This window comes from Burkholderia sp. 9777_1386 (assembly GCF_015712265.1).
Classification (GTDB): domain Bacteria; phylum Pseudomonadota; class Gammaproteobacteria; order Burkholderiales; family Burkholderiaceae; genus Burkholderia; species Burkholderia cenocepacia.
Map to the genome: position 1 here is coordinate 1 of NZ_JACCQB010000024.1, position 98,258 is coordinate 98,258.

Here is a 98,258-nt window from a genome sequence, read left to right on the forward strand (position 1 = left end):
TCCCCCCACCCACCGACCTCAGCCCCTCGTCTCTCCGTCCGTCGTCACCCGTCCTTTCGCCCGAACGCAAGCCGCACCGGTGTCCCGGTCGTGCGTTGTTCCCCGCAATTCGACTTTTGTGCGCGCGCAACAATGGCGATGCCTCGCGCCAGGCGCCCCGGCGGGCAACCCGATACCCGCATGGCGCATGGCGCGACGGTCTTTAAAACCACATCTCACGAGGACATACCATGCAACTCCAATCCCATCCGGCGTGCCGGCCGTTTTACGAAGCCGGCGAACTCTCGCAACTGACGGCCTTCTACGAAGAAGGCCGTAACGTCATGTGGATGATGCTGCGATCGGAGCCGCGGCCGTGTTTCAACCAGCAACTCGTCACCGACATCATCCATCTCGCGCGCGTCGCACGCGACTCGGGCCTCACGTTCGACTTCTGGGTGACGGGCTCGCTCGTCCCCGAGCTGTTCAACGTCGGCGGCGACCTGAGTTTCTTCGTCGACGCGATCCGCAGCGGCCGGCGCGACCAGCTGATGGCCTATGCGCGCTCGTGCATCGACGGCGTGTACGAGATCTACACGGGCTTCGGCACCGGCGCGATCTCGATCGCGATGGTCGAGGGCAGCGCGCTCGGCGGCGGCTTCGAGGCCGCGCTCGCGCATCACTACGTGCTCGCGCAGAAGGGCGTGAAACTCGGGTTCCCCGAGATCGCGTTCAACCTGTTCCCGGGCATGGGCGGCTATTCGCTGGTCGCGCGCAAGGCGAACCGCGGCCTCGCGGAATCGCTGATCGCGACCGGCGAAGCGCATGCGGCAGAGTGGTACGAAGACTGCGGGCTGATCGACGAGACGTTCGACGCCGGTGACGCGTATCTCGCGACGCGCACCTTCATCGACGTGACGAAGCCCAAGCTGAACGGCATCCGTGCGATGCTGCGCGCCCGCGAACGCGTGTTCCAGCTGTCGCGCTCGGAGCTGATGGACATCACGGAAGCGTGGGTCCATGCGGCGTTCACGATCGAGCCGAAGGACCTCGCGTACATGGAACGCCTGGTGATGCTGCAGAACCGGCGCGTGTCGAAGCTGCGCACGGTGTAATGCGACGGGCGCCGCCGACGGCCGGCGGCGCCTTGTCCGGAACGACGCTCAGGCGATCAGCCTGAGCTTTCTCGTCTCCGCGAGCCACGCCTCGAACGCCTGCGCCGGCATCGGCCGCGCGTAGTAGTAGCCCTGCGCGTGATCGACGTCGAGCTGCTTGAGGAATTCGGCTTCCGCATGCGTTTCGACGCCTTCGGCGACCACCGCGAAATTCAGCGCCTTCGCGAGCGACACGACCGAGCGCACCAGCGCCTGCGAGCGCGGATTGCGGTCGATCGCCGTGATGAAGGTGCGGTCGAGCTTGATCGCGTCGAGCGGCAGCCGCGACAACTGCGACAGCGACGAATAGCCGGTGCCGAAATCGTCGAGATGGATCTCCGCGCCGAGCTGGCGGAACTGCCGCATCAGCCCGATGGCCGCGTCCTCGTCCTCGATGAAGCAGCTCTCGGTCAGCTCGATGTCGAGCAGGCCGGGCTTGAGCCCCGCGCCGTCGAGAATCGACGCGAACTGATGCACGATGTTCATGTCCTGCAACTGCCGCGCGGACACGTTCACCGCGATCCGGATGCCGAGCCCCTTCGCCTTCCACGCGGCGGCCTGCGCGGCTGCCGTGCGCATCACCCAGCGTCCGAGCGGCGCGATCAGCCCCGACTCTTCCGCGAAACGGATGAACTCGACCGGCGCGACGAGCCCGCGATCGGGCGACTGCCAGCGGATCAGCGCCTCGACGCCGTGCACGTCGCCCGTCGCGATATCGACGACCGGCTGGTAATGCAGCACGAACTGCTCTTCCTCGAGCGCCTTGCGCAGGTTCGTGTCGAGCCACATGTACTTCGCGACCTTCTGGTTCATCTCCAGCGAGAACACACGATACGTATGCTTGCCCTCTTCCTTCGCGACGTACATTGCGGTATCGGCGCTGCGGATCAGCGTCTCGAGCGAATCGCCGTGCTGCGGATGCATCGCGATGCCGATCGAGCAGCTCGTGTAGACCTCCATCAGCCCGAGATGGATCGGCGTGCGCAGCCGCTCGAGGATGATCTGCGCGGTCGCTTCGAGCAGCGGGCGCGTGCCCTGTTCGAACAGCACGAGGAATTCGTCGCCGCCGAGCCGCGCGAGCGTCGCGCCGGACGGCAGGCAGCCGCTGATGATCGCCGACACGTCCTGCAGCAGGCGGTCGCCGGTGATGTGCCCGTAGTGATCGTTGACGCGCTTGAAGTTGTCGAGATCGAGGAACAGGATGCCGACCTGCCCGCGCGTCTGCTCGCTCTCCGCGGCGATCGCCGCGTGGATGCGCTCGCTGATCGCATGGCGGTTCGGCAGCCCGGTGAGCACGTCGGTGTTCGCGAGCTCGGTGAGCCGCTGCTGCGCGTTGCGCTCCTCGGTGATGTCGATGCCCGAGCAGATCAGGTACTGCTCGTCGACGCCGCTGCCGCTCTGCACGAACTTGTTGCGGAACTGGAACAGGCGCGGCCCGTTGACCGTGTTGATGTAGCGCTCGACCGCGAACGACTGGTTGCTCGCGAAGAAGCCCGTGATGTTGCTGCGCGACTGCGCGCCTTGCTCGGGGCTCATGAACAGCTCGAACGCGCTGCGGCCGATCACGTCGACCTCGCGCTTGCCCGTCACTTCCTCGCACAGGCGGTTGAAGCGCTGCACCATCCCGTTGCGGTCGAGGATCACGACGAGCGAATTCACTTCGGACACGACCTGCTCGGCGAACGCGAGCCCGTGCGACAGGTCGCCGGCGACGGATTCGGTATCGGAATAGGCGGACGCCGTGCCGGCCCAGTCGACCGTATTGACCTTCCTGCCGACGAGATGGAGGCTGACCGGGTTGCCGAACAGCACGATGTCGAGCACGAGGTGCGACGTGACGCCGGTCAGCGCGCGGATGCGCGCGGCCTGCTCGACCGTCAGCGCGATCGCGACGTTGGTCAGGCCGCGGACCGCGGCCAGTTCGAGCGCGTTGCTGTCGCTGCCGAGACGCCAGCAGGGGCTGCGCGTACCGACGTGCGCCTCGAGCACCGCGCTATCGTTTTCGTCATCCATGGACACGCCCCGATCCAGAAAAAACGCACAGTGTAGTCGGAGGCGAGTGGGCCGACCGCCTTCCCGGGCCGCGCCATGCGCGTGCCCGGCAGGGCAGCCGTGATTGCCGTGACAGCGGGCCTCGTCCCGTCCTTGTTTCCAGCTAATGCGACCGGCGTTCGCGCGTGACGCGCAGGTTCTGCCTTACGAATGATGAGAGCCATCTTATCAAATGACGATGAGGATTGGCACTCACATTTAGAGCAGAGTGTCAAGGAATCGGGACTCGATTGGCAAGCCGGATTTTTCATGATTGGCAGCCTGCGACGGAGCGGATGACACGCGGCGAATCGGGGCCGGCGAGACGGCCCGGAAGCCCCGTCTGGCGGGCATTTGCGGCCGATTCATGGATAAGGGGACGGATCTTCGGGGCGGCCGTCGCGGCAGGGTCGAATCACATGCCGCCATCCGGTTTTCCGCCATTTTTGATTCCGTTCGCGCGTGAATGCGCGGCTTTATTCCACAGTTCGTTGCAATAGTCTCCCCGCGCCCGGCGCGGGACGTCCGCGCCAGGCGCCGGGTACGCGGCTCAGCCGGCCGCGCCGTAACCGCCGCCGCCCGGCGTTTCGACGACGAACACGTCGCCCGGCGCCATCTGCGCGCGGCCGATGTGATCGAGCACCTCGACCGTGCCGTCCGCCCGCTCGATCGTGTTGCGGCCGAGCGCGCCGGCTTCGCCGCCCGCCGCGCCGAACGGCGCGTGGATCCGGTTGTTCGACAGGATCGACGCGGTCATCGGCTCCAGGAAGCGGATCCGTCGCACCGCGCCGTCGCCGCCGCGCCAGCGCCCGCCACCGCCCGAGCCGGCGCGGATCCGGTGCGAATCGAGCCGCACCGGATAGCGCCATTCGAGCACCTCCGGATCGGTGAGCCGCGAGTTCGTCATGTGCGTCTGCACCGCGCCGACGCCCGCGAAGCCGTTGCCCGCGCCGCTGCCGCCGGCGATCGTCTCGTAGTACTGGTACTGATGGTTACCGAATGTGAAGTTGTTCATCGTTCCCTGGCTCGACGCGACGCAGCCGAGCGCGCCGTACAGCGCGTTGGTGATCGCCGACGACGTCTCGACGTTGCCCGACACGACGGCCGCCGGATACTCGGGATTGAGCATCGAGCGGGCCGGCACGATCACGGTCAGCGGCTTCAGGCAGCCGGCGTTCAACGGAATGTCGTCGCCGACCAGCGTGCGGAACACGTACAGCACCGCGGCCATGCAGACGGCCTTCGGCGCGTTGAAATTGTTGCCGAGCTGCGCGGACGTGCCGGTGAAATCGATCTCCGCACGCCGCGCCGCGCGATCGACGCGGATCGCGACGCGAATCTCCGCGCCGTTGTCGAGCGGATAGCGGTACGCGCCGTCCTGCAGCGCGCCGATCACGCGCCGCACCGCTTCTTCCGCGTTGTCCTGCACGTGCCCCATGAACGCGAGCACGACGTCGCGGCCGAACTGCGCGACCATTCGGCGCAGTTCGTCGACGCCCTTCTGGTTCGCGGCGACCTGCGCGCGCAGGTCGGCCATGTTCTGCTCGACGTTGCGCGCCGGGTAGCGGCCGGATGCCAGCAGCGCGCGCGTCTCGGCGTCGCGCAGCACGCCGGCCGACACGAGCTGCCAGTTGTCGATCAGCACGCCTTCCTCGTCGATATGGGTCGAATCGGGCGGCATCGAGCCCGGCGTCGTGCCGCCGATGTCCGCGTGGTGGCCGCGCGAGCCGACGTAGAACAGCGGTGCGTCCGAGCCGTCCGCGAACACCGGCGTGATGACCGTCACGTCCGGCAGGTGCGTGCCGCCGTGATACGGGTCGTTCAGCATGAACACGTCGCCGTCGCGCATGCGGCCGCGGTTGCGCTCGATCACCGTGCGGATGCTTTCGCCCATCGAGCCGAGGTGCACGGGCATGTGCGGCGCGTTCGCGATCAGGTTGCCGTCGCCGTCGAAGATCGCGCACGAGAAGTCGAGCCGCTCCTTGATGTTCACCGAGTACGCGGTGTTCTGCAGCCGCAGCCCCATCTGCTCGGCGATCGACATGAACAGGTTGTTGAAGATCTCGAGCCGCACCGGGTCGGCGTCGGTGCCGAGCGAGCGGCGCGTCGGCAGCGGCGTCGTGCGCGTCAGCACGAGGTTGCCCTGCGCGGTCATCGCGGCGCGCCAGCCGGGCTCGACGACGGTCGTGCCGTTCTGCTCCGCGACGATCGCCGGGCCGTCGATCGCGTCGCCGGCGCGCAGCGTGTCGCGCACGACCAGCGCCGCGTCGTGCCACCGGCCGCCGGAATAAAAGCGCACGGCCGCGTGCGCTTGCGGCGCCGCGCCAGCCTCGCGCGGCGCGAGCGGCGCGATGTCGACCGGCGCGTCCGAGCGGCCGATCGCCTCGACCGACGCCAGTTCGGCCACCAGCGGCGTGCCGGGCATCAGGAATGCGTAGCGCTGCCGGTACGCGGCCTCGAACGCCTGCTGCATCGCGGCGACGCTGCCGGCCGGCACGTCGAGCGCCGAATCGGTGCCCTGGTAGCGCAGGTGCACGCGCCGCTCGGTCGCGATCCGCTCCGGCGCCACGCCCTGTTCGAGCAGTGCGCCGATGGCCTCGTCGGCGAGCCGGTCGAGCGCCGCGTTCAGCGCCGGCAGCGATGCGTCGGACAACACGGCTTCCACCGCGCGCTCGCGCATCGCGGTCTGGTCGGCCAGCCCCATCCCGTATGCGGACAGCACGCCCGCGAGCGGATGCGCGAACACCTGCGTCATCCCGAGCGCATCGGCCACGCCGCACGCGTGCTGGCCGCCCGCGCCGCCGAACGTCGTCAGCACGTAGCGCGACACGTCGTGGCCGCGCTGCACGGAAATCTTCTTGATCGCGTTCGCCATGCTGCCGATCGCGATTTCCAGGAAGCCTTCGGCGAGCGCCTCGGGCGTCTCGCGCCGGCCGGTCGCCGCGTGGATTTCATCGGCGAGCGCCGCGAACTTCGCGACCACGCCGTCGCGGTCGAGCGGCTGGTCCGCATGCGGGCCGAACACGCGCGGGAAATGATCGGGCTGGATCTTGCCGAGCATCACGTTGCAGTCGGTCACCGTCAGCGGGCCGCCGCGCCGGTACGCGGCCGGCCCCGGGTTCGCGCCGGCCGATTCGGGGCCGACGCGCAGCCGCGCGCCGTCGAAGCCGAGCACCGAGCCGCCGCCGGCCGCGACCGTGTGGATGCTCATCATCGGCGCGCGCATCCGCACGCCGGCCACCTGCGTCTCGAACTCGCGCTCGAATTCGCCGTTGTAGTGCGACACGTCGGTCGACGTGCCGCCCATGTCGAAACCGATCACCTGCTCGAAGCCGGCCGCGCGCGCCGCGCGCACCATCCCGACGATGCCGCCGGCCGGGCCCGACAGGATCGCGTCCTTGCCCTGGAACGCATCGGCGCGCGTGAGGCCGCCGCTGCTCTGCATGAACTGCAGGTTTACGCCCGGCATCTCGTGCGCGACCTGCTCGACGTAGCGGCGCAGGATCGGCGACAGGTACGCGTCGACCACGGTCGTATCGCCGCGCGACACCATCTTCATCAGCGGCGACACCTCGTGCGACACCGACACCTGCGTGAAGCCGATGCGGCGCGCGAGCTCGGCCAGCATCCGTTCGTGCGCGGTATGGCGGTAGCCGTGGATCAGCACGATCGCGAGCGCACGCACGCCACTGTCGAACACGCGGCGCAACGACGCTTCGGCACCCTGAACATCGAGCGGCACGACCACGTCGCCATGCGCGCCGACGCGTTCGTCGATCTCGACGACCGTCTCGTACAGCGCGTCGGGCAGCACGATGTCGAGATCGAACAGGCGCGGCCGGTTCTGGTACGCGATGCGCAGCACGTCGCGAAAGCCGCGCGTCGTGGCCAGCGCGGTGCGCTCGCCCTTGCGTTCGAGCAGCGCGTTGGTCGCGACCGTCGTGCCCATCTTCACCATGTCGACCTGCGCGGGCGTGATCGGCTCGCCGGCCGCGAGGCCGAGCAGGTGGCGGATGCCGGCCACGGCCGCGTCGCGATACTGCTCGGGGTTCTCCGACAGCAGCTTGTGCGTGACGAGCGTGCCGTCGGGCCGCCGCGCGACGATGTCGGTGAACGTGCCGCCGCGGTCGATCCAGAATTGCCAGCGCGCGGCGTCGGAGGGAACGGAGGAAAGGTGTCGGTCAGTCATGGTGTCGGTCGATGCGTCGTTGAATCGAGGGACGAACGCCGCCGCACGGCGCGCGTCGCGCGCCGTGTCACGGGGTCGATGAAGGGGGAAGAAACACGCGGGGCGGGCCGCCCCGCCGCTGCCGTCGGTCAGGCGGCGTCGAGTTCGCGGCCGCGGGTCTCGGGCAGCGTCAGCGCGGCGACGATCACCACGCCGTAGGCGGCGACCGCGAAGATGCCGATGCTCATGCCGAGCCCGTATTGCTTGGACAGCGCGCCGATCAGGAACGGGAACAGCGCACCGATCGCGCGGCCCACGTTGTAGCAGAAACCCTGGCCGGAGCCGCGCACGCGGGTCGGGAACAGCTCGGTGAGGAACGCGCCCATCCCCGAGAAGATGCCCGATGCGAAGAAGCCGAGCGGAAAGCCGAGCCACAGCATCGACGCGTTGGTCAGGTTCAGCGACGTGTACGCGAAGGCGATCACCATCGAGCCGACCGCGAACAGGATGAAGTTCGGCTTGCGGCCGAGGCGGTCGGTCAGGTACGCGCTCGTCAGGTAGCCGACCCACGAGCCGAAGATGATCATCGCGAGATAGCCGCCGGTACCCATCACCGTGAGGTGCCGTTCGGTCTTCAGGAAGGTCGGCAGCCACGTCGTGATCGCGTAGTAGCCGCCCTGCGCGCCGGTCGTCAGCAATGCCGCGCGCAGCGTCGTCGTGATCAGCTTCGGCGCGAAGATCTCGGTAAGGCGCGGCGCGTCGGCCACCTTCGCCTGCGCGGCCTTCTCCTTCTCGTAGACGTCCGGCTCCTTCACGTAGCGGCGGATCGCGACGACCAGCAGCGCGGGCGCGAGCCCGACCAGGAACAGCGCGCGCCACGCCTGCTCGGCCGGCAGCACCGAGAACAGCAGCGCATACAGCAGCGCGCACAGCCCCCAGCCGATCGCCCAGCCCGACTGCACGAGGCCGACCGCCCTGCCGCGGTCGCGCGCGCGGATCACTTCGCCGATCAGCACCGCGCCGGCCGTCCATTCGCCGCCGAAGCCGAAGCCCATCAGCGCGCGCGCCGCGACCAGCTGGTGGTAGTTCTGCGCGAGCCCGCACAGCGCGGTGAACACCGCGAACCACAGCACCGTCAGCTGCAGCGTGCGCACGCGGCCGATCCGGTCGGACAGGATGCCGGCGATCCAGCCGCCGAGCGCCGACGCGAGCAGCGTGATCGTGCCGATGAAGCCCGCGTCGGCGAGCGAGATGCCCCAGGTCGCGACGAGCGTCGGGATCACGAACGACAGCATCTGCGTGTCCATCCCGTCGAGCATGTAGCCGACCTTGCAGCTCCAGAATGCGCGGCGCTCGCGCGGCTGCGCATCCGCGTACCACGAGAACAGGCCGCTGCGCTCGCGGCTCGCGGGCTCGGCGGCGGGCGCCGCGAGGGTCTTGCTTTCCATGGTGGTGCTCCTGTCGTGATGCGCCGTCAAATGGCTTGTGGTGCGGTATGTCGCGGTATGTCCCGTACGGGGTGGCCGGCCGGTCAGAACACGGCCAGCGATGCGTTCGTGATGTCGGTCATCAGCATGTGGCCGGGCGTATGCGCGATCGCGATCGGCAGCTTCGCGTCCATCAGCGCGGTTTGCGGCGTCACGCCGCACGCCCAGAACACCGGCAGCTCGCCGTCGCGGATCGTCACCGCGTCGCCGAATTCGGGCGCGTTCAGATCGTCGATGCCCAGTTCCCGCGGGTGGCCGATATGGATCGGCGCGCCGTGCACGCCCGGGAACCGGCTAGTGATCTGCACCGCGCGGATCGCGTCGGCGCCGCGCAGCGGCCGCATCGACACGACCAGCTGGCCGCCGAAGATCCCCGCGCGGCGGTTCGCGATCGACGTGCGGTACATCGGCACGTTGCGCCCCTCCTCGACGTGGCGCAGCCCGATCCCTTCGCGGGCCAGCATGTCCTCGAACGAGAACGAGCAGCCGATCGCAAATACGACGAAATCGTCTTGCCACAGCGCTTCGAGCGACTCGACGCGCTCGGTCAGCCGGCCGTCCCTGTATACGTTGTAGCTCGGCACGTCGGTGCGAATGTCGAGATCCTCGCCGAGCGCGGCGATCCGGAACGCGCCCGGTTCGCCGACGCCCAGCAGCGGGCAGGCCTTCGGGTTCGCCTGGCAGAAGCGCAGGAAATCGTGCGCGTACGCGTCGGGCAGGATCGCCAGGTTCGCCTGGGCAAACGGGCCGCAATGGCCGGCGGTCGGGCCGCGGAACGCGCCGCGGCGCACGGACTGGCGGAATTCGGAAGGCGTCATGATGGTCGGTCGCAGATCGGGATGGCGTGGGGATGACGGTGGTGTGTCATTGGATATGGCGAAGAATAGAAAGGAAAAAATTTTGTCGCCAACGAGTTTTTTTGCGCCTGTTGTATAGAATTTCTTAACGGATCTGCGGGTTTTCCCCGGTCCCGTTCACTTTTCGTCGCCGGCAAGCTGCGCATCCACTGCCTCGCCCGACCGCCATGAACACACGTTTTCTCGAAACCTTCGTCACGCTCGCGAAGCTGCGCAACTTCCGCACGACCGCGGCGGCGCTGCATGCGACGCCGGCCGCGATCTCGCAGCGCTTGAAGGCGCTCGAGGACGAACTGCAGACGGTACTCGTCGATCGCGACAGCCGCGCGTTCCGGCTCACGCCGAACGGCGAATACCTGCTCGGCTATGCGAAAGCCGTGGTCGAGGCGACGCAGGAACTGCAGGCCGCCGCGTCCGGCGAAAGCGCGCTGCGCGGCAAGCTGCGGCTCGGCGTGATCGAGACGGTCGTGCACAGCTGGCTGCCGCACTACATGCGGCGCCTCGCGGCCGACTATCCGCAGCTCGAGATCGACCTGACCGTCGACGTCAGCGTCGTGCTGCAGCGCCGGCTGATGGCGGGAGAACTCGACCTGATCATCCGCGTGGAAGGCAGCGACGAAGCGTCGGTCGTGTGCGACGCGCTCGCAAACTACCCGGTACGCTGGATCGCCCGCGCCGGGCTGCTGCCGAACACGCGCACCGGCCTCGCGCGGCAGGTGCTGCGCCAGCCGATCCTCACCTACGGGCGCGGCACCGCGCCCCATCGCGCGCTGGAAGACATCGTCCGCACGCTCGCGCACGCGCATGGCGTGCCGCTGTCGGAGACGCGCATCACCGGATCGCCGTCGATCTCGGTGATCGTGCAGCTGGTGCGCGACGGTTTCGGCGTCGCCGCGATTCCGGTGCTGTTCGTCGATGCGCTGATCGAGCGCGGCGAAGTCGTCGAGTTGCCGCTGCAGCCGTCGCCGCCGTCGATCGTCGTGTCGATGTCGCGGCGGGCCGACGCGCCCAGGTTCGTGCACGGTGCGTCGATCGCCGCGCGCGCGGCATGTCACGAGTATTGCGAGAAGAGCACGCGGTTGCTGGTCGAAGCGCTGTGACGGCGCAGCGGTGGACGACGCACGTTCGACATCGCCGCGCGAATCGCCCACAATCGCGTTCGGCGCGTCGCCACGTCGGCCCGCGCATCGTGAATGACGGCCCGGCCATCCGCCATTCGTCGCTTCGCATGATCGTGCACAACGAGAAGGCAACATGCAGATTCGCTCCGCTTCGCCCCGCCTGAACCTCGCGCGTGTCGTGATCGTCGCGTCGTACATCGCGTCGCTGCTGCTGCCCGTCGCGGCCGAACCGCCGAATGCGGCCGGCGCGGTGAGCTGGTGGCACGGCTACACGGTGCTCGCGCTCGGCGGGCTCGCGATCCTCGACCTGCAATTCGCGTGGCTCGGCAACCCGTTGCTCGTCGTCGCGCTGCTCAGGCCGAGCCGTACAGTGTCCGCACTGCTGGCCGGGGTCGTGGTCTTTGCGCTCGGGTGGCATACGATCCCGACCGATGCGAACTACGAAACGATCCGCACGTTCGGGGCCGGGTACTACTTATGGATCGCGGCGATGGTGGGCGCCGCCGCGCTGCCGTGGATCGGCGGACGCGAACGGCAGGATGGCGTGGCGCCGAGCGTTGCGGCCGGTGCCGCGGGTGGGGCCGCGCCGACCGGCACTGGCACTGGCACTGGTACTGGTACCGGCACTGGCGCAGTCGCCTGCAGCACGGCCCGATCGAATGCCGCGCGATCGTCGACCCGACAAAACGGCTGGACCGTAACGGCAACCGACACGCGCATCGAAGCGACCGACGGCACCGGGGCGATGCGCGGCATCGCGCTGTCCGACCTCGGCGCGATCGTGATCGAGACCAACGACCAGGGGCCGTTCGCGTCGGATGTCTGGTGGATTCTGTTCGAGACGAACCAGCAATTCGCCTGCGCCTTCCCGCAGGATGCAGAAGGCGCGAAGGCGGCGATCGACCGGCTGCTCGACCTGCCCGGCATCGATCACCGCAAGGTCATCGACGCGCAGACGTCTATCCAGAACGCGACATTCCCGATCTGGGAGCGCAGGGCGAACGAGCCGGCCGCGCCGGGAGAAGCCGGCGCAGCGGCCTGACCGGCAACGCTTACGCTGACGCCCCCGCATGCGGCGGCGTCAGCTTGCCGTCGCCATACTCGCGAAGCACCTGCGAAATCACGACGCGATACCCGTCCAGCCAGCGCGCCTGCTTCGCCTTGGCTTCGAGATGCGCGGGATGCTGGATCAACTGCCGCAGCGCCGCCTCGGATTCCCAGTAGTAGACGTTCTGAATCAGGCCCGCCTCCGCGTTCTCCCACGTTTCCTCGCCGAGATAGCCCGGCGTCGCACGCGCCATGTCGGCGATCTGCCGGTCGAGCCGGTGGAATTCGTCGTCGTACTGCCCGGCACGAAAAATGAAGGTCGACGCGTACATGCCGCTCCATCCGAACGAGTGAAAGAGCGCCAAGTGTAAGGCACGCGCGGCGTGCCGCGATCGTCACGCGGCGAGCGGATCGGCGTCGACGCGATCGTCGAGCCATGCGTCGATGCGTGGCGCATCGTCACGCGTTCCAACCGCGGATGCGGGCATGGCCGCGAGCGCCCGTCGCGCCCGTTCCAGCGCCTGCGCGAAGCCGCGCAATTCGTGCGTCGCGGGCCGGTCGGCCGCCTGCCGGCGCACGAGCGCCGCTTCGATGTTCGCGCCGATCAACGCGAGCTGGGCGTCGATGAAGTCGATGCACAGCGCGCGGCAATGCGCGGAAACCGGCGCGACGGCCAGCAGGACCGGCACGATCGACACGGTCAGGTAGCCGCCCGGCGCAAGCCGCGACAGCGCATGACGCACGTCCTGCCCGCCATCGGTCAACGACGCGAACACGGCGTCGCGCCACACCGCGCGCTCGAACACGAGCGCAGCGCGATGCGCGTCGAGCGCCGCGCGGTCTGCGACCTGTCCGGCCGTCACCAGCGGAATCGAGAACACCGATTCATCGGCAGACCGCACGTGCCCCGCTTCGACGATGCAGTTCGCGCCCAGCCACGCCGCATCGTCGCGCCGCGCCGCGAGCACGCGGGCCTGCAACCGGTCGGGCAGCGCCGGATCGAGCGGCACCGCGCGGCAGATCGACGGCTTGTTCGCGTGCACGCCGCAGCGGCCGTCGTCGGCGAGCGCCGCGCAGCGGCCCAGCGACGGATAGTCGTAGCCTTGCAGCGTCAGCGCGAGCCATTCGCCGTTCATGCCGCCGCCGCGATGGAACAGCCGGTCCGCCAGCGCATCGGCGGCCGCGACGTCGTCCGCATCGAGCGTCTGCTCGCGCCCGCCTGCCTGCCAGCGTTCGCCCGTTCGCCGCTTCGGCACGCGGCGGAGCGTCAATGCGCCGACGAAGCGATGCCGATGCCGGAACAGTTCGCGCAATGACAGCGTCGGCGCGCTGTTGCAGCAGCGTCCGCACGCGTTGCACGCGAGCTGGTAGGTGTCTACCACGGCCGCCGCACCGAATCCTGGTAGCGCGTGAGGATGAAGCGCGCGACGTCGTCCGAGTGATACGCGGCGACGAGCTGTGCGACCCACGGCTTCGCGCGATCCGCGTCGCGCACCGTCAGCACGTTCGCATACGGCGAGCGCGCATCCTCCAGGCTGATGCTGTCGCGCGCGGGCTGCAGCCCGAAGCGGGCCGCGTCGTCGCTGTCGATCGCGACGAACGCGGCCGTATCGAGCGCCGCGTAAAGCCGGTCGCGGCGCAGCGCGACGAATTTCAGCCCGAGCCGGTTGCCGGTGACGTCGCGCAGCGTCGCATGCAGACCGGCTTTTTCGCGCAGCGTGACCAGCGTGTCGTTCTGCAGCAGCACGAGCGCACGCGCCATCCCGCGCCGATCGGCGGGGAGCGCGACCGTCGCGCCGGGTTGCAGTTCGTTCAGGTTCTTCAGCTTGCGCGAATAGAACGCCATCGGCAGCGTGACGGTCGGCGCGACTTCGGTCAGCGCGACGCGCTGGCGTGCGCGAGTCGCGGCCAGCTGTTGCGCATCCTCGAAACTGGCCGCGTCGATCCGCCCGTCGGCCAGCGCCGTGTCGATGCGCGACGCATCGTCGAATTCGACGACGTCGACACCGAGCCCGCGCGCGGCAGCCACCCGCTTCACTTCGTCGAGGATCTGCGCATGCACGCCGCGCGTGACGCCGACGCGCACGGCCGGTGCAGTGGCGTCGGCAGCCATCGCCGCACCATGATGCGCGATGCCGCATGCCGCCAGCAGCCACGCCGACACGAATCGCCCGATGCCCGCCGTCATGACGCGTCCCTCAGGATCGTGCGAAACCCGATATGCGACGCGCCGAGATCGGCTTCCTGCTGTTCGCGCGACGATGCGCGATAGCGCACGCAGTAATCGCGCGAGCACAGGAACGAACCGCCCTTGATCACCATCGGCGTATCGTGCCGGCGCGTCGGCGGTGCGACGGCCGCCGTGTCGCCGTTCGTGTGCGATTGATGCGGGCCCGTGTACGCGTCCTTCGTCCATTCCCACGCATTGCCGATCATGTCGTAGAGGCGAAAACCGTTCGCCGCATAGCAGCCGACGGGCGCCAATCCCGCGTGGCCATCCTCGGCCGAGTCGAGCACCGGAAACGCGCCCTGCCAGTAGTTCGCGGCCGGCTTGCCCTGCGCATCGCGCGGCGCCGCATCGAGCGATGCGTCGTCGCGGCCGGCCTTGCCCGCGTATTCCCATTCGGCCTCGGTCGGCAAATCGCGGCCGAGCCAGTGCGCATACGCGAGCGCATCGCGCTGCGTGACGAGCGTCACCGGCAGGTTGCCGAGCCCCGTCACGTCGCTGCCGGGCCCGCGCGGATGCCGCCACGACGCGCCCTTCACCCACGACCACCATGCGAGGTCGCGCGCGTTCATCTCGTCGCGCGTCGGCACATGAAACACCGCCGCGCCGCCCTGCTGCTCGGCCTCGGTCACATAGCCGGTGGCCTGCACGAACGCGGCGAACTGCGCGATCGTCACGTCGGTCTGGTCGATCCAGAAGCCGCCGACGCGCGTGCGGCCGTCGCCGACCGGACGCTCGTCCGCATAGCCGCGCGTGCTGCCGAACACGAACGCGCCGCCGCGCAGGTGCACCATCCCGGCCTTCGGATCGTCGCGCCATTTCGACGGCAGCCCCGAATAGCGTTCGCACTCGCGCTCCGAACCGAGCGGCGCAAGCGCGCGGCCGCGATTCAGGTCGTCGAACGCGCCGCCTGCCGGCGCCGCCGGGTTCGCATAGCCGGCCGCGAACGCGGCGGCGAACAGCGTGGCGGCCAGCGCCGCGCCGATCGTCCAGAAGCGGAACCGCATCGTGTCGCTCCCGCGCTCAATAGTAGCCGCGCGGACGCAGCGGCTCGACGCCGCCGACGTTGCTCATGTAGGCCTTCCACTGGTCGACGAGCGTGCCGATCACCGACGGATTCTGCGCGGACACGTCGGTCGTCTCGCCGCGATCCGACGCGAGGTCGTACAGCTGCCAGTGGCCGTCGAGCGGGCCGAGCGGCGGCTCGGTCCACAGCGCCTTCCAGCGGCCGTCGGCGCTGCGCAGATACGCGCGGCCGTACGCTTCGTCGCCAAACGGCGTCGTGTGCACTTCGCCCGTCGCCGAACCGGTGAGCACCGGCAGCAGCGACTGGCCCGTGACCGGATACACGTAGCGGTTGTTGTAGACGACCTTGCCCTTGTTCTGGTCGACGCCCGTCAGCGTGTTGACGAGCGGCGGCGCCGGCTGCGACGGCGGCGTGACGCCCGCGACCGCGAGGAACGTCGCCGTGTTGTCGGTCACGTGCGTGAACGCGCGCAGCGTCGGCAGCGGCTGCGACTGGCCCGGCAGGTGCACGATCGTCGGCGTCGACACGCCGCCTTCGCCCGAATAGCCCTTCGTGAGCCGGAACGGCGCCGCGCTCACTTCCGCCCAGCGCAGCCCGTACTGCAGGCGCTGCGCATTCTGCTTGCCGTTGTCAGTACCCAGCGCCGAATAGGTCGGCTCCTGTGCGTTCGCGGTGTCGGTCGCGGTCGGGTCGGCGCCGGAATCGATCGGCCAGCCTTCCGCGCCGTTGTCCGACTGGAACATGATGAACGTGTTGTCGTATTCGCCGATGTCCTTCAGGTGCTGGATCAGCAGGCCGATGTTGTAGTCGAGGTTCTCGACCATCCCCGCGTAGATCTCCATGTAGCGCGCCTGCGCCTTGCGCTCGGCCGGCGACAAGCTCGACCACAGCTTGTCGACCTTGCCGGGGCCGTAGTCGCCGTAGCCGTCCGCGGCCGAATGCACCGCGTTGATGTACTTCGCGCCGGCCGTGCCGTTGTTCGCGGTCGCGGGCGAGGCGACCGTCGTCTCGGGCAGCCCGTCGAACGGCTTGAAATCGGCCGGAATCAGGCCGAGCGCCTTCTGCCGCGCGATCCGCGCGTTGCGGATCGCATCGTAGCCGGCGTCGTACACGCCCGCATATTTGTGCAGCCACGGATCGGGCACCTGCAGCGGCCAGTGCGGCGACGTGTAGGCCGCGTACGCGAAGAACGGCTTGCCGTCCTGCTTGTTCGCATCGATGTACGAGATCAGCTTCTGCGTATAGAAATCGGTCGAATAGAACACGGCCGGGCTGCCGCCCGTGCCGCCCGGCTGCCCGGGCTGGCCCGGCTGCACGTAGCGGCCGTCTTCCGTGTAGTTCGACGAGCCGGCCGGCTCGTGCGCGAAGTGGTTCGTCGCCGCGCCGCCGAGCAGCACGTAGCTGCGCTCGAAGCCCCACTGGTCGGGCGTTTGCCCGCTGCCCGTCGTACTGCCGACGATGCCCGAGCCGATGTGCCACTTGCCCGCGATGTACGTGTGATAGCCGGCGTCCTTCAGCAGTTGCGCGAACGACAGCGCGCGATCGTTCAGGTAGCCCTCGTAGCCGGGCAGCCCGCGCCGTTCGTCGGTCGGCACGCCCATCGTGCCTTCGCCGACGAGATGGTGATCGGTGCCCGATACCAGCATCGCGCGCGTGATCGCGCAGACGGTGCCCGTGTGGTGGTTCGACAGGATGCGGCCCGATGCGACGAGCGCGTCGAGGTTCGGCGTGTTGATCTCGCCGCCGAACGCATGGATGTCGGAGTAGCCGAGATCGTCGGCCATGATGTACAGGATGTTCGGGCGCTTCGCGGCCTGGGTCGGGGTGGGCGCTGGCGTGGCGCCGGCCTGCGACGGCGGCGCATCGCTGTCGACGCCGCCGCACGATGCGAGCGACACCGCGCCGGCAATCGCGGCGCAAACGACACGGAAACGAAAGGCATGCAACGGCGAAGCGGACTTTTTCATTCTTGTTGACGCTCGATCTACGGGAGCGGCGATCTTAGCGTCGCCCGCGCAGCGCCCAAAGTCGGATTCGTCACATGCTAACGGGGTGGGGGAATATGCGACGCGTATCGTCCGCCACGCGTCGCGCCGCCGTGCGTCAACTGCGCCCGCCGAGGCTGCCGCCGCCGTCCACCGCCAGCACCTGCCCGGTGACGAAACCGGCTTCGTCGGACAGGAAGAACGCGGTTGCGGCCGCGACGTCGTCGGCCGTGCCGAGCCGGCGCGCGGGAATCGTCGCGAGCACCTTGCGCTCGGCTTCGCTGCCGACCGGCCGCGTCTGGCGGAACAGCTCGGTCTCGATCGGGCCGGGCGCCACCGCGTTGACGGTCACGCCGTGCTCGGCGAGTTCGAGCGCCCACGTGCGCGTGCAGCCGACCAGCGCGTTCTTCGCGGCGGAATACGCAGTGCGGTCGAGGCTGCCGAAAATCGCGCGGCTGCAGATGTTGACGATGCGCCCGTGGCCGCGCGCCTTCATCGCATCGGCAAAGTGCTGCGTGACCTGGATCGCAGCCCGCACGTTGAGATCGAACACGGTCTGCAGCGACTGGAAATCGATCTTCCCGAGCGGTTGCGGCAGCACGATGCCCGCATTGTTGACGATGCCGTCGACGTGGTGGCGTTCGCCGATCCGCGCGAGCGTCGCGGCGGTCTGTTCGATATCGGCGAGATCGCACGCGAGCAATTCGCCGGGGAAGTCGATGCCCTGCGCGTGCCGCGCGAGACCGACGACGCGATGGCCGCGTCGGGCGAGCGTGGTGCTGATCGCGAGGCCGATGCCGCGTGATGCGCCGGTGACGAGATAAGTGCGGGATGACATAGGCGTGCCCTTGGGAAGGAATCCGGAGGAAATGGCGCAACGCGCCTTGTGGTCACCCGGCGCGCGCGTGCTCCGCCCGATTGTGCCGCAGCGATGAGAAACGCGTACGGTCGATGCCTTCTCGTCGCGTTCGATGCGTCACCCTCACACTCGCCAGTCGCTCACCCCACCCGCCCCGCCACGACCGGCATTACGCGCCGCGACGCGATCCGCAACGCGAGCACACCACCCGCCAGCAACGCGGCCGCGACGAGCAGCAGCGCGAGATCGTACGAATGCGTGACGTCCTTGATCCGCCCCATCACCGGCGGCAGCGCGAGCCCCGCGATGTTCGCGACCGCGTTGATCAGCGCGATCGACGCGGCCGCCGTGAGGCCCGACACGTACTCGGTCGTCACGGCCCAGAACACCGGCGTCGCGGCCCAGTTGAAGCCGACCGCGAGCACCAGCAGCGCATACGCGACGGGCAGCACCGGCGTATAGATCGCCGCGATCAGCAACGCACCGGCCAGCAGCATCGGCACGCCGAGATGCAGCGCGCGTTCGCCGCCGAGATCCGAATGCCGGCCGTTCAGGTACATCGCGACGCACGCGAACAGGAACGGCAGCGCGGACAGGCTGCCGACCGCGAAGCTCGACTGTCCCGACAGACTCTTCACGAGCAGCGGCAGAAACAGCGTGAGGCCGATCGTGCCGAACGCCTGCAGCAACCAGAACGCGGCGAGCGCCCACACCTTGCCGTCGCCGAACGCACGCCGCAATGCGACGCCGTGCGACAGATGTTCGCGCGGCGCGCCGTCGCGCAGCGTCGCTTCGAGCCACGCGCGCTCGTCGGCCGGCAGCCAGCGCGCGTGCGCCGGCGTATCGGGCAGGCGGCGCAGCACGACGAACCCGAGCAGCAGCGCGGGCACGCCTTCGAGCAGGAACAGCCAGCGCCAGCCTTCGACGCCGAGCACGCCGTTCAGGTTCAGCAGCGCGCCGGACAGCGGCAGCCCGATCACCGACGCGAGCGTCGCGCCGATATAGAAGAACGACATCGCCCGCGCCCGGTCGCTCTGCGGATACCACGCGGACAGGTAGTAGATGATGCCTGGCGTGAAGCCGGCTTCGGCCGCGCCGAGCAGCAGCCGCATCGCATAGAGCTGCCCCGGCGTCTGCACCGCGCTCATCGCGGCCGCGACGATGCCCCACGTGATCATGATCCGCGCGATCCAGCGACGCGCGCCGACCCGCGCGAGGAACAGGTTGCTCGGCACCTCGAACAGGATGTAGGTCACGTAGAACAGCCCCGCGCCGAGCCCGTACATTTCGGCGCTGAGGCCGAGGTCGGCGTTCATCTGCAGCGCCGCGACCGAGATGTTCGAGCGGTCGATATACGCGACGAGGTACAGCAGCATCAGGAACGGAATCAGGCGCAGGTTCAGGCGCCGCATCGTCGCGGCGTGCAACTGCGGGGCGGGGGCGGTCATCGGCATGTCTCCTGGATCGTCTCGCGTGAGGCGCGGCGTCATGCAGGCCAGTCTAGGAGCCGCGTGAAATTCGCGTCAATTACCGGGACGTCATCTCGATATGTGAGACGCGAGCGGGCGCGATGCGCAGCCAGCCGGGTTGTCGCGTCGTCGTCGGAATGGCGTCGCCGTCACGTACGCTCGCCGCTCGCGTCGTCGGACGCCAGCATGTGCGGAATCTCGTCGACCAGCGCATCGACGACGACCCGCACCTTCGACGGCACGTGGCGCGCCGCCGGCCGCACCGCGAACACTTCGGCGCCCGACACGCTGTCGCTGTCCATCACGAGCGCGAGGCGGCCGTCGCGCACGTACGGCGCCATCAGCCAGCACGGCAGCCACGCGAGGCCCGCGCCGGCGGCGGCCGCGTCGGCGATCGCCTGCAGGTCGTCGAACCGCAGGCGGCCGGCCGCGCGATGGTCGTGCACCGCGCCATCCGCGCCGATGATCCGCCACGGTGTCGGCTGTCCGCCGCGCGAATACGCGATGCCGACGTGCGACGCGAGTGCCTCGAGCCCCGACGGCCGGCCATGACGCGCGAGATAGTCGGGCGATGCGCAGATGCCCATGCGTTGCACGCCCAGCTTGCGGCCGACCAGCGCGCTCGTATCGGCCAGCTCGCCGATGCGCACGGCCAGGTCGAAACCGTCGTTGACGAGGTCGGCCACGCGATCGTTGAACGACATGTCGATTTCGAGCCGCGGATGGCGCTCGACGAGCCGCCGCACGACGGGCGCCACGCACTGCCGCCCGAACAGCACGGGCACGCTGATGCGCACGCGCCCGGCCGGCTCGCGGCGGCCCGCGTCGAGCGCGGCTTCCGTCTCGCCCAGTTCGGCCAGCAGCCGCCGGCACTGCTCGTAATAGACGAACCCTTCGTCGGTCAGGCCGAGCTGGCGCGTCGTGCGCTGCAGCAGCCGCGCGCCGAGCCGGAGTTCGAGCCGCGCGACGATCTTCGCGACGGCCGAGCGCGTCATGCCGAGGCGCAGCGCCGCCGCCGCGAAGCTGCCCGATTCCACCACGTCGACAAATTCGGCGACGCCTCTGAGCCGTTCGTCCATGCCGTTCCGCTCCGCTCCAATGAAATGCGATGACGGGGTTGTGTCCATGACGGCAACAATCGTTGGCCAAATTCTCGCCAATGCGTCCACCCGCGCGACACTATGATAGTCCGGACTATCTCGAAAAGGAGTCGACATGCATGCATGGCAAATCAAACCGGGCGACGGCCTGGCCGGGCTCCGGCGCGTCGACGCGGCAGCGCGACCGGTCGGGCCGACCGACGTCGTCGTGAAGATCCACTCGGCCGCGCTGAACTACCGCGACCTGATGTTCGCGCGCGGCGACTATCTGGGTATCGGCAAGGAAGCGCTGATCCCCGTCGCCGACGGCGCCGGCGAAGTCGTCGAAACCGGCCGCGACGTCACGCGCTTCAAGCCGGGCGACCGCGTGATCAACACCTACTTCCCGCGCTGGATCGACGGGCCGCCGACGCCGCAGAAAGTCGCGGGGTCGCCCGGCGCGCAATTCGACGGCGTGCTCGCCGAACGCTTCGTGTCCGACGAAACCGCGCTGGTCGCGATTCCCGCGCATCTCGACTACGACGAAGCGGCGACGCTGTCGTGCGCGGGCATCACCGCATGGAACGCGCTGTTCGTCGACGGCGGACTGGAGCCGGGCGCGACCGTCGTGCTGCTCGGCACCGGCGGTGTGTCGATCGTCGCACTGCAGCTTGCGCAGGCCGCCGGGTTGCGCACGATCGTCACGTCGTCGAGCGACGCAAAGCTCGAACGCGCGCGTGCACTCGGTGCGGACGCAACGATCAACTATCGCGCGACGCCGGAATGGCAGCACGAGGTGCTGCGGCTCACCGACGGCGCCGGCGCGGATCTGGTCGTCGAGGTCGGCGGCCGCGATACGCTGCCGCGCTCGGTCGCCGCGACGAAAATCGGCGGCATCGTGTCGGTGATCGGTGGCCTCAGCAGCTTCGGCGGGCCGGAACTCGGGCTGCTGTCGCTGATCGGCGGCTTCCGGCGGTTGCACGGTTTCATGGTCGGCAGCCGCGCGATGCTCGACGACGTCGTGCGGCTCGTCGATGCGAAACGGATCAAGCCGGTGGTCGATCGGGTGTTCGGCTTCGACGAAGCGCCGCAGGCGTATGCGCACCTGCAATCGGGGCAGCACTTCGGCAAGGTGGTGATTCGCGTCGCCTCGTGACGCGCGCAAGGACCGCCCGCCGCGGGCCGGCGCTCCACGCGCCGGCCCGCGGCAGACATCGCCGTCAGATCTTCGCGGTCAGCGTGATCCCGACCGTGCGCGGATCGCCATACAGCACCGGATACGCGCCATACGACGGCAACAACTCGAGTTTCTTGTAGACCTTGTTCGTCAGGTTCGTCACGTAGCCGGTCACGATGTACTTCTGGTTCGGCGTCGTGTACGACACATGCGCGTTCAGCACCGTATAGCCGCCCTGCCAGAGCTGCGGCATCGTCTGCCGCGTCGCGCTGAAGTACTCGCGGCTGCGGTAGTTCACGTCGCCGCCCGCCGTCAGCGTGCCGAACGACACCGGCACGCGATAGTCGACGCCCGCGTTCAGCGTCGTATGCGGCGAACGCGCGAACGAGTTGCCGACGGCCGTCGGCACGTTGCGGAATTCCGTGTAGCGCGTGTTCAGCATCCCGAGGTTCGCGAACAGGTACAGGCTGTTGACCGGCTGCGCCTTCAGTTCCAGCTCGAAACCGTCCGCGCGCCCCTGCCCGGCATTCGACAGCGTCGACACCGGCGGCCCGCCGAACGGGTTCGGCGCCAGCGCGAACACCTGGATGTCGCGATAGTCGTAGTGGAACACGCTCGCGTTGACGATCAGCCGCTTGTCGAACCATTCGCTCTTGATACCGACTTCGTAATCGCTCAGGTACTCCGGCGACACGGTCGACACCGTGCTCTGCGTATACGCGTTGCCGTTGTAGCCGCCCGAGCGGAAGCCGCGCGCATAGCGGAAATACGCGCGCACATTGCTGCTGAGCGCATATTCGGGCGTGAGGTCCCAGGTCGGCGCGCGCCAGGTGTTGGTCTGGTGCTGTTGTGCGCTGACCGCGAGCGGCGACGATACCGACGACGGCGACCACCAGCTGTTCGGATCGCTGAACGTCACGTTGCCCGTATCCTGCAGCCCGGTCAGGTTGATGGTCTTGCGCTCGATCGTGTAGCGCAGCCCGCCCGTCACGTTGAAACGGTCGGTGAACCGGTACTTGACGCTGCCGAAGATCGCCGCGCTCTGCGTGTGCTGCGTGAGGTCGGTCAGATGGTAGTACGCGGGCGACGGCGAGCCCGGCAGCCCGCCGCCGGCGCCCTGCTCGGCCAGTTGCTCGGTGAACAGGTGCGTGCCGACGATCCAGCTCAGCCGGTCGTTCTGCGGCGATTCGAGCCGGAATTCCTGCGAAAATTGCCGGCTCGACAGGCGATCGTGCGAGCGCGCCGCATCGACCGGCGAATAGTCCTCGTCGTCCTGGTACCAGCGGTGCAGCCCCTCGAACGCGGTGATCGACGTCAGCGATACGGCCGGGTTGATGCGCCAGTGCGCGGTCAGCGACGTACCCCACGTCGAGATGTGATCGCTCGACGGCGCGTTGAGCGACACCGTGTACGGATCGCTCGACCCGACGAAGCCGAACTGGTTCGTGCCGCCGCGTCCCGCGCCTTCCGCGTGCCATGCGTTGCCGCCGCCCGTATAGTTGCGGCCGTGGATGTTGAACAGGAAATCGGTATCCGACGTCGGCACGGCGAGCACCTGGAAGCGCACCGCGTTGTCGTGGAAGCCGCCGAAGCGCCCTTGCTGCACCGTGTTCGTGTAGAAGCTGTCGGCATTCTCGTGATACACCGACACGCGCGCGGCCAGCACGTCGTTCTTGCCGATCGGCCCGCCGATCGCCGCTTCCGCGAGCCGGCTGTTGTACTGGCCGAGCCCGATTTTTCCGTAGCCGCTCACGTCGAACGTCGGTTTCTGCGACGTGATGCTGAGCGCGCCGCCGACCGTATTCTTGCCCCACAGCGTGCCTTGCGGCCCGCGCAGCACTTCGATGTGGTCGAGGTCGAACAGCGGAAAGCCCTGCCCGAACACGCTGTTGATATAGACGTCGTCGAAGTACACGCCGATCGGGCTCAGCGACAGGTCCGACGGATCGTTGCTGCCCACGCCGCGCAGGAACCAGCGCGGCCGCTCACGGCCTTCGGTCGATTGCCCGGTGAAGTTCGGCACGTACTTCGTCACGTCGTTGATCACGCGCAGTTCGTTGTTCCTGATCGCATCGCCGCTCAGCGCGGTGACCGCGACCGGTACGTCCTGGATGCTTTCCTTGCGCCGGCGCGCCGTCACGGTCACCGTGCCGAGGTTCGTTTCGCGTGCGGCCGCGCCGCGGTTCGCACGCACCGCCTTCGGCGCGGCCGCGGCGGCATCGTCCGATGCCTGTTGCGCCGGCTGCGCGTCCGGCGCGCCCGCCGTCGCCGCGCCGTCCTCTGCCCACGCGGGCAACGATACGGCGCCGCCCGTCAACAGTCCCCCCAGCGCGGTGACGATTAGTTTTTTCCTGAACATCGATGAGTCATCCTGTTTGATCGGTTGAACGCACGTGCGTGCGCGACGCACGGGTTCTCTCATGCAATTCGGATGCCAGCGTCGACATGCCCGTCGCACGGGGCTTGCGGCGGGCATGCCGCGCCGGTGTTGCTGCATGCGCATCTGTGAACGACGTCAAACTGCTGGTCACGCAACACCGGCCGACGCCGAAATCGTCAGGACAGCTTCGCAGGCGCCGGCTGCGTTGCGTCGCGACGTCCATGCGCGAACCGCAGTGCAAGCGCGCCCAGCACGACGACAGGCAGCCAGCACAGAAACACCGCCCGCAGCCCGACGAGTGGCGCGAGCGCGCTGCCGATCAGCGGACCGCAGAACGCGCCGGTCATCGACGCGAGGTTGTAGAGGCTCGACACCTGGCTCTTGTCGGCCGGATGACGGCCGAGATGCTGCATGTTCACGAGATGCAGCAGCGACGACCCGGCGCACAGCGCGGCGAGACCCGCGCCGACGGTCCATGCGTCGCGCCCGAGGCCGAGCGCGAGCAGCCCGGCCACGCCGCCCGCGACGCTCAGTGCATGGCAACGACGTTCCGTCATTCGCTGCGCGACGTGCCCGAGCCCGAACAGCGCGAGCACCGCGACGACGCCCTGCAACGTCAGCAGCGCGACGGCATGCGTCTGCGCGAGGCCGAGCGACTGGATCGCGAGCACGACCGTATAGGTGCCGACGAGTGCGCGCGTCGCACTGTTCACCGCTTCCGCGACGAGTTGCTCGCGGATGTCGCGGCGCCATGCGAGCGCGAGCAACGTACGCAGGCTGCCGGTTCCGGTTCGATCACCACGCGGCGGCGGCGGTGCATCGCCGAGCAACGCGCGGCTGAACAACGCCATGCCGGCGAAACTCGCCGATGCCGCGCAGAACGTCGCGACCGCACCGTGTGTGCCGATCAGCCAGCTCGCCAGCCACGGCCCCGCCATCCCCGTTCCGACCGACATCGCCGCGCGATACCAGCCCGCGCGGGCCAGGCCGATCTGCGCGAGACGCGCGAGAAACACCCCGTTGATCGACACGATCCGGAACGGAATGCACAGCCCGATCAGCCCCTGCGTGAGTGCGATCAGCGGCCATGCGCCGGTGAACGGCACGACGAGATTGAGCAGCATCGGCCCCATGCTCGCGGCGAAGTACACGCGCCGTGCACCGTAGCGCGCGACCAGCAGCCCGGCCGGCAATGTCATCAGCGCGATGCCGAGCGGCTCCATCGCGGCGATGATGCCGAGCCGTGCGTCGTCGACGCCGAGCGCCAGCGCATACAGCGTCGTCGCGAGCTGCGCCATGCTGATCGTCGTGCCGCTCGCGAGCGCGAGCAGCATGAAGCCGCCGGTGAAGCGCTCGCGCCGCCATGCGTCGGCGACGCGTGCCGGCGTGCTCACCGCGACAGCGTCGCGATGCCGTCGAGCGCGCGCCGGTCGATCCATACGCGCACGTCGAAGTCGGCGGGCAGGAACCGCCAGTCGACCAGGAAGCGCTTGAAATCGTCGAGCGCGGCGATCGACGCTTCGTCGAGATCCGTGCGCAGCCGCCGGTGGACGTTCGCGCCGTATGCGAGCCGCAGCCAGTCGTGGCCCGAGCCCGTCTCGCGACCGAGATAGCCGAGCACTTCGTGCTCGTGCTCGCGGGCCCACCCTTCGACGTCGGTCACGCGTGCGAGAAAGCGGCTGACGATATCGGGGTGGCGCTCCAGCGTCGACGCATTGACGGTCAGCGGGCGCGGCGAGCCGTTGTTGATGCGGATCTGCGGATCGGGATGAAAGCCGATGTCGATCACCGGCTGCGCGCCGATCAGGTGCGCGGTTTCGAGCCCGAGCGAACCTTTCACGTAGATCGCATCGACGTCGCCGCGCACCAGCGCGGCGGCCTCGGCCGCATAGAGCCGCCGGCTCGACAGGCTCGCGGGGTGGCTGAATGCCACGTCGCGGGTCGCGGGCGTCGACACCGGCACGCGCAGGTTCGAGGCCGGTACGTCGACCCAGTCGACGTCGCCGGGCCCGAGCCCGTCGAGCGACAACGCACTGACAAAACCGCGCAGCGCCGCCGCGCGGAAGATGTCGATCCGCTCGCCGTCGCGGCGCGGCAGGCCGATGCGGCGCCCGCGCAGATCCTTCGGCCGCACGAGGCCGGCTTCCGGCAACGCGACGATCGCCTGCGCCTCGTCGACCCAGGTCAGCGCGATCACGCGCGTGTCGGCGCCGGACGCGCGTGCCCACAGCGCCGGAATGCTGCCGCCCTGGCGGAACGCGTTGTCGAGCGAATGGTCGACGTGCGCGTGATGCAGTGCCGCGTGCTGGCTTTCCTGCAGCGCGCGCACGGTGATGCCGTCGCCGGCGAATTCGTGATCCAGCCAGCCGAGATGGGCGGCGATGCCGAGCGGTGTCGGCACCGGACAGCGCGTGTACCAGATCGACTGGACGTTGTGTGAAGCCGTGGTGCTCATGAATGCGTTCGCAGAAAGGAGTCGTGAAGGGCGCGTCAGCCGCGCGGCGCGGTGAGCACCGACAGTCGCGTGATGCCCGCGTGCTCGATCGCCGCCATCAGCTTCGCGACGGTGCCGTACGGCACGTGCTCGTCGGCCTGCAGGTCGAGCGCGACGTCGGGCCGGCCGGCCTTCAGCGCGGCCAGCTCGGCCGGCACCGTGTCGAGCGCGACCGCGCGCTTGTCGAGATACACGACGCCCTTGCCGTCGACGCTCACGGTGACGTTCGGCTTGCGGTCGGCCGGCGCGGTGGCGACGGTGTTCGGCAGATTCACGTGCACCGCGTTGTTCAGCAGCGGCGCGGTGACGATGAACGCGACCAGCAGCACGAGCATCACGTCGACGAGCGGCGTGATGTTGATTTCGCTGAGCACGTCATCGTTGTCGGAAGAGGACGAGAAGGCCATTATGCGAACGCCTCCTGGCGGGTGTCGTCGGAACGGCGCGCCGGGGCGGCCGCGGGCGCGGCGGCCGGCACGCGGAAGCCGGCCTTCTGCGCGAGCGTGACGAAGTCGGTCGCGAACGCGTCGAGATCGGCCGACGCAGCCTTCACGCGGCGCACGAAGAAGTTGTACGCGAGCACGGCCGGCACCGCGACCGCGATGCCGATCCCGGTCGCGACGAGCGCTTCGCCGATCGGACCGGCCACGACGTCGATGCTCGCCGACGCACTGTGCGTGATCGCGGTCAGCGCATGGATGATGCCGAACACCGTACCGAACAGCCCGACGAACGGCGCGGTGCTGCCGATCGACGCGAGCACCGCGAGCCCCGCTTCCTCGCGCCGGCGCGCGTTGTGGATCTGCTGGCGCAGATGGCGTTCGAGCAGGTCGTGACGGCTCCAGCTGTGTTCGAGATCGTGCGCGCTGCTCTCGTCGGCGCGCCGCAGCGCGTCGAAGCCCGTCGCGGCGAGCTGGCCCACCGGGCTGTTCGCGCCGTCGAGCGCGGCCGCGTCGTGGAAGCTGTTCGCGGCCCAGAATGCGCTGACGTAGCGCCGGTTGCGCGCGCTCGAACGCAGGCTCTGGATCGCCTTCACGACGATCAGCGTCCACGTGACGACGGAGAAGACGACGAGCAGCCAGAGCGCGCCCTGGACGATGAAGGTGGTCGGAATACCGTTCATGATGTGAGTTCCTTGAAAAATGTGGCGGGCGGCCCGGCGGGTCAGCCCAGCTTGAAATCGATCGGCACGTTGACCCAGCCGTCGACCGCTTCGTCGCCGCGCTTCGCGGGCACGAAGGTCCAGCGCTTCACGGCGGCCACCGCCGCGCTGTCGAGCATGCGGCGGCCGCTGCTCGTGCGGACCTCGACCGAATCCGGCGTGCCGTTCGCGAGCACGTGCACGCGCAGCACGACGCGCCCTTCCCAGCCCTGGTCCTGCGCGAACGCCGGATAGTCGGGCGCCGGGTTGCGCAGGTACGCCGCGTCGCCGATCGGCGCGGTTTCGCGCACCGGCGCGGCGGGTGCGGGCGCAGGCGCCTGAACCGGGGCGGCGGGCGCGGCGACGGCCGGGGTTGCCGGCGTTGCCGGCGCGGGTGCGGCTTCGCGCGTCGCCTGCGGCGTGGCAGCCGGCGCCGGATGCGCGACGGCCGCGCGCGGCTTCGGCGGGGTCGGCGCCTGCTTCGGCGGTTTCGGCGGCACGACCGGCGGCGGCGGATGCGCGGCCTGCGGCAGCGGTTCGGGCGGCCGCGTCAATTCGACCGTCATCGGCAACGGCCGGGGCGGCTGCGCGGGCGGTGCGGCAGGCACGCGCGCGACCAGCAGCGCAACGCCCGCATGCAGTGCCGCGACAGCCAGCGCGATCGCGGCCGCGCCGCGCCATCCGTTCGCCTGCGCCGCTCGTGTGCCCGCCTGCGCGGACGGTACGACCGACGGCGGTCGCGCCCGGGTCGCCGCCGTCACGCTCACCGTGCGCGGCGCGGCCCGCGCCGCATGCCGGCGTGCGGGCGGCACGCCGTATTCGATCGTCAGCCCTGTCATGTTCGACTCCTTGCAATGACGCGCCGCGGCGCGCTACGCGACCCACGCATGGCGGTGCCGGTCGATCTGCGTGAACGGCGCCGGATCGATCCACGCGCGCGCGTCGAAATCGTGTTCGAGAAAGCCCCACTCGACGAGAAAATCCTTGAACGCGACCAGCCCGTCGATCGACGTCGGCGCGAGCCCGGTCTCGAGATGGCGGTGCACGTCCGCGCCATACGCGTAGCGCACCCACTCGTCGGATGCGCGCGTTTCGCGGCCGATATAGGCGACCGTCTCCGCCGGATGGCGCGCGGCCCAGTCGCCCGCGCCGACCACGACCGACAGGAAGCGGCTCACGAGATCGGGGCGCGCGTCGATCAGCGCGCGATCGACGGTCAGCGTGCGGGGCGTGCCGTTGCCGATCCGCACCAGCGGATCGGGATGGGCGCCGAGATCGATGACGACCTGCGCGTCGATCAGATGCACGGTTTCCAGCCCGGCCACGCCCTTCACGAACACCGCGTCGACGTCACCGCGCACGAGCGCCGCGATTTCGAGTCCGTATTCGTGCGGCCCGCGCGTGAACGATGCAGGCCCGGTGCGGCGCTCGTGTGTATCGGGCAGATCGACCCATTCGGCGTCGCCGTGGCCGAGCCCTTCCAGTTCGAGCGCGCTCAGGAAACCCTTCAGCGCGGCCGCGCGCCAGAAGTCGATGCTGATCGGATGGCGCGGCAAGCCGAGCCGCCGCCCGCGCAGGTCGCGCGCGGTGCGAATGCCGCGCTCGGGCAGCGTGACAATCGCCTGGAATTCGTTGGTCCACGACAGGCCGATCACGCGTGTATCGGCGCCGCGTGCCCGCGCCCACAGCGCGGGAATGTTGCCGCCCTGCCGGAACGAGTGCGGCAGGCTGTGATCGAAGTGCGATTCGCGCTTGTCGGCGTCGGCCGTCTCCTGCAGCGAATGCAGCGCGATGCCGTCCGGCCCGAACTCCTCGTCGAACCAGCCGCGATGCACGGCGATGCCGAGCGCGGTCGGCACCGGGCAGCGCGTGTACCAGAGTGCGTCGCAAGCCGTGGCCTGCGCAGCGAGTGTCGTCATGGTGAGTATCCTTGTCGTTGTCGTGGATGCGTGGCGGCGGGTCGCCGCGCTCAGGCGCCGGCCACGCGCAGCGCTGCCTGCGTGCCGCGCGCGTTCAGCGCGCCGTCGACGAGCGGCAACACTTCCTCGCCCACGCGGTACGCCTCTTCGAGATGCGGGTTGCTCGCGAGGATGAACGTCGATACGCCGATCTCGACGTATTCCGCGAGCCGTTCGGCCACCTGCTCGTGGCTGCCGACGATCACGCAGCCGGGGCCGCCGCGAATCTGCGACATCCCGGCCCACAGGTTCGGGCCGACGATCAGGTCGTCGAAGTGCTGCGTGTTGCCCTGGTGCAAGGCGAACTGGCGTTTCGCGCCGACCGACTCCGACGCTTCGCCGCGCCCGCCGAATCCGTTGCGCGTCGTGTCGCCCACCGTCGCGAACATCTGCCGCAGCTCAGCCCACGCCTGCTCCTCGGTCTCGCGCGCCAGGATGTCGATGCGCATGCCGAAGCGCAGGTCGCGCTCGGCGTTCTGCCGGTCGAGCGCGCGACGGGCCGCATCGATCACTTCCTTCTGTTTCGCGAGCGGCTCGCCCCAGCTCAGGTGCACGTCGCCGTGCTTCGCGGCGACCGCGAGCGCCGCGTCGCTCGCGCCGGCCAGATAGATCCGCGGCGGCTTCTGGCCGCTCAGCGGCGGCAGCAGCCCGCCCGCCTCGACGCGATAGAAGCGGCCGTCGAACGTGAACGGCGCGCCGGCCGCGACGCCCTTCACGACGTCGAGGAATTCGTCGGTACGCGCATAGCGGCTGTCGTGATCGATGAAATCGCCGTACGCGCGCTGGTCAGGGCCGCCGCCACCCGTGACGACGTTCCACTCGACGCGGCCGCGGCTGATTCGCTGCAGGCTCGCGGCCATTTGCGCCGCATAGACCGGATGCACGAAATGCGGTTGCAGCGCGATCAGCAGGCGCAGCCGGCGCGTCTCGCGCGCCAGCGCGGCCGCCACGACCCACGGCTCCTCGGTGAAACGGAAGATCGGAATCAGCGCGCCGTGGAAACCGGCGATGTCGGCCGCACGCGCGACCTGCGACAGATAGTCGATGTAGCCGAACGCGTCGTCGTCGACTTTCGGCGCGACACGCGACGCGCGCTGGCGATTCCATTCGCCGCGCGTATGCAGATCGTGTGCGCGCCGGCCGTCGCCGTGCATCGGCAGGCGCCACAGAAATTCAACAGCCATCGGGATTCTCCTTGTCGGCCCGTTCGGATTGCGTGCGGCACCGGCGTGCCGCGCGTATGCAGCGCTGTAAAGCACGCGGTGTGCCAACGGGCTCGCCGCGCCGCGCGCGGGGCCGCCGATGAACGCGCGCCGCGCCTTGCGGGCCGGGCGTAGACGGCGATCGAATCACGTGCGCCGATTGCCGCCGAACCCGTCGCGACACGCACACGCGCCGCTGCTGCATCCGCCGCACCGGTGCTGCGCGCGCAACAGCGCCCGACGCGACTGTTGCTCACGCAACAGCCCGCTCGCCGGCCGCCGTGCCGCGCATCGCCCGCCAGGCCCGCGCCGCCGGTCATACGGCCGCTTCCGTTCACTGGCCCGGAACTTGCAACGTGGAACGGCCCGCGCGGGCGACACCGCGCCTCGACCACGCTTACCCAGACAGGGGAATCTCACACATGACAGACAGGCCCGATTCGTCATCGGACAAGCAGCAGACGTTCTGGTACGCCCGATCGCCGGTGCCGACGCCGCTCGGCATCGCCGTGCATCTCGGCTGGCTCAACGGCGAGACGTCGGCCGACGGCGTCGCGATCCGTTCGCCGCGCGGCGCCACGCGGCACGACGTGTCGTCGATCAGCGATCACACGCTCGCGCAATCGTTTCGCCAGGGCGGCAGCATCCCCGCGATGTGGGCGCGCTCGAACGACGCGCATACGCGCGTGATCGGGCTGTCGTGGGTCGACGAGTCGCAGTTGATTCTCGCGCGCCCCGAGTCGGGTATCCGCTCCGTGAAGGCGTTGCGCGGGCGCCGGATCGCGATTCCGAACCGCCCCGACGATCGCATCGACATCTTTCGCGCATCGGCGCTGCGCGGCTTCGTCAACGCGCTGAGCCTCGACGGGCTGACGCTCGGCGACGTCGAACGCGTCGACGTGCGCGCCCGCACGCTGCAAGCCGTCGGGCCGGCGCGGGCGGCGAACCTGTTCGCATCGCCGCACGGCTTTTCGAGCCGCGCGCTGTATGCGGCCGAAGCCGGCGCGCTGCTGCGCGGCGAAGTCGACGCGATCTACGTGAAGGGTTCGACGGGCCTCGAAATCGCGCAACTGATCGGCGCGCACGTCGTGATCGACATCGGCTTTCATCCGGAGCGCTCGATCCGCAACAACAACGGCACGCCGCGACCGCTGACCGTCAACGCGGACGTGCTCGCGAACCATCCCGACATCGTCGCCGGCTTCCTGAAACTCGTGGTCGCCGCCGGCGAATGGGCCGGCACGCATCCCGACGAAACCGCGCACTACGTGGCCGGCGAAACCGCGTCGTCGATCGACTGGGTGCGCGCCGCGTACGGCAACCAGTTGCACCGGCACCTCGGCGTCAACCTCGACGACGAATCGGTCGCCGCGCTCGACGAGTTCAAGACCTTCCTGCTCGACCACGGCTTTCTGGAAGCCGACTTCGACGTCGCCGACTGGATCGATCCGCGCCCGCTCGCCGACGTGCTGCAGCCCTCGCTGCAAAAACGTGCGTGAGCCCCTTTACCGTTCACTGTTCGGGACCATCATGAAACACACGCTCTGCCTTGCCTCGCTGCGCCGCCCGCTGCGCGCGCTGCTCGCCGCGCTGCCGTTGGCCGCCGCGTCGCTCACCGCCCCGGCCGCGCACGCGGAAGACGCACCCAAGGTCGTTCGAATCGCCGTCGTCGCGTATTCGAGCGGCGGCAAGACGCAATACGCGGGCGCCTCCGCATTGATCGACGCCGACAAGTCGCTCGAAAAAGCGCTCGCCGCGCGGCATGTGACGCTGCAATGGGTGCCGGTGTCGACCGCCGCGGTCGGCACGCTCGTCAACGAGGCATTCACGAACGGCAGCATCGATTTCGCCGGCTACGGCGACCTGCCGTCGGTGGTCGTCAACGCGTCGGGCACGCGCACGCGCCTGATCGTGCCGGGCGGCGTCGGCAGCAATACGTATCTGGTCGTGCCGGCCGGCTCGACCGCGAAGTCGATCGTCGACCTCAAGGGCAAGCGCATCGCGCTCAATCGCGGCCGGCCGTGGGAAGTGTCGTTCAGCAAGCTGCTCGCCGAGAACGGGCTGAAGCTGTCCGACTTCAGGATCTACAACCTCGATCCGCAGGCCGGCGCGGCAGCGGTCGCCGCCGGCCGCGTCGACGGCTTCTTCACGCTGTCCGACGCGTATTCGCTCGTCGACAAGAACGTGGGCAAGATCATCTGGTCGACCAAGCGCGCGCCCGACGACTGGAAGATGCGGGCGGAACTGTGGGCGTCCGACGATTTCGTGCGGCGCTACCCCGACATCACGCAGCTCGTCGCGACGGCCTACGTGCGCGCCGCGCACTGGATCTCGCAACCGCAGAACCGCGACGCGTACGTGAAGATCCTGAGCGCGTCCGGCCAGCCGGAAAGCGTCGTGCGCCGCGAGTACGCGGACGAAGCGACGCCGTGGAAGGAGCAATGGACGCCGCTCTTCACGCCGGCGCTGACCGGCCATTACCGCGACGTCGTCGCGTACAGCCGCCAGGCCGGGCTGACGTCCGCGCCGGTCGACGTGAACGCGCTGCTCGCGCCGACCTTCGTGTCGACCGCGCTCAAGCAGCTCGGCCTCGACGGCTACTGGCGCGCCGACGCGCCGCGCGTCGCGAGCCGCTGATGGCGATCCGCGCCCTCGCGCCGAACGGCTTGCGCGCGATTCGCGTGCCGAGCGTCGCGCGGCTCGGCGAACATGCGCTGTGGTGGATCACGCCCGTCGCATTCGCCGCGCTGTGGTGGCTCGCGAGCGCGCAGCGCTGGTTCCCGCCGCAGCTCGTCGTGCCGCCCGGCCGCCTCGCGGCGACGCTGCGCACGCTGCTCGACACCGGCGAACTGCGGGACAACCTGTCGATCACGCTGCATCGTCTTGCGCTCGGTTTCGCGATCGGCGCGACCGGCGGCGCCGCGTTCGGCGTCCTGCTCGCGCGCAGCCGGCTGTTCTCCGACTACCTGCGGCCGACCTTCGACCTGCTGCGGCAACTCCCGACGCTCACGCTGATTCCGCTGCTGATCCTGCTGATCGGCGTCGACGAGCCGTTGAAGCTCGTCGTGGTCGGCAAGGCCGTGTTCTTCCCGGTCGCGCTGGCCGCATACACGGGCGTGCACGATGCGCCGCGCGATCTCGTCGAGATGGCGCGCCACTACGGGCTCGGCCGCTTCGCGCTGCTGCGCGACGTGCTGCTGCCGGCCGCGCTGCCGCCGCTGCTGACCGGCGTACGGATCGCGCTCGCGCGTGCGTGGCTCGCGCTCGTCGCGGTCGAGCTGCTCAGTGCGGACAGCGGCGTCGGCCAGATGATGGAACTCGCCCGGCAGATGCTGCGGCTCGACGTGGTGCTCGTCGACGTTGCGGTCATCGGGCTGATCGGCTTCGCGCTCGACCGTTCGATCGCACTCGTGCAGCGCTACGCGTTGCGCTGGCAAACGCCCGCGCGCTGACCCCGACCGGAATCGCTTCGGAATGACCTTCGTGACTCGTACTTTCCCGTTCGCCCCGCTGCGCCGCCGCGCGCGCGGCCTCGTCGTGCCGGCGCTGCTGCTGGCCGCGTGGCAAGCCGCGTCGTCCGGCGACGCGGCCCATCAATATGCGTTCGTGCCGCTGCAGCAGGTCGGCGCCGCATTGCTCGAACTCGCGCGCAGCGGCGAACTCGCGACCGATCTCGGCGCGAGCCTGCGCCGCACGACGCTCGGGCTCGGGTTCGGCGTCGCATTCGGGCTCGCATTCGGCGCGGTGATGGCGCGTTCGTCGCTCGCGCGCAAGCTCGGCGAGCCGGCGTTCCAGGCGCTGCGCTACGTGCCGCTGCTCGGGCTGATTCCGCTGCTGAGCCTGTGGGCCGGCACCGGCGAATTCGCGAAGGTGTTCATCATCGCGCTCGCCGCGTTCTATCCGATGACCACCGCCAGCTTCGACGGGCTGCGCCGCGTCGATCCGCGCTATGTGGAGCTCGCGCAGTCGTATCGCCTGACCCGCATCGGCCTGTGGCGCGACGTGCTGATCCCCGGCGCGTTGCCCGACCTGTTCGCGGGCGTGCTGCAGGCCGTGCCGTTCGCGTGGATCACCGCGACCAGCAGCGAGTTGCTGTTCAACACGGGCGCCGGCGTCGGCAGTCTGATGCAGAACGCGCAGGCCGGCGCGCGCGCCGACGTGCTGCTGGTGTGCGTGCTGGGCGTGACGGCGCTGGCCGTCGGCATGAGCGCGTCATGCGAGCGGATCGCGCGGCGCGCGCTGCGCTGGCGCGATCACGCCTGACGGCGCAGCCGCGCGTCGGCGGCGTCGCCGTCGCCTGCGTCGCGCGGCTTCAGGATGCCGAGCTGCGCGAGCCGGGCACGCACGATGTTGCGCGACTGGTCGAGCAGGCGCGACATCCGCAACTGGTTGTGCTCGCTGTAATCGAACACGCTGCGGTACACGGTGTCCTCGATGTGCTGCCACAACGCCGGCGTGCCGAGATCCAGCAACTCGATCACCGCACGGCGCAGCGCGTCGGTCGCCTCGGCCACGTCGCGCGCGCGGCGCGGCGGCGCGGCGGCCGGGCCCGGTGCGTCTGCCGGGTCGGGGGCGAGCGACAGCGCGGAGAACTGCAGGTCGCCGACGTCGATCGCGCCGCCTGCACAGATCAGCACCGCGTGATGAATCACGTTCTCCAGTTCGCGGATGTTGCCGGGCCACGCGTGCGCATGCAGCCTGCTGCGCGCGGCGTCGGTCAGCGTCGGCGCGGTGACGCGCAGCCGCTTCGCATAGGTATCGATGAAGTGTTCGATCAGCGGCGCGATGTCGCCGGGCCGCTCGCGCAGCGGCAGCAGGCTCAGCTTCACGACGTTGAGCCGGTAGTACAGATCCTCGCGGAAATTGCCCGCGCGCACCGCGGCTTCGAGATTCACGTTGGTCGCCGCGACGAGCCGCACGTCGATCTTCACGGTCTTGCGCGACCCGACCGGCGTCACCTCGCGCTCCTGCAGCACGCGCAGCAGCTTGACCTGCGCGGACAGCGGCAGGTCGCCCACTTCGTCGAGAAACAGCGTGCCGCGATTCGCGGATTCGAACCAGCCGGGCTGGCTGTTGATTGCGCCGGTGAACGCGCCGCGCTCGTGGCCGAACAGTTCGCTTTCGATCAGCGTTTCCGAAAACGCGCCGCAATTCACCGCGACGAACGGCCCGTCGTGACGCTCGCTCAGCGAATGCACGAGGCGCGCGATCAGCTCCTTGCCGGTGCCGCTCTCGCCGGTGACGAGCACCGTCGCGTCGCTCGGCGCGACCAGCTGGATGCGTTCGAGCAGCACCCGCGATTTGGGATCGTCGAACGTCAGTGCCTTCGCACGGATCGTGATCGCGTGCGAAGTCGGGTCCGGCAAGCTGAAGATGGCCATGGCACGACCGGCGTGTTGAACGGGGAAGGTTCGACGATAGCAAGGCGCACGCCGGCCACGAACCAATTCATCGAGCTATCGGTATGACGGCGGCCGGATTGCGCCGGCCGCCGCGCGGCGTCATGCGAGGCCGGTCATCTTCCATTGCTGTTCGAGCGCGCCCGGCCCGAATTCGAGCGAGCCGCCGAGCGGTTCCGCGAGCGCCTGGAAATACGCGGCTTCCTCGAGGATCAGGATGTACTTCGACACGTCGAGGATCGACTTGCCCCAGAACGTCGCGCCGCCGTTCGCCTCGATGATCGCCGGCACGTCGGGATCGCGCCGGATCGTGTCGACGATGAAGCGCGGCTCGCCGGGGCGGCGATCGACATAGACGGGAATTTCACGCGCCCGCGTGTAGCGCGCGGCGGGCGCATAACGGATCGGCAGCGGACGATGCGCGCTCGCCCACGCGCCGAGATACGGGCCGTGTACGTGAATCACCACGTCGACTTCCGGCGCCTCGCGGAATACGCCTGCGTAGCGCGGGCCGTTGCCGCCGGCGCGTGCGTCGCCATGCAGCACGTCGCCGTCGAGCGTCACGACGACCGGCTGGATCTCCTGCGACGCGGCCCACGGGCTGGGCGCCGACAGCGCGACGACGAGCTCCGTGCCCGGCACGCGCTGGAATGCCTGGAACGTGTTGGTGGCGCTGAGCGTGCGCGTTTCCTTCAGCACGCGCGCGGCTTGCGCGAATTCGCGCGTGGCGCGCTCGACGAAGGCCACGAGTTCGCCGCTGTCGATGGCTTGGGTGACGGACATGAGGGCGTTTCCTTGATCGGTTGAACGGTTGAACGGAAGGGCTCGCGTCGCCACGCCGCGACGCACGGTCGACGGATCAGCAGCAATCGTGCCAGCGCTGCGATTTGCGTATCGAGGGCCGGCCGGCGTGGCGCAGGCACGCGATGCCAGCGTTGCGCCGTGCAGCCCGCGCATGCGCGTTTTGTTGCGGAAGCAACACCGTGCCGGCCGGGATTGCTGCGCGACACGCAGCCCGGTGCACGCGTGCGATGCGCGCGGCATCGACCGATCGTCCGTCGTGCCGCGCGTTGCGTACGCAACGACCCTTCTGGTTCGAAACTTGCATCGCACTCGGCCCGTGCCCGCATTGCCCAGCGCATCCGATCTCATCGACCTCCATCCGACCATGACGCTTCTTTCCCTGCGCGGCGTCGCCGCGCGCACGCTGCTCGTATCGGCGCTCGCCGCTTCTTCCGTCGTTTCGCTCGCGGCTTCGCCCGGCCGCGTCCCGGCTCCCGACCCGTTGCAGGGCGACGGCCGCGTATCCGCGTTCTACACGTGGGACCGCGACATTCCGGCCAGGCCCGGTGTGCTGCTGCGCACCGAGCCGCTGCCCGCGACGGTCGGGCTCGCGAGCGCCGCGCGACAATTGCGCATCCTGTACGCGTCGACCGACGGCGTCGGCGGCCATGCGCCGATCGCCGTGTCGGGCGCGCTGTTCGTGCCGCGCGGCACGCCGCCGGCCGGCGGCTGGCCGATCGTCGCGTGGGCGCACGGCACGTTCGGGATGGCCGACATCTGCGCGCCGTCGTGGTTCGGCCGCTCGTATCGCGACGTGCGCTACCTGAACGCCTGGCTTCAGCAAGGGTTCGCGGTGGTCGCCACCGACTATCAGGGGCTCGGCACACCGGGCCCGAATCCGCAGCTCAACAACCGTTCGAACAGCTACACACTGCTCGACAGCGTGCGCGCGGTGCTCGGCGGCGTGCCGGGCCTCGCGAACGAGGTCGTGCTGGTCGGCCAGTCGCAAGGCGGCTCGGCCGTGATCGCGGCAGCCGGCTACGCGCCGGCCTATGCGCCCGAACTGGCGATCCGAGCGACCGTCGCGACCGGCACGATCTACAACGCGTCGCACGCCACGCTCGCGGCGCTGCCGAAGTTCGAGACGGCGTACCGGCGCGATCCCGACCGCGTCGATCCGACGCTCGCGTACCAGTTCTACTCGGTGCTGTCCGCGCAGCAGATCGATCCGTCGCTGCGGGCCGACGAGGTACTGACCGACACCGCGCTGCCGATTCTCGACCAGGCGCGCATCGGTTGCCTCGCATCGCTCGAGGACGATGCGGCGCTCGCGCACCTCACGCACGCGAACACCGTGAAGCCGGGCGGCGATGCGCGGCTGAAGGCGTGGTGGGACGACTACCTGAAATACCCGACGCTGAAGATCGCGACGCCCGTCTTCATCGGCGCGGGCGCGGACGACGGGCTGGCGCCGCTCGAACTCGCGCTCGCCAGGGACGCGTGCGCGGCGGGCACGACGGTCGAGGCGCACCTGTATGCGGGCCGCGAGCACAACGGCACCGTGAACGCGTCGCTCGCCGATTCGATTCCGTTCGTGAAACGCGTGCTGGCCGGCGAGACGATCCGCCCGGTCTGCTCGCCTGCCGCGCAGCCGGCCGTGTCGCAATAGCCGGCTCGCGGCGCTTTGCACGACGGCGCGAATGCTTGTGCAAATCCGTTATTGGATCGCGCCGCCGCCCATTTTTATACTCGTCAGCACTCTCTGCCAAAGAGTGCCAGCCAACTTCGACAGAACCGTACAGGACGAAAAAATGAGCCTACGCCCCTTGCACGATCGCGTGATCGTGAAGCGACTCGATCAGGAAACCACCACCGCGTCGGGCATCGTGATCCCCGACAGCGCCGCCGAAAAACCCGACCAGGGCGAAGTGATCGCCGTGGGCCCCGGCCGCAAGGACACGGACGGCCAGCGCATCGTGCCCGACCTGCAGGTCGGCGAGCGCGTGCTGTTCGGCAAGTACGCGGGGCAAGCCGTCAAGGTGGACGGCAACGAGTTTCTCGTGCTGCGCGAAGAAGACATCGTCGCGGTCGTCAATCAATAACGGAGCGCAATCATGGCAGCCAAGGAAATCATTTTCAGCGACATCGCACGGTCGAAGCTGACCGAAGGCGTGAACATCCTCGCGAACGCGGTGAAGGTCACGCTCGGGCCGAAAGGCCGCAACGTCGTGCTCGAACGCAGCTTCGGCGCACCCGTCGTCACGAAGGACGGCGTGTCGGTCGCGAAGGAAATCGAGCTCGCGGACAAGCTGCAGAACATCGGCGCGCAGCTCGTGAAGGAAGTCGCGTCGCGCACCAGCGATGCGGCCGGCGACGGCACGACGACGGCCACCGTGCTCGCGCAGGCGATCGTCCGCGAAGGCCAGAAATACGTGGCGGCCGGGCTCAATCCGCTCGACCTGAAGCGCGGCATCGACAAGGCCGTCGCGTCGGCCGTCGACGAATTGAAGAAGATCAGCAAGCCGACCACCACGAGCAAGGAAATCGCGCAGGTCGCGACGATCTCCGCGAACGGCGAGGAATCGATCGGCCAGCGGATCGCGGAAGCAATCGACCGGGTCGGCAAGGAAGGCGTGATCACCGTCGAGGACGGCAAGTCGCTCGCGGACGAGCTCGACGTCGTCGAAGGGCTGCAGTTCGATCGCGGCTACCTGTCGCCGTATTTCATCAACAATCCGGACAAGCAGATCGCCGAGATCGAAAGCCCGTACATCCTGCTGCACGACAAGAAGATCTCGAACATCCGCGACCTGCTGCCGGTGCTCGAACAGGTCGCCAAGTCGGGCCGGCCGCTGCTGATCATCGCAGAAGACGTCGAAGGCGAAGCGCTCGCGACGCTGGTCGTCAACAACATCCGCGGCATCCTGAAGACGGTCGCGGTCAAGGCGCCGGGCTTCGGCGATCGCCGCAAGGCGCTGCTGGAGGACATCGCGATCCTCACCGGCGGCCAGGTGATCGCCGAGGAAACGGGCCTGACGCTCGAGAAGGCCACGCTCGCCGAACTGGGCCAGGCGAAGCGCATCGAGGTCGGCAAGGAAAACACCACGGTGATCGACGGCGCGGGCGATGCGAAGAACATCGAGGCGCGCGTGAAGCAGATCCGCGTGCAGATCGACGAAGCGACGTCCGACTACGACCGCGAGAAGCTGCAGGAGCGCGTCGCGAAGCTCGCGGGCGGCGTGGCGGTGATCAAGGTCGGCGGTGCGACCGAAATCGAGGTGAAGGAGAAGAAGGATCGCGTCGACGACGCGCTGCACGCCACGCGCGCGGCCGTCGAGGAAGGCATCGTGCCGGGCGGCGGCGTCGCGTTGATCCGCGTGCGGCAGGCGATCCGCGAACTGAAAGGCGCGAACGCCGATCAGGACGCGGGCATCAAGATCGTGCTGCGCGCGCTGGAGGAACCGCTGCGCCAGATCGTCACGAATGCGGGCGAGGAAGCGAGCGTCGTCGTCGCGAAGGTCGCGGAAGGCACCGGCAACTTCGGGTACAACGCGCAGACGGGCGAGTACGGCGACCTCGTCGAATCGGGCGTGCTCGATCCGACCAAGGTCACGCGCACCGCGCTGCAGAACGCGGCGTCGGTGGCCGGGCTGCTGCTGACGACCGATGCGACCGTGTTCGAAGCGCCGAAGGATGCGGCGCCCGCTGCCGCGCCGGGCGGCCCGGGCGCGGGCGGGCCGGGGTTCGATTTCTGACGACGCAGCGTGCGCGCCGGTTCGCCGGCGTGCGCGCGGCCGGGCAGGACCCTGCAACGCGTGGCGACGAAAGTCGTCACGCGTTGTGCGCTTTGGCGCGACGCAATACGATTGCCGGCGGGCCGATTGCCGCGCTCGGGTAAGATGAAGACCCGTCCCGTCACGCCACTGCCACGCCATGTCGCCCATCGCCAACATCCTGCTGCCGCTCGCCGGCGTCCTGCTGCTGAGCGTCGCCAGTCCCGGCCCGAATTTCGTGATCGTCACGTCCACCGCCGTCGTGTCGCGCCGCGCGGGCATGATGACGGGGCTCGGCCTCGCCGCCGCGTCGGGCACCTGGGCCGCGATCGCGATCGCCGGCCTGAGCCTGCTCGTGACCCACGTCGCCTGGGTACACACCGCGCTGCGGCTGGCGGGCGCCGCCTACCTGATCTGGCTCGGCCTGAAAATGATCGTGACCGCGCGCAAGCCGTTGCCCGTTTCCGCACCGGCCGCGACGTCCGACTGGCGCGCGGCGAGAAAAGGCTACGTCGTCAGCATGACGAACCCGAAGTCCGTCGCGTTCTACGGCAGTATCTTCGCGCTGATGGTGCCGGCCCATGCGCCGGCGTGGCTCGATCTGTCGGTCGTCGTGCTGTCGGTCGCGATCTCGGCTGCGTGGTATTGCACGATGGCGCTGCTCGCGTCGCATCCGTCGGTGCGCCGGCTGCTGATCCGGCGCAAGGCCGTGCTCGATACGGCCGCCGGGCTGTTGCTGATGGGCGTGGGTGGGCGGATGCTGGCCGGACGTTGATCCGCGGCGCCCCGATCGCTTCCGTCGCTCATCATCATGCCGACCGCACACACCCTTCTGGACGACTACGAACGCCTCGGCTGGACCGGTAACGATCCGATGTCGCAGATGCTGGCACTGCGGCGCGACGAACCAGCGGCACTCGTTGATCTCGTGATCGCGTCGTTCGATCGCACGTTCGCGCATGCGACGTTCATCGACGCCGCGATCGACCTGATGGACGACATCGCGTTCGCGAACGTTGCAGCCGAAGCGTGGCGACGGGTCGTCGAAGGCGCATGGAACGCGCGACTCGCGAACGTGCTGTCCAGCGTCGCGCTACGATCGCCGCAGGTGTTTTCCGATCACTGGGACGTACTGCTCGACGTGGTCGTCCCCCGGCATTCGCCGCGCATGCATTGTGCGGAATACGCGTGGCGGGCACTCGACGCGGCCACGATCGACGCGTGGCGCCGGCGGCTTGCGCAAGCACCCGTCGTTGACGACGCGGCGCGCGCACGCGCTGTCGCACTGCTCCATTCACGACAACCTGCAGCCGTGCTCGATGCGGTGGCCCGGCTGTTTCCGGACGATCCGGAGCAAGCCGCGAACTGGCTCATGTCAGCGGGCTACACGCTGGAGCACGGCACGTTGCGCGCATTGCACGGCGATTCTCCGCTGCATATCGACTTCGGACGCGCGCTGCGTGCGCCGGCACTTCGCGACATGCCGAAGTGGAAACGCGAGATTCAGGCGAATCATCCGACCTGGCAAGCGGGCGAATCCCGTCGGTCGAACGCGCACTTCGGCGGCGTGTCGCCGCATCGATGCGGCCTGTGCCATCAGCCGTTGCATCGGCTGCTGACGCTGCCGCAACCGATCGAAGCGGGTATCGACAGCACGACGCCCGTGTCGTTCGCCACCTGCCTGGCGTGCCTCGGTTGGGAAAGCGACGGCCCGCTGTTCTACCGGCACGACGAGTCGGGTCATGCGGTCGCCCATCCCTCGCAGCGGCACGATGCCGCGATCGAGCCCGACTATCCGGCCAGCCCCTTCGTCGAATCCGACGTCGACGTTTTCGCCGCGCCCGCGCGCTGGGCCTGGCAGGAATGGGGCGAGTCGAACGGCAGGCAGAACCTCAGCCGCGTCGGCGGTCCGCCGTCGTGGGTGCAGTCCGCGTGGTATCCCGATTGCCCCGATTGCAGCCGCAAGATGCGCTTCGCCATGCAGCTCGACTCCGAGCTTCCGCAAGTCGACGGCGGCGAATGGCTGTGGGGCAGCGGCGGCGCGAACTATACGTTCTGGTGCGCGCCATGCCGGACCAGCGCGCATCTGTGGCAGTGCACGTAACGCGCGATTCACGCACCTTTACGACCTTTTTACTTGCGCCCGCGCATCCGTTCACTAGAATGGATTCGCCATCCACCACCGAGCACGCGCCATGCGCATCCGAAGTCCTCGCCCTCCGAGTTGCTTCTCCGCCTGACAGGCCGGACGCCTGCGTCTCCTTCCCGAGCCACCGTCCCGCCGACACGCGGACGATGCGCGCCGTAGTCCTTCCCGTGCATGCTTGAACACGACGTCGATGCGGTCGTCCCGCATCGCACATCGCAATGCGTGCGACACGTTCCGCGTAACGGCGCGTCATCGATCCGCCGATCCGATCCATTTATTTTGCATCACTGATTTTATTCACGGGGATTCTCGCTTCCGAAGCCGCGCACGCCCCGTCTCGATCGTCTTTCATACAGGAGCAATGGAATGATGCTGGGCTTGACGTTCTGGAAACACGTGATAGGCGCGCGAACCCCTGCTCTTTGCGAGGACCGGACGACGGCGCACGGCCGACACCGCCGGGTATCGAGAACGCTCGTGCTGGCGAGCGCCATCGTGGCGTTCGCGGCAATCGCATTCGGCGCGCCGGTCGTCGGCATTTCAGTGTTTCTGCTGACGACGCTGCCGTTCGTGCTGTCGGGAACCTGACGTTGTCCGTATCGCGCGCGGCGGCATCGGCGCTCGATACGAGATTTTAATGCCCGGCCCCCGCGTATCTGACACCGTCTTTACGCGGGTTTGTCTAGGATTTCCCTGTCATCCCGACACGGAGAGATCCGCATGCAAACGCATCAGGCCGCCGTCGGCGGCCAATCCGGCCGCCCTCAGCAACGCGGTGGCACACCGTTCGCGACCGCGCTCGCCGACGCCTGTCCGCCGGACAATATCCTGCTCGACGTACCGGTGGAAAGCGCGATCCAGTTGTTCGATCTCGTCGCTCACCATGTCGCACGCGACAGCGGCGTATCCGCGGAACGGATCCGGGCCGAACTGATCAAGCGCGAACAACTCGGCTCGACCGGCCTCGGCCAGGGCGTCGCGATTCCGCATGCGCGAGTCGACGGGATCGGCTCGGCCGTCGCGCTGTTCGTCCGCGCGCGATACCCGTTCACGTTCAACGCGCCCGACCGCAAGCCCGTGCGCGAATTCGTCGTGCTGGTTCTGCCGCACGCGGACGACCGTGCACACCTCGAACTGCTCGCCGACGCCGCACGATGGTTCAGCGAACGCGCGATCCGGCAAGCGTCACGCGACGCACAAACGCCCGACGAGATCCGCCGACTCATGCAACGCACTGTTTGATCGAGCGTCGCGCAACGACAGGTATCCCCTTCATCCTTTCGAACGCCCATGTTCCCAGACCCTGACACTCCCACTCGACGCGTGGCCGGCTTGGCCCGCTCACTGCCGTTCATGCAGGCGCTGCACGGACAGACCGTCGTCATCATCGACGGTGGTGCCGCCAGCGACGCCCACACGCGCTCGGCCTTCGCGCAGGATGTCGCGCTGCTCGCGCTCACCGGCATCCATCCGATCGTGATCCAAAGCATTCCGACTGCGTCCGTCGCGCAATCGGTCCACGCGACACACGCCGCCATGGCCGGCGTCAACCATGAACTCGTGCGCCTGATCGGCAGCCACGGCGCGCGGGCAATCGGCGTCGACGGTCACGACGGCGGCCTGCTGGTCGCCAGCGCCGGATCCGGCCACGCGAACACGAGCGAGGTCGCGCGGTTCGACGTCACCGCATTGAATGCGTTTCTCGACAATGGACTGGTGCCCGTCGTGATGCCGATCGCACCAGACGACGCGGGCCGCGACTGCCTGCTGCGCCCTGAACGGCTCGGCAGCGTGCTCGCGCAACACACGTGCGCCGTCTCGTTGGTGATGATGGTCGACAAAGGGTGGCTGCGCGAACTCGGCGAGCTGGCCGGGCTGTACGGCATCACGGAGCTCGAGCAATGGCTCGCCGAGCATCCGGCCGCCGATGCGGCGCCGTGCGTGCGGGACGCGCTCGATGCGCTCGCGCACGGCGTGCAGAACGTCCATCTCGCCGATATCGGGCAACCCGAATCGTTGATCGACGAACTGTTGACTGACGAAGGATCGGGCGTGGTGTTCTGCCGGCGCGGCAACACCGATCTGCTGTCGGAAATCCGTCGTTACTTCGCCGATTCGGCGTGCGTGCTGCGCGACGGGTTCAGCGTCGAGCGGAAGCCGGTCGTGCGGTTTTGACCGGGCAGCACGAACACGCTTGCGGCGGCCCGCAAAGGCCGCCGCAAGCGGGCAAGCATCGACACGGCAACGACGTCAACGCCGCGCCGCCAGTCTCCTGACGACACTCACCAGCGCATCGACTTCATCGCACGTGTTGTAGAACGCGAGCGACGGCCGCACCGTGGCTTCGAGCCCGAAGCGCCGCAGGATCGGTTGCGCGCAGTGGTGCCCCGAGCGCACCGCGATGCCCTCTTCGTTCAGCGCCTGCCCGACCTCCTCGGTTTCATAGCCCTTCAGCACGAACGAAAGCACGCTCGCCTTGTCGCGCGCGGTACCGACGAGCCGCACGCCCGGCACCGGCGCGAGCACGCTCGTCGCATACGCGAGCAGATCGTGCTCGTAGCGCGCGATGTTCTCGATGCCGACGCGGTTCACGTAGTCGAGCGCCGCGCCGAGCCCCACCGCATCCGCGATGTTGCCGGTGCCGGCTTCGAAGCGGTTCGGCGGCGGCTGAAACACCGTGCGCTCGAACGTCACGTCCGCGATCATGTTGCCGCCCCCCTGCCACGGCGGCATGTCGTCGAGGATCGCGCGTTTGCCGTACACGACGCCGATCCCGGTCGGCCCGTAGATCTTGTGCCCGGAGAACACGAAGAAATCCGCATCGAGCGCCTGCACGTCCACGCGCATGTGCGAGATCGACTGCGCACCGTCGACCAGCGCCTTCGCGCCGGCGCGATGCGCGAGCTCGACGATCTCCTTCACCGGCACGACCGTGCCGAGCGCGTTCGACACCTGCGTGACCGACACGATCTTCGTGCGATCGTTGAGCAGCTTCCGGTATTCGTCGAGCAGCACCTGCCCCGAATCGTCGACCGGAATCACGCGCAGCTTCGCACCCTTGAGCGCGGCAAGCTGCTGCCACGGCACGATGTTCGCGTGATGCTCGAGATGCGACACGACGATCTCGTCGCCTTCGCCGACGTTCTGCACGCCCCACGTCTTCGCGATCAGGTTGATCGCCTCGGTCGTGCCGCGCACGAACACGATCTCGTCGGGCGACGATGCGCCGATGAAGCGCTGCACCGTCTCCCGCGCATGCTCGTACGCATCCGTCGCGCGTCCCGCCAGTGCATGCGCCGCGCGGTGGATGTTCGAGTTCTCGTGAGCGTAGAAGTACGCGAGTCGGTCGATCACGGCTTGCGGCTTGTGCGTCGTCGCCGCGTTGTCGAACCAGACGAGCTGCTTGCCGTTCACGCGTTCCTGCAGGATCGGGAAGTCGCGGCGGATCGCGTTCACGTCGAACGGCGGATGGGCGCCGCGATGCAGCTGACCGTGCGGCTCGGCTGCCTGCGCATCGTCGATGAAGTAGCGCGGCACGTCGGCGCCCGACGCGCGCGACGCCGGCACGTCGCGATGCACGGCCAGCAGCGCGCGCAGCGCGTCGTCGCCCGGCAACCCGAACGCTTCCGGCGACGCGAGGCCGTTCGACGGCACGACGATGTCCTGCGGCGTCGCCTGCCAGCCCTGCAGCGAACCGTCGGTGAAGTAGTACGGCGACGCCTTCGCCGCGCCTTCCGGTGCCGGCGCATTCACCTGCGGCACACCGAGCGCCGCGCCGCCGACGCGCGGCTCCAGCGCGGGCGCGATCGATACGACGTTGTCGGGCAGCCCGTTCTGCGCGGCCGCATGCGGCGCGAGCGCGGGTGCGCGGTTGCCGAGCGACAGCACGTGCGTCGGCGCGGACGGCGCGAGATTCGCGCCCGGTACCTTGCCTTGCGGCAGCGCGAGCCCCGGCACGCCGGTGCCCGCCCCGCCCGGGCCCGCGAGCGGCGAGCCGCCCGGCACCGGGTTGCTCACCGACGCGAGAATCGGCGCCGCCGCAGGCAAGGCCGACGGCACGCCGCCGACCGCGCCGCTGCCCGCCGACAGCCCGGGCGCGGTGGCCTGCCCGGGCGGCGTCGCGAAGAACTCGGACGCGAGCCGCGCAAGCGTCGCCGGGTCGGGCAAGCCGGCCGGCAGCGGCGCGTGCGGCAACGCGTGCGCGTCGCCGCCGGCCAGGCCGGAATTAACGGTAGGTGTCGGGATAGTCATGGAACTTGGCGATTTCGACGTCATCGAGGACAGCCAGCGCATCCGGCGAATGGACCGCGAGCGAGCAATACAGCGAGATCAGGTACGACGCGATCGCCTGGTTGTTGATCCCCATGAAGCGCACCGACAGGCCCGGCCCCTGCTCGCCGGCGACGCCCGGCTGATACAGGCCGACGACGCCCTGGCGCTTGTCGCCGACGCGCAGCAGCAGGATCTTGGTCTTGCCGTCCGCGACCGGCACCTTGTCCGACGGAATCAGCGGAATGCCGCGCCACGTGAGGAATTGCGAGCCGAACAGGCTGACCGTCGGCGGCGGCACGCCGCGCCGCGTGCATTCGCGGCCGAACGCGGCGATCGCGAGCGGGTGTGTGAGGAAGAATGCCGGCTCCTTCCACACCTTCGTCAGCAGCTCGTCGAGATCGTCCGGCGTCGGCGCGCCCGTCAGCGGGAAGATCCGCTGTTCGTCGGTCACGTTCGCGAGCAGCCCATAGTCGGGGTTGTTGATCAGCTGGCTTTCCTGCAGCTCCTTGATCGTCTCGATCGTCAGGCGCAGCTGCTCCTTGATCTGGTCGTGAGGACTGCTGTAAAGATCGGAGATCCGCGTATGCACGTCGAGCACCGTGCTCACCGCGTTCAGGAAGTATTCGCGCGGCTGTTCCTCGTACGGCACGAAGGTCTGCGGCAGCACGCTTTCGTCCTCGAGCTGCGTGCATGCGGCGCGCACGGCTTCCGGGTTCTTCACCTGGTTCAGGCGGTAGATGCCGGCCTCGACCGGCACCCATTGCAGCAGATGGGTCAGCCAGCGCGGCGTGATCGTGGAAAGCTGGGGGACGGTCTTGGTAGCGTTCGCTAGTTGGCGGGCGGCGTGATCGCTCAGCGCGGCCGTGCCGCTTGCAACGGTCGACATGTGTGGCTCCGGGTTCTTAAGATGAAAAACGGGATTGCTTATGACGCTGGGTGATTATCGGAAGCACGCCCCTGCCGGCTCAACATGCTATAGCCGTCAGGTCGTGCAACCGAAGGGGAAACGGGGCGAAGCGACCTCAGGTGACGTACGCACCCGGCAGCAGCGTCGAGATCGACACGTCGAACGCGCGCGCGATCTTGTCGGCCGTGACGATCGACGCGATCGCCTCGCCACGCTCGATCTCGCCGACGTACGAGCGGTTCAGCCCCGCATGCTCGGCCAGCTGCTCCTGCGACCACGTGCGCGCTTCGCGCAGCTTGCGCACGGTGGCGCCGAAGTGATGGATGAGGTCGCTCATCGCGCCTCCTAGGCGACGCGCGCCGCCGTGCGCGGCGCGGCGTTCGCTTCGCTGCGCAGCACGGCCTGCGTGACGTTTTCGCCGGCCGGCACGTCCTGCGTGAGCCAAACGTTGCCGCCGATCACCGCGCCGCGCCCGATCGTCACGCGGCCGAGGATCGTTGCGCCCGCATAGATCACCACGTCGTCCTCGACGATCGGATGGCGCGCGAGCCCTTTCTCCAGATGGCCGGCCGCATCGCGCGGGAAGCGCTTCGCGCCGAGCGTGACGGCCTGGTACACGCGCACGCGCTCGCCGATGATCGCCGTCTCGCCGATCACGACGCCCGTGCCGTGGTCGATGAAGAAGCCCGCGCCGATGCGCGCGCCCGGATGAATGTCGATGCCGGTTTCCGCATGCGCCTGCTCAGCGATGATTCGCGCGAGCAGCGGCAGGCCGAGCCCGTACAGCTCGTGCGCGAGCCGATGGTGGATCATCGCGAGGATGCCGGGATAGCACAGCAGCACCTCGTCGACGCTGCCGGCCGCCGGATCGCCATGGAACGCCGCCAGCACGTCGCTGTCGAGCAGCCGGCGAATCTCCGGCAAGCGCGCGGCGAATGCCTGCACGGCCTTCGACGCGACTTCGTCGAGGTTGTCTGCCGGCCCGTCGGCATGGCGGTGACGCGCCGCATAGCGCAATTCGAGCGTCACCTGCGCGAGCAGCGCATTCAGCGCCGCGTCGAGCGCGTGGGCCACGTGGAAGTTCTCGCTCTCCTGCCGCAGGTCGGGCGGCCCGAGCCGCATCGGGAACAGCACGCCCTTCAGCGCGCCGACGATCTGCGCGAGTGCCTCGCGCGCCGGCAAATCGCGCCCGCCCGGTTCGAGCGAGCGCCGCTGCTTTTCGCGCCATGCACGGCGCACCGTCTGCAGCGATTGAACGATGTCGTCGATCTCGAATGCGGCCATGCTGCTTTCTCCCCGTAACGGCCGTGAATCAATCCTGCGCCCAAGGCAGGCCGCGGAAGCGCCAGCCGTTTTGGCCGCCGCGATGCTGCCGCTCGTCGAGGTCGCCCTCGAAGCCTTCGAGCACATTGAAAACCTGCGTGAAGCCCGCCTTCGCCGCGGCCTCGGCCGCCTGCGCCGAGCGGTTGCCGCTGCGGCACAACAACAGCACGACCGCGTCCTTGCCGGTCTTCGCTTCCAGTTCGCGCACGAAGCGCGGGTTGCGCGTCAGGCTCGTGCCGGTCGCCCACGGCACGTGCAGCGATTCAGGCACGTAACCGACGAATTTCCGTTCCTCGGCCGTGCGCACGTCCACCAGCAACGCATCGCCCGCCGAGAACAGCGCCCACGCGGCTTCCGGCGCGACGCCGCCCGCATAGGGCGTGCCGGCCGCCACGGCTGCCGCGCGCGCGTCTTCGAGCGCCTGCTGCGCGGCGGTTCGTTCTTCCAGTTCAACCGTCATGACACTTCCTTGTTTTCGCAGATTCGTATGAACAAAAACACCGGGAATGCGGCTGTTGCAGCTTGCGTGCTGTCTATAGCCGTCAGCGTCACTATGCGAGTGCGGTCGGGGAAGCAGAACCAATAAAAATTCATTTCCTAATCAGCGCCGCGGGGAATGCAATAGCAGACGCGCGCTATCGGTGCGCGGTTGATGGCGGGCGGGAAATGAAAGGCGACGACCGTTCGACGTCGTGCATCGAAGGAGTTTGAAAGGAAGGGGAAGAACGAGCAGCGCGGCATTCCGCGCGTCGTCATGGAATCCGAAATGCGCGGGCGAAGCCACCGAGCGTCGCCGGCGCATGGGTTCTTCAGGATGTCATACCACTGGATCGACCGGCACAATCGGCACCCCGCGCGCTTCAATATCGCGCCCGGCAAGCAGACACAGATCCTCGCGATGATGCGTGGCCACCACCTGCACGCCCACCGGCACGCCGTTCACGATCGATGTCGTAACGGCCAGCCCCGGCAGCCCCATCGCGGGCAGCGCGCGCAACGTGAGCTGCGCTTCCCACACGCGCTCGAAGCCGTCCGGCCCTTGCCGGTCGAGATCGTCGGGGAACGGCAGTTCCGCCGAAACGGGCAACAGCAGCACCGCATAGTCGTCGAGAAACAGCCGCCACGCTCGCGTCAGCGTGGTACGCCGGACCAGCGCGCGGCTGATCACGTCGGCCGGCAGGTCGCGCACCTTGCCGCGCACGGCGGCGATCACCGCGGCCGCGCCCGGATCGCCGTCTTGCGACACGGCGTTCGCCAGCGCGTCGAATCCGTCGCCGAGCCACAGCTGCTCCTGCAGCAGCGCGGCCTCGCGCATCGGCGGCGTATCGTCGATCTCGTCGACGGTCCAACCGGCATCGACCAGCCGGCGCGCGGCATCGCGCAACGCGGCCTCGACTTCGGGCACGACCTCCAGGCCGCGCGGACGCACGCACAGCGCCGCGCGCTTCGGCACCTCGCGCCCGTCGAACGGCACCGCGACGTGCCACGGATCGCGCGGGTCCGGCGCGGAGAAGGCGCGTAGCGCGAGCGAGAGATCGTCGATCGTGCGCGCGATCGGCCCGGCCGTCGACATCAGTTGCGCGCCGATCGCCCGCTCGGGCGACGATGCATTGAATGCCGGCACGCGGCCGAGCGACGGCCGGATCCCGTGTACGCCGCATGCATAGGCCGGGTAGCGCACCGAGCCGCCGATGTCGGTGCCGATCGCGAGCGGGCCGATCCCGGCAGCCACGGCCGCCGCCGCGCCACCGCTCGATCCGCCCGGCGTCAGCGACGCATTGCGCGGATTGCGCGTGTGGCCGTGCACGAGATTCGCCGTGAACCAGCGCAATGCGAACGTCGGGGAATTGGTGCGGCCGAGCAGCACCCCGCCGGCCTTCCGGATGTTCGCGACCACCGGGCTGTCGGCGGGCGCGACCAGATTGCGCTGCAAACGCGTGCCGTTGGTCGTCGCAAAGCCGGCCTGATCGACGTTGATCTTCACGGTGACGGGGACGCCCGCGAGCGGCCCCGGATCGTCGCCGCGCGCGATCGCGCGATCGACTTCGTCGGCCTGCTGCCGCACGTCGTCGGGACGGTGTTCGACCACCGCGTTGATCGCCGGATTCACGGCATCGAGACGATCGAGCACCGCGTCCGCCACTTCGCGCGCGGATACGTCGCGCCGCCGCACGCGTTTCGCGAGTTCGGTCGCGGACAGTTGCCAGAGTTCGGTCATGACTTCTCCTGGTGAAAAGACATCACGATCACGCGCGGAACCGCGCCCCTCACGAAAGCGCGGCGCCGCATGCGCTCACTGCGTATCCTGCTTCGCGCGCTCGGCCGCGGCGATGATCGCGTCGGCCACGGCCTTCGGCTGGCTCAGCATCGCGACGTGGCTCGCGTTCACGCGCGTGACCGTCGCGCCGATCCGCTTCGCCATCGCTTCCTGCAGCGTCGGGTCGATCATCCGGTCCTGCGTCGCGACGACGAACGTCGACGGCTTCGCATGCCACGCGGCCTGCGTGACCTTCTCCGAGATGCACCCGCCATACCACGGCCCCTGGGTCGCCGCGACGAGGCGCTGCTGCGCGGGCGGCAGATCCGGCGCGAAGTCCTGCGCGATCGCCTTGTCCGACAGCCGTGCGAAACCGCCCGCGTCCTTGCGCAACTCGCCGGCCCATGCCGGCGCCGGCAGCCCCTGCGTGACGTCCGCGATCGACTGGCCGTTGTCGGGGGCGAACGCCGCGACGTACACGAGCGACTTCACCTTGTCGTCGTTGCCCGCGTCGCTGATCACGACGCCCGCCCACGAATGGCCGACCAGCACGACCGGCCCCTTCTGTTCGTCGATCGTACGCTTCGCCGCGGCCGCATCGTCGGCGAGCGAGCTCAGCGGATTCTGCACCGACACCACGTGCAGCCCGCGCGCCTCCAGCAGCGGAATCACGCGGTTCCAGCTCGATCCGTCGGCGAACGCGCCGTGCACGAGCACGACGTTGGTGCCCTTCAGGTCTTCCTTCGGCGCGGCCTGCGCCGCGACCGCACCGAACAGTCCGCCGATCATCGCGGCGGATACCAGAACGCGTTTCGTCAAACCGGCCATCGTCATGCTCCTTTGCTTGTCGTGTCGTTCAAATGAAGGACTGCAGTGAAGGCCGCGCCTGCATGCGGCAGGCGCGGCGCGGAATCACGAATGCGCGTACAGGTCGTCGGCGGCGTTGCGTGCGGCACGCGGCTGCGCGGCATCGCGATGGCCGGCCGGCGTCGACGCATCGGCCACGTTGTCGCCTTGCGACTTCGACGGGCCGTTCTGGTCCGAACGTGCGACCTGCTCGGCAGCCGCGACGGCATGCTCTGCGGCGGCGATGTCGTCCGGGTAATGCGCTTCGCTGCCGGCCGGGTTGTAGCCGGCCTTCTCGAGACGGACGAGGTCGGCGCGCACTTCGGCACGCGTGAGGCCGTGGCCGGTATCGGCGAACGACAGTGCGGGTGCGACGGCGAGAATGGCAACGGCGAGGATTCGAGCGGCTTTCATGAGATTTCTCCTTGAACGAAGTTGGGGGTGTCGATCACCTGGCATCCGGTGCGAACGCCTGGCACCGAACGTTTGCTGCATGTCGACAGTAGAACCCGCGCACGTATCCGGCATGTTTCCGAAACCGGGGCTTTCTGCATGCCAGTTTTTCAGGAGCGGCCGCAGATACAGAGCGATACAAACCCGTTTGCCGATGCGCTGCGCCGTTCCCCGCGCACCACGAAAAAAGGCGTGCCTCGCAGGGCACGCCTTTCCGTCACCTTCAACTTCACCTCGCCGTGTCACGTCACGGCGCGAGCCGCGTGAACACGTAATCGTGGTTTTTCACCCGCGCCTGATGGCATGCAAAGCATGTCTGATGCTGGCCGAGGTCGGCTGGCACGCCGTTGATGAAGCGCCCGAATCCCCAGCCGCCCGTCGCCGCATAGCGGCGCGAATCCTTCACCATCACCTGCACGGTCGTCGCCTGGCCGGGCACCGTCGCGGGCGCGAACTCGTCGGACTGCTTGCGCTTGTATGCGAGCTTCACGAGGATCGTGCCGTCCGGAAACGGCAGCGTCGCCTGTTCGAGCGCGCGGATCGCGACCGGGTTGCCGAGCACCACCCGCAGTTCGTCGAGCGGTGCGGCCTCTTCGGCCGGCGCGACCATCTCCCACTTCCGGTAGCCGGGCGGAATCGTCACGCCGTAGATCGGCGACGCGGCCGCGGCCGGCTTCGGCTGCTCCGCGAACGCGGCCGGACCGCTCGCCGACCACGCACCGGCCAGCAGCACGCCCGCGACGAGCACATGGCGCGCGCCGCGCCGCCCCATTCCCACGCGGGCCCGCATCACAGATGCTCCACTTGCAGGATCGCATCGGCGAATGCCTGCGGCGCTTCCTGCGGCAGGTTGTGGCCGATGCCGCCGGTGATGGTCCGGTGCTGGTACTTGCCGGTGAACTTCTTCGCGTACGCGGCCGGCTCCGGATGCGGCGCGCCGTTCGCGTCGCCTTCCATCGTGATCGTCGGCACGGTGATCGCGGGCCCGGCCGCGAGACGCCGCTCGATGTCGTCGTATTGCGCTTCGCCCTTCGCGAGCCCGAGCCGCCAGCGATAGTTGTGGATCACGACGGCCACGTGATCGGGATTCCGGAACGATGCGGCCGAGCGCGCATACGTCTCGTCGGAGAACTGCCACTTCGGCGACGCGAGTTGCCAGATCAGCTTGTTGAACGCATCGCGGTTCTGCGCGTAGCCGAGTTCGCCGCGCTCGGTCGTGAAGTAGAACTGATACCACCACTGGAATTCGGCCTGCGGCGGCAGCGGCTTGGCGTTCGCCGCCTGGCTGCCGATCAGGTAGCCGCTCACCGACACCAGCGCCTTCACGCGCTGCGGCCACAGCGCCGCGATGATGTCGGCCGTGCGTGCGCCCCAGTCGTAGCCGCCGAACACCGCGCGGTCGATCTTCAGCGCATCCATCAGCGCGACGATGTCGACGGCCGTCACCGCCTGCTGGCCGTTGCGCACCGTGTCGGCCGAGCGGAACGTCGTCGAGCCGTAGCCGCGCAGGTACGGCACGATCACGCGATAGCCGGCCGCGACGAGCAGCGGCGCGACGTCCGCGTAGCTGTAGATGTCGTACGGCCAGCCGTGCAGCAGGAACACGACCGGGCCCTGCTTCGGTCCGAGATCCGCATAACCGACGTTGAGCACGCCCGCGTCGATCTGGTGGATCGGGCCCAGCGACGCAGCGCCGGCCGGGCGCTTCGCCGCCGATGCATCGGGCGCCGACTGCGCATGCGCGAGCGCGCTGAAGCCGAGGTCGGCCAGGCTCAGGCTCGCCAGTGTCGAGCCCAGGATCAGGCGGCGGCGGGTGTTCACGGTATCAGGCATGACTCGTTCTCCATTGTCGATCGCTCAGGAAAGGGCCCGCGGCACGTGCGGGCATCGGGTGTCGCCGTTCGCAGCGGCGGCGCATGGCACCGCGCCGCCGTGCGAATCGCTTCACCGGTTTTATATCCGAACCATCCGGACGCTTTGTATCCCAACGTATCCGTGTGCGAACACGACACACAGCGATTCAAAAATCGCGACAAAACGACGCTTCGGCGCGGCCGCGCGGCACTCGCGGCCCGGTACGCCGGCGTGTCAGAACAGCCTGGCGATCGCGGGCACGCTGAGCACCGCGACGTAATAGCCCATGAACTGCACGCCGGTGTTGAACGCGAACAGGCGCGACAGCATCCCGCCGAAGAGGCCGATCGTCACGATCACGGCGAGCCCGAGCAGTTGCCCTTCCCACACGCCGATCACGACGATCAGCCCCGCGAAGGTCGCGATGATCGCTTCATGGCTCAGCTTGCGCGCGACGAACGCCGCCGCGCGGTGCGCGTGGTGCATCGCGAGCGGATACGCGATCAGCGCGGCCAGCACGATCGCCAGCAGCCCGTAGCCGAGGAACGCGGGCCAGCTCATCAGCGTATGCAGGTTGTGGATCTGCCCGCTCGCCGCGTCGACCGTGAAGCGCGGCGGCGCATTGAACAGCGGCGCGGCCGGGCCGGCCGCCACCGGGCTCAGCGGCAGCCCGAACGCGATCAGCGGAATCAGCGCTTCGGCGATATAGGTGGCCTCGGTCACGCCGTTGCGCGCGGCGATCACGGTCGTCAGGCGCTGGTACGCATGACGCACGCGCGCGCCGACGATCTCGCCCATCAGCACCGTCATCGCGACCGGGCTGAACACGAACGTCGCGCTCGACACGGCGGCCGTGCCGACCGTCCACGCGACCTGCTCGCGGTCGAGCACCTTCAGCGGATTCGGGAAATAGCCGCGCCAGCTTTTCACGTCGGGCGCGAGCACGAACGTCGACGGCCCGTCGCGGCGCATGCGCCGCCGCTCGGCCGGCGACAGGATCGAGAACAGGTCGGCCACCAGCGGGCCGATCGCGATCCCGAGGAAGTAGCTGACGCTCAGCTTCACGCCGTAATGACCGGTGAGCGCCTGCAGCCCGACCACCAGCATCACGAACGGCACCAGCAGCAGCACCGATGCCCAGCGCCCCGCCGAGCAGTACGCGATGCCGACGGCCGCCGCGAGGAACACCCACGGCGCGGCCTTCGCGATCGCCGCGCCGAACGGCGCGAGCAGTGACGCGAACAACACCGCGAGCGGCAGCGCGACGAACGCGGCGACGATCGCGCCGGAGATCATCTTGCGCAGCGCGATGTGCGGCACGCCGAGCGCGCGCAGCAGCGTCGCCTGTTGCAGCAGCGGCGCGGCCATCGTGTCGCCGGGAATGCCGAGCAGCGCGGTCGGGATCGCATGCGTGATGTGCTTGGCCACCGCGCCCGCGAGGAAGAACGTGAACACGCCGGCCGGCGGCACGCCGAGCAGCGCGACGAGCAACGTGAGCGGCGCGATCGTCGTCGTTTCGTCGGTGCCGGAGATCAGCCCGATGCCGGAGAACACGATCGCGCCGAGCAGCCCCATCGCGAACGCGGCCGGCAACGCCTGCAGCAGTGCGTCCATCAGCGGCCTCCCGCGCGTGCGCGCCCGGTCGACGCGTCGTACGACGCGAACAGGTCGAGCAGCCCGAGTTCCTCCATCTCGGCGCGCGCGCTGGCCGACAGGTCGCTCGTCGCGCCCAGTCCGCCCGATGCTTCGGCGAGTTGCCGCAAGGCGTCGTCGCGCTCGGCGCTGCCCGCCGCATGCTCGATCACCGTGCGCTTCGGCTTGAACAGCACCGCGCAGATCGTGCCGGCCAGCAGGCAGCCGCCGAGGCCGATCAGCATCGCATAAGCGCGTGCGATCGCCGCGTCGTGCACGAACGATGCGAGCGCGATGCGGCCGATCTCGAACGCGCCGAGGCTGATCGCGATGCCGAGCAGCACCGACCACGCGAGATGCTTCGTCGCCACCGTGTCGCCCCACACCTCGACGAGCGTCGCGGCCGCCGCATCGGCGCCGGCCAACGGCCGGGTGCGATGCGGCGCGGGTGCGACGGCGCTTGAACCGGTCTGTTCCATGTGTCTCCTCCTGGTTTGATATGTCGCCGGCCATGCCGGCGCGGCGCGGACTGCACACCGCGTCGATCACGCGGCGCGCAGCCGCGCGTCAGCCGTCGCTGCGGCCCGCGAGCAGCTCGACGGCGAAATCGGTACGCACGTCCTTCGCCGCGACCATCCGCTGCGCGATCCGGTCGATGTCGGCGCCCGTCGCGCCGGCCGCGACGGCGATGTTGCGCGCATGCAGCGCCATGTGGCCGCGCTGGATTCCTTCGGTCGCGAGCGCACGCAGCGCCCCGAGATTCTGCGCAAGCCCGACCGCGACCGCAATTTCGCCGAGTTCCTGCGCGGACGTCACGTTCATGATCTTCAATGCGAGGCGCGCGAGCGGGTGCGTCTTCGTCGCGCCGCCGACGAGCCCGACCGGCATCGGCATCTCGATCGTGCCGACGAGGTCGCCGTTCGCGGCCTTCTCCCACGTCGTCAGCGACGTATAGCGGCCGCTGCGGCTCGCGTACGCATGCGCGCCGGCCTCGACCGCGCGCCAGTCGTTGCCGGTCGCGACCACCACCGGATCGATGCCGTTCATGATGCCCTTGTTGTGGGTCGCCGCGCGGTACGGATCGGTCGCCGCGAACACGTATGCGTCGATCACGCGGTCGATCACCGCTTCGCCGGCGTAATCGTCGGTCGCGAGCGTCGCGGCCGAGTACCGTACCTCCGCGCGCGCCAACCGCAGGTCGGCGAGGTTCGACAGTATCCGCAACCGTACCTGGCCGCCGGTAATCGCCTCGATGCGCGTCGCGACGGTCTCGGCCATCGTGTTGACCGTGTTCGCGCCCATCGCGTCGCGCACGTCGACGATCAGGTGCGCGACGATCATCGCGCCGCGCGGCGTGTCGGGAAACACGTGAACCTCGATGTCGCGGCAGCCGCCGCCGAGCCCGACCAGCACCTTGTCGCGGCTGTTCGCGAGCGCGATCAGTTCGGCCGCATGACGCAGGATCGCGAGCCGCGCGCCGTACGGATCGTCGACGCCGACCACCTGGACCTGCGCACGCATCAGCGGGCCGCTGCTCGACGTGCGGAAGCCGCCCGCCGCGCGCGAAAGCTTCGCCATGTACGATGCGGCCGCCACGATCGACGGCTCCTCGACGGCCATCGGCACGATCACGTCCCGGTCGTTGATCCTGAAGTAGCCGGCCACCGCCATCGGCAGCTCGAACGTGCCGATCACGTTCTCGATCATCCCGTTCGCGGTATCGAGCGGCAGCGCGCCCGGTCGGGCGAGCAGCGCGTGCTCGGCATCGTCGAGCCCGACGACGCGGGCCAGGTGGGACAGGCGTTGCTCGGGCGTCAGCGAGCGGAAGTTCGGCAAGGCGGAATCGATCGGCATGATGGGTTGACTGTTGCGGGGTGGCGGTATTGCCCGTCGGTGCTTGCGGCGGGCAGTGGATAGCCGAATAATAGTCACGCTGTACCCATTGAAAAGGTACAGACGGCGCAGACAGTCCCTCAACCGTACCCATGACAGTAGGCCGGCCCGACGGAAGATTCCGATGAAACAGCGTGCAAAAGCCAGCCTGTCTGGCGCGATGGCGGACAATCTCGCCAGACAGATCGAGGAAGGGGTGTTGCCGGCCGGCGCGAAACTGCCGTCGATCAGGGAATACGCTGAGGCGTCCGGCTGCTCGAAGAACACCGTGATCAGCGCGTTCGAGATGCTCGCGGCCGACGGCCTGATCGAGCCGCGCCGCGGCTCCGGCTTCTTCGTCACGCGACGTGCGGCGGCCACGCCCGACCTCGACGAGCCGAGCTCGCTCGACCGCGCGATGGACATCGTGTGGCTGATGCGCGAGCAACTGCACGTGAAACCCGACGTGCTCAATCTCGGCGAAGGCTTCCCGCCGATCGAGTGGCTCGAGGAAACGCGGCTGAACCAGTACCAGCAGCGCATCATGCGCACGAGCGCCGCGTCGCTGTTCCGCTACGGCAGCCGCTTCGGCTACCTGCCGCTGCGCCAGTCACTGCAACAGAAGCTCGCCGGTTACGAGATCGAGGCGCCGCCCGCGCAGATCGTGCTCACGCACGGCGCGAACCAGGCGATGGACCTCGTGCTGCGCTATTTCGTGCGCCCCGGCGACACCGTGCTCGTCGACGATCCCGGCTACTACCCGCTGTTCGGCAAGCTGAAGCTGAGCGGCGCGAACATCGTCGGCGTGCCGCGCGAGATCGACGGTCCCGACGTCGCGAAGCTGGCCGAGCATATCGCCGCGTACCGGCCGAAACTGTTCTTCACGCAATCGGTCGGCCACAACCCGACCGCGACCGATACGAGCGCGGCCAAGGCGCACCGCATCCTGCAGCTCGCCGACGCGCACGACCTGATCATCGTCGAGGACGATGCGCTGGCCGACCTGCGGCCGCGCTCGCTCACGCGCATCGCGACGCTCGACCAGTTGCGCCGCACGATCTATATCGGCAGTTTTTCGAAATCGGTGTCGGCCGCGCTGCGTGTCGGGTTTCTCGCGTGCAATGCGGCGCTTGCCAGCGATCTCGCCGACGTGAAGATGCTGACGCACGTCAGCAGCTCGGAATACTGCGAACGCACGCTCGATGCGATCGTCAGCGATGGCCACTTTCTCAGGCATACGAATCATCTGCAGGAGAAGCTGCGGCGCGCGACCGGCACCGCGCTCGATGCGCTCGGCCGTCTCGGCGCGGAGGTCTATCGGCCGTGCGAGCAGAACCTGTATCTGTGGGCCGCGCTGCCCGGCTGGCCGGATTCGATGTCGCTCGCGCAGGCGCTGCTGGAGCGCGGCGTGATCCTCGCGCCCGGGGCGGTATTCTCGCCGCACGCCGATCGTCCGTCGAAGTATTGCCGGTTCAACGTTGCGTATCTGGCGGACAAGCGGTTTGCGCAGGCGTTGCAGGCGATTGCGTAGGCGCGGCATGTCGTTGGAAAAGGGAAGCAACCGTAGCCGCGCGCCGATTCGCCATCGACGTTGCGCGGTATTCATCCATTCAATTCGAGGTGATCGATTTGGCCGATATCGATGAACAAGGCATGCATTCGTTGAAACGAGCCGCGAGTGGACCGCCATTCTGGCTCGCGATGATCTGGATCGTGCTCGGGCTTCCGGCTCTCGCGTTTGCGGGCTTCTTCGGCTATTCCACGGCCTCCTGCAGTTCCTTCGGCGACGCGCTGAACTGGGCGCTGTTTCTCTCGGCCTTCGCCGTGATGGCCGGCGTCATCCATCATGCGCCCAGCATGTTGATCGGACTTGTTGTCTGCGCCGCAGCTGCGTCGATTGTCCGACGTTTTCAACGAATCGAGGTGACATGGATAGGGTTCCTGGTCACGCTAACCGGCATCTACTTTGCCGCGGCGATTGTCGGGAAGCTGATGGATTCATACTGGTCGTGCAGCCTCTTTTGACAGGCACCCCATCGCCACTCTAATGCTCACGCGAGGATTCAATCCGTATCGAAACCCGGTGTTTGAAAAACGCGGGCCGCGCAACAGGCCGGCCCGCATTCATCGCACCGACCCCGCCTACACGCGCCGCAACGGCCGGAACCCGGCACGCACTTCACGCGCGAACAATTCCGGTTCCTCCCATGCCGCGAAGTGCCCGCCCTTGTCGACTTCGTTGAAGTAGATCAGGTTGTGATAACTGCGCTCGGCCCAACTGCGCGGCGCCTGATAAATCTCGCCCGGAAACACCGTGATCGCCGCCGGCAACGAGATATCCACCGCGTTGAAGTTGTTCGAGTGATCCTCCCAGTAGATCTGCGCGGCCGACGTCGCTGTATTGGTCAACCAGTACAACGAAATGTCGTCGAGAATCTCGTCGCGCGGAATCGAGCGTTCGGGCACGCCGCCGCTGTACGTCCACTGCGAGATCTTGTCGTACATCCACGCGGCCTGTCCGGACGGCGAATCCGCCAGCGCATAACCGACCGTCTGCGGCCGCGTGACCATCATCGCCGAGTAGCCGCAGTTGTCGCGATAGAACGTCGCGAGCTTCTCGTACGCAGCCTTCTCCTTCGGCGACAGCGACGCCGGCGCGGGCGCATCGGTCGCGAGCAGCGTGGCGATGTCCGGCGGCACCGTCGCCGGCATGTTCACGTGAATCCCGGCCAGACCTTGCACGCGCTGCATCGCCATCCGGTGCGAGATCACCGAGCCGCAGTCGCCGCCCTGCGACACGAAGCGCGTATAGCCGAGCCGCGCCATCAGTTCGCCCCACGCGCGCGCGATGTGATCCGAACCCCAGCCGGTCTTCGTCGGCCGGCCCGAGAAACCGAAACCCGGCAGCGACGGCACGACGACATGGAACGCATCGTCCGCGCTCGCGCCGTGCGCGGTCGGATCGGTCAGCGGGCCGATCGCCTTCAGCAACTCGAAGATCGAACCGGGCCAACCGTGCGTCATGATCATCGGCATCGCGTTCTCGTGCCGCGAGCGGACGTGAATGAAATGAATGTCGAGCCCGTCGATTTCCGTGATGAACATCGGGAAACCGTTCAGGCGCGCCTCGCCCTTGCGCCAGTCGTAGTCGGTGCCCCAGTAGCGCAGCAGCGCCTGCATGCGCGCGAGCCGCACGCCCTGCGATTCGTCGGCGACGGTCTCGCGGCCCGGCCAGCGCGTCGCGGCGATGCGACGGCGCAGGTCGGCCACGGCTTCATCGGGAATGTGTGCGGTGAACGGGCGTATGCCGCTCGCGCCGGTGGCCGCATGCAGCGCGGTGGGCAGCATCGCCGACACCCCGGCGGCCACGGAAGTGGCCAGCAGGTGGCGACGCATCGGGGAAAACGGTGTGGAAGACATCGTTCGGCATCTCCTTTCGTGAAGTGGAAAGTGAACATGCCGCGCGCGAGATCGCGCCCAGGCTTTCAATCCGGCGCGCCCTCGTCACGCGGCGTCGCCCATTTGAAAGGTCTGATGTATCCCGGATTTGTCTGATTTGTACGCGTTTGTAGCTGTTGCGCGGCGAGCGGCCACGCCTGTATGGCTGCCCGCCGATGCGGCGCTCAGAGCGCCTTGACGATCGCGCCGTCGACGCGAATGTTCTGCCCGGTGATGTAGCCCGCGCCGTCCGACAGCAGGAACGCGACCGTCTTCGCGATCTCGCCGGTCTTGCCGAAGCGGCCGGCCGGAATGCGCGCGACGATCTCCGGCGTTTCCGGCCAGCTGTCGATGAAGCCCGGCAGCACCGCGTTCATCCGGATGTTCTCGGCCGCATAGCGTTCCGCGTAGAGGCGCGTCCACGCGCTCAACGCCGCCCGCAGCGCCGACGACACGGGCATCGGCTGCTCGGGTGCCTCCGCCGCGAAGCTCGAGATGTTGACCACCGCGCCGCCGCCCTGCTTCTGGAAGATCGGCGTCACGCGGCGCATCACGCGCACCACGTTCAGCAGGATCAGGTCGAGGCCCGCGTGCCAGTTGTCGTCGGTGATCGCCAGCAGCTCGCCCTTCGGCGGATGGCCGGTGTTGTTCACGACCGCGTCGATCCGCCCGTAGCGCGCGACCGTTTCCTGCACGAGCCGGTCGATATCGGCTTCTTCCGTCACCGAGCCCTGGATGCCGAAGCCGCCCAGTTCCTCGCCGAGCGCCACCGCGCTGCCCGACGGCGACATCAGCGCGACGCGGTAGCCGGTCGCCGCCAGTTCGCGCGCGATCGCCGCGCCCATGCCCTTGCCCGCCGCCGTGATCAGCGCCACTTTTTCTACAGTCACGATCCGCTCCTCGTTTCGATTCTGCCGCCGCGCAGCCGCCATTCGGCGCGCCATGGTGGTAATGTAGGCGCATCGATTCCGGCTGTCGAACCAGTATTTCTGCCGCCAGCCGATAGTTTTTCTACAGCCTGACGATGCCGCCACGCCCTTCCCGCCTGCCGCCACTGAATGCGCTTCGTGCGTTCGAAGTGTCCGCGCGGCACCTCAATTTCCGCGCCGCCGCCGACGAGATCGGCGTCACGCAGGGCGCCGTCGCGCAGCAGGTGCGCCACCTCGAGGACGTGCTCGGCCTGAAGCTGTTCGAGCGCCTGCCGCGCGGCCTCGCGCTCACGCACGACGGCGCCGCGTATTTCTCCGACGTGCAGCGCGCGCTGCATGCGATCGCCGACGCGACCGACAAGCTCGTCAAGCGCCGCGCCGCGCTGACGATCAGCACGACGCCGTCGTTCGCGTCGAAGTGGCTGATCCCGCGGCTCGCGCAGTTCACCGACGCGCATCCCGACTACGACGTGCGCGTGATCGCCGATCCGCAGATCGCGACGTTCCGCCACGACGGCGTCGACCTCGCGATCCGCTACGGCAAGCCGCCGTTCGGCAAGCATCTCGCCACCCATGCGCTGTTCCCGCTCGACGTGTACGCGGTGTGCAGCCCGTCGGTGCTGACCGCGCCGGCTTCGCCGCGCGCGCTCGCTGGCCAGGTGCTGCTGCACGACGCGCACGATCTGTGGCCCGAATTCCTCGCGGCGATGCCCGAACCGGTCGACGTCGATCCGCACAAGGGGCTGCGCTTCAACCAGACGTCGCTCGCGATCGACGCGGCCGTCGCCGGTCAGGGCATCGCGCTCGCGACCGAGCCGCTCGTCGAGCGCGACATCGCTGCCGGACGGCTGTGCAAGCCGTTCGACTTCGCGTTTCCGCTGTCGATGGGGTTCTATCTCGTGTATCCGGCCGAGCGCCGCGACGACGACGCGATCGCGGTAATGCGCGCGTGGATGATCCAGGCCGCGTCGGACGGGCGGCCTTGAGCCGCGTGAGCTCGCCTGGCTGGCCTCAGGGGGCGATCCAGCGGGCTTCGTCGCCGCTGTCGTTCAGGTCGAATACCGCTCGACGATGGCCGGCGCGTGCGAGTTCGAGCCAGTCGATGCGCGTGACCGTCATGTGGATCAGGCAGAAGTTTTCGTAGCCGTCGCCGGTCGGCGCGGTACTGTCGGGATGCGCGGCTTCCGGCGACGCGACCGGCGTACCGGGCGGCAACGGTGCGCGATACAGCAGCAGCGTATGCGGACGGCTCGATTGCCAGATCGCGCGCCGCTGCGCTTCGTCGTCGCAGATCGACGCAACGCCTTCCGCGCGAATCTGCACGAGTGCATCGAGGTCATTGGCGACGATCGAGATGCGCGGATCGCGACGCAACTCCGCGACCTTCTCCGAACGTGCATCGGTATGAAACGACAGCACGCGCTCCGTGCGATTCACCTGACGCAACACGATCGTCCGAACCTTCGGCGCACCGTCGAGGCCGAGCGTCGCCGCCTGCAACATCGTGAACGGCGAGCGCTGCACGCTGACGCCGGACTCGAGGCAGGACCAGAGGCGATCGTAGGTTTGCGCGAGCGATGCGGAGGTCGAGTCGGACATGGGACGGTGGCGATCGTCGGTGTTTCGATCGCGCCAGCTTAACCGTTTGTTTCGGCGACGGCTCGCATGGGATGCGTCGCCGCCATGTGCCGGTCAGTTGTAGCCGAGCACGACCGGCGCCGCATCGCCTGCATCGGGCGCCGGCTCCGCGCCGAACCGGCCGAGCACGTCGGCCACATATTGCGGCCCGGCGCTGATCTGCGACGAGCGATGCTTCGCCGGCTGCTTATACGCGGCGCTCGCCGCCGCCCCCATCGATGCCGTTTCGTTGACGGTGATATTCACGCTGATGTCTCCTCACGCGGCCAGCGCCGCACCATATGCGCGCACGAGGCGCGCGACGCCTTCCCGGATCGCCTCGACGTCCGGCGCGGCGAACGACAGGCGCAGCGATGCCGCGTCGACGTTGTCCGCGAAGAACGCCTTGCCGGGCACGAACACGATCTTGTTGGCGATCGCCTGTTGCAGTAGCACGTCCGACGGCACCGCGCCAAGCCGCGCCCACACGAACATCCCGCCTTCGGGACGATGGAATTCGATCGCATCGCCGAACCCGTCGCGCAGCGCGTCGCACATCGCGTCGCATTTGCGCCGGTACGCGGCCGTGATGCGCGGCAGATGGCGTTCGAGCGCACCGTCGGCCAGATATTCGGCGGCAGTAGCCTGCGTCCACGGCGTGCTGCACAGATCGACCGTCTGCTTCGCGATCACGCAGCGCCGCGTGATCTCGGCCGGCGCGATCGTCCAGCCCACCCGCAACCCCGGCGCGACGATCTTCGACAGGCTCGCGAAATGCACGAGCCAGTCGCGCGCGCCGTCCACTTCACCGGCCAGCGCGAGCATCGACGGCACGGCTTCGCCCGCGAAACGCAGGTCGCCGTACGGATCGTCCTCGACGATCAGGAAACGGTATTGCACCGCGAGACGCAGCAGCTTCAGCCGGCGTTCGCGCGTGAGCGTCGCGCCCGTCGGGTTCGCGAAAGTCGGGACCGTGTAGAGCAGCTTCGGCTGCGCGATCGCGCCGGACGCGAGCTGCGCCGCGAGACGATCGACGTCGAGGCCTTCGCCGTCGACGGGGATCGTCACGATGCGCGCCTGCTGCAGACGCATCGCCTGCAGCGTGGCCGGGTAAGCCGGCTGCTCGGTCAGCACGACGTCGCCGGGCGACACCATCACGCGCAGCAGCAGGTCGAGGCCCTGCTGCGAACCGGTCGTGACGAGCAGTTCGGCCGGCGTGCACGCGACGCCGCGACGCGCCATCAGCGCGATCAGTTGCTGCTTCAGTTCGGCGAGGCCGTCGGTCGGGCCGTATTGCAGGCAGCGGACGGGTTGCGCGTACGCGCGTTCGGCGGCCGCGTTCAGGCCGTCGACGTCGAACAGGTCGCTGGCCGGATAGCCGCCCGCGAAGGAAATCATGCCCGGTTCGGACAGGTACTTGAACAACTCGCGGATCGGCGAGCCGGCAGGGTTTTGGAATGAGGGCGTGAACGCGTACATGTCGTCGTGAGCTGGTGGGCGCGGACGGCCGGGATAGCCGTCGAGCGCCGGCCGCCAAGGCGCTTCTGGCGCCGCGGCGGTGAATTCGAGCCACGATTGTCGATAGTCATTAAGGGCTCGGCAAACGATATCTATGCACTAGGTCTTGCGGTTTGGTCATTAAATCGCGGGTAACGGGCGGCATGGCGTGCGGATTCGATGTGTGTTTGGGCGTGCTCCAGACGTCACGCATTCCTGCGCATATCCCGCGTCGTCGCCTCCGCCGCCTGGATGCCGGAAAGCATGGCCGTGGGCACGCCATACCCGGCATCGCGTTGAGATAGTCAGTCGTCGACCGCCGCCTGTGTCATCCCGCTCGTCCCTTCCGCTACCGGCTGGATACCTGTCGCCGGTGCGTAGAGCTCCGGCACCGCCTTGCCGTTTGACGCCCCCCCGGCAACACCAGCGATGGGCAAGTATAGGCGAGCTAGCGTGGCACGCTAGGCGCTGAGATACGCAGAGCCGTCTGTTGTCGCATCGCCGGCATGCGATTGGTCATGAACATGCATGGCAGCACGGCTCCCGGGCAACCGACCTGAATCGAAATCGCCCGATGCGACAGTGGCACCGTGCGGGCCTTGTATGCGAGCCGCCCGTGGTACAGCATGGTCGGGCAACAAATGCCGAACCACGTCGAAACGCGAGCACGTCGCCACGACGCAATCGATCGAGATGCGCTCTCCATCAGCCAGCATGATGCCGCGAGCCACTCCCTTCTCCACGACGATTTCGCGAACATTGGCGCCGAACCGGATCGGCACCAAGCTAACGATGTCACGTCACCGAGCGACACTGGCGCCAAGAGGAGAAACTCACGAAAGGTCATGGAATTACGTGCCGTGCATCGGCGTGCGGTTACCATTGGGACTCGCTGAACAATGAACTCAACCAAAAGATAAGAGACGCAGATGCTGCTGGTACCGCGCACATGCACGCGCCAATCTGACATCAAAGATGGTCCGGTTGCAAAACCGATCCCGCTGAGCGACACGCGAGCTTTAACGGCATACGTGTTGCTCGGCGACCCAGGCTCAGGCAAAACCGAGGCATTCGTGCAGGAAGCCGATACCGGTGGCGGCTATCGCATCAGCGCGGGGGACTTTCTCGCTCTAGATCATCCTGAACTGCAAGACTCGACGTTGCCGGTGTTCCTCGACGGGCTCGACGAAACACGGGCCGGCACCTTCGATGACAGGGTGCCCTTGGACAACATTCGCAAGAAGCTGCAGCAGTTGGGATGCCGCAGTTTCCGCCTCTCGTGCCGTGCTGCCGACTGGCTGGGCAACCCGGATACGGCCAAGCTGCAGTGGCTACTGCCGGCAGGGGAGCAGGTCCACGTGTTCAATTTGTATCCACTTACGCTGGACGACGTTGCCGCCATCCTTCCGGCTAATCACGGCATCGCTGACCCGCAGGCCTTCATCACGTCGGCCGAACGACATGGACTGACCGATCTTCTGTTCAACCCACAGACTCTGGGAATGCTCGCGATGGCGGTCGGCCCAGACAACTGCTGGCCGGAGACTCGGTTGGCCGTATACGAAATGGCGTGCGAGCGGCTGGCACAGGAGCACAACGAGGAACATGTTGCAGCTACTCGCAAAACCGCACCGAATCAAGACATGCTCCATCAGGCCGCAGCATACCTTTGCGCTCTCCAACTGATCGCCGACCTCACCGGCTTCACACGCTCCCCGAAACCGTCAAAGCGGGTACTCAGACTAAATGCCGTGCCGAATCCCCAAGGACTGCCCCTAGACGAAGCATTGGCCAGCCGCCTGTTCAAGTCGATAGGACGCGACGTGTTCGTGCCGGTACACCGGACTGTGGCCGAATTCCTTGCCGCCCGGTGCCTGACCGACCACCTCCGGGAACACCTCACGTTGCGGCGTGTGCTCACGTTAATCTGCGGCTCAGACGGTGGAGTCGTCAGCAGCATGCGCGGTCTGACAGGCTGGCTGGTGTCAATGTCCACCTTGGCTAGGACCGCCCTTGTTCGGCTCGACTCACTTGGTGCCCTCCTGTACGGGGACGCGAAGGACTTCTCGATTGCCGAAAAGTCGACGTTGATGGAGCGCCTCGGCAGCGATATCGCGGTTTCTGCGTCATTCCGCTGGTATGAGTGGGAAGGCCGGTTTACGGCATTAGTCACACCCGAGATGCGCATGATAGTCGCCCAACGACTGGCTGATGAGGACCGCTCGGAGAACCATCAAATGCTGGTGTTTGCTCTGCTCGAGGGACTGCGCGACGTGCCATTAGACACCAACTTAGTGCCTCTCCTACTGCCCATCGTGCGGGATGCGTCCTGGTGGCCAGCCATACGCAGCCGATCCTTAAAAATCTATCGGCGTTGGGTTGGCGCGACCGATCCATCCCTGCGCACATTGTTGGACGACATCCGTTCTGGGGATGTGACCGACAGCGAAGACGAATTGCTTGGTGCATTGCTCAAGATGACGTACCCAGGAGTGCTTTCGTCTGCGGATCTCCCGGCCTTTCTTCATCCTCCGAAACGAAACAACCTTATCGGCGAGTACACGATGTTCTGGCGGCATGACCTAGACAATGTCGACGTCACTGAAGTGCCGAGCTTGCTGGACGCATTCGCAGCGCGGACAGAACTAAGCAAAGGGGACACCCTGCGTGAGTACACCGAAGCCGTCGGTGGTCTGTTAGCGCGTGTTTTAATGGACGACGCGGAGGAAATATCTGATGAACGGTTACTGAACTGGCTGGATGCAGCATGCGGCTTGCACGCGGAAAGTTTGCTGGAGAAAGATGATAAGCAAGCGATCCAACAGTGGCTGCAAGATCGTCCGCACCGCTATTTTTCGCTGCTGGATCTGGCACTGAACCGGTATATGAGCACTGGGAATGGAGTATGGCATGCCGAGGCCCGGCTGCATGGCGCAAAGGCACCGGAGAACGAGTTCGGTTGGTGGCTTGCAAAGGCTCAATCGACCGCAGACGAGGTACCGGGCAAGGAGCTTTTCATCCGAGCGCTCGAGGCAATTTCCGCCGCCCCTCGACTCGATCTCGAAGAAATGCTGATCGCATGCGAAAAACTAGCTGCGTCACGGGGATGGCAAGATTTGCTCGCCGGGAAGCTCACTTGCAGCTTCGAGCAGTGGAAATGGAAATTGGACGCTGCCACACACCGACAAAAACGCAATCTCGAAGCAACTGAGAGGCGCGACTTTTATCGCGCACGACTGGCCGATTTCGCGCTACCACTTGTGCCTCTTGCGATCCTACGTTCCGTGGCCGATGTCTACGAACGCCGGTACTACAATATCGAGGGCAAAACACCGCAAGAAAAGCTGACCAGCTTCTTCGCGGGTGACGAGGACCTGGTTCAGGCTGCGTTCTGCGCGTTGCGCAATGCGATAAACCGTGTGGACTTACCTTCCGTCGAGGAAACCTTGGCGGCCACCTCTAAGGGCAAGCGTATGGTGCTGAATGCACCGGCGCTGATTAGCCTTGAGCTAGCCTATCGCGACGACCATCGAGTCCTCGCCTCGCTGCCTGACAAACGCCTCGCGGCGGTATTGGTGGCCCACTTTGTGCACCCAATCAATGACCACGGCTCCTGGGTGGCTATGGCAGCTGCAACTCGACCGCAATGCTTCGTCGATGCCTTGAGCGCCTATCTGACGGCAATGATGCAGTGGAACAACCGCAGCCCGCATGTCACGTATCTCTTTAGCGATCCAGCCTACGCAGAAGTTTCCAAGACCTGCTTGCTGCCGCTGCTTGCGCAATTCCCCTTGCGCGCACGCCCTTGTCTCCGCGGCGCGCTCATGGATATGTTGCACGAGGCGTTGAAACTTCCTACGCGGGAGGAATTGCTTCCCCTCGTCCAAGTGCGCCTCGACGCACCGAAAGTGGACGGGCCCCAGCGTGCCTGTTGGCTAGCTGCGGGACTGCTACTAGCCCCAGATCGTTATCTGCCTGTTGCCAAAGGGTACCTGCAGAGGCGCCCGCCCGCTGTCGAATACTTCGCCGAGTTCTTGCACCACCGCCGCGAGATCGGTGGTAGTGATACTTCGTGGCCTTCAAACGTGTTGGGATTTTTGATTGAGCATTTTGCAATTGGATGTTCACCCACTCACGCCACCGACTCCGGCTGGGTAAGCCCAGCCATGAATCGTGCCGATCTCGTCAGGCAATTCCTCAACGATTTGGCCAGCAGGCCCGATACAGGAAGTGCCGAACAGCTCAAACGAATTGAAAGCATGCCGGCACTCGCCGAATGGGAGTCAAAGGTGCGGGAAGCCCGAGCCGCCCAGCGGATTGTCTGGCGCGATGCAACGTACGAACGGCCCACATGGTTGCAAGTCTGCGCGGCGCTACAGCAGGGAAGGCCATCTAACCCGGCCGAGATCGCCGCGATCGTAAACGACACCATAGAAGATCTGAAGGAGCAGGTCTGCCGTAGCGACTTGAACCTGAACCGCCAGTACTGGAACGCAGATTCGCACAAGAAAGTAACAACACCTCGACACGAAGAGCTTTGCCGTGACACGCTCACCGACCAACTTCGCATCAGGCTTGAACGGTTCGAGGTTGCCTGCTTGCCAGAGACCCACCACGCCGACGGAAAGCGCTCCGATGTGTGGTGCACCACTGGCACCCTGGGCGGCGTGCCAATCGAGGTCAAGCGCGATCGGCACAGCGAACTTTGGACCGCCACTCGGGGGCAGCTAATAGCGCGCTATGCGACCGATCCACGGGCTAAAGGGCACGGAATTTACGTCGTGCTCTGGTTCGGCGATCCGACGCAAATCCCCCTACCGCCCTCCGGCTTGCGACCGAGAACGTCTGATGAACTTCAGGTAACGCTGGAAGCAGGCTTATCGGAGGAAGAAAGACGCACCATCACGATCCACGTACTTGATTGTTCAGTTCGAGCGAACTAAGCCGCCCCCCGCTTACGACACGGAGATGACGTCGACAGGCGTCGTCACAGCCACGCCAAGAATGCATGGTCCGAGACAACGACGAGGAAGTATTGGGGTAACGGCCGCTTCTGGCTGCGGACTCAACCCGCAACTGAAGCCGACAAATAAGGGGCGGCCTCGGCCGCCCCACGACAACCAATCAATCAGCCCGCCACACCCCGATTAGCCTCGATCACCGTCAACGCGGCCATATTCACGATCCGCCGCACGGTCGCACTGGAAGTAAGAATATTCACCGGCGCATTAACGCCCAACAGGAACGGCCCCACCGCCACATTACTCCCCGCCTCGGTCTTGAGCAGGTTGTAAGCAATATTCCCCGCATCCACGTTCGGACAAACCAGCAAATTCGCGGCCCCCTTCAACGGCGACATCGGCAGCAGCTTCGCCCGCAGCCCTTCATCGAGCGCACAGTCGCCATGCATCTCGCCATCCGCCTCGATATCCGGCGCCTGCTCCCGCACGATCTCCAGCGCCCGGCGCATCTTCACACCCGAAGCCGCGCTCCCCGACCCGAAATTCGACCGCGACAGCAGCGCGACCTTCGGTGTCAGGTTCAACCATTCCATCTGGCGCGCCGCCGCGATCGTGAATTCCGCGATCTGCTCCGCATCGGGGTTGTCGTTCACGTGCGTATCCACCAGCGCGACCGTGCGCTGATCGAGCAACAGGATGTTCATCGCCGCATAGGTCGACGCACCCGGCTTCTTGCCGATCACTTCGTCCACGAACCGCAAGTGATTGTGATACTCGCCCACCGTCCCGCAGATCATCCCGTCCGCATCGCCGAGCTGCACCATCATCGCGCCGATCAGCGTCAGGCGGCGGCGCATTTCCACGCGCGCCATTTCCTTCGAAATACCGTCGCGGCAGCGCAGTTCCCAATACTTCGTCCAGTACTGCGGAAAGCGCTCGTCGTATTCCGGATTGGTCACTTCGACATCCTGACCGAGTCGCAGACGCAGGCCGAATCGCTCGATGCGCGCGAGCAGCACCTCCGGACGCCCGACCAGAATCGGCCGCGCAAGCTTCTCGTCGACGATCACCTGCACCGCGCGCAGCACCCGCTCGTCTTCGCCTTCGGTGAACACGATCCGCGCCTTGCCGCCGTCACGCACGAGCTGACGCGCGGTCGCGAACAGCGGCTTCATGAATGCGCCCGAGTGGTAGACGAATTGCTGCAACTGCTCGACGTACGCATCGAGATTGGCGAGCGGACGCGTCGCCACGCCGCCTTCCATCGCGGCCTTCGCCACCGCCGGCGCGATCCGCACGATCAGGCGCGGATCGAACGGCTTCGGAATCAGGTATTGCGGGCCAAACGACACGTCGTAGGCACCGTAGGCCGCCGCGACGACTTCGTTCTGCTCTTCCTCGGCCAGCCCCGCGATCGCGTGCACCGCGGCGATTTCCATCTCGCGCGTGATCGTCGTCGCGCCCACATCGAGCGCGCCGCGGAAAATGTACGGGAAGCACAGCACGTTGTTGACCTGGTTCGGGTAGTCCGAGCGGCCCGTCGCGATGACGACGTCATCGCGCGTCTCGTGCGCCAGTTCCGGGAAGATTTCCGGCGTCGGGTTGGCCAGCGCGAGAATCAGCGGCCGCGCCGCCATTTCCTTCAGCATGTCCGCCGTGAGGATGCCGCCGACCGACAGGCCGAGGAACACGTCCGCGCCGCCGATCACTTCGGCGAGTTTGCGCGCGTCGGTTTCCTGCGCGAAGCGCGACTTGGCCGGGTCCATCAGCGTGGTGCGGCCGCGATAGACGACGCCCTCGATGTCGGTCACCCACACATTTTCCACCGGCAGCCCGAGGTCGACCAGCAGGTCCAGGCACGCCAGCGCGGCCGCGCCGGCGCCCGACGTCACGACCTTCACTTCCTTGATCGACTTACCGACGACCTTCAGCCCGTTGATGAACGCGGCGGAAACGGTGATGGCCGTGCCGTGCTGATCGTCGTGGAAAACGGGAATCTTCATGCGCTCGCGCAACTTCTGCTCGACGGTGAAGCATTCCGGCGCCTTGATGTCCTCGAGGTTGATGCCGCCGAACGTGGGTTCGAGGCCGGCGATGATGTCGACCAGCTTGTCCGGATCGGTCTCGTTGATCTCGATGTCGAACACGTCGATCCCGGCGAACTTCTTGAACAGGACAGCCTTGCCTTCCATCACCGGCTTCGACGCGAGCGGGCCGATGTTGCCGAGGCCGAGCACCGCGGTGCCGTTCGTGATCACGCCGACCAGGTTGCCGCGGCTCGTGAAGCGGTGCGCCTGCAGCGGATCGGCGGCGATCGACTCGCACACGCTCGCCACGCCGGGCGTATAGGCCTGCGCCAGATCGCGCTGGGTCACCAGCGGCTTGCTCGCGACGACCGAGATCTTCCCGGGGGTCGGAAACTCGTGGTAGTCGAACGCGGCCTGCTGCTGTGTCTCTGTCTGTTTCATGTTGTGGGTCCCGGCGTGGGCGCCAGGCCAATCCCGGCGCGATCCATGAAGGGGATTCTAGGGATCCGCCATAACGTGATGATTCTGTTTTAATATCGGCCCATCACTTTTTCATGATGAATACATGACCAGTCAATGAATTTTGACGCAAACGACGTGGTCAGGCGGCTCGGCGCGCGTCTGAAGATCCGGCATCTGGTGCTGTTGCTGCAGATCCAGCAGCACGGATCGCTGACGCGGGTCGCCGAACACATGGCCAGCAGCCAGCCGGCCGTGACGAACGCGCTGTCCGAACTGGAAAGCATGTTCGGCACGGCGCTGTTCGAGCGCTCGTCGCGCGGCATGCGGCCCACCGCGCTCGGCGCGGTCGTGCTCGAGCGCGCGAAGGCGATGATCAAGGATCTCGACCACCTCGCCCGCGAGATGGAGGCCGTCGCCGCCGGGCATGCGGCCCATCTGCACATCGGCGTGATTCCGTTCATCTCCGGCCAGATGCTGTCGGCCGCGCTGAAGCGGCTGCAAGCGCGCATGGAGCGGCGCCTGACCGTGACGATTCACGAAGGCACCAGCGATCAGCTGCTGCTGCAACTCAAGGATCACAGTGTCGACATCGTGATCGGGCGCGCGTCGTCGGCGATCGATCTCGGGCAGGTTTCGTTCGAAGTGCTGTACCAGCAGCAGCCGCGCATGATCGCGAGCCGGCGCCTGGCGGCCAAGCTCGCCCGCACGCCGCTGGACTGGCACAAGCTGCACGCGCTCGACTGGATTCTCGGCGCGCCGCACACGCCGATGCGCGAACAGGTGACCGACCTGTTCCTGTCGGCCGGCATCGCGCCGCCCGTGCCGATCGTCGAAAGCTATTCGTCGAAGCTGATCGGCGAAATGATCGCGTCGAGCGACGAAGCCGTGTCGATCGTGCCGGCCGATATCGCGGAAGAGCTGGTGCGGATCGCCGGCGTGGCGATCGTGCCGTATTCGCTGGTGTGGACGCTGCCGCCCATCGCGCTGTTCACGCGTTCCGCCGATTCGCGGTCGCCCGCGCGCGATCTGCTCGTCGACGCGCTACGCGCGGTGTGCAAGGAGACTTACGGGGACGCACAGCGGTAACACGCTATTGGGCGGCGGCGAGGCGCCGCAGGATTTCCGGACGCTCCGCACTCAGCACGCGATCCGCGCCTTCGCCTCTGTCATAGCGTTTGCTCGTCCGGTAGGAAAAGCGCTTCGCGTATCGATTGGCGGCGGGATCGAACGTCCATGCGTCGACGTCGAAGACGTGCTTGCCGAAATGATCCTCACCCTTGCCCCACACGTAGTCGGCCCGGACGAACAGCGGATACGGCGACACCTGCGGCACGCTCCACATCGCACGATCGGCCATCTCGGTTTCGGTGACGATCGGCATCAGGTTCTCGATCTTGCCATTCGCGCCGACACGCAGGACAGCCACGCGTTCCAGCATTCCGCTGCCGCCACCCGAGAACATTCCCGAGAAAAACACCCACGAGCCGCCCGACGCAATCGGCAGCCGTTCGGAGCGTGGATTCAGACCGAACTGGTACAGCTCCCTGGCGGAACCGGGGACAAGCTTCGGCGGCATCTCGAAGCACGGCGCACGGTCGGGCAGCACGCAGAGCTTCACGCCCGACAACGGAAGCCCGTCGGCATCGAGCTTGCCTTCGGATTGCGTGAAACGCGGGAATGCAGTTTCGCCGGAGGCTGCTTGAACGTGGGCGATGCCGACGACCGCCACGCTCGAGATCACCGCGAGCGTTTTACCGATCCGGCGCATCACCCCTCCCCCCGATGACACACCACCTCGATATTGTGTCCATCCGGACCGGTGACGAACGCCGCGTAATAGTTCGCGTGATAATGCGGCCGCAGCCCGGGCGCGCCATTGTCTTTCGCACCAGCCTCCAGCGCCGCGCGGTAAAACGCATCGACTTGCTGCCGCGTGTCGGCCACGAATGCGATGTGGAGATGCGCCGGCTTCTCGTCGGTCTGGAACAAACACAGCGAAGGCTTGCCGGGCGCACTGATCTCTATCCCGTACGACGGCTCGCCTTCCCCGACGATCACGACGCCCAGCGGTTCAAGCGCCTTGAGGAAAAACGCCTTGCTGGCGGCGTAGTCGCTGACGCCGAATTTGACGTGGTCGAACATGGGGCTCCCCCGGATGAATGAGCTTGGGATGGACAGTGATACGGTCCTGGCGAACCGGACAGATGATACGGGAATAGCGGTGACCGAAGCCGCTCTCCGATCGCGCAATGCACTGGCTTTCCCATGCGCTCTCACACACGTCGCCGCGCATCCACAGCGGCTCAGGTCAAGGCGGCGAACACCGGCTGGCTCCTGACGCTCTCGCGCTGCAGCATGCGCGCGTACCAGGCGCGAAGCGCTTCGCATTCCTCAGGCACCGGCAGCTTCACGAGCATCGCAAAGATCAGACCGCCGATGACGGTGATGTCGGCCATCGAGAACGTCGCACCCGCGACATACGGCCGGCTTTGCAGAACGGCATCGAAGTAGCGCATGCCCCTCAGCGCCTTGTCGCGCTGGCGGAACCCCCACTCCGGGTTTTGATACGTCTCGACGTCGGGGCCGAGCCCCGGCGTGCCGTGATGGAAATAGACGCTGACGGCGTCGAGCAGCTCCAGCTCGGCGCGTTTGCTCATCATGTGAATGATGCCCTTTTCGCGAGGCGTGCTGCCGGTGAGCGTGGGCGCGCCATCGAGTGCGTCGAGGTATTCGGTAATGGCCGTGCACTCGGCGATACAGGTTCCGTCGTCGAGCTCCAGCACCGGCAACGTACCCGAATAATTCTTGCCGGCGATGAACTCGGGCTTTTTATGCTCGCCCTTGTAAAGATCGACCATCACGAACTCGACGCGCGATTGCAGCCCCTTTTCGGCCAGCGCGATGCGCACGCGGGTCGGATAGGGCCCGGTCGGGAAATCGTAGACCTTCATCAGGGGCAGTCGGGCTACGTCGAAATTGGCGGTACGGGAAGTCATTGCAGGCGCGCTCCATGGTCGTTTGCACTGGATCGGACGACATGAACACACGTCGCCCGCGAATCTACCTAACGTTTGTTAGGTTAACCATATAAGGTACAATCCGGAGTGTCAACACCATTTCCCGTGCGCGGAGACTGACGCAGTGACGAACGACGCGAGCTCGAACTCGAGAGAAAGAATTCTGGCAGCCGCCACGCGGCTCGCGCAGACGCACGGTTACGGCGGCTTGAACTATCGGGATCTCGCCAACGAGGTGGGGATCAAGGCCGCGAGCATCTACCACCATTTTGAAAGCAAGGCCGATCTCGGCGCGGCGGTAGCGAGGCGTTATCGGGAAGATTCAGCGGCGGCGCTGAACGACATGCTGGCCCGATCGCGCGATCCGCTGGATTGCCTGCGTCGCTATCCGGATACCTTTCGCAAGGCGCTCGAGACCGGCAACCGCCTGTGCCTGTGCAGCTTCATGGCCGCCGAAACCGACGACCTGCCGGAAGTCGTGATGAAGGAAGTGCTGGCCTTCGCCGACGTGAACGTGGCGTGGTTGAGCAAGGTGCTGTCCGCGGCGGCAGTGGTCGGCGCTCGGGAGAGCAAACAGCGGGCGCGGGCCATCTTCGCCGCCATCGCCGGCGCTCAGCTCATCGCGCGCAGCCGTGCCGATCTCTCGCTCTACGACGCGCTGATCGACAGTTATCGTAAGGCAGGCCTTTTGCCCGCGTAGCCGTGCAGCGGCGACGCGGCTTCGGGCGACGTCGAACGTTCGCGAACGGGTGATGATCAATCGGGCGCTCCACGCCGTCAGAAGCCCGCTCTCTACGGATGAAAAGTCTCGCCCCGCTTCAGCATGTCGATGAATTCCGCGATTTTGCGCGCCCGCGTTTCCGGCTTCTTGGCGCTCTGTATCCGGAACAGGATCGCATAGCGATTACGGCTGTTCAGCGTTGCAAAAAACTTCGCGGCTTTCGGATTGGCGTCCAGCGCCGCCTGCAAGTCGTCCGGCACGGTCGAGTTGCTGGCCGACGTATAGGCCGCCTCCCAGCGGCCGTCCTTCCTGGCCCTGTCGATCTCGGACAGGCCAGACGGCTGCATCCTGCCTGCGGCGATCAACGCTTCGGCCTTGTCCTTGTTGATTTTTGACCAGATGCTTTTCGCGGAACGCGGGCTAAAGCGCTGCAACCAATACTGCTCGCTCTCGGCCTTCTTTTGGCCATCGATCCAGCCGTGGCAGAGGGCGCTCTCAACCGCCTGTTCGTAGGTGACGGTTCGCTGCTCCGCGCCTTTTTTCGCGAGCCGCAGCCATGCTCCGGTCGACGTGCCGCCGTTTTGCCCCAACCAGTTTTCCCATTCGGCCTGACTGGCGAACGTCAGCGCACAATCGGTCATGACACGATCCTGAATGGTTGCGTTTTCAACGACTCGAAAGCCGCCGCTCAACCAATGAGCGGCAGCCACCGCAACACGCCATGGCGAAAAACCGCGTCAAACAATCCGGTTCAACGCATCGGCAAACCGCTTCACCGCCCCATCGATGTCATGCAGCTTGTCGAGACCGAACAACCCGAGCCGGAACGTCTTGAAGTCCGCCGGCTCGTCGCATTGCAACGGCACGCCCGCCGCGATCTGCAAACCGACATCGGCGAATTTCTGCCCGGTGCGAATACCGTCGTCGTCCGTGTAGCTGACCACGACACCCGGCGCCTCGAACCCTTTCGCGGCCACGCTTCTGAATCCCTTCTCCGTCAGCACGGCACGAACGCGCTCGCCGAGTTCGAGCTGTTCCGCCTTCACCTTGTCGAAGCCATATGCCTCGGTTTCCTTCATCACGTCGCGCAGCGTCGTGAGGCTGTCCGTGGGCATCGTCGCGTGGTACGCGAACCCGCCGCCCTCGTACGCTTCCATGATCTGCAGCCACTTGCGCAGATCGCACGCGAAGCTGGTGCTCGTCGTCGAATCGATGCGTTCCCGCGCGAGCGGGCTCAACATGACCATCGCGCAACACGGCGACGCGCTCCAGCCCTTTTGCGGCGCGCTGATCAGGATATCGACGCCGCTCGCCTGCATGTCGACCCACACGGTGCCCGACGCGATGCAATCCAGCACGAACATGCCGCCGACCGCATGCACGGCATCGGCCACCGCGCGCAGGTACGCATCGGGCAGCATCATGCCGGACGCGGTTTCGACGTGCGGCGCGAACACGAGATCGGGCTTGTGCTCGTTGATCGCGGCGACCACTTCGTCGATCGGCGCCGGCGCATAGGCGGCCTGCCTGCCCGCTTCGACCGGACGCGCCTTCAGCACCGTCGTCTCGGACGGAATGCCGCCCATGTCGAAAATCTGCGACCAGCGGAAGCTGAACCAGCCGTTGCGGATGACGAGGCACTTCCTGTTCGTCGCGAACTGCCGCGCCACGGCCTCCATGCCGAACGTCCCGCTGCCCGGAACGATCGCGACCGACTTCGCGTTGTAGACGTTTTTCAGCGTGGCGGAGATGTCGCGCATGACGCCCTGGAAGCGCTGCGACATATGGTTGACGGAGCGATCGGTGTACACCACCGAATATTCGAGGAGCCCCTCGCGGTCAACATCGGGAAGTAAACCTGGCATGCTCGCCTCCGGTGAAAGATGAACGATGGAATCAGGACAAGCAGCGTCTTCGATTCGATACTGCTCTGCACCCATGCAAATGCGTCATTTCCTCGACGAAAGCAGATTCTAACGAACGGCGCCGGTCGATTGGGGCATATTTTGTCTGCTGCGGAGCCCGGTATTCGTCGACGCCGGCCCCTGCCGCGCACATCGCCCCGTTCCATGTAAGGGTTAACGACGCGTGCGGCGCGCGTCACATAACATGTCGACCAGGCCCTTCACGACGGAATTTTCGATGACCTCCTCTCCCGCATCGTCACTGCAGTCGTCAACCGATCGCGCGCTCGCCGAGCGCATCGACGCGGTCCTGTCCCGCCAGCTCGACACGCAGCGCCTCGTCGGCGCCGTCGTCCTCGTCGCCCGCGACGGCGAACTCGTCTATCGCCGCGCGGCCGGCTTCGCGGACCGCGAATCGCGTACGCCGATGCGCGAGGACACGCTGTTCCGGCTCGCATCGGTGACGAAGCCGATCGTCTCGGCGGCCGCGATGGCGCTCGTCGCGCAACGCAAGCTGTCGCTCGACGACGACGTCACGCGCTGGCTGCCCGAATTCCGTCCGGCGCTGCCCGACGGCCGCGTGCCGACGATCACGGTGCGCCAGCTGCTCGTGCATACCGCCGGCCTCGACTATCGCTTCAACGAAACCGACGCGAACGGCCCGTATGCGCGTGCGGGCGTCTCCGATGGGCTCGATGCCGCATCGATCACGCTCGCCGACAACCTGCGCCGGATCGCGAGCGTGCCGCTGCTGTTCGCGCCCGGCACCAGCTGGAACTACTCGCTGTCGATCGACGTCATCGGCGCGCTGATCGAGGCCGTCTGCGGCGTGCCGCTCCCCGATGCGATCGATGCGCTCGTGCTGCGCCCGCTCGGCGTGCACGACACGGCGTTCGTCGCACGCGATCCCGCGCGGCTCGCGACGCCGTACGTCAACGACACGCCGCAGCCGCACCGGCTCGCCGAGAACGAGACGGTACCCATCGTCGAAGGGTTCGTCGGCGTCACGTACTCGCCGTCGCGTGCGCTGGATGCACACGCGTTCCCGTCGGGCGGCGCCGGGATGGTCGGCACCGCCGGCGACGTGCTGACGGTGCTGGACACGTTGCGCGCGGGCGGCGGCGCGATCCTGCCCGCCGAGCTGGTCGACGAGATGGGCCGCGTACAGACCGGCGATCTGGAATTGCCGGACCTGCCCGGCGCGGGCTTCGGAATCGGCTTCTCGGTGCTGCACGACCCGCAGGCGGCCGCGTCGCCGGAATCCGTCGGCACGTGGCGCTGGGGCGGCGTCTACGGTCATTCGTGGTTCGTCGACCGCGCACGCGGGCTCACCGCCGTGTCGCTGTCGAACACGCTCTACGAAGGGATGAACGGGCAGTACACGCTCGATCTGCGCGATGCGATTTATGGTGTGCGGTAGCGCGGAATGGAAAAGGCCCGGCAAAGCCGGGCCAGTCTCGTTCCATGCGGCTCGGCCACTTCCTCGCGCCCGGCATGGCGAATAACGTGCGGCGAGCGCCCTGAATCGACGCAACGCCAATTCCGGCTGACCGCATCGTTGTCGCACGCCGTCACGGACGTTTCCCCTACCTGGCAAGGATCACGTACAAGCCCAAGCCGGTATAAGCGATGAACAAGACCGCAGCGACGATACAGGCAATACGCCCGATCCCGCGCAGACGCGTCATACCGAAATACATCAACCCGGCACCGACAAGCAGCCACAACGGCCAATAGCTGATGCCCAAAATCAGCATCATGACCGGCCACGGTATATCGATGGCGATGTCGCTCATTCCAGCGGGCCCCCGTTGCTCAAGTAGACAGTCAGTGTGTAAAAACCTCCGCGATGTTGCCACATTCCGACATCGACGACATCGGGTACGGATCAGCCTGCCGACGACAAAAAAAGCCCGACGAAAGTCGGGCCAACGGGTTTGAGACACTAGGAGAATCCCGCCCACCCCATACCGGGCGGTCACGCCGCGCTACACGACGTTCTTTTCGACGATCGGCCGGTTTTCGAGCACGCGCGCCCAGCCGAGCGACGACAGGTCGAGCGTGTCGTAACGCCCGCCCAGAATGAGTTCGCTGACGCCGCGCCCCGTCGCGGGCCCCTGCTGCAGCCCGTGGCCGCTGTAGCCGTTCGCGAACACGACGTTGTCGAGTTCCGGGTGGTAGCCGATGATCGCGTTGTGATCGAACACGTTGTACTCGTAGTAACCGGACCAGCAATTCTCGACGCGCAGCGCCTCGAATTCCGGTACGCGATGCGCGAGCGTCGGCCAGATCACGTCGTCGAACAGGTCGTGGTCGACTTCGTCGAGCGGCAGGTCGTCCGGGTCGCGATCGGGGCTCGGCGACGTGCCGCAGATATACGTGCGCCCTTCCGGCCGGAAATACACGCCGGTCGGATCGATCAGCAGCGGGCAATCGGCAAGCTTCGCTGGCGACGATACGTTGAAGATGCTGCGACGCCGTGCAAACACCGGAATGTCGATGCCCATCATCGACGACAGCGTACGCGTCCATGCGCCGGCCGCGTTGACGAGCGTGTCGCACGCGTAGCGCTCGCCGTCGTCCGTCACGACATGCGTAATCTTGCGGCCGTCGCGCACCACGTCCTTCACGTCGGCCGGCACGTAGCGCGCGCCGAGCGCCTGCGCCTTCTTGCGCAGCGCCTGCACGAGCCCGTAGCCGTCGAACCAGCCTTCGCCGCTCACGCCGTACGCACCCGACACGAGATCGTCGACGTTCAGCCACGGAAACTTCGCGCGCAGCGCGTCGCCGTCCATCAGCCGGATATCGGCGCCGAGGCTGGTCTGCAGCGCATGGTTCTCGCGCAGCGTCGCGTCGCCGGCCGGCGTCGCGAGGAACAGGTAGCCGCCTTCGTGCAGATCGATCGACGGCCGGTTGCCGTCCACTTCGAGCCGCTCGCCGATCGTGCGCAGGAACTCGATGCCGAACAGCGACATCTCGATCGACAGCGGCGTGGAAAACTGCTGGCGAATCGACGCGGCCGACAGCGCCGACGACGATCTTGCATAGGTAGGATCGCGTTCGATGACGGTCACGGCGACCGTGGGATCGGTGGCGCGCAGGAAATACGCGATCGAGCTGCCGATCACACCACCGCCGACGATGACGACTTGAGAACTCACGACTGACTCCGGTTACACGTAAAAGGCGCAGCCAGCCGGCCGCGCCCGTTGGGTGGTTCGTGCCGCGACTCGCGCGGCGTCGCGCGGGCAGCCTTCGTGGGCGATCGCTCCGGCTATTTCAGCACGTCCGGCATCGCCGCGAAAGCCCGCTCACGCGGGTTGCATTCAGTCCGCCGACTTGGTCGTGACGGGCTGCCACGCGGCGTTCTTCACTTCATACAGCGTCGAGCTCGGGTTCTTCAGGTCGCCCGTGTTCGTGAACGCGATCGTGCCCGTGATGCCGTCGTAGCGCGTGCCCTTCAGCGCGCCGTTGAAATCGGCCGGCTTGGTCGAGTTCGCCTTCTGCATCGCATTGATCGCGATCCACGTCGCGTCGTACGCGAACGGCGCATACGCGAGCATGTCGACGCCGTACTTCTGCTTGAATTTCGTTTCGAACAGCTTGCCCTTCGCGAGACGCGACAGCGGCTGCCCGTATTCCCACACCGACGCGCCCTCGGCCGCATTGCCGGCCAGCCGGATGAAGTTCGCGTTCATCACGCCGCCGCCCGCGAGGAACTGCGCGCGGATGCCGAGCTGGCGCATGCGCTTCACGAGCATCGCGGCCTGTGCGTCGAGGCCGCCGAAGAACACGAGATCGGCATTGGTGCTCTTGATCTTCGTGAGCTGCGCGCTGAAGTCGACGGCCTTGTCGTTCGTGAATTCGCGCGCGACGATCGTGCCGCCGTTCGCCTTCACCGACTTCTCGAATTCGTCGGCTTCGCCCTGGCCGAACGCGGTGCGATCGTCGATGATCGCGATGCGCTTCGCCTTCGTCACGCTCGCCGCATACGCACCGGCGTTGCCGGCGTTCTGCGTGTCGGTCGCGATCACGCGATACACGGTGTCGAGCCCGGCGCGCGTGATGTCGGGATTGGTCGCCGACGGCGTGATCATCGGAATGCCGGCCTTCGCGTAGATCTTCGACGCGGGCAGCGTCGTGCCCGAATTGAAGTGGCCGATCACGACGGCAACCTGCGCGTCGGCGAGCTGCTGCGCGGCCTGCACGCCGGTGCGCGGATCGCTCTGGTCGTCCTGCGACGCGATCACGAATTTCACCGGCTTGCCGCCGACCGTCGTGCGCGCGGCATTCGCTTCGTCGACCGCCATGCGCACGCCGTTCTCGATGTCCTTGCCGTAGGCGGCGCCGCCGCCGGTCAGCGGGCCCGCCACGCCGACCTTGACGATCGTCTCCTGCGCATGGGCCGCGCCCGTCTGGAACGCGAGAAGCGCGGCGGTCAGTGCAGCGCCGGAAAGCGAACGAATGCGGAACGTCATGGCAGTCCTTCTTCTGAGGGTCGGGATGCAACGCGCGAATGACGCGCGTCGGCAACCTCCTGCGCGCCGGTGACTGCTTGCACTGCCCGGGGCGCATTGCATGCGTCCGACCGGCCGGCCGATCACCGCGGTTCCGTCTCCGAAGAACCTTTCATCGCGAAAGAGGTGAATGGATTGTGGGTAGCCAATACCCGTGCAGCAAACGAAATATCGGAACTACGTTGTGAGGATTTGTCATCAAGTTCCGGGTCCATGGCCGATCCGCGGCCCGTACGACGGGGGCCGTGGATGGAGTGCTCGTGCAGGAAATGGCGGCCGCGCCCGTGGAGAAAGGCCGGCCGTGGTCATGCCGGCCACGCATCATCGCTGCGACGCCGGCCCGGCCGGCCTTCGCGACGCCCGTGGCGGGCGCCGCGTCATCGTTCAGTGGCGATCGGTGCCCGTATGCTTGCGCACCGCATCGGCCGCCTCGCCGGCCTTCTCCTGAAGCTTGCCGGCCTGCTGTTCGGCCAGGCCTTCCGCTTCGGTCTCGCGGTCGCCCGTCACCTTGCCGAGTGCTTCCTTGACCGAACCCTTGACCTGTTTGAGCTTGCCTTCGATGCGATTCCTGTCCATGGTCATCTCCTGCGATGGTTTGGGGGAGAGCCGGCGACGCCGCGCCCCTGCGCCGCACCGCCGAGTGGACAGGATCGCAATCGGACGCCGCGGGCGGCAGATGCGGATGCACCAATCGGCATGGTGCATTCGTACCGCCGCGGTCAGTCCTTGCCCTTCGCGCCGCCCTTGTCGCCGCGCGCGCCGTTCGGTTCGGCCGTGCCGACGATCCCGCGCTCGCGCGCCCACACAATCGCCTCGCCGCGGCTGTGCACGTCGAGCTTCGCGTAGATCGTCGCGACGTGATTGCGCACGGTGTTCGGCGCGAGCCCGAGGCGGCCGGCGATCTCCTTGTCGGCCAGGCCGTGGCACAGCAGGTCGAACACGTCGCGCTCGCGCGCGGTCAGGTCGGACAGCTGCGCGCCCGCATCCGGCGCATTCGCGCGCCGCACGTTCGCGAGCTTCTCGATCAGCGTACGGCTGAACCACGACGCATCCTGCATCGCGGTCTCGATCGCGTAGACGAGCTCCATCTCCGTGCGCTTGCGGTCGCTGATGTCGAGCAGCGCGACGAGCAGGCAGTCGCGTCCGTGAATCGCGACGGGGTCGGCCGACACGACGCAATCGCGCACGTCGCCGTCGCGCGTGCGGATCTGCACGTCCACGTTGCGCACGTGGCCGTCGTCGGCGAGCCGGCCTTCGATGCGCGACCACGCACCGCGTTCGGCCCACAGCCCGATCTCGTCCGCGGATTTACCAAGGAGGTCGGCCTGCGCATGGCCCGTCATCGCGGCAAACCCATCGTTCACGTCGAGCAGCTCGAAACGGTCCGCCGTGACGATCGCCATCGCGACCGGCGCCATCCGGAAGGCCGTCGCGAAGCGTTCCTCGCTTTGCATCAGCGCGCGCTCGGCCTGCTTGCGCGGCTCGAGATCCATGAACGTGAACAGCATGCACGCCTCGCCGTTCATGTCGATCGGCTGCCCGGCGACGACCACCGCCTTGGTACTGCCGTCGGCAAGCTTGAGCACAGCCTCCATCTGCGGAATCGTCGCGCCTTCGCCGAGCCGCTCGATCGCGAGCTCGCGCCGTTCGGCCTGTTCGAGCACGTCGACCTCGTACACCGAGCGGCCGAGCACGTCGTCGCGCGCGTGGCCCGTCATGTCGAGAAAGCCCTGGTTGACCTTCACGTAGCGCAAGTCGTCGAGCCGGCAGATCACGGCCGGCGCCGGGTTCGCGTTGAAGGTGCGCTCGAAGCGCTCCTCGGCGCTCGCCCATTCGGTCGCGTCGTGCAGCACGAGCGCGAGGCAGTCGGGTTCGCCGGCCGCGTTCGTCAGCACCAGGCTGCGGATGCGGTGCACCCAGCTCACCGACGCGTCGGCGGCCGATTCGACTTCGACCGTCACGTCGCTGAACTCCTCTCCGGCGATCACGCGATCCATCGGATAGTGGCCGTCGCGCACCGGATGGTTGTTCCGGTAGCGCAGCCGGAATCGCTCGCGGTATTCGGTGACGTCCGCGCCGAGCGCCTTCAGCTCGGTCACGCCATGCATCGCGAGCGCGGCCTCGTTCGCCCAGACGATCCGCTGGTCCGGCTCGATCAGGATCACGCCCTCGGTGAGTCCCGCGATGATCTGGTGCAGCTGACGCCGGTCGGTATGCGACTTGAGCGCCTGTTCGTCTACTTGTTCGTTCATCGAATCGTTGTCCCTGTCGTCAACATGAGCGGTCAACCCGGGCGCCGGCCGGGCGCCCGTTGCAACGGCATGCCCCGGCCGGCGCGTGCGGCGATGATCGCGTGCCGCGCAACGGCGCGACACGCGCGAATGCACTATCTCGAATAGTACATTCGCATGCCGCCCGTGATCGTGCGGTGCCCCGCCGAATGGTGCGGCACGGCCCGCTCGCCTGTCGCGCCGCGTTGCCCGGGTCGTGGTGCATGTCCCCGCCCCACCGTCTGTTCCGTCCCCCAGTGCAAACGCACTAACCGATCCGGTGAATTTGCGCGATGTCCGCTCGCGTTCGCGTCGGTACGCTGGTACTGCATCGGCGCTCATGCGCTGCCCTTTCATACCGCAGAGGGAGGACACCCGGATGAAATTGCATCAGACACCCGATCCGACGCGGCCCGAACCGGCCCCGGACAATCCGCCCGAGCCGGCGCCCGGCACCGACCCGCCGGTACCGCTGCCACCCGACGTGCCGCGCCCGGACATGCCGCCGCGCGAGCCCGGCTACGACACGCCGATCGCCCGCTGAGGCACACGAACGCACGGGAACGCGCCGTGCTCACCGACTGATTGATTCAACCCGCCAATCGAAGGAGAACATCAATGAACAAGACCTCGCACCTTTCGACCCTGCTCGCCGTCAGCGCGGCCTTCCTGCTGTCCGCCGCTCCGCTCACGAACGCGCACGCCCAGGCCTCGTCGGCCGATAGCGGCATGGCGAGCGAATCGAATCAGCCGGTCACCGACACGTGGATCACGACCAAGGTGAAAGGTGAGCTCGCAACCACCGACGGCGTGAAGAGCACCGACATCAGCGTGAAGACGGTCGACGGCGTCGTCACGCTCACGGGCGTGCTGCCGACGAAGGTCGCCGTGAAGAAGGCCATCGCCGTGACGCGCGCGATCAAGGGCGTGAAGCACGTCGACGCATCCGGCCTGAAGGCGAAGGCCTGAGCTACCCCGCGGCCGAGCGCCGCACTTTTCTCCCCTTACGAAAGGAGCACACCATGAACGAAGACAAGATCAAGGGCCAGTGGAAGCAGCTCACCGGCAAGCTGAAGGCCAAGTGGGGCAAGCTGACCGACGACGACCTCCAGGTCGCGGAAGGCAATCGCGATTATCTGGCCGGCAAGATCCAGGAGCGTTACGGGATCGCCCGCGACGAAGCCGAGAAGCAGCTGAAGGAATTCGACCGCGAGCTGTAACGCGCCAGTCGTCTCACCCCGCCGCGACGCGCACCGCGTCGCGGCCACGCGGAGGACAACGACATGGGCAAATATCTGATCGCATGGCTGCTCGGCGTACCGATCGGGCTGCTGGTGCTGTTTTTTCTGGTCACGCACCTCTTCTGACGCACGCGACGCCCCGTCAACGGAAACGGGCCGACGGCTGAAACCAGCCGCCGGCCCTTCCGCTTGTGCACGCGATACGTGACGCGCCGTGCTTACTTCGCCGCGTTCGCCGTCATCTTGAAGATGCCCTGCGCATTGCCCGCGTCGAAGCGCAGGTCGGTCACCCAGCGCCGCGCCGCCTGGTCGAACGTGCGCTTGCGCGTGATGAATTCGTAGAACGACCCCGGCACGTTGCGCTTGACCGTGCCGCCGTCGCGGGTGCGGAATTCGCGCTCGACGGTATCCGCGCGATAGGCCGTCTGGAACACGCGGCCCGAGCGCGAGCGCTCGACCTCCGGCTTCATCGGCCGGCCCTTCGCCTTCTCGTCGTCGGACAGCTTGAACACGTCGGCGACGCGGTCGGTCGCATGGTTGAACGCATTGCCTTCGGTCGCGATCCACGCCATCTCCGCCGATTCCATCAGCAGCGTTTCGTAGTCGAGCTCGTTCGGCACATCGTGCTGGCGCGCGAACGCGCCGACGATTTCCGGCAGCAGCGCGTGCGCGGCTTCGAGCGACAGCCAGCCTTCGCGCTCGACTTCCCACAGCAGCGCGACGGCCGCCGGCGACAGCGGGTCGCGCGACGAACTGACGACGTTCGTCACCGCCTGCTGGAATTCCTTCGAGAAGCGCTCCGGATGCAGTTCGCTGACGAAAAACTGCGCGATTTCGTCCGGCGCGTCTTCATGCGCATACGCGCGGCCCGTCATGCCGAGCTTGTCGAGCGGGTAACGGCCGTTCAGGCGGAAGCCGAGCGGACGCAGGATGCGCGTGAACGCCGCCTCGCCCGGCGGCAGCGCGCCCGTGTGCGGCCAGCGCACCGTGCGCAGCGCGCCGTGGTCGAAATAGACCGAGCCGCCGTTTTCGATCGCCTCGGCCGTGTACGCGCGGCCGTTCGCCGAACGCTCGAGCAGCCCTTCGAACAGCGCCATGTTCATCGCCTGCGCGATTTCCGCGCGCGTCACGACGCCGTCTTCCCATTCTTCGAGGATGGCCGGCATGTTCAGGGTCGAGAACAGGGCGTCGGTCTTCGCCTGTCCCAGCAGCTTCGTCAGCAAGCTGTCGATATTCGGATTGCGCATCAGGATTCTCGTCTCGGGGGACCCGCCGGCAAACGTGCCGGCAACTCGTCGGCCGGCCGCCCGGCGGGCGCCTGACCTTGCACGGGAAGCATTATTCAAAGGGTTGCAGCGGGGCGTAAAGCGAGATTAAATTGATATGTGATGAGTTTTTGGAATTATCAGCGGCCCTTCGCTCCCCCTCACCCCCGTGCGGCGCGGCCCTTTTTGTCGGATAAATAGAGCATCATGCGCAAATTCAAGATCCCCAACATGGGCGCGCTCGTGGCTTTCGAAGCCGCCGCCCGCCACGAGAGCTTCACGCACGCGGCCAAGGAGCTGTTCCTGACCGAAAGCGCAGTGTCGCGGCAGATCGCGACGCTGGAGGCGAGCCTCGGCGTGCGGCTGTTCGCGCGCGTGAAGCAGCGCGTCGTGCTGACGCGCGCCGGCAAGCTGTACGGCACGCAGGTGCGGCGCGCGCTGGAAGCGCTCGACCGCGACACGCTGTCGATCATCGCGCACGGCAGCGGCGGCGGCTACCTGGAACTCGCGGTGCTGCCGACCTTCGCGTCGCATTGGCTGATCCCGCGCATCAAGAGCTTCTACGACCGCACGCCCGACGTGCGCGTGAACATGGGCAGCCGCACCGACCTGTTCTCGTTCGAGGACACGCACTTCGAAGCCGCGATCCACTACGGCAAGCCGACGTGGCCCGGCACGTCGTCCGACTATCTGTTCGGCGAGGAAGTCGTGCCGATCTGCTCGCCCGCGCTGCTGAACGGGCCGGTCGAGCGCGTCGAGGATCTGCTCGCGTACCCGCTGCTGCACTCGACGACGCGCCCCGGCGCGTGGGCGCAGTGGTTCGAGACGCACGGCGTCGAGGACATCCGCACGATGCAGGGCGTGCGCTACGAGCTGCATACGATGCTGATCAGCGCGGCCGCGGCCGGGCTCGGCGTCGCGCTCGTGCCGAAGTTTTTCGTCGAGGAACAGTTGCAGCAACTCGGGCTCGTCGTGCCGTGCGATGCGGCAACCGTCGGCGATTCGGCGTACTACCTCGTGTATCCGACGGAGTTCAGCCACAGCAAGCCGCTGGAATCGTTCCGCGGCTGGCTGCTCGAACAGGCGAGCGCGTATGCGGCGCCGGAACGCGACGCGCGAGACGCCGATGAAGAGGATGACGAAGACATCGAGTAACGGCGCTGCCGCGCCGGCGTCACCGCGCGGTGGCGCCGCATGCGTGCCGCGCCGGCGCGTCGGCTGACACGACCTTCACCAGCCGCGCACGATCGGGCGTTTCCAGCCCCGGGCACGCGGTCTCCAGATCGCGGATCACGAGCGTCGCGCGCCCGTCGAACCGGCACACGCCGCGCGGCTGCGCGGCGGGCAGCCGCAGCCGGCGCCGCGCGTCGGGCTGGTTCGTGAAAACGATCACGCCTGCGCGCTGCGAGCGATCAGGCAAGTGCCGCGCCGACGCGTCGTCCTCTTCGAACCCCACGTCCGGCCCGATCGATTCGTCGCCGTAGTCGAGCGCGTAACGCCCCGACAGCGTGATCGTCCGGTCGACATGCACGGCATGGCAACCCGGCTCGGCATCCGCGGGAATGGTCTGCGCGCCGGCCGCGACCGGGCCGCACGCCAGCAACGATAAAAGCAGCGCGCGGGCGCGGGCGGTCATGCTGGACGCATCAAGCGCGTGGCGGCTCATGGGCAGTCGGGTGCGGGTCGTCGTGACGAAGACCCGCATTGTCGCGCACCGCGTGCGTTACATGTGCCACTTCACCGTGGCGGTCAGCGTACGCGGATCGCCGGGCATGTTGTACAGGTCCGCGTTGCCGTGCGCGGCGATGAAGTAGCGTCGATCGAACAGGTTGTCGAGCGTGAGCGTCACGTCGACCTTCTTGCTGCGATAGCCGGCGCCCAGGTTGAACACCGTGAACGACGGCAGCGTGACGAGATCGCTCGCCGACGTATAGCGCGCGGACTGGAACTGCATGCCGGCCGCCGCATAGAAGCCGTACGGCAGCTCGCGCTTGAGCCACAGGTTCGCGCTGTGGCGCGGCATCAGCCCCGGCGTGTTGCTCGACACCGCCAGGCCGGCCGCCGTCGATTGCGCGGACCCGTCCACCGTGCCGTTCAGGTACGCGTAACCCGCATACACCGACCACTTCGGCGCGATCTCGCCGGTGAAGCCGAGCTCCATCCCGCGCACGTGTTGCGTGCCGATCGGCAGCGCATAGCCGGGATTCGCCGGGTCGCCGATCTGCTGGTTGGTCTGGCGCATGTCGAACAGCGCGACGCTGGCCGTCGCCTTGCCGCCGAGGTCGAAGCGCGAGCCCACTTCATACGCGGTGGTCTTCTGCGGCGCGAGCGCGGCGCCGTTCGAGAACGCGCCGGAACTGATCAGCGTGTCGGCCAGCGGCGAGAACGACTGGCTGAACGACCCGTACAGCGTGAGCCAGTCGAGCGGTTCGTAGATCAGGCCGACGCGCGGACTCCATGCATGATCGGTGCGGTCGAGATTGACGTTCGACGACGTGTAGTCGTGGCGGATCTGGTTCAGGTAATCGAAGCGCAGGCCGGCGAGCACCTTCCAGTGTTCGGTCAGCGAGATCAGGTCCTGCGCATAGACGCCCGCGAGCCCGACGACGGTCGACGCGTTCGTCTTCGCGCGCGTGCCGCCCGGCACGCCGGGCAGGACGACCGGCTGCGGATTGAACAGATCGTAGGTCGCGACCTTCGTCACGCTGTAGATCGTGTCGAACTTCTGCTGCTGCGACAGCTCCAGCCCGTACAGCAGCTCGTGACGCATGCCGAACAGCGAGGTCTTCTGCGTGAGTTCGAACAGCCCGTCGATGCCGTGATCGGTGCGCTGGCGCGTCGACTGATCGAGCGTGACGACCGGGTGCGCGGCGGTCTTGATCGGCTCGTACGTCACGTAGTTCTTCCGCTCGAGCGAGAAGTCGTACGCGCGGATCGCGCCGTGGAACGACAGCGAATCGTTGAAGCGATGATCGAGCGACACCGTCGCGCTTTTCGCGGAGATGTCGTTGTACGAACTGTTCCCGCCGTCGGCCGACCCGTAGTACGTGTTGATCGGCACGTCGACCGGCCGGCCGCGATACGCAGGCAACCCCTGATCGGACGTGCGACGGTCGTGCAGGTAGTCGAATTCGACGTTCAGCACCGTGTCGCGGTCGAGCTTGAACTGCGCGGACGGCGCGATCGCCTGCCGGTTGAGCTGGAACCGGTCGCGGAAGCTGTTCGAATTCTCGGCCGCGCCGGTGATGCGAAAGCGCGCCGCGTCGTTCGGGTTCCAGCCGAGATCGAATTCGCCGCGCCGCTCGCCGCGCGTGCCGAGCGTCACGCCCACGTCGTTCACCGGGTTCGCCTGCGGCCGCTTCAGCACGCGATTCACGATGCCGCCCGCCGAGCCGCGCCCGTACAGCACGGCCGCCGGCCCCTTCAGCACCTCGACGCGATCGACGTTCGACAGGTCGCGGTAGTACAGCGCGTCGTCGCGAATGCCGTCGACGTACTGGTCCGTGATGCTGTTGAAGCCGCGGATCGTGATCTGGTCGCGCTGGCCGTCGCCGACCGAGAAGCCGACGCCCGGCACGTTGCGCAGCGCGTCCTGCAGCGACGTCGCGTTCTGATCCTCGATCACCGCGTGCGGCACGACGTTCACGGTTTGCGGCACGTCCATCAGCGACATGTCGGTCTTGGTCGCCGCGCGCGAATGGCCGCCGTCGTACGACGCATGCTCGGCGGCCGCGTTGACGGAAATCGCGGGCAGGGTCGCCGCGGCATCGCTCGCCTGCGCAAACGAAGTGCGGGCGCCGGCCAGCGACGTGGCGATCAGAAGCGCATGGCACGCGCTCGTGTGGAGTTTCATCGTGAACGTAGAGGTGGTGAAGAAAACGGCGAACGGCCAGCGCAAGCGGCACGAAAAAAGCCGTGACATCCCGTCACGGCTCGTAATGCGGCGAAATAATAAACGAGAATGATTCGTGTTTTTAATTAATTTTCAACGTGTCGCCTGGCCACAACGTGAATACGCGATGCGCTCTGCATTCCTGACGAATGCCTTTCTGCTTCAAGCGATTGGGCGGCTCGAATCGTAATAAAAACGAAAGCATCGGATCGATCGCGTCATGCGGCGACGATCGGTAAAAGGCGGGATTCGGGATACGACGGCGGAGAAGCTGGAGAGGATCACGAAGGATCGGCCAAGCTGGCGGGACTGGCGGGACGGATTCAACGGTCCGGTGCGCGCCGGACCGGGCAACCCCGACCCGGCGCTCCGGGCAGCCGACCTCGTATCGGCAGCGCGGCGGACCGACTTCTATTCTTCACTACGTCTGCTCTCAGGTTCACTGCATTTTTTTCCTCACCGCGCTGCGCCATTATCCGCTCAATTCGGCCGAAGTAAAACGTTTGCGGTTGCACCCAGGCCGTCATACCGGCGATTCGGAAACAGTCTTTCGAAATACTTACGATGCCGCTGCCGCGATTCGGTCATTGTTGCATTCGTGACGGCGTTCCTTTTTAATGGAACTGGTTCCATTCGCTGAATCGGCCACATTCCCGCGTGACGCGCCGTCGCGTGCAGGTCATGATGCCGATTCAGGATCGAGGATCATTCAGCTCAGGATTCGCATCGCCCGTCCTTCCCGGACACCCCCGTCAAACGAGACCGTCATGCCCGATTCCGCCTCCCTGCAGCACCTCTTTCCCGCCTTACAGGACATCCCCGCCGAATTCCGGCTGGCTTCGCCGATTCACCAGCGCGTGTCGCTCGTCGACGGCGAATTGCGACCGTGGGACGGCGCGACCAAGACCGTGCTGTCGCCCGTGTGCGTGCGGCAGCCGGACGGCGGCGTCGAGCAGGTCGAGATCGGCAGCTATCCGGTGATGGGCGAAACGGAAAGCGACGCGGCACTCGACGCCGCGGTACGCGCGTACGACGCCGGCCGCGGCGAATGGCCGACGATGAAGGTCGAGCAGCGCATCGCGTGCATGCAGGATTTCATCAAGCGGATGGTCGCGCAGCGCGAACGCGTCGTGAACCTGATCATGTGGGAGATCGGCAAGAGCCTCGCCGATTCGCAGAAGGAATTCGACCGCACCGTCACGTACATGACGCAGACGATCGACGCGCTGAAGGAGCTGGACAACGCGAACTCGCGCTTCGTGATCGCGGAAGGCACGATCGGCCAGATCCGCCGCACGCCGCTCGGCGTCGTGCTGTGCATGGGCCCGTACAACTATCCGCTGAACGAAACGTTCGCGACGCTGATCCCCGCGCTGCTGATGGGCAACACCGTGGTGTTCAAGCCGCCGCAGTACGGCACGCTGCTGTTCGAGCCCCTGCTGGAAGCGTTCCGCGACGCGTTCCCGAAGGGCGTGATCAACACGATCTACGCGCCGGGCGCGGTGGTCGTGCCGCACATGCTCGCATCGGGCAAGATCAACGTGCTCGCGCTGATCGGCTCGAGCAAGGTCGCCGATCACCTGAAGAAGCAGCACCCGAAGTCGCACCGGCTGCGCGCGATCCTCGGTCTCGATGCGAAGAACGCGGCGATCGTGCTGCCCGACGCCGATCTCGACCTCACCGTGAAGGAGTGCCTGCTCGGCGCGCTGTCGTTCAACGGCCAGCGCTGTACCGCGCTGAAGATGCTGCTCGTGCATCGCTCGATCGTCGACGAATTCCTGAAGCGCTTCACCGCCGCGCTCGAACAGCTGAAGATCGGCATGCCGTGGGAAAAAGGCGTCAGCATCACGCCGCTGCCGGGCATGCATCGCACCGCGTACATGACGGACGCGATCGACGACGCGAAGGCGAAGGGTGCGCAGGTCGTCAACCATCAGGGCGGCGAATTCAGCAAGACGCTGTTCTACCCGGCCGTCGTGTATCCGGTGTCCGAAGGGATGAAGCTGTACCGCGAGGAGCAGTTCGGGCCGATCATTCCGGTCGCGCCGTTCGACGACGTGGAAACCGCGCTCGACTACGTGACGACGTCGGAGCACGGCCAGCAGGTCAGCATCTTCGGTTCCGATCCGGCGCAGATCGGCGCGCTCGTCGATCCGCTCGTGAACCAGGTGTGCCGCGTGAACATCAACTGTCAGTGCCAGCGCGGGCCCGACGTGTTCCCGTTCGCCGGGCGCAAGGACTCGGCCGAGGGCACGCTGTCGGTGAGCGACGCGCTGCGCGCGTTCTCGATCCGCTCGATGGTCGCGGCGAAGCAGACCGACAGCAGCAAGCAACTGCTCGACTCGATCGTGTCGGATCACCACTCGAAGTTCATCAATACGGGCTTCATTTTCTGAAGCCGCTTCGATGCGGGGCCTCCGCCGTGCATGGCGCGGCGGGGCGTCCGGTCGAACGCGTCGCCCGCATCACCGCCGCCGGTCAGATCGCGCCCGGTCGCGCGTGCAGGCCGTTCAGCAGCGTGTCCCATGCCTGCAGCGCGCGCGCCTCATCGACCGGCGAGGTGGCCTGCGCCGGCGGCAAGTCGCTCTGCCCGGCCACGCCCAGCAGCATCTCGATCGCGGTATGCGGTTGCGCAAGCGTGGCGGGATTGCCCGGTGCGAGCAGGTAGAAGCGATAAGCCGTGACGGCGCCGTCCCGGAGCTCGAACAGCACTTCCTCGGCATCCATGCCGGCAATCGACCGTTTCCCCTCGCGCAGGAGACGATGGCTTCCGGGCAGGCGATCGAATTTCGCGCGCAACGCGGGCAGCGTACGGCTGAACGGCTGCTCGCGATCGTCGCCGAAGGCATTGCGCGACTGGATCACGAGCAGCGCCGGTCGGCCCGGCATCAACGCGAACGATTGCCTGACTTCTTCGGGGTAGGTGGACGATCCGGTCACAATCCCGCCGTCGAAGCAGAAGCCCGGTTCGGTCGGTACGACCCAGTTGTCGCGCATCCGGATGCGCCGGAACGTGTCGTCATAGACGCCCTCGACACGATCCAGCGCATCGGCGCCGATGCTGCCCGTCGTGCGGACGAGCGTGCGGTTCGCGTACAGATAGCCTTCGGTATCGAACGGCAATGTGACGGATTTCGCCGCCGCTTCGTTGAAGACGAAAACACGCGAATCCGGTACGGGGGAAAAGGCCTTTTCCAGCCACGCGTGACGGGTCTTCCGATCCATCTCGGCCGGATTCGCGCGCAGCCGGGTACGCATCACCTGCTCGCGAGCGGCGATGGCAGCCTGGTAGGCATCCGGCGGCACCTCGTGCGTCGTGAGCAGTTGCTCCCCGCGGTACGCGTAACGCTGACTCGAGATCTCGCTCGAAACCGGCCGATCGAACACCAGGCGGCCGATACACCACGGACGTACTTTGGACAGCAGCGGATTGCTTGTCGCCGGATCGGCGGAAAACACCGAAGTGCAGGCACACAGTCCCGCCAGCACACCGAACCAGCGCAAAAGACGAACCATCAGCATCTTCCGGTACCTCGTGCATCCTTCATGGGTTGCCCGACACTGTACCCGGAAAGACGCGGCCCTCGCCGTTGCACGGGTCGCGCAGCAGCGGGCGGTGCGAGGCCCGATGCGGGCACGTCAACCGGCACGTCGGCCACGCCGGTATCGACGGCACGCACGACGCCGTCACCGGCGCGACGATTGCGCGGGCTGACCGCCTCTCGCGGCCCGCGCAGCCGGCGCGCGACACCTCACACGTTCGTCACCAGCAGCCGCACCCCCGCCACGCCGAACACGACGGCCAGACACGCCTCCATCGCACGCCGGCCGCGCACGTACAGCCGGCGCGCACCGTCCATCGAAAACACCAACGCATAGCCGCCGAACACCGCGCAGCCGATCGCGAGGCAGCCCGGCACGACGGCGCCGTGCGCGCCGCCCGCGCCGTTCGACGACAGCGCGACGATCGACACCCACACGAGAATCGCCTTCGGATTGGTCAGGTGCAGCATCGCGCCGCGCACGTAGAAGCGCGACAGCCGCTGCTCGCGCGCCGCGTTCGCCGATGCCGCCGGCGGCCCCGCCAGCGCCGTGCGCGCCGACTTGAACGCGAGCCACAGCAGGTACAGCCCGCCGAAGACCTTGATCGCGATCAGCAGCTTCGACCATGCGAGCAGCGCGGCCGATACGCCGAGCGCCGCCACCGTCGCCCAGAACATCGACCCTGAAATCACGCCGAGCGCGAACGCCAGCGCCGCCTTGCGACCCTGGTTCGCGGCGACCGACATGATCGCGAGATTGCTCGGCCCGGGGCTGGCCGTGCCGATGAAATAGGCCGTGTAGGCGAGCAGCAGATTGGCCGAGAAGAAGGTGTGGACGCTCATGGCGGACCTCGCGGGGATGGTTCGGAGATTGTTGGCAAACCCGCGCCGTCTGCCCATGGACAATTGTGCGGCCGATCGCTGGGCCAGTTGCGTGGTCATGCAACCGATCGCCGCACGCCGGACCGTCTCTGTTTTGAAACAACCGGCGCGTCCGCCGCCGGTTCGCGCGACCCAGCGGCACGCGTTTCCCGCGGCCGCGTCCCGTCGGCGGACGCACGGCGGGCGTGGCCGAACCGCGCGACACGCGCCGTGCCGGCCGTGCGCCGACGGAAACGCGCGACGTGCCGGATACCTGCGTTACGTTACATCCGTGAAGCATTTCACCTCGTCGCGCCGCTGCAGGCGCCCGACGCCGCCCACCGTGCGCGCGTAGACGCCCTCCTCGATCGCCAGCCCGATCCAGTCCCGGCGGGACTCGCCGACCGATGCGGGAGCGCGGCTCAACATTGCTCAACAATCGTCCGGCGGCGCTGGTACGGAATCTGCATTCCGTTCGGGCAGAAGCCGCGCTGGCGCGCGGACATGAATTCACCCGCGGGCGCCCCAACGGCTACGCCCGTACGATGTGCACACGCAACGAGGCCCTTCATGGATGCGCAGCCCAATTCGTCCGATACGTCGTTCCAGCTCTTCCTCGCGAAGGTGCTCGAACAGCCGCTGCCCGACTGGACCGAGAAACAGCAGATGGAACTCGAGATGGCGCGCACGCTGTCGACGCAAATGGTCTCGCTCGCCGAAGACATGCGCGGCCGCACGCCCGATCTCGCGCGCTGCCTCGTGCTGCTGCGCTACGCGAAGGTGCTCGATTTCATGCTGACGTCGCTCGCCGCGCACCGCGACATTCATCCGCAGACGCTGCGCACGCTGTTCCGGCTCGCGAACCTCAAGGTCGACGATGCGTATCCGGTATGAGCCGGCGCAACGGAGCGCGTGCCGCACACGGCCGTCGTGCCGGCGCCGGCCGTCCGCGATACGCTCGCATGCCTGATAACCTCGCCGCATGCGCATCGGAAACCGGACATCCCGGCTGGCCGGCGAGCCCGGCCTCTTCGTGAAGCAATACGGGCGCAACGCACGGAAACACCTCGACCCGAACGACACCGAACGCGCGATGAGGCGACTGTCGACGGCCGACCTCCCCGGTCTGCCAGCTGACGACGCAACCGAAGAAGACGAATCGGGCGTGGATTCCGGTCCCGCCTGACGCAACCCGACCCACCTCGATCCACCCCGCACACGCACGGCCCGCCTGCCCCTCCACGCAAACGGAGGTACAATCGCGCGCCATGAACGCACTTCGCCGCTTCCTGCTCCGGCCAGGCGTCGCACGACAGTGGCTGTGGGGGTTCCTCCTCGTGACGCTGCTGTCCCGCGCGCTGATGTCGGGCGCCGTGATGCTCGATCCGGACGGTCCGGATGCGGGCTCGGTGGTGCTGTGTTCGGGCCAGGGCCCGCTGATCGTCACCGCCGCCGCGCTGGCCGCCCGCTTCGATGCGAGCGCGCCGATCACGCCGGCCAACGATGCGCTGGCGCTCGTCGATGCACTGAAGCATGACGCGCACGCCGACAAGGCGGCGTCTTCCGGTAACGGCGACAGCCTGTGCGCATTCGGCGCCGCGCTATTCACCGCGCTCGCATCGTTCGTGCTGCTGGTGCTGCTGTTTCCCGCGGCGGTTCCCCGACGCTTCCGCGTTCACTTCGACAGTCTTCCTTTCGTGCGATCGCTATTCGACGATCGCCCGCCCTCCCGCGC

At 67.4% G+C, this 98,258-nt stretch carries 89 protein-coding genes; 32 read left to right on the top strand and 57 right to left on the bottom strand.

Going from position 1 to position 98,258, the window contains the following annotated elements; all coding sequences use genetic code 11:
- Positions 1-230: 230 nt before the first annotated feature.
- A complete protein-coding gene (locus H0X91_RS18820) occupies positions 231-1,094 on the top strand; it encodes a crotonase/enoyl-CoA hydratase family protein (RefSeq protein WP_006488766.1) in 864 nt (287 codons plus the stop codon).
- A gap of 48 nt (positions 1,095-1,142) precedes the next feature.
- Here H0X91_RS18820 and pdeR read toward each other — a convergent pair whose 3' ends face one another.
- From pdeR to H0X91_RS18840, 4 genes are all read right to left on the bottom strand, one after another.
- The gene (pdeR, locus tag H0X91_RS18825) at positions 1,143-3,146 is read right to left on the bottom strand and encodes a cyclic di-GMP phosphodiesterase (RefSeq protein ID WP_006495698.1); all 2,004 of its coding nucleotides are present in this window, start codon (positions 3,144-3,146) and stop codon (positions 1,143-1,145) included.
- 568 nt (positions 3,147-3,714) lie between these two features.
- Positions 3,715-7,353 (bottom strand): hydantoinase B/oxoprolinase family protein, encoded by a 3,639-nt coding sequence (locus H0X91_RS18830; RefSeq protein ID WP_006495699.1) that lies wholly within the window; start codon positions 7,351-7,353, stop codon positions 3,715-3,717.
- 128 nt (positions 7,354-7,481) lie between these two features.
- Complete coding sequence (locus H0X91_RS18835; protein WP_006484334.1) at positions 7,482-8,780, bottom strand: MFS transporter; 1,299 nt, start codon at positions 8,778-8,780, stop codon at positions 7,482-7,484.
- An 83-nt stretch (positions 8,781-8,863) separates the two neighbouring features.
- Positions 8,864-9,637, bottom strand: coding sequence for a putative hydro-lyase (locus H0X91_RS18840; RefSeq protein ID WP_006484320.1), 774 nt, complete (start codon positions 9,635-9,637; stop codon positions 8,864-8,866).
- Positions 9,638-9,843: 206 nt separating this feature from the next.
- Between H0X91_RS18840 and H0X91_RS18845 the strand changes: the two genes are divergently transcribed.
- Entirely contained in the window at positions 9,844-10,776 is a 933-nt protein-coding gene (locus H0X91_RS18845; protein WP_006484336.1) for a LysR family transcriptional regulator, read from the top strand.
- A gap of 154 nt (positions 10,777-10,930) precedes the next feature.
- Complete coding sequence (locus H0X91_RS18850) at positions 10,931-11,839, top strand: hypothetical protein (protein ID WP_060212815.1); 909 nt, start codon at positions 10,931-10,933, stop codon at positions 11,837-11,839.
- Between the two features lie 10 nt (positions 11,840-11,849).
- Here the strand turns inward: H0X91_RS18850 and H0X91_RS18855 are convergent, their stop codons facing one another.
- The 8 genes from H0X91_RS18855 to H0X91_RS18890 all read right to left on the bottom strand — a co-directional run bounded on the left by H0X91_RS18855 (position 11,850) and on the right by H0X91_RS18890 (position 20,490).
- Positions 11,850-12,176 carry an antibiotic biosynthesis monooxygenase family protein gene (locus H0X91_RS18855; protein WP_006484329.1) on the bottom strand — a complete coding sequence of 109 codons (327 nt, stop codon included), beginning with the start codon at positions 12,174-12,176 and terminating at the stop codon, positions 11,850-11,852.
- A gap of 63 nt (positions 12,177-12,239) precedes the next feature.
- Positions 12,240-13,226: a YkgJ family cysteine cluster protein gene (locus H0X91_RS18860; RefSeq protein ID WP_034202776.1), complete on the bottom strand. Its 987-nt coding sequence runs from the start codon at positions 13,224-13,226 to the stop codon at positions 12,240-12,242.
- Positions 13,220-14,032, bottom strand: coding sequence for a MetQ/NlpA family lipoprotein (locus H0X91_RS18865; RefSeq protein ID WP_006484322.1), 813 nt, complete (start codon positions 14,030-14,032; stop codon positions 13,220-13,222). Before H0X91_RS18865 ends, H0X91_RS18860 begins: the two co-directional genes overlap by 7 nt.
- Positions 14,029-15,078 carry a formylglycine-generating enzyme family protein gene (locus H0X91_RS18870; RefSeq protein WP_006495704.1) on the bottom strand — a complete coding sequence of 350 codons (1,050 nt, stop codon included), beginning with the start codon at positions 15,076-15,078 and terminating at the stop codon, positions 14,029-14,031. The genes H0X91_RS18865 and H0X91_RS18870 overlap by 4 nt, the downstream gene beginning before the upstream one ends.
- A gap of 16 nt (positions 15,079-15,094) precedes the next feature.
- On the bottom strand, positions 15,095-17,065 hold the full coding sequence (locus H0X91_RS18875; protein WP_196433229.1) for an arylsulfatase: 1,971 nt from the start codon (positions 17,063-17,065) through the stop codon (positions 15,095-15,097).
- Between the two features lie 136 nt (positions 17,066-17,201).
- Positions 17,202-17,921 carry an SDR family oxidoreductase gene (locus tag H0X91_RS18880; RefSeq protein ID WP_006484321.1) on the bottom strand — a complete coding sequence of 240 codons (720 nt, stop codon included), beginning with the start codon at positions 17,919-17,921 and terminating at the stop codon, positions 17,202-17,204.
- 161 nt (positions 17,922-18,082) lie between these two features.
- On the bottom strand, positions 18,083-19,390 hold the full coding sequence (locus H0X91_RS18885; RefSeq protein WP_196433230.1) for an MFS transporter: 1,308 nt from the start codon (positions 19,388-19,390) through the stop codon (positions 18,083-18,085).
- Between the two features lie 170 nt (positions 19,391-19,560).
- Positions 19,561-20,490, bottom strand: a complete 930-nt coding sequence (locus H0X91_RS18890; RefSeq protein WP_069353473.1) for a LysR family transcriptional regulator — start codon at positions 20,488-20,490, stop codon at positions 19,561-19,563.
- A 136-nt stretch (positions 20,491-20,626) separates the two neighbouring features.
- Here H0X91_RS18890 and H0X91_RS18895 point away from each other — a divergent pair, with 136 nt between their 5' ends.
- Entirely contained in the window at positions 20,627-21,646 is a 1,020-nt protein-coding gene (locus tag H0X91_RS18895) for a zinc-dependent alcohol dehydrogenase family protein (protein WP_006484330.1), read from the top strand.
- 64 nt (positions 21,647-21,710) lie between these two features.
- Here H0X91_RS18895 and H0X91_RS18900 read toward each other — a convergent pair whose 3' ends face one another.
- The 8 genes from H0X91_RS18900 to H0X91_RS18935 form a co-directional block, all read right to left on the bottom strand.
- Positions 21,711-24,026 (bottom strand): TonB-dependent receptor, encoded by a 2,316-nt coding sequence (locus H0X91_RS18900; RefSeq protein ID WP_006484324.1) that lies wholly within the window; start codon positions 24,024-24,026, stop codon positions 21,711-21,713.
- A 197-nt stretch (positions 24,027-24,223) separates the two neighbouring features.
- Positions 24,224-25,441, bottom strand: a complete 1,218-nt coding sequence (locus tag H0X91_RS18905; RefSeq protein ID WP_034202781.1) for an MFS transporter — start codon at positions 25,439-25,441, stop codon at positions 24,224-24,226.
- Entirely contained in the window at positions 25,438-26,502 is a 1,065-nt protein-coding gene (locus tag H0X91_RS18910) for an ABC transporter substrate-binding protein (protein WP_196433231.1), read from the bottom strand. The genes H0X91_RS18905 and H0X91_RS18910 overlap by 4 nt, the downstream gene beginning before the upstream one ends.
- A gap of 35 nt (positions 26,503-26,537) precedes the next feature.
- Entirely contained in the window at positions 26,538-26,948 is a 411-nt protein-coding gene (locus tag H0X91_RS18915) for an ExbD/TolR family protein (RefSeq protein WP_006484323.1), read from the bottom strand.
- Positions 26,948-27,664, bottom strand: coding sequence for a MotA/TolQ/ExbB proton channel family protein (locus tag H0X91_RS18920; RefSeq protein ID WP_006484339.1), 717 nt, complete (start codon positions 27,662-27,664; stop codon positions 26,948-26,950). Before H0X91_RS18920 ends, H0X91_RS18915 begins: the two co-directional genes overlap by 1 nt.
- A gap of 41 nt (positions 27,665-27,705) precedes the next feature.
- Positions 27,706-28,521: an energy transducer TonB gene (locus tag H0X91_RS18925; protein ID WP_196433232.1), complete on the bottom strand. Its 816-nt coding sequence runs from the start codon at positions 28,519-28,521 to the stop codon at positions 27,706-27,708.
- A 33-nt stretch (positions 28,522-28,554) separates the two neighbouring features.
- The gene (locus H0X91_RS18930) at positions 28,555-29,601 is read right to left on the bottom strand and encodes an ABC transporter substrate-binding protein (protein WP_006482991.1); all 1,047 of its coding nucleotides are present in this window, start codon (positions 29,599-29,601) and stop codon (positions 28,555-28,557) included.
- 50 nt (positions 29,602-29,651) lie between these two features.
- Positions 29,652-30,824: an LLM class flavin-dependent oxidoreductase gene (locus H0X91_RS18935; RefSeq protein WP_006482993.1), complete on the bottom strand. Its 1,173-nt coding sequence runs from the start codon at positions 30,822-30,824 to the stop codon at positions 29,652-29,654.
- A gap of 440 nt (positions 30,825-31,264) precedes the next feature.
- On the opposite strand from H0X91_RS18935, the gene H0X91_RS18940 reads away from it, so the two are divergent.
- The 4 genes from H0X91_RS18940 to H0X91_RS18955 are packed head-to-tail and all read left to right on the top strand — an operon-like array spanning position 31,265 to position 35,105.
- Positions 31,265-32,341, top strand: coding sequence for an ABC transporter substrate-binding protein (locus tag H0X91_RS18940; protein WP_006482992.1), 1,077 nt, complete (start codon positions 31,265-31,267; stop codon positions 32,339-32,341).
- A gap of 31 nt (positions 32,342-32,372) precedes the next feature.
- Entirely contained in the window at positions 32,373-33,479 is a 1,107-nt protein-coding gene (locus H0X91_RS18945) for a PhnD/SsuA/transferrin family substrate-binding protein (protein ID WP_069353474.1), read from the top strand.
- Entirely contained in the window at positions 33,479-34,294 is an 816-nt protein-coding gene (locus tag H0X91_RS18950; RefSeq protein WP_196433233.1) for an ABC transporter permease, read from the top strand. The genes H0X91_RS18945 and H0X91_RS18950 overlap by 1 nt, the downstream gene beginning before the upstream one ends.
- 22 nt (positions 34,295-34,316) lie before the next feature.
- Entirely contained in the window at positions 34,317-35,105 is a 789-nt protein-coding gene (locus H0X91_RS18955; protein ID WP_059722377.1) for an ABC transporter permease, read from the top strand.
- Here H0X91_RS18955 and H0X91_RS18960 read toward each other — a convergent pair.
- Both H0X91_RS18960 and H0X91_RS18965 read right to left on the bottom strand, forming a co-directional pair.
- Positions 35,096-36,223: a sigma-54 interaction domain-containing protein gene (locus tag H0X91_RS18960; protein WP_059722376.1), complete on the bottom strand. Its 1,128-nt coding sequence runs from the start codon at positions 36,221-36,223 to the stop codon at positions 35,096-35,098. The two genes, H0X91_RS18955 and H0X91_RS18960, sit on opposite strands and share 10 nt — an antisense overlap.
- A 120-nt stretch (positions 36,224-36,343) precedes the next feature.
- The gene (locus H0X91_RS18965) at positions 36,344-37,024 is read right to left on the bottom strand and encodes a class II aldolase/adducin family protein (protein WP_006491011.1); all 681 of its coding nucleotides are present in this window, start codon (positions 37,022-37,024) and stop codon (positions 36,344-36,346) included.
- A gap of 385 nt (positions 37,025-37,409) precedes the next feature.
- Here H0X91_RS18965 and H0X91_RS18970 point away from each other — a divergent pair, with 385 nt between their 5' ends.
- The 8 genes from H0X91_RS18970 to H0X91_RS19005 all read left to right on the top strand — a co-directional run bounded on the left by H0X91_RS18970 (position 37,410) and on the right by H0X91_RS19005 (position 45,121).
- Positions 37,410-38,693, top strand: coding sequence for a lipase family protein (locus tag H0X91_RS18970; RefSeq protein ID WP_058903571.1), 1,284 nt, complete (start codon positions 37,410-37,412; stop codon positions 38,691-38,693).
- Between the two features lie 142 nt (positions 38,694-38,835).
- Entirely contained in the window at positions 38,836-39,126 is a 291-nt protein-coding gene (locus H0X91_RS18975) for a co-chaperone GroES (protein ID WP_011694564.1), read from the top strand.
- Positions 39,127-39,138: 12 nt separating this feature from the next.
- On the top strand, positions 39,139-40,779 hold the full coding sequence (gene groL, locus H0X91_RS18980; protein WP_006491016.1) for a chaperonin GroEL: 1,641 nt from the start codon (positions 39,139-39,141) through the stop codon (positions 40,777-40,779).
- Between the two features lie 178 nt (positions 40,780-40,957).
- Positions 40,958-41,572 carry a LysE family translocator gene (locus tag H0X91_RS18985; RefSeq protein WP_006495723.1) on the top strand — a complete coding sequence of 205 codons (615 nt, stop codon included), beginning with the start codon at positions 40,958-40,960 and terminating at the stop codon, positions 41,570-41,572.
- Between the two features lie 36 nt (positions 41,573-41,608).
- Complete coding sequence (locus H0X91_RS18990) at positions 41,609-42,901, top strand: hypothetical protein (RefSeq protein WP_196433234.1); 1,293 nt, start codon at positions 41,609-41,611, stop codon at positions 42,899-42,901.
- Between the two features lie 411 nt (positions 42,902-43,312).
- Entirely contained in the window at positions 43,313-43,534 is a 222-nt protein-coding gene (locus tag H0X91_RS18995; protein ID WP_006491013.1) for a hypothetical protein, read from the top strand.
- 132 nt (positions 43,535-43,666) lie between these two features.
- Complete coding sequence (locus H0X91_RS19000; RefSeq protein ID WP_006491012.1) at positions 43,667-44,188, top strand: PTS sugar transporter subunit IIA; 522 nt, start codon at positions 43,667-43,669, stop codon at positions 44,186-44,188.
- Between the two features lie 48 nt (positions 44,189-44,236).
- Positions 44,237-45,121: an acetylglutamate kinase gene (locus H0X91_RS19005; protein WP_196433235.1), complete on the top strand. Its 885-nt coding sequence runs from the start codon at positions 44,237-44,239 to the stop codon at positions 45,119-45,121.
- Between the two features lie 75 nt (positions 45,122-45,196).
- On the opposite strand, the gene H0X91_RS19010 is transcribed toward H0X91_RS19005, so the two are convergent.
- The 8 genes from H0X91_RS19010 to H0X91_RS19045 all read right to left on the bottom strand — a co-directional run bounded on the left by H0X91_RS19010 (position 45,197) and on the right by H0X91_RS19045 (position 52,965).
- On the bottom strand, positions 45,197-47,197 hold the full coding sequence (locus H0X91_RS19010; protein ID WP_062885276.1) for a family 2A encapsulin nanocompartment cargo protein cysteine desulfurase: 2,001 nt from the start codon (positions 47,195-47,197) through the stop codon (positions 45,197-45,199).
- A complete protein-coding gene (locus H0X91_RS19015; RefSeq protein ID WP_006479760.1) occupies positions 47,172-48,104 on the bottom strand; it encodes a family 2A encapsulin nanocompartment shell protein in 933 nt (310 codons plus the stop codon). Before H0X91_RS19015 ends, H0X91_RS19010 begins: the two co-directional genes overlap by 26 nt.
- Before the next feature lie 136 nt (positions 48,105-48,240).
- Positions 48,241-48,462 (bottom strand): helix-turn-helix domain-containing protein, encoded by a 222-nt coding sequence (locus H0X91_RS19020; RefSeq protein ID WP_006484517.1) that lies wholly within the window; start codon positions 48,460-48,462, stop codon positions 48,241-48,243.
- Between the two features lie 8 nt (positions 48,463-48,470).
- Entirely contained in the window at positions 48,471-49,409 is a 939-nt protein-coding gene (gene epsC, locus H0X91_RS19025) for a serine O-acetyltransferase EpsC (protein WP_006495729.1), read from the bottom strand.
- Positions 49,410-49,437: 28 nt separating this feature from the next.
- Positions 49,438-49,908, bottom strand: a complete 471-nt coding sequence (locus H0X91_RS19030; protein ID WP_048984332.1) for a rhodanese-like domain-containing protein — start codon at positions 49,906-49,908, stop codon at positions 49,438-49,440.
- A 357-nt stretch (positions 49,909-50,265) separates the two neighbouring features.
- Positions 50,266-51,666 (bottom strand): amidase family protein, encoded by a 1,401-nt coding sequence (locus H0X91_RS19035; RefSeq protein ID WP_196433236.1) that lies wholly within the window; start codon positions 51,664-51,666, stop codon positions 50,266-50,268.
- A gap of 75 nt (positions 51,667-51,741) precedes the next feature.
- Entirely contained in the window at positions 51,742-52,533 is a 792-nt protein-coding gene (locus H0X91_RS19040; protein ID WP_006484617.1) for an alpha/beta fold hydrolase, read from the bottom strand.
- An 84-nt stretch (positions 52,534-52,617) separates the two neighbouring features.
- Entirely contained in the window at positions 52,618-52,965 is a 348-nt protein-coding gene (locus tag H0X91_RS19045) for a DUF4148 domain-containing protein (protein WP_062910074.1), read from the bottom strand.
- Between the two features lie 27 nt (positions 52,966-52,992).
- On the opposite strand from H0X91_RS19045, the gene H0X91_RS19050 reads away from it, so the two are divergent.
- On the top strand, positions 52,993-53,271 hold the full coding sequence (locus H0X91_RS19050) for a hypothetical protein (RefSeq protein WP_124633622.1): 279 nt from the start codon (positions 52,993-52,995) through the stop codon (positions 53,269-53,271).
- Here H0X91_RS19050 and H0X91_RS19055 read toward each other — a convergent pair.
- The 5 genes from H0X91_RS19055 to H0X91_RS19075 all read right to left on the bottom strand — a co-directional run bounded on the left by H0X91_RS19055 (position 53,252) and on the right by H0X91_RS19075 (position 58,344).
- Complete coding sequence (locus tag H0X91_RS19055; protein ID WP_012493119.1) at positions 53,252-53,794, bottom strand: cytochrome P460 family protein; 543 nt, start codon at positions 53,792-53,794, stop codon at positions 53,252-53,254. The genes H0X91_RS19050 and H0X91_RS19055 overlap by 20 nt on opposite strands.
- Complete coding sequence (locus H0X91_RS19060) at positions 53,794-54,837, bottom strand: alpha/beta fold hydrolase (protein ID WP_006484595.1); 1,044 nt, start codon at positions 54,835-54,837, stop codon at positions 53,794-53,796. Before H0X91_RS19060 ends, H0X91_RS19055 begins: the two co-directional genes overlap by 1 nt.
- A 255-nt stretch (positions 54,838-55,092) precedes the next feature.
- A complete protein-coding gene (locus H0X91_RS19065) occupies positions 55,093-56,472 on the bottom strand; it encodes a tripartite tricarboxylate transporter permease (protein ID WP_006484537.1) in 1,380 nt (459 codons plus the stop codon).
- On the bottom strand, positions 56,472-56,969 hold the full coding sequence (locus H0X91_RS19070; protein WP_006484516.1) for a hypothetical protein: 498 nt from the start codon (positions 56,967-56,969) through the stop codon (positions 56,472-56,474). Before H0X91_RS19070 ends, H0X91_RS19065 begins: the two co-directional genes overlap by 1 nt.
- A gap of 88 nt (positions 56,970-57,057) precedes the next feature.
- The gene (locus H0X91_RS19075) at positions 57,058-58,344 is read right to left on the bottom strand and encodes a hydroxymethylglutaryl-CoA reductase, degradative (RefSeq protein ID WP_006495735.1); all 1,287 of its coding nucleotides are present in this window, start codon (positions 58,342-58,344) and stop codon (positions 57,058-57,060) included.
- A 163-nt stretch (positions 58,345-58,507) separates the two neighbouring features.
- Between H0X91_RS19075 and H0X91_RS19080 the strand changes: the two genes are divergently transcribed.
- Both H0X91_RS19080 and H0X91_RS19085 read left to right on the top strand, forming a co-directional pair.
- Entirely contained in the window at positions 58,508-59,893 is a 1,386-nt protein-coding gene (locus tag H0X91_RS19080; RefSeq protein WP_034202799.1) for an aminotransferase-like domain-containing protein, read from the top strand.
- A gap of 89 nt (positions 59,894-59,982) precedes the next feature.
- Complete coding sequence (locus H0X91_RS19085; RefSeq protein ID WP_330165488.1) at positions 59,983-60,387, top strand: hypothetical protein; 405 nt, start codon at positions 59,983-59,985, stop codon at positions 60,385-60,387.
- A 117-nt stretch (positions 60,388-60,504) separates the two neighbouring features.
- Here the strand turns inward: H0X91_RS19085 and H0X91_RS19090 are convergent, their stop codons facing one another.
- Together H0X91_RS19090 and H0X91_RS19095 are read right to left on the bottom strand one after the other, a co-directional pair.
- Positions 60,505-61,782, bottom strand: coding sequence for an epoxide hydrolase family protein (locus tag H0X91_RS19090; protein WP_006484637.1), 1,278 nt, complete (start codon positions 61,780-61,782; stop codon positions 60,505-60,507).
- A gap of 203 nt (positions 61,783-61,985) precedes the next feature.
- Positions 61,986-62,690: an SDR family oxidoreductase gene (locus tag H0X91_RS19095; protein ID WP_196433237.1), complete on the bottom strand. Its 705-nt coding sequence runs from the start codon at positions 62,688-62,690 to the stop codon at positions 61,986-61,988.
- A gap of 134 nt (positions 62,691-62,824) precedes the next feature.
- On the opposite strand from H0X91_RS19095, the gene gcvA reads away from it, so the two are divergent.
- Complete coding sequence (gene gcvA, locus H0X91_RS19100) at positions 62,825-63,715, top strand: transcriptional regulator GcvA (protein WP_006495741.1); 891 nt, start codon at positions 62,825-62,827, stop codon at positions 63,713-63,715.
- 25 nt (positions 63,716-63,740) lie between these two features.
- On the opposite strand, the gene H0X91_RS19105 is transcribed toward gcvA, so the two are convergent.
- The 3 genes from H0X91_RS19105 to H0X91_RS19115 all read right to left on the bottom strand — a co-directional run bounded on the left by H0X91_RS19105 (position 63,741) and on the right by H0X91_RS19115 (position 65,825).
- On the bottom strand, positions 63,741-64,328 hold the full coding sequence (locus H0X91_RS19105) for a pyridoxamine 5'-phosphate oxidase family protein (protein WP_109341943.1): 588 nt from the start codon (positions 64,326-64,328) through the stop codon (positions 63,741-63,743).
- A 93-nt stretch (positions 64,329-64,421) separates the two neighbouring features.
- A complete protein-coding gene (locus tag H0X91_RS19110; protein WP_027810831.1) occupies positions 64,422-64,613 on the bottom strand; it encodes a hypothetical protein in 192 nt (63 codons plus the stop codon).
- 12 nt (positions 64,614-64,625) lie between these two features.
- Positions 64,626-65,825 (bottom strand): aminotransferase-like domain-containing protein, encoded by a 1,200-nt coding sequence (locus H0X91_RS19115; RefSeq protein WP_077056698.1) that lies wholly within the window; start codon positions 65,823-65,825, stop codon positions 64,626-64,628.
- Positions 65,826-66,772: 947 nt separating this feature from the next.
- On the opposite strand from H0X91_RS19115, the gene H0X91_RS19120 reads away from it, so the two are divergent.
- Entirely contained in the window at positions 66,773-70,786 is a 4,014-nt protein-coding gene (locus tag H0X91_RS19120) for an NACHT domain-containing protein (RefSeq protein ID WP_080322866.1), read from the top strand.
- 185 nt (positions 70,787-70,971) lie between these two features.
- Here the strand turns inward: H0X91_RS19120 and H0X91_RS19125 are convergent, their stop codons facing one another.
- Positions 70,972-73,272 (bottom strand): NADP-dependent malic enzyme, encoded by a 2,301-nt coding sequence (locus H0X91_RS19125; RefSeq protein ID WP_196433238.1) that lies wholly within the window; start codon positions 73,270-73,272, stop codon positions 70,972-70,974.
- 135 nt (positions 73,273-73,407) lie between these two features.
- Here H0X91_RS19125 and H0X91_RS19130 point away from each other — a divergent pair, with 135 nt between their 5' ends.
- Positions 73,408-74,379 carry a LysR substrate-binding domain-containing protein gene (locus tag H0X91_RS19130; RefSeq protein WP_006484599.1) on the top strand — a complete coding sequence of 324 codons (972 nt, stop codon included), beginning with the start codon at positions 73,408-73,410 and terminating at the stop codon, positions 74,377-74,379.
- A 4-nt stretch (positions 74,380-74,383) separates the two neighbouring features.
- On the opposite strand, the gene H0X91_RS19135 is transcribed toward H0X91_RS19130, so the two are convergent.
- The 3 genes from H0X91_RS19135 to H0X91_RS19145 form a co-directional block, all read right to left on the bottom strand.
- Entirely contained in the window at positions 74,384-75,061 is a 678-nt protein-coding gene (locus H0X91_RS19135) for a hypothetical protein (RefSeq protein ID WP_196433239.1), read from the bottom strand.
- Complete coding sequence (locus tag H0X91_RS19140; protein WP_048984307.1) at positions 75,061-75,435, bottom strand: VOC family protein; 375 nt, start codon at positions 75,433-75,435, stop codon at positions 75,061-75,063. Before H0X91_RS19140 ends, H0X91_RS19135 begins: the two co-directional genes overlap by 1 nt.
- 161 nt (positions 75,436-75,596) lie before the next feature.
- Complete coding sequence (locus H0X91_RS19145; RefSeq protein WP_043205045.1) at positions 75,597-76,289, bottom strand: glutathione S-transferase; 693 nt, start codon at positions 76,287-76,289, stop codon at positions 75,597-75,599.
- 145 nt (positions 76,290-76,434) lie between these two features.
- On the opposite strand from H0X91_RS19145, the gene H0X91_RS19150 reads away from it, so the two are divergent.
- Positions 76,435-77,010 carry a TetR/AcrR family transcriptional regulator gene (locus H0X91_RS19150; protein ID WP_034202807.1) on the top strand — a complete coding sequence of 192 codons (576 nt, stop codon included), beginning with the start codon at positions 76,435-76,437 and terminating at the stop codon, positions 77,008-77,010.
- A gap of 92 nt (positions 77,011-77,102) precedes the next feature.
- On the opposite strand, the gene H0X91_RS19155 is transcribed toward H0X91_RS19150, so the two are convergent.
- Both H0X91_RS19155 and H0X91_RS19160 read right to left on the bottom strand, forming a co-directional pair.
- The gene (locus tag H0X91_RS19155; RefSeq protein WP_059722347.1) at positions 77,103-77,672 is read right to left on the bottom strand and encodes a YdeI/OmpD-associated family protein; all 570 of its coding nucleotides are present in this window, start codon (positions 77,670-77,672) and stop codon (positions 77,103-77,105) included.
- A 96-nt stretch (positions 77,673-77,768) separates the two neighbouring features.
- Positions 77,769-78,896, bottom strand: a complete 1,128-nt coding sequence (locus tag H0X91_RS19160; protein ID WP_034202808.1) for an aminotransferase class V-fold PLP-dependent enzyme — start codon at positions 78,894-78,896, stop codon at positions 77,769-77,771.
- Positions 78,897-79,173: 277 nt separating this feature from the next.
- Here H0X91_RS19160 and H0X91_RS19165 point away from each other — a divergent pair, with 277 nt between their 5' ends.
- Positions 79,174-80,355, top strand: a complete 1,182-nt coding sequence (locus H0X91_RS19165; RefSeq protein ID WP_048984302.1) for a serine hydrolase domain-containing protein — start codon at positions 79,174-79,176, stop codon at positions 80,353-80,355.
- A 166-nt stretch (positions 80,356-80,521) separates the two neighbouring features.
- On the opposite strand, the gene H0X91_RS19170 is transcribed toward H0X91_RS19165, so the two are convergent.
- The 5 genes from H0X91_RS19170 to H0X91_RS19190 form a co-directional block, all read right to left on the bottom strand.
- Positions 80,522-80,731: a hypothetical protein gene (locus tag H0X91_RS19170; RefSeq protein ID WP_012493113.1), complete on the bottom strand. Its 210-nt coding sequence runs from the start codon at positions 80,729-80,731 to the stop codon at positions 80,522-80,524.
- 192 nt (positions 80,732-80,923) lie between these two features.
- Positions 80,924-82,096: an NAD(P)/FAD-dependent oxidoreductase gene (locus tag H0X91_RS19175; RefSeq protein WP_006484555.1), complete on the bottom strand. Its 1,173-nt coding sequence runs from the start codon at positions 82,094-82,096 to the stop codon at positions 80,924-80,926.
- 165 nt (positions 82,097-82,261) lie between these two features.
- The gene (locus tag H0X91_RS19180) at positions 82,262-83,413 is read right to left on the bottom strand and encodes a branched-chain amino acid ABC transporter substrate-binding protein (RefSeq protein ID WP_006495757.1); all 1,152 of its coding nucleotides are present in this window, start codon (positions 83,411-83,413) and stop codon (positions 82,262-82,264) included.
- Between the two features lie 423 nt (positions 83,414-83,836).
- A complete protein-coding gene (locus H0X91_RS19185) occupies positions 83,837-84,028 on the bottom strand; it encodes a CsbD family protein (RefSeq protein WP_006495758.1) in 192 nt (63 codons plus the stop codon).
- A gap of 143 nt (positions 84,029-84,171) precedes the next feature.
- Entirely contained in the window at positions 84,172-85,704 is a 1,533-nt protein-coding gene (locus H0X91_RS19190; RefSeq protein WP_048984293.1) for a helix-turn-helix transcriptional regulator, read from the bottom strand.
- 397 nt (positions 85,705-86,101) lie between these two features.
- Between H0X91_RS19190 and H0X91_RS19195 the strand changes: the two genes are divergently transcribed.
- The 3 genes from H0X91_RS19195 to H0X91_RS19205 all read left to right on the top strand — a co-directional run bounded on the left by H0X91_RS19195 (position 86,102) and on the right by H0X91_RS19205 (position 86,942).
- On the top strand, positions 86,102-86,266 hold the full coding sequence (locus tag H0X91_RS19195) for a hypothetical protein (RefSeq protein ID WP_006484627.1): 165 nt from the start codon (positions 86,102-86,104) through the stop codon (positions 86,264-86,266).
- A gap of 74 nt (positions 86,267-86,340) precedes the next feature.
- Positions 86,341-86,691: a BON domain-containing protein gene (locus tag H0X91_RS19200; protein ID WP_059722340.1), complete on the top strand. Its 351-nt coding sequence runs from the start codon at positions 86,341-86,343 to the stop codon at positions 86,689-86,691.
- A 53-nt stretch (positions 86,692-86,744) separates the two neighbouring features.
- Positions 86,745-86,942, top strand: a complete 198-nt coding sequence (locus tag H0X91_RS19205; RefSeq protein WP_006479804.1) for a CsbD family protein — start codon at positions 86,745-86,747, stop codon at positions 86,940-86,942.
- A 239-nt stretch (positions 86,943-87,181) separates the two neighbouring features.
- Here the strand turns inward: H0X91_RS19205 and H0X91_RS19210 are convergent, their stop codons facing one another.
- Entirely contained in the window at positions 87,182-88,210 is a 1,029-nt protein-coding gene (locus tag H0X91_RS19210; RefSeq protein ID WP_006495762.1) for a DUF1338 domain-containing protein, read from the bottom strand.
- A gap of 225 nt (positions 88,211-88,435) precedes the next feature.
- Between H0X91_RS19210 and H0X91_RS19215 the strand changes: the two genes are divergently transcribed.
- Complete coding sequence (locus H0X91_RS19215; RefSeq protein WP_034202810.1) at positions 88,436-89,383, top strand: LysR family transcriptional regulator; 948 nt, start codon at positions 88,436-88,438, stop codon at positions 89,381-89,383.
- Positions 89,384-89,402: 19 nt separating this feature from the next.
- On the opposite strand, the gene H0X91_RS19220 is transcribed toward H0X91_RS19215, so the two are convergent.
- Complete coding sequence (locus H0X91_RS19220) at positions 89,403-89,864, bottom strand: hypothetical protein (protein WP_048984390.1); 462 nt, start codon at positions 89,862-89,864, stop codon at positions 89,403-89,405.
- Between the two features lie 87 nt (positions 89,865-89,951).
- Positions 89,952-92,081 carry a TonB-dependent receptor gene (locus tag H0X91_RS19225; protein ID WP_060212855.1) on the bottom strand — a complete coding sequence of 710 codons (2,130 nt, stop codon included), beginning with the start codon at positions 92,079-92,081 and terminating at the stop codon, positions 89,952-89,954.
- Between the two features lie 806 nt (positions 92,082-92,887).
- Between H0X91_RS19225 and H0X91_RS19230 the strand changes: the two genes are divergently transcribed.
- Entirely contained in the window at positions 92,888-94,516 is a 1,629-nt protein-coding gene (locus tag H0X91_RS19230; protein WP_060267472.1) for an NADP-dependent glyceraldehyde-3-phosphate dehydrogenase, read from the top strand.
- Positions 94,517-94,598: 82 nt separating this feature from the next.
- Here the strand turns inward: H0X91_RS19230 and H0X91_RS19235 are convergent, their stop codons facing one another.
- From H0X91_RS19235 to H0X91_RS19245, 3 genes are all read right to left on the bottom strand, one after another.
- Positions 94,599-95,642, bottom strand: coding sequence for a T6SS immunity protein Tli4 family protein (locus H0X91_RS19235; RefSeq protein ID WP_196433240.1), 1,044 nt, complete (start codon positions 95,640-95,642; stop codon positions 94,599-94,601).
- 230 nt (positions 95,643-95,872) lie between these two features.
- On the bottom strand, positions 95,873-96,505 hold the full coding sequence (locus tag H0X91_RS19240; protein ID WP_006484586.1) for a LysE family translocator: 633 nt from the start codon (positions 96,503-96,505) through the stop codon (positions 95,873-95,875).
- 297 nt (positions 96,506-96,802) lie between these two features.
- Positions 96,803-96,952: a hypothetical protein gene (locus H0X91_RS19245; RefSeq protein WP_171984106.1), complete on the bottom strand. Its 150-nt coding sequence runs from the start codon at positions 96,950-96,952 to the stop codon at positions 96,803-96,805.
- A gap of 141 nt (positions 96,953-97,093) precedes the next feature.
- On the opposite strand from H0X91_RS19245, the gene H0X91_RS19250 reads away from it, so the two are divergent.
- The 3 genes from H0X91_RS19250 to H0X91_RS19260 all read left to right on the top strand — a co-directional run.
- Positions 97,094-97,417, top strand: coding sequence for a hypothetical protein (locus tag H0X91_RS19250; RefSeq protein ID WP_034202814.1), 324 nt, complete (start codon positions 97,094-97,096; stop codon positions 97,415-97,417).
- 88 nt (positions 97,418-97,505) lie between these two features.
- Positions 97,506-97,709 (top strand): hypothetical protein, encoded by a 204-nt coding sequence (locus H0X91_RS19255; protein ID WP_060212861.1) that lies wholly within the window; start codon positions 97,506-97,508, stop codon positions 97,707-97,709.
- A gap of 82 nt (positions 97,710-97,791) precedes the next feature.
- On the top strand, positions 97,792-98,258 hold a 467-nt coding region (locus H0X91_RS19260; RefSeq protein WP_077242211.1), incomplete at its 3' end, for a hypothetical protein.

Bases quoted from the DNA above. Each gene is read 5' to 3' on its own strand.
- H0X91_RS18820 (WP_006488766.1), top strand. From the start codon at position 231: ATGCAACTCCAATCCCATCCGGCGTGCCGGCCGTTTTACGAAGCCGGC.
- pdeR (WP_006495698.1), bottom strand. From the start codon at position 3,146: ATGGATGACGAAAACGATAGCGCGGTGCTCGAGGCGCACGTCGGTACG.
- H0X91_RS18830 (WP_006495699.1), bottom strand. From the start codon at position 7,353: ATGACTGACCGACACCTTTCCTCCGTTCCCTCCGACGCCGCGCGCTGG.
- H0X91_RS18835 (WP_006484334.1), bottom strand. From the start codon at position 8,780: ATGGAAAGCAAGACCCTCGCGGCGCCCGCCGCCGAGCCCGCGAGCCGC.
- H0X91_RS18840 (WP_006484320.1), bottom strand. From the start codon at position 9,637: ATGACGCCTTCCGAATTCCGCCAGTCCGTGCGCCGCGGCGCGTTCCGC.
- H0X91_RS18845 (WP_006484336.1), top strand. From the start codon at position 9,844: ATGAACACACGTTTTCTCGAAACCTTCGTCACGCTCGCGAAGCTGCGC.
- H0X91_RS18850 (WP_060212815.1), top strand. From the start codon at position 10,931: ATGCAGATTCGCTCCGCTTCGCCCCGCCTGAACCTCGCGCGTGTCGTG.
- H0X91_RS18855 (WP_006484329.1), bottom strand. From the start codon at position 12,176: ATGTACGCGTCGACCTTCATTTTTCGTGCCGGGCAGTACGACGACGAA.
- H0X91_RS18865 (WP_006484322.1), bottom strand. From the start codon at position 14,032: ATGACGGCGGGCATCGGGCGATTCGTGTCGGCGTGGCTGCTGGCGGCA.
- H0X91_RS18870 (WP_006495704.1), bottom strand. From the start codon at position 15,078: ATGCGGTTCCGCTTCTGGACGATCGGCGCGGCGCTGGCCGCCACGCTG.
- H0X91_RS18875 (WP_196433229.1), bottom strand. From the start codon at position 17,065: ATGAAAAAGTCCGCTTCGCCGTTGCATGCCTTTCGTTTCCGTGTCGTT.
- H0X91_RS18880 (WP_006484321.1), bottom strand. From the start codon at position 17,921: ATGTCATCCCGCACTTATCTCGTCACCGGCGCATCACGCGGCATCGGC.
- H0X91_RS18885 (WP_196433230.1), bottom strand. From the start codon at position 19,390: ATGACCGCCCCCGCCCCGCAGTTGCACGCCGCGACGATGCGGCGCCTG.
- H0X91_RS18890 (WP_069353473.1), bottom strand. From the start codon at position 20,490: ATGGACGAACGGCTCAGAGGCGTCGCCGAATTTGTCGACGTGGTGGAA.
- H0X91_RS18895 (WP_006484330.1), top strand. From the start codon at position 20,627: ATGCATGCATGGCAAATCAAACCGGGCGACGGCCTGGCCGGGCTCCGG.
- H0X91_RS18900 (WP_006484324.1), bottom strand. From the start codon at position 24,026: ATGTTCAGGAAAAAACTAATCGTCACCGCGCTGGGGGGACTGTTGACG.
- H0X91_RS18910 (WP_196433231.1), bottom strand. From the start codon at position 26,502: ATGAGCACCACGGCTTCACACAACGTCCAGTCGATCTGGTACACGCGC.
- H0X91_RS18915 (WP_006484323.1), bottom strand. From the start codon at position 26,948: ATGGCCTTCTCGTCCTCTTCCGACAACGATGACGTGCTCAGCGAAATC.
- H0X91_RS18920 (WP_006484339.1), bottom strand. From the start codon at position 27,664: ATGAACGGTATTCCGACCACCTTCATCGTCCAGGGCGCGCTCTGGCTG.
- H0X91_RS18925 (WP_196433232.1), bottom strand. From the start codon at position 28,521: ATGACAGGGCTGACGATCGAATACGGCGTGCCGCCCGCACGCCGGCAT.
- H0X91_RS18930 (WP_006482991.1), bottom strand. From the start codon at position 29,601: ATGACGACACTCGCTGCGCAGGCCACGGCTTGCGACGCACTCTGGTAC.
- H0X91_RS18935 (WP_006482993.1), bottom strand. From the start codon at position 30,824: ATGGCTGTTGAATTTCTGTGGCGCCTGCCGATGCACGGCGACGGCCGG.
- H0X91_RS18940 (WP_006482992.1), top strand. From the start codon at position 31,265: ATGACAGACAGGCCCGATTCGTCATCGGACAAGCAGCAGACGTTCTGG.
- H0X91_RS18945 (WP_069353474.1), top strand. From the start codon at position 32,373: ATGAAACACACGCTCTGCCTTGCCTCGCTGCGCCGCCCGCTGCGCGCG.
- H0X91_RS18950 (WP_196433233.1), top strand. From the start codon at position 33,479: ATGGCGATCCGCGCCCTCGCGCCGAACGGCTTGCGCGCGATTCGCGTG.
- H0X91_RS18955 (WP_059722377.1), top strand. From the start codon at position 34,317: ATGACCTTCGTGACTCGTACTTTCCCGTTCGCCCCGCTGCGCCGCCGC.
- H0X91_RS18960 (WP_059722376.1), bottom strand. From the start codon at position 36,223: ATGGCCATCTTCAGCTTGCCGGACCCGACTTCGCACGCGATCACGATC.
- H0X91_RS18965 (WP_006491011.1), bottom strand. From the start codon at position 37,024: ATGTCCGTCACCCAAGCCATCGACAGCGGCGAACTCGTGGCCTTCGTC.
- H0X91_RS18970 (WP_058903571.1), top strand. From the start codon at position 37,410: ATGACGCTTCTTTCCCTGCGCGGCGTCGCCGCGCGCACGCTGCTCGTA.
- H0X91_RS18975 (WP_011694564.1), top strand. From the start codon at position 38,836: ATGAGCCTACGCCCCTTGCACGATCGCGTGATCGTGAAGCGACTCGAT.
- groL (WP_006491016.1), top strand. From the start codon at position 39,139: ATGGCAGCCAAGGAAATCATTTTCAGCGACATCGCACGGTCGAAGCTG.
- H0X91_RS18985 (WP_006495723.1), top strand. From the start codon at position 40,958: ATGTCGCCCATCGCCAACATCCTGCTGCCGCTCGCCGGCGTCCTGCTG.
- H0X91_RS18990 (WP_196433234.1), top strand. From the start codon at position 41,609: ATGCCGACCGCACACACCCTTCTGGACGACTACGAACGCCTCGGCTGG.
- H0X91_RS18995 (WP_006491013.1), top strand. From the start codon at position 43,313: ATGATGCTGGGCTTGACGTTCTGGAAACACGTGATAGGCGCGCGAACC.
- H0X91_RS19000 (WP_006491012.1), top strand. From the start codon at position 43,667: ATGCAAACGCATCAGGCCGCCGTCGGCGGCCAATCCGGCCGCCCTCAG.
- H0X91_RS19005 (WP_196433235.1), top strand. From the start codon at position 44,237: ATGTTCCCAGACCCTGACACTCCCACTCGACGCGTGGCCGGCTTGGCC.
- H0X91_RS19010 (WP_062885276.1), bottom strand. From the start codon at position 47,197: ATGACTATCCCGACACCTACCGTTAATTCCGGCCTGGCCGGCGGCGAC.
- H0X91_RS19015 (WP_006479760.1), bottom strand. From the start codon at position 48,104: ATGTCGACCGTTGCAAGCGGCACGGCCGCGCTGAGCGATCACGCCGCC.
- H0X91_RS19020 (WP_006484517.1), bottom strand. From the start codon at position 48,462: ATGAGCGACCTCATCCATCACTTCGGCGCCACCGTGCGCAAGCTGCGC.
- epsC (WP_006495729.1), bottom strand. From the start codon at position 49,409: ATGGCCGCATTCGAGATCGACGACATCGTTCAATCGCTGCAGACGGTG.
- H0X91_RS19030 (WP_048984332.1), bottom strand. From the start codon at position 49,908: ATGACGGTTGAACTGGAAGAACGAACCGCCGCGCAGCAGGCGCTCGAA.
- H0X91_RS19035 (WP_196433236.1), bottom strand. From the start codon at position 51,666: ATGACCGAACTCTGGCAACTGTCCGCGACCGAACTCGCGAAACGCGTG.
- H0X91_RS19040 (WP_006484617.1), bottom strand. From the start codon at position 52,533: ATGGCCGGTTTGACGAAACGCGTTCTGGTATCCGCCGCGATGATCGGC.
- H0X91_RS19045 (WP_062910074.1), bottom strand. From the start codon at position 52,965: ATGAAAGCCGCTCGAATCCTCGCCGTTGCCATTCTCGCCGTCGCACCC.
- H0X91_RS19055 (WP_012493119.1), bottom strand. From the start codon at position 53,794: ATGCGGGCCCGCGTGGGAATGGGGCGGCGCGGCGCGCGCCATGTGCTC.
- H0X91_RS19060 (WP_006484595.1), bottom strand. From the start codon at position 54,837: ATGCCTGATACCGTGAACACCCGCCGCCGCCTGATCCTGGGCTCGACA.
- H0X91_RS19065 (WP_006484537.1), bottom strand. From the start codon at position 56,472: ATGGACGCACTGCTGCAGGCGTTGCCGGCCGCGTTCGCGATGGGGCTG.
- H0X91_RS19070 (WP_006484516.1), bottom strand. From the start codon at position 56,969: ATGGAACAGACCGGTTCAAGCGCCGTCGCACCCGCGCCGCATCGCACC.
- H0X91_RS19075 (WP_006495735.1), bottom strand. From the start codon at position 58,344: ATGCCGATCGATTCCGCCTTGCCGAACTTCCGCTCGCTGACGCCCGAG.
- H0X91_RS19080 (WP_034202799.1), top strand. From the start codon at position 58,508: ATGAAACAGCGTGCAAAAGCCAGCCTGTCTGGCGCGATGGCGGACAAT.
- H0X91_RS19090 (WP_006484637.1), bottom strand. From the start codon at position 61,782: ATGTCTTCCACACCGTTTTCCCCGATGCGTCGCCACCTGCTGGCCACT.
- gcvA (WP_006495741.1), top strand. From the start codon at position 62,825: ATGCCGCCACGCCCTTCCCGCCTGCCGCCACTGAATGCGCTTCGTGCG.
- H0X91_RS19105 (WP_109341943.1), bottom strand. From the start codon at position 64,328: ATGTCCGACTCGACCTCCGCATCGCTCGCGCAAACCTACGATCGCCTC.
- H0X91_RS19115 (WP_077056698.1), bottom strand. From the start codon at position 65,825: ATGTACGCGTTCACGCCCTCATTCCAAAACCCTGCCGGCTCGCCGATC.
- H0X91_RS19120 (WP_080322866.1), top strand. From the start codon at position 66,773: ATGCTGCTGGTACCGCGCACATGCACGCGCCAATCTGACATCAAAGAT.
- H0X91_RS19125 (WP_196433238.1), bottom strand. From the start codon at position 73,272: ATGAAACAGACAGAGACACAGCAGCAGGCCGCGTTCGACTACCACGAG.
- H0X91_RS19130 (WP_006484599.1), top strand. From the start codon at position 73,408: ATGAATTTTGACGCAAACGACGTGGTCAGGCGGCTCGGCGCGCGTCTG.
- H0X91_RS19135 (WP_196433239.1), bottom strand. From the start codon at position 75,061: ATGCGCCGGATCGGTAAAACGCTCGCGGTGATCTCGAGCGTGGCGGTC.
- H0X91_RS19140 (WP_048984307.1), bottom strand. From the start codon at position 75,435: ATGTTCGACCACGTCAAATTCGGCGTCAGCGACTACGCCGCCAGCAAG.
- H0X91_RS19145 (WP_043205045.1), bottom strand. From the start codon at position 76,289: ATGACTTCCCGTACCGCCAATTTCGACGTAGCCCGACTGCCCCTGATG.
- H0X91_RS19155 (WP_059722347.1), bottom strand. From the start codon at position 77,672: ATGACCGATTGTGCGCTGACGTTCGCCAGTCAGGCCGAATGGGAAAAC.
- H0X91_RS19160 (WP_034202808.1), bottom strand. From the start codon at position 78,896: ATGCCAGGTTTACTTCCCGATGTTGACCGCGAGGGGCTCCTCGAATAT.
- H0X91_RS19165 (WP_048984302.1), top strand. From the start codon at position 79,174: ATGACCTCCTCTCCCGCATCGTCACTGCAGTCGTCAACCGATCGCGCG.
- H0X91_RS19170 (WP_012493113.1), bottom strand. From the start codon at position 80,731: ATGAGCGACATCGCCATCGATATACCGTGGCCGGTCATGATGCTGATT.
- H0X91_RS19180 (WP_006495757.1), bottom strand. From the start codon at position 83,413: ATGACGTTCCGCATTCGTTCGCTTTCCGGCGCTGCACTGACCGCCGCG.
- H0X91_RS19185 (WP_006495758.1), bottom strand. From the start codon at position 84,028: ATGGACAGGAATCGCATCGAAGGCAAGCTCAAACAGGTCAAGGGTTCG.
- H0X91_RS19190 (WP_048984293.1), bottom strand. From the start codon at position 85,704: ATGAACGAACAAGTAGACGAACAGGCGCTCAAGTCGCATACCGACCGG.
- H0X91_RS19195 (WP_006484627.1), top strand. From the start codon at position 86,102: ATGAAATTGCATCAGACACCCGATCCGACGCGGCCCGAACCGGCCCCG.
- H0X91_RS19200 (WP_059722340.1), top strand. From the start codon at position 86,341: ATGAACAAGACCTCGCACCTTTCGACCCTGCTCGCCGTCAGCGCGGCC.
- H0X91_RS19205 (WP_006479804.1), top strand. From the start codon at position 86,745: ATGAACGAAGACAAGATCAAGGGCCAGTGGAAGCAGCTCACCGGCAAG.
- H0X91_RS19210 (WP_006495762.1), bottom strand. From the start codon at position 88,210: ATGCGCAATCCGAATATCGACAGCTTGCTGACGAAGCTGCTGGGACAG.
- H0X91_RS19215 (WP_034202810.1), top strand. From the start codon at position 88,436: ATGCGCAAATTCAAGATCCCCAACATGGGCGCGCTCGTGGCTTTCGAA.
- H0X91_RS19220 (WP_048984390.1), bottom strand. From the start codon at position 89,864: ATGACCGCCCGCGCCCGCGCGCTGCTTTTATCGTTGCTGGCGTGCGGC.
- H0X91_RS19225 (WP_060212855.1), bottom strand. From the start codon at position 92,081: ATGAAACTCCACACGAGCGCGTGCCATGCGCTTCTGATCGCCACGTCG.
- H0X91_RS19230 (WP_060267472.1), top strand. From the start codon at position 92,888: ATGCCCGATTCCGCCTCCCTGCAGCACCTCTTTCCCGCCTTACAGGAC.
- H0X91_RS19235 (WP_196433240.1), bottom strand. From the start codon at position 95,642: ATGCTGATGGTTCGTCTTTTGCGCTGGTTCGGTGTGCTGGCGGGACTG.
- H0X91_RS19240 (WP_006484586.1), bottom strand. From the start codon at position 96,505: ATGAGCGTCCACACCTTCTTCTCGGCCAATCTGCTGCTCGCCTACACG.
- H0X91_RS19245 (WP_171984106.1), bottom strand. From the start codon at position 96,952: ATGTTGAGCCGCGCTCCCGCATCGGTCGGCGAGTCCCGCCGGGACTGG.
- H0X91_RS19250 (WP_034202814.1), top strand. From the start codon at position 97,094: ATGGATGCGCAGCCCAATTCGTCCGATACGTCGTTCCAGCTCTTCCTC.
- H0X91_RS19255 (WP_060212861.1), top strand. From the start codon at position 97,506: ATGCGCATCGGAAACCGGACATCCCGGCTGGCCGGCGAGCCCGGCCTC.